This window comes from Pedococcus sp. P2_A3, from assembly GCF_056405035.1.
Genome location: NZ_JBFUCW010000001.1, coordinates 1 through 112,936, shown reverse-complemented (window position 1 = coordinate 112,936; position 112,936 = coordinate 1). Strand labels below are relative to the sequence as shown.

Below are 112,936 nucleotides of genomic sequence, written 5' to 3'. Positions count from 1 at the left end.
CCCGGCTTCTGGCGCCTGGCGGCCCGCCACCACCGGGCCGGGGCGGCCGAGGTCGCCCGCTCCCTCTCCCGCCACCGGTTCGGTGACAGCCTGCGACGGCTGGTGCCGGAGCTGCGCGACGACGACCTCGTACCGGCTCCCTCGGGAGTGCGCGCGCAAGCCCTTCGGGCCGACGGAACCCTCGTCGACGACTTCCTCATCGAGCGCGACGGGAGCGTGGTCCACGTCCTCAACGCACCGTCCCCGGCCGCCACGAGCGCCTTCGAGATCGCTGCCCACATCGTCGGCCTGCTCGACGAAACCCGCTGAGCCGCACCATCTTCATCGGGTCCGGGACTTGCGCCGGCTGCGCCCCGGGCCGTCTCCCGGGTGCCGCCTCCATTTGTCCCGCGACCCACAAAGGCGGGGGTATGCCGGGTGGTGAGCACCCGACATACCCCCGCCTTGGCGTGGAGGCGCCGTCAGAGGGACAGGCGCGCCTTGACGACCTCGACGAGGCGCTCGGCCACGGCCTGGGCCTGCTCCTGCTCCCCGGCCTCGACCATGACGCGGACCACCGGCTCGGTCCCGGACTTGCGCAGCAGCACCCGACCGCTGCCGGCGAGCGCCTCCTGTTCGGCCCGGACAGCTGCCTGGAGCTCGTCGTCCGACTCGACCCGGGACTTGTCGACGCCCTTGACGTTGATGAGCACCTGCGGCAGCCGGCGCATGACCGTGGCCAGCTCGGACAGTGGCTTCCCGGTCTCGGCGACGCGGGCGGCCAGCATCAGGCCGGTCAGCACGCCGTCACCGGTGGTGCCGTGGTCGAGGAAGATCACGTGCCCGCTCTGCTCGCCCCCGAGCGAGTAGGAGGACGCGCGCATGTCCTCGAGGACGTAGCGGTCCCCGACCGCGGTCTGGCGCACGGAGACGCCCTCGCGCTCCATCGCCTGGATGAGGCCGAGGTTGCTCATCACCGTGGCGACGAGGGTGTCGTCGGCCAGCGCTCCGCGCGACTTCAGCGACACGGCCAGGATCGCCATGATCTGGTCGCCGTCGACCTCGGTGCCGGTGTGGTCGATCGCGAGGCAGCGGTCGGCGTCCCCGTCGTGGGCGATGCCGAGGTCGGCCCCACGGGCCACGACCGCCGCCTTGAGGTGGTCGAGGTCGGTCGAGCCGTAACCGTCGTTGATGTTGAGGCCATCAGGCTCGGTGCCGATCTCGACGACCTCGGCGCCGGCCAGCCGGAACACCTCCGGCGACACTGCGGACGCCGCGCCGTGGGCGCCGTCGATGACGACCTTGAGTCCGTCGAGTCGGTGCGGAAGGGCCTCGAGGAGGTGCGCGACGTAGCGGGCCTGACCGGCGCGGTTGGTGAGCACGCGCCCGATCTCGGCGCCCGTGGGCCGGTCCCACTCGCGGTCGAGGCTGGCAGCGATCTCGTCCTCCACGGCATCGGGCAGCTTGTGCCCGCCCTGGGCGAAGAACTTGATGCCGTTGTCGGGCATGGCGTTGTGCGACGCCGACAGCATCACGCCGAAGTGGGCGTCCATGTCGGCGGTGAGGAAGGCGACGGCCGGCGTGGGCAGCACGCCGACGTCGTGGACGTCCACGCCAGCAGAGGCGAGCCCGGCGACGACGGCGGCGCTGAGGAACTCGCCCGACGCGCGGGGGTCGCGTCCGACGACGGCCTTCGGCTTGCGCCCGGCGGCCCGGGCCTCACGACCCAGGACGTGCGCGGCGGCGATGCTCAGCGAGAGCGCCAGCTCGGCCGTGATGTCGACGTTCGCGAGCCCGCGAACCCCGTCGGTGCCGAAGAGTCGTGGCGTGGTGGCCGTGGTGGTCATGGAGGGGGAGCCTTTCGACGATCAGGGGCGCACCCGGCCACCGCGTGGGCAGGAGCGGGCGCACAGGCATCTGGCGTGAACCTACCGCCAAAGACGCCGGAGGCGGCACCCAGAATGGGCGCCGCCTCCGAACGGGTACTGCARGGGCAGATCAGCGCTTGCTGTACTGCGGAGCCTTGCGGGCCTTCTTGAGACCAGCCTTCTTGCGCTCCGGGACGCGGGCGTCACGGGTGAGGAAGCCGGCCTTCTTGAGGGCCGGACGGTTCAGCTCCTCGTCCACCCCGTTGAGCGAGCGGGCCACGCCGAGGCGGACCGCACCAGCCTGGCCGGAGGGGCCACCACCGTGGACGCGCACGAGCACGTCGTACGCACCGTCGAGCTCGAGCAGCGTGAGCGGCTCGTTGACGATCTGCTGGTGGACCTTGTTCGGGAAGTACTGCTCGAGGGTCCGGCCGTTGATCTTCCACTCGCCGGTGCCGGGGACGATGCGCACGCGGGCAATGGCCTGCTTGCGACGACCCGTGGCCGCGCCGGGCGCGGAGGCGGTGGGACGGCGGACCGGCTCGGCACCCGCGACGGGGCCCTCGGACTCGGAGGTGTACTCGGTCAGCTCGACCTCGTCACCCTCGACAGGGGTCTCAGTGTTGATGTCAGTCACAAGAAATCCTTACTGGGAGACCTGGGTGATCTCGAACGGGACGGGCTTCTGGGCGCTGTGCGGGTGCTCGGAGCCGGCGTAGACCTTGAGGTGGGTCAGCTGCTCACGACCGAGCGTGGTGTGCGGGAGCATGCCGCGAACGGCCTTCTCCACGGCCTTCGCCGGGCTCTTGGCGAGCAGCTCGGTGTAGGAGGTGCTCTTGAGGCCGCCCGGGAAGCCGGAGTGGCGGTAGGCCTTCTTCTGCTCGAGCTTGGCGCCGGTGAGGGCGACCTTCTCGGCGTTGATGATGATGACGAAGTCGCCACCGTCGACGTGCGGAGCGAACGTGGTCTTGTGCTTGCCGCGCAGGAGGATCGCGGTCTGGCTCGCCAGGCGACCCAGGACAACGTCCGTGGCGTCGATGACGTGCCAGGTGCGAGTGACCTCGGCCGGCTTCGGGGTGAAGGTGCGCAAAGTTCTGAACCTTTACATCGGAATTACATGAGGAACTGCGATGGTTCGGTATGCCGCGTGCGCCCGAGGCGCACGATCCGCTGGCGGATCGGTGGTGTCGCCTTACGAGGGCGCACGGCACAACAGTGACCAAGTTTACGGGCTGGCTGCCGTGCACCCAAATCGCCCCTGAAACCGCCTCAAAGGGCCTCTGACCTGCGGTGATGCACCTGCACACTTCCCGTGCACACTACTTGTGCAAACGAAGTGTGCAAAGGTATTGTGCACGCATGGCCTCCTCCCGCACCCAGATCGGCGACCTGACCGGACTGCGCCTCGACGCCGCCGCCCTCAAGGTCCTCGCCCACCCCCTGCGCTCCCGGCTGCTCGGTGCGCTGCGCGTCGACGGGCCCGCCACCGCCACCTCGTTGGCCGCGCGGCTGTCCACCAATTCCGGGGCGACCTCCTACCACCTGCGCAAGCTCGAGTCGGTCGGGCTGGTCTCGGACACCGGGGAGGGGGAGGGCAAGCGCCGCCTCTGGCAGGCAGCCACCGACTTCCACACCTGGGAGGCCAGCGACTTCGCCGGCGACGAGGACTCCGAGACGGCCCTCAACTGGCTGGTCCGTGACTACGCCCGCCACTTCGCGGAGCAGTTCGACCGCTGGCTCGACGTGGAGGACACCTGGCCCCTGGAGTGGCGCGACGCGGCCGGCATGAGCGACAACTTCGTCGTGGCCACGCCCGAGCAGGTCGAGCAGCTCAAGGCCGAGCTCGACGAGCTGCTCCTCAAGTACCGCCGGGTGGGACAGGGCAACCCGAGGGCGCGCCGCCTGGCCGTGTACAGCGCCATCTACCCCCTGGACCTCGACCGCGTCCCCACCGGCAAGGAGCCGTCATGACCCAGGCGCCGATGACCACCCTCTCCCCCGCGGCTGCCAGGCGGGTCTTCCTCATCCTCAGCACGACCCGGTGGCTCCCGGTCGGGTTCATCGTCGGCATCTTCACGCTCGTGGCCCGGGAGCGCGGCCTGACCATCCAGCAGATCACCCTCTACATGACCGCGCAGGGGATCATGGTGTTCCTGCTGGAGCTACCGACCAGCGGGTTCGCCGACGCGCTGKGACGACGTCCACTCCTGCTCATCGCCGGCGTGGTCAACATCGGCGCTGGCGTGGCCTTCCTCTTCGCCCACTCGTTCTGGCAGTTCGCCCTGGCCTCGGGTCTGATGGGTGTCTACCGGGCGCTCGACTCCGGCCCCCTCGAGGCCTGGTACGTCGACACCGTCCACGAGCGGGAGCCGGGGGCCGATGTCCACCGCGCCATGTCGGCGCAGGGCGTCCTGGTCGGGGTCGGCATGGGGGGTGGCGCACTGGTGTCCGGTGGCCTCGTCGCCTGGCACCCGTTCCACGACTCGAGCGCCCTGCTGCTGCCGATCCAGGTGTTCGTGGTGCTGTGCGTGGTGCACCTCCTCGCCACCGTCTTCCTGCTGCGCGAGACCCCCCGCACCGACAGTCGACTGCGCGGGCGACTGACGGCCTCGGTCCGAGAGACCCCGGTGGTGGTCCGTGACGGCATCCGCCTCGTGACCCGCAACCGCGTGCTGGCCGGGCTGGTCGCGGTCGAGCTCTTCTGGGTCATCGGGATGATGGCCTACGAGACGCTGATGCCCCTGCGGCTGTCCGACCTGCTCGGGTCGGAGGCAAGGGCCGGTGCCTGGATGGGTCCGGCGGCGGCCGGGGGCTGGGCGCTGTTCTCGCTCGGCTCGTGGCTCGGCGGGCGCGCGGCCGACCGGTTCGGGCTGGTCCAGGCCGCCGTGCTCGGCCGGGTGCTCAACGGGTTGGGCGTCGTGGCGATGGGCCTGGTCCTCGGTCCCGTCGCCCTGGTCGCCGCCTACCTCGTCACCTACGCGCTGCACGGTGCCGCGAGCCCCGCCTACATGGGACTCATGCACCGCGAGGCGAGTGCACGGAACCGCGCGACGATCCTCTCACTGGGCTCCCTGGTCATGCAGGCCGGCGGAGCCGTCGCGGGCCCCCTCCTGGGCCTGCTGGCCGCGCAGACCTCGATCGCGACCGCCATGGTCGTCGCCGGGGCGATCAGCACGGTGGGCTTCGTCTGCTTCCTCCCGGCCTGGCGCCGTGGGCGCAGCCAGTCGGTCGCGGACGTCGACGTCGACGCAGAGGACGTCGCCACCGCGTAGGCGACGCGGCGGCATACCGGGCGACCTCACGGCTGCGGCCGACGAGCTCACCCGTGGGCGGCAAGGGCTGCTACGGCGGCCCCTCCGAGCAACCTTTGCTAGCAAAGGTCGCTCGTTGGTGGACACGTTGCAACCTGTCCATCAACGAGTTTCCTTTGCTAGCAAAGGTTCCTGCTCAGGGGCGCAGGGTCAGCGCTGGACGAACACCGCCACGGTCCGGGGCGGCACTGTCGCCGTCCCGGTGGCCGCGTCCCACGTCGAGGTCTTGACGACGGCGTCCGCACCGGCCTGCTGCACCGGCGACAGTGCGAGGCTGGCGCCGGCCAGGCCCGGCACCTTCTGCGTCACTGCCGACGGCGAGGCGTTGAACACCACGACCAGACCGTTGAGCTGCGGGTCGGCGTCGGTGCCCTTGGTGTCGTCGATCCGCATGACGATCACGCCGGGGATGGCGTCCGCCGAGCCGCTGGCCGGGAAGGACACCTTGGCGTTGATCGCCGCGGCGCTGCCGAGCCGGAACAGCCGGCTCGAGAACCGCAACCGCAGCAGGTCCTGCGCCTGCGCCGTCGCACCCTGCACGTCGGCAGCCGCCGGCTTGAGCGCCGGGTTCGCCAGCAGCGGCTTCTGGATCGGCCACTTCGCCCCGTTGTCACCCTTGAGAGGCAACCCGTGGCCGAAGCCGTTGTCGACACCCGTCCAGTCGAGGGTGTTGAACCAGTCGGAGCTGTCATAGCTGTTGCGGTCCAACGACTTCGAGCGGAGCAGGTCCGCGCCCGCGTGCCAGAACGACGGCGTCTGCGCGAGGGCCGTCGTGGCCAGCGACAGCGTGTTCATGCGCACGCGGTCGCTCATCGACGTCGCGACCGGCAGCTTGTAGGTCAGGCTGTCGAAGAGCGTCTCGTTGTCGTGGGCGTCGACGTACGTGACCACCTCGTCGGGCTGGTCGGCGTAGCCGGCCGGCTGGCCGTTGTAGTCCACGTCCTTACCGGTCACGACGGAGCCGTTCTCGTTGAGCCGCAACGAGAACGACCTGAGGTTGCCGGCCAGCCCGAGCTCGACGAGGTCGGTGTCGTGCTTCAACGACGCGACCGGGTCGTAGCCGCTGAACGCCACCCCGTTGCTGTCGGTGGACTCGCCGCTGCCGAAGCCCTGCTTGCGCGGGTCGTCGTCGAACGGCCCACCGCCACGGACGGCGTCACGGAGCCGGTCGGAGAAGGTCCCGATGCCGGTGCCGCCGAGCTGGCCCTGGGTGGCCTGCACGAAGCGCGCGTTGTTCGCGACCTCGCCGAAGTTCCAGCCCTCGCCGTAGAGGTAGACGGACTTGCCGTCCACGCCGTCCTTGGCTGGCGTGAGCTGGTCGAGGGCGGCTCGCACGGCCAGCATGTTGGCCTTGCTGTGGTGACCCATCAGGTCGAACCGGAAGCCGTCGACCTTGTAGTCACGCGCCCACAGCACCACCGCGTCGACCATCGCCTTCTGCGCCATGGCGTGCTCGGTGGCGACGTTCTGGCAGCACGTCGAGGTCTCGACCGCACCGCTGGCGTTGAGGCGCTGGTAGTAGCCGGGCACGACCTTGTCGAGGACGCTGGTCTGCGCCTGGCCTGACGCCGGGGTGTGGTTGAAGACCTGGTCCAACACGACGCGCAGGCCGTCCTGGTGCAGGCCCCCGACCATGGTCCGGAACTCCGCGACCCGCGCTCCCCCGTCGGCCTTGGCGGCCGTCGAGGCGTAGGACCCCTCGGGTGCCATCCAGTGCCACGGGTCGTAGCCCCAGTTGTACGCGTCCTTGGCCCGGATGGCGTCGATGCAGGCCTGCTGCTGGTCGCTGTCCGGGGCGTACGACGTGAGGTCGCAGGCCGGGGTCTGCTGGTTCGCGGGGTCCTCCGGGATCGAGGCGATGTCGAACGTCGGCAGGAGGTGCACCGTGTTGAGCCCCGCGGCGGCGAGCGCCTTGAGGTGCTTGGTGCCGTTGCCGTTCTCGGCGAACGCCAGGTAGGAGCCACGGTTCGCGGCGCTCACGGTCGGGTCGTTGACCGAGAAGTCACGGACGTGCAGCTCGTAGATCGTCGAGTCGACGTCCTTGGCCAGCGCCGGCGCCTTGGCGCTGCGCCAGGCCGAGGGCTGGTATGCCGGGTCCTTCAGGTCCACGGCGACCGACCGGGTCGAGTCGAGGGTCAGCGCGACGGAGTAGGGGTCCGTCACCTGGGTCGTCTCCACCTTGCCTGTCGTCGGGACGTAGACGGTCACCTCGTAGAGGTAGCGCGAGTTGCGCAGCCCTGCCGAGCCKGACCACGAGCCGTCCGAGAACCGCGACAGGTGCGTCCGCGTCGCCGCGCTCACCGGCGCGTCGGCGGGGGATCCCGGCGCCCACGTGAGCAGGTCCACCCGCTGGGCCGTCGGCGCCCAGATCCGGTAGGACGGCGAGCGCCCGGCGAAGATCACGCCGTAGGCGCGCTTGCCGGCGTCCGCGGCATACAGGTCGTCGAGGACGTAGGCGATCTGCACACCGGTGGCGTCGAGGAGCCTGTTGACGGAGTCGAAGACCCCGACAGCGACCTGCCCCTTGAGGATCTCGGGCACCTTCTTCGCGGTCTTGTCGTCCAGGCGCAGGGCGAGGTAACCGGCGAGCTCCGGATGGGCTGCGACCACGGCGGCCGGCAGCCCGCGCGGGTCCCAGGCCAGCGGGGCCGACGAGCCACCCACGATATCCTCGGCGTCGACGGTGAGGCCGCCGGTCGCCGACCACGCCAGCCGCCAGCGGAGCAGTGCGGGGTTGGCGCCGTCCGGGACCATGTCTGCGGGCCACGCGATGAGGTCCTTCCCGACCCAGATCGCGCGCTGCTTGGTCAGGTCGGGGGCGGCCCCGGCCTTGACGGCCTTGGCTGTGGCGACATGCGTGCCGAGCACGTAGGAGATCGAGACGACCATGCCGTTGGCCGGGACGGTGAGGGAGATGTTGCCACCACCGGGGGCACCACCGGCTCCGTAGTTCTCGGCCCAGCTGAGGCCGTGGGCGATCTTGAACTCGTAGGTGCCAGCCGGCACCTGGTCACTCGACCACGTGTAGGTGCCGTCGCCGTCGGGGTCCTGCAGCCACGGGCGCATGCAGTCCGGGCTCCAGTCGGCCGGACAGCCCAGCTCGGACTGGAACGAGCCCGGGGCGGTGATGATCGGCCCCTGGGCGTCCGACGTGACGTAGTGCGTGCCGTGGTCGTAGTAGAAGGTGACCGGGCCCGCGGGAGCGGTGTAGCTGATGTTGCTCCCGCCCTTCACGCCACCCGCTCCGTAGTTCTCGTCCCACGTCTTGTTGATGGCCACCTTGTAGGCGTAGGGAGCCGGCGGCAGCGTGTACGTGCCCTTCCAGATCTGGTCCTTCGGGTCGAGTGCCAGCTGGGCCTGCGGGCAGTCGGGCGACCAGTCGGCGGGGCACCCCATCTCGGAGTTGTGGTCACCGGGGACGCTGGCCGCGTCGGGCTGGGTCACCGGCCCGACTCCACCACCGCCACCCCCGCTCGCCTTCGGGTCGCCCACGATGGCGTAGCTCGAGGACGCCGAGATGTGGCCGACCGAGTCCTTGGCCACGGCGCGGTACTCCACGAGCGTGCCCTTCGGCCACGTCGTTGCGTCACTCAGGTCGTGGAAGACGCGGTACGGCGCGTTGTCGTCGGTGCCGAGCTGCTGCCACGCGGTGGTCCCCACGGGGCGGGCGAGGAAGGAGACCTGCGCGAAGGTGTCGTCCGGGATGCCGGCGCCGATCTCCGCCCGCCCACCGACGACGTCACCGGCACCGGGCGAGGTGAGGTAGACCGCGGGTGCCGACTGCGGCTTGTCCATCGGGCTCGTGGCCCTCCAGACCGACACCGACTGAGCGGGCACGGTGACGGTGAGCCGCCCGTCCTTGGCCGAGCGCACCGACGCCCCGGTCCCGTAGAGGGGTGCGAACGTCTGGTTGTGCCCGTAGGTCGCGAAGCTGGCCGACTTGGCCGTCGTCGCGTTGTTGAGGGCCACGACGTACTCCACGCGCTTGGCCTTGTCGATGCGCGAGAAGGCGAAGACGCCCGCGTTGCTGCTGGCGTAGCGGTGCACCTGGGCACCGTCAGCGAGCGCCGGGTTGGCCGCCCGCAGCGCGGACAGCGTCTTGATGTGCTGGTACAGGGGGGCACTGGTGTTGAAGCGCTCCTTCGCGCCCGAGGTGTCTCCCAGCACCTGCTCGCTCGCGTAGCTGGGGACCTGCGTGGCGAACATGTCCTGGCGTGCGGCTTTGTCGCCGCCGGACCCCATGAAGCCCTGCTCGTCGCCGTAGTAGGTGATCGGCTGCCCCCGGGTGAGGAACATCAGCGAGTCGGCCAGCTTGACGCGGCGCATCAGGTCGGCGTCGTCGGCGCTGGGACCCTTGAGCAGCATGGCGACGCGACCCATGTCGTGGTTGCCGAGGAAGGTCGGCAGCTCATAGGCGTTGGAGTCGGTGTCGGTGTAGTAGTCGTCGTCGGCGTAGAGGTCGCGCAGGTCGGTGCCCGACTTGCCCTGCACCCAGTTGACCGACTGGGCCTGGAACCCGAAGTCGAGCGTCGCCGGCAGCTTGCCGGTGGTCGTGAAGGTGGACATGTACGACGGCCGCGAGTCGTAGACCTCGCCGAACATGAAGAAGTTGGGGTTGCCGTCGGCCTTGGCCCGCTCGAGCATCGCGGGGCTGAACTTCTGCCAGAACTCCATGTTGACGTGCTTGACGGTGTCGATCCGGAAGCCGTCGACGCCGAAGTCCACCCACGCCTTGTAGATGTCCTCCATGCCCTGCTCGACGTTGAGCTTCTCGGTGAACAGGTCGTCGAGGCCGACGAAGTCGCCGTACTCCGAGGACTCGCCGGCGAAGGTCGAGTCACCCCGGTTGTGGTAGTTGGTCCGGTCGTTCAGCCAGGCCGGCACCTTGACCGTCGCGTCGGCGGGCGTGTTGAAGACGGGGTGGTACGGGAACGAGGTGGCCGGGTCCAGCGCCGGGAAGTTCGGCTTCTCGGAATACGCCTTGTCGTCGAAGACGTTCCCGTTGGCGTCCTTGTACGGGGAGGTCGCCTTGTCGATGTAGGTGTACTTGCCCTCGGAGTAGTTGATGACGTCGGCCGTGTGGTTGGTGATGATGTCGAAGAAGACCTTCATGCCCTTGGCGTGCGCCGCCGAGATCAGGGCCGTGAGGTCGGCGTTGGTGCCGAGGTGCGGGTCGACCTGGGTGAAGTCGGTGATCCAGTAGCCGTGGTAGCCGGCGCTGTCGTTCGGCGGGGCACCCTGCACCGGGCGGTTCTTGAACGACGGCGTCAGCCAGATCGCCGTGGTGCCCAGACCCTTGATGTAGTCGAGCTTCTGCTGGATCCCCTTGAGGTCACCACCGTGGTAGTACCCGCTGTTCGTCGGGTCGTAGCCGGTCGTGAACTTGTCGCCGGTCAGGCCGCCCTGGTCGTTGGCGGGGTTGCCGTTGGCGAACCGGTCCGCCATCACGAAGTAGTAGCGCTCCCTGGTGAGCGGCTGGCGGAGGGAGTCACCGGCATACGCCGCGTCGGCCTTGGTGGCCGGTCCCGACAGCTGCACCGGGCGCATGCCGACCTGGTGCGTCACGTCGTCGTAGGAGAACTCGACGGTGGCCGGCCCCTTGAGGACCAGCGGGATGTTGGCGCCGTTGGCCGCCCCACCCGCACCGTAGTTCTCGGTCCAGGCGTGGTTGATGACCACCTTGAACTCGTACGTGCCCGCGGGCACGTCGAAGACCTTGGCGTATGCCGTGGTGTTGCCCACCTGGGTCAGGTCGGTCGACGTGCAGTCGGGGCTCCAGTCGGCCGGGCAGCCGAGCTCGCTCTGCAACGAGCCGGCCAGGGTGGCCGTGCGGACCGCCGGGTCGGCCGCCCCCGCCGGACCGGCGGCCAGCGGCACCCCCACCCCGGCGAGCATGATGGCCGCCCCACTGAGGGCAGCAAGAAGGGTCTTGGTACGCACCATGACAGCACCGTCCTGGTCAACGGGAGATTCGGGGGAACCACCGCAATGTATGCCGGGTCGGGCCGCCGCGCTCGCCGAGACCGACGCTGCGTGACGCCCTACCGACCCCGTGGTTGGCCGAGCCGGGCGGTCATCTGGTCCGCCAGCGGTCGCAACAGTGCGCTCGCCAAGCCTCCCCCCAGGCAGAGCGCCGCAGCCCACATCGCAGCCGACTGCTCGTCCCCAGCCAGAAACCACGACCACACAGCGATCCGCCGCGCGGTGTCAGCGGCCATGAGCGTCGACGCGCCCAGGTACATGCCCGACACGACAACGGCCCTGTCCGGTCCGCACCACACGACGAGCAGGTACACCAGGCCGAAGATCCCTCCCGCGTTGCGCACGGCCACCGCGGCCAGCTCCGGCGCCAAGCCAAGACCGACTGCGAGGGCGGTGCCCATGAGAAGGGCTCCGACACCGATGAAGAGAAGCGATTCCATCAGGCATCGTCGTCGGACGGTCCTTCGCTCGATCTCAGCTGCAGCCGAGTGGGCAATGAGCCCGCCCAACGCTCCCAGAGCTACTCCAACCATGGTGACCGTGCCTGCCCTGAGCTCTGGGCCTCGCACCTGTGGCAGCTGCGCGACCGTGCCCCGAAAAACAGCCGCGAGTGCGACGAGCCCGGCCGCACCAAAGAGCGCGAGGGGTAGGTGTCGGGCCTTGACGAACGCCAGCCATGCAGTCACTCGGCGCCACAGGAGGTCACGAGTTCGTCCAGCCACGCCCCGCGGTCTGCCACTGGCTGGCGCAGGTAGGCGTCCACCCACCTCGAACGCAGATCCGGGCGACTGCTCCTGTGGGGCGAGCCAATGGCCACCCAGTGCAGGAAGGTCACCAGCCATCGCGAGGACTCGACGTCACAATGTCGCACCAGCATCTCCACGTAGGCCTGGTCCATGGCGTCGGCGAGCCGGGCCGCCGGCAAGAGCGACACAGACGCGTCGATGCCGACAAGCTCCGGCCTGGCGATGGGAGGCATGACCGCGAACCCAACGGCGACCTGGGGCAGGTTCCTGCGGTCGGCGTTGAACGCGTCCAAGGCGCGGCTCCACTCGGGCTCTTGTGACGCCTGCGTTGGCCAGAGACAGGCGCTGGCGCCATCGCGTGGGCGTGAACAGGTCAGCTCCTGCGCTGGACGGGGCGTGGCGATGTCTTCTCCCACCACGGGTCCTGCCGACACCAGCGCCAACGCCACCGCAGCTGCCACACCTCCGGACAGCAAACCTATCCGGGCTCTGCGAGGAAGCCTGCCTGCAACAGGTGCCAGCGCCCACGTCGCAGCCGCTGCAACGGCCATCCAGATCGCCCACCTCCCCACAAACGCGCCCAGGACCACGGGAGCCGGCACGAAGCCCGGGTCCCATCGCTGGTCGATGAAGGGCGCCAACTGGAGGACCGTGGCCGAACCCCACTGCCCGACTGCCATGGTGAGCAGGTATGGAAGGGCCGCCATGAAGACGACTGCCCCCCGGCTCGACCACGCGGAGGAGACTGCGAAGCCAACGGCGAACCACACTCCCGGAACCAGGAGGACGAGGAGGACAAGGAGCGGGCTCAGTTCCATCGACGTGTTCACGAAGGCGGTCCTGCCGAGGGCAAAGGCCGACACGACGGCTGTGCCTATCGACAACCAGAGATAGCCGGCCGCCACGGATGGCCACACGGTACCCAGCGATCCCCTCGTCGACAGCTGCGGCATCGTCCCTCGACGGCGCCAGAGGTCGAGGCCGAGACGCGCGCCCCCAACACCCGCGGCAATGCCGTTCAGGGTCGCGACGATGACCGTCAGGTACAGCTCCGTGTCATATCCGCGGCCGAGCCAGCTGGACGTCGCCACCTGCTCGGACCCCACCAGGAGAGACCCGATCGCCACGAACGCCACCGAGGGAAGGCGCGCGACTGAGTTCCGGAACTCGAGTCGCAGCATCACCGGAACGTGCCCGGGAGGAGCGCACCGTGGGCCAGTTCCACCACGCGATCAGGGATGAGCAGAGCGGCATCGCTCTCCTCGTGGGTGACGACCACCACGACCGTGCCGTCCGACCTCAGGTGCGCGAGCTCGGAGGCCAGCATCGTCCGACTCTCCTGGTCGACACCGCTGAACGGCTCGTCGAGCAGCAGCATGCTTGGCCGGTGGACGGTCTCAGCGGCAATCAGGACTCGGCGCTGGAGCCCTCCCGACAGGGAGCCAACGCTTCGCCCCGCGACGTCACTCAGCCCCAACCGGTCGAGGGTTGGTCCCACCGCGCGGTGACTGGCACTCGACGACATCCCCTTGAGCCAACCGCTGTAGGCCACGAGCTCGCTGACCGCGAACGACCCCGGAAGTCGGGTCTCCTGTGCGACGTAACCCATCCGTCCGTTGATGTGTCGAGCATCGCGAGCCAGGTCCATACCCAGAGCCCTCACGGTCCCGGTGGTCGGTGACCACAGTCCCGCGGCAACCTTGAGGAGCGACGATTTTCCAGCGCCGTTCGGCCCGCAGACGCGAGTTACCCCGCGAGCGATGTCCAGGCACTGGAGGCGGAGGATCGGCCTTCGTCGACGGACCACACTGAAGTCGCGCAGGGAGATTGCCGGCTCTTCCGACCCGTGGATGACTTCCGGTCGGTATGTCGATGTAGGCAACCTCAGCTGTTGCCGTTTGCGAGGAAGGAGAAGAATCGCTGCGATCTGCCCGTACCGGCGGGCGTGTAGTCACCGTGGTAGGTCCGAGAACCGGTGGGCGTGGCCTTGGACGGACTGTCGTGTACCGAGCACGGCGTAGCGCCGGAGACGGAGGTGAGGGTCGTGTCCGGAGACAGGGTGTTGTTCTGCCGCCACCGCGCCGTGTAGCCCTCGCAGAGCGAGTTGTTGACGTGGATGCTCGCATTTCTGGCGTTGACCGTGTAGTTCGCAAGGCGGTACTCGGAACCAGCGCTGATCACGGGGCTGAGGGTCCCGTAGTCCTTCTGCCACGCGCCCGCCGTTCCCGGGGCGGCGACCATCGCGGCCACGACGGCGATTGCCATCGCGCCAAGTGCGGTCCTCACGCGTCCCTGCTTCACCATCATGCCGCCTCTCGTCCGGAAGAGCGGGCCCCCTTGGGCCGCTCGTCCACCATGAGGGACGAGTCGGAACGGCATCCATGACGTGGCCGGGAGACGCCCACGACCTCGGCCGTGGTTTCGTGCCGATCAGGGCGGGCTCAGCGGGCGCGGGCCACCCGGCCCTCGTCCCAGACCGGCTCGTCCGACTCGTAGACCCGGCCGTCCGACCCGAACACCAGGAACCGGTCGAAGCCCCGGGCGAACCACCGGTCGTGGGTGACGGCTATGACCGTGCCCTCGAACGCCGCGAGCCCCTCCTCGAGCGCTTCGGCCGAGTGCAGGTCGAGGTTGTCGGTGGGCTCGTCGAGCAGCAGGCAGGTCGCGCCCGACAGCTCGAGGAGCAGGATCTGGAACCGCGCCTGCTGGCCACCGGAGAGCGAGTCGAAGGTCTGCTCGCTGGCCCGCGCCAGGCCGTAGCGGTCGAGCACGCGGGCGGCCTCCTCGCGGGGTCGTCCGGTGCGGCGCTCGTCGCCCCGGTGCAAGATCTCGAGGAGGGTCCGCCCGACGAGGGCCGGCTGCTCGTGGGTCTGGGCGAACCAGCCCGGCCGCACCCGCGACCCCAGCCGGAGCCGACCCGAGTGGTCGACCGACACTGGCTGGAGGTCGCCGACCGGGCGGTGCTCCGCGTCGGGGTCGCTCCCGCCGGCGGCCACGAGGCGCAGGAAGTGCGACTTGCCGGAGCCGTTGCTGCCCAGGACGGCGACCCGCTCGCCGAACCAGATCTCGAGGTCGAACGGTTTCATCAGCCCGGTCAGCTCGAGGCGCTCGGCGATGACGGCGCGCTTGGCCGTCCGACCACCCTTGAGGCGCATGGTGACGTTCTGCCGCAACGGCGTCTCCTGCGGCGGTCCGGCCTCCTCGAACTTGCGCAGCCGGGTCTGGGCGGCGTGGTAGCGCGGGGCCATCCCGTCGTTGTACTTGGCCTTGACCTTGAGCATCTGCACCAGGTCCTTGATCTTCTGGTGCTCCTCGTCCCAGCGCCGGCGCAGCTCCTCGAGGCGGGAGTTCCGGTCCTCGCGGGCCTGGTGGTAGGTCGCGAACCGGCCCGGGTGGACCCAGAGAGTGGACCCCGCGGCACCGGGCTCGAGGGTGGCCACGCGGGTGGCCACCCGGTTGAGCAGCTCGCGGTCGTGGCTGACGAAGAGCACGGTCTTCGGCGAGGCGATCAGCTGCTCCTCGAGCCACCGCTTGGCCGGCACGTCGAGGTAGTTGTCCGGCTCGTCGAGGAGCAGCACCTCCTCGGGGCCGCGCAGGAGCGCCTCGAGGACGATCCGCTTCTGCTCCCCGCCCGAGAGGGTGGTGACCTTGCGCCACTGGGCCTTGTCGAACGGCATACCGAGGGCTGCCACGGTGCAGACGTCCCAGAGCGTCTCGTAGTCGTAGCCGCCCACGTCGCCCCACGCCACGAGGGCGTGGGCGTAGGCCATCTGGTCGGCCTCGCTGTCGCGCTCCATCATCAGCATCTCGGTGCGGTCGATCTCGGCGGCCGCCTCGCGCACCGGCTCCGGTGCCACCGACAGCAGCAGGTCKCGCACGGTCGAGTCGTCGCGCACCGACCCGACGAACTGCCGCATCACCCCGAGGCCACCCGAGCGCGTCACGGCACCCTCGTGGGCCGTGAGGTCACCCGCGATGATCCGGCCCAGCGTGGTCTTGCCCGTGCCGTTGGGACCGATGAGCGCCACCTTGGCCCCCTCACCCACGCGCAGGGAGACCTCGCTCAGCAGGGGCCGGCCGTCCGGCAGCACGAAGCTCACGGTGTTGATGTCGAGGTGTCCCACGGGGTCAAGGGTGCTGCACCCGACCCCCGCGCGTCACCTCAGTTGTCTGGCCAGCCGAGCCCGGACGAAGGGACTAGACAAAGGTAAAGGCTTGTCAAAGTTGGTCGGGAGCACCCCTGTCCGCCCCTGAACATGGACACATCGCCCAGAAAGGACTGCCCGTGCCCCGCCCTGCCTCTCCCCTCCGCCTCATGGCCATGGTCGCCCTCGTGGCGGTCGTCGGTGCGGTGGGCGTGACCGTGGCAGGCCAGGCGATGGCCGCGCCGGATGCCGCGGTGGACCGCGCGGACCGCCCCGCCGCCGCCCGCGCCATGTGGGTCTGGGACACGTCCGACCCGCAGGCGGTCGTCAGCCTCGCGACCGCCCGTGGCATCGGCCAGCTGTATGCCGCCGTGCCCCCGCACGTCGACAGCTCACCGAAGCTCGCTGAGCTCCAGGAGCTGGTGGCCCTGGCCGATGCGGCCGGGTTGCGCGTGGATGCCCTCGGCGGTGACCCGGGGTGGGTGGACAACCCGGCGTGGGTGGTCACCAACTGGCTCCAGCCAGCGCTCGCCAGCGGGCTGTTCACCGGCGTCCACGTCGACATCGAGCCCTACACGACTCCCGCCTGGACGAAGAACCGCAAGGCGGTCGTGAAGAAGTACCTCGCCACCCTCGACGCCCTGCGCACCGCAGCGGCAGGGACGCCCCTCGAGGCCGACATCCCGTTCTGGTTCGACGAGGTCGCGGCCAACGGCTCGACCCTGGACCGCGAGATCATGCGCCGCACCGACGCGGTCACGGTGATGGCCTACCGCAACCGCGCCGACGGACCCGACGGCACGATCGCCCTCGCCTCGGCCGAGGTGGCGGCAGGCGCCCAGCTCGGCCGACGCGTGCGGGTCGGCCAGGAGACGAACTTCCTCGGCACCGACCCCACCGAGGTCAAGCAGACCTTCCACGGCATGACGCTGGCGCAGATGGAGGGCCAGCTCGCCCTGGTCGACGACGCGTTCTCGACCAGCCCCGCCTTCGCCGGCCTGGCCATCCACGACGCCCTCGGCTACCGGTCCATCACGGACTGACGGGCTCCAGGAGCAGACGGCACCACAGGTCCTCGAGCAGCGCGGCATACCGGTTCGCCGACCAGCCACGCGAGTGCAGCAGGAGCCAGTACTCGGGCGAGTTGGTGGACCAGATGACGTCGGCCACCTCGCGGTCCGTGAGGTCAGCGCGCAGGTCGCCCGACGCCCGCAGGTCCGCGGCCATGAGCAGCATGTTCGCGGCCCGGCGGTCCATCACCATGGACCAGGCCGTCGCCGACGCGGGGTCCGTCTCCCCCGCCCTGCGCAGCGCCTCGAGCAGCGGTGCGGTGCGCGGCACGAGGGTCCGTAGGGCCGCGGCATAGACAGCGAGCTTCTCGCGGCCGGTCGCGGCGGCCTGGACGGCGCGCACGTAGTCGCGCTCGTGGGCGGGCACCGGCTCGTTCGAGGAGCCGAGGACCATGTCGACCACCGCGACCGCCAGCTGCGGCTTGCGCCCCACGCTCGCGTAGACGGTGTCCACGGAGACGCCGGCCGCGGCGGCGACCATCGCCACCGTCGTGCCGTCGTAGCCGTGCTCGGTCAACAGCTCCTTGGCCGCGCGCAGCACGGCAAGCCGTGTGCGGTGGGCCTGCTCGGCGCGCACGGTCGACCGGTAGGTGCGGGTCTTGACGGTCCTGGACATCGGGCCTACCTTAGCAATATTCGCCCGAAGATGGTTCTGGTGAAATTGCAGGAGGGTTCACATGAGCGAGCTCGGGACGACCACCGCCAGCACCTCCACCCCGGGGCCCGCGACCGGCGTGGTCCACCGCCCTGCGGGCACGGGACGCGGCACCTGGGCCATGGGCTCGTTGTTCGAGCACCTGCTGAGCGCCGAGGAGTCCGGTGGCCGCCTGGGCGTGGCCGTGGTGACTCAGCCACCGGGCATCGCCACCCCGCTGCACCGGCACACTCGCGAGGCCGAGGCCTTCTACCTCCTCGACGGCACGATGACCTACCGCGCGGGCGAGGAGGTCTTCCACCTCGGCGCGGGCGACTTCATCTGGCTGCCGGCGATGCTCCCGCACGCCTTCCGGGTCACCGGCGACCGCCCCGTGCGGTTCCTCGGGCTGTCCGATCCCGGCCACCTGCTCGACCTCTACGACGAGGTCGGGCTGCCGGCGACCGAGCACCGGCTGCCCGGAGCCGACGGCCGCACGATGCCAGAGGAGATCGCGCGGTGGAACGTCGTGGGTCCGCGGTACGGGCTCGAGGTCGTCGGACCCCCGCTGCCCGAGGGCTCCTAGGTCGGGTCCGCCCCCGCGGCTGGCGGACCGTCGTCGGCGAGCACGCGCACGGCTCTCGACTCGCTCGCCCGGGCCGCCAGGCCTGCGTCGTCGGGATAGCTCACCTCCTCGAGCGACAGCCCGTGCGGCGGCATGACGGTGACGCCGGTGTCACGGACGGCCGCTCGCATCACCTGCTCCGGCCAGTCGACCGCCCTGCGTCCCTCACCGACCGGCACCACGGCTCCCACGAGCGAACGCACCATCGAGTGGCAGAACGCATCGGCCACCACGGTCGCCTCGAGCGTGCCGTCCGCGGCCCGGCACCACGAGTAGTCGAGGAGGGTGCGCACCGTGGTCGCCCCGTCCCGCTTCTTGCAGAACGCCCCGAAGTCGTGCAGGCCCAGCAGCCCGCGCGCCGCGGCGTGCATGGCCCCGACATCCAGCTCCCGCTTGGTGAGGACCGTGTCGCGGCGTCGCAGCGGGTCGGCCGTCTCGGGTCGGTCACAGAGTCGGTAGAGGTAGCGGCGTCGGAGAGCCGAGAACCGCGCGTCGAAGCCGGCCGGCGCCAAGCGCACCGCCCGCACGCCGATGTCGGCCGGGAGTATGCCGCGCAGCCGTGCCAGCGCCGCCGCCTCGGCAGTGCGCTCCGACCGCCCGCGTAGGGCTGCCCACGCAGCGGGGTCCACGTCGAGGTGCGCCACCTGGCCGCGCGCGTGCACGCCGGCGTCGGTGCGTCCGGCCACGGTGAGGCGCACCGGCTGCTCCGAGCGCAGCAGTGTGGTGAGCGCCGCCGACAGCTCCCCCTCGACGGTGCGCAGTCCCGGTTGGGCGGCCCATCCGGAGAAGTCCGTGCCGTCGTAGCCGAGGTCGAGCCGCACCCGCAGGGGCGCGGTCGGCTCCACGCCCTGCTCGTCGTCCATCCACCCAGCCTAGCCACGCGCCACGCTCCGGCAGCCGGGGCCGCCGGTCTGCCAGAGTGTGCTGGTGATGATCGCCACCACCGGGACGGCTGCCGCTGCAGGGCTGGCCCGACACCGCGCCGCCGTCGCGGCCGCGTTCGCCGTCCAGGGCCTGCTCTTCATCTCGCTGACCACCCGGCTGCCGCGGTTCCAGGACCGGTGGGACCTGTCGGAGCTGTTCGTCTCCGGGCTGCTGCTCATGGTCATCCTGTTGGCCGGCGCCGGGTCGGCCCTGGCCGAGACGGCCGCGACCCGCCGGGGCAGCGCGACGACGTTGCGCGTCGGGTTCGTCCTCCAGGCCGTCGGACTCGCGGCAGTCGCCGGGGCGCCCCTGCGGGCGGTCTTCGTCGGCGGCCTGGCCGTCTACGGCCTCGGCCTGGGCGTCGTGGACGCGGCCTCCAACATGCAGGCCGTGGCGGTGGAGCACCGCTACGGCCGCACCATCCTCCCGTCGTTCCACGGCGCCTGGACAGCCGGAGGGATCGTCGCGACCGTCGTCACGATCGCGGTGACGCGGGCTGGCCTGCTCGCCGGCCTGCTGCCACTGTGCGTCGTCGCCCTCCTGCTGTTGGCGGCCCCGCTGCTCCCCGCGAGCGCCGATTCACCGGTGGCGACGACTGCTCCCGGGCTGGACGTGCCCTGGCGCAAGATCCTCCTGCTGGGGGCGGCGATGGTGCTCTTCTACATGGTGGACACCGCCGCGACCACCTGGGGGCCGGTCTTCCTCAAGTCGGTGCACGAGGCACCCGACTGGCTGTTGCCGCTCGCGACGCTGCCCTACCTCGTGGCAAGCCTGGCCACGCGACTGGCGGGCGATGCCGCGGTCGCTCGGCTGGGTGCGGTGCCCCTGCTGCGCGGTGGCGCGGTGGTGGCGTGCGCGGCCCTGGCCGTCATCGTGTTCTCCCCGTCGTGGTGGGTCGCGGTCCTCGGCTTCACGGTCTTGGGCGGCTCGGTCGCCGTGATCGCCCCGCTGTCCTTCTCCGCCGCCGCGGTGGTCGCCGGGGGCGGGCTCGACCCCGAGGCCCGGCGGGCCAGGGTCGATGCGGTGATCGCCCGGTTCAACCAGTTCAACTACGTCGGGGGTCTGCTGGGGGCAGTGCTCACCGGGGTGGTCGGGTCCCAGTCGCTGCGCCCGGGTTTCGCCGTCCCGATGGTGCTCATCCTGGCGATCCTCCCGCTGGCCGGCGCCTTCCGCACGGAGCCGGCCCGGCGGCATACCTGACCCGTACCGGCCACGCCCGGTCCGTCCCCCTCGCCCGCACTTGTTGCCGACAGATCGGCACCAGACGCCCGGATCGACCGCCCCGTGACCACCAGGTCGCACCAGGTCGCCAGGGCCGACAACGCATCGGGCCGCCCACCCCCGAAAGGGTGAGCGGCCCGATGTGCCGTGTGGTGTGCCTGGGTCAGGCGCCGGCCTTCGTGAAGCCAGCGGCCTCGGCGTCGGCGGCGGACTTGAACCAGAACTCGGCCACCGTCTGGTCGTACCACTGGCCATCGGCCTCGTGGTACTTGCCCGAGTCGGCGTTGCCCTTGACGGTGTACTCCGCGTCGGGGGACGAACCGTCCTCGTTCGCAGCGACGGCACCGGCCGGGACCTCCGTGGCAGCAGCCTCGGTGGTCTCGGTGGTCTCGGGCGCCTCGGTGGTCTCCTCGGCGTCGGCCTTGGCCTCGTCCTCGGCGGCCTTGGTCTCAGCCGCGGCCTCCTTGGCCTCGGCCTGCTTGGCGGAGCGCTTGGTGGCGGCCTCCGCCTCCTTGACAGTCGCCTTCTTGGCCAGCGGCTCGCGGACGAGCTCGATCACGGCCATGGGGGCGTTGTCACCCTTGCGGGCGCCGATCTTGGTGATGCGGGTGTAGCCGCCGGGACGCTCGGCCATGTCGGGCGCGATCTCGGTGAAGAGACGGTGCACGACGCCCTTGTCGGAGATGACCGACAGGACGCGACGACGGGCGTGCAGGTCACCGCGCTTGGCGAACGTCACGAGACGCTCGGCCAGCGGGCGCAGGCGCTTGGCCTTGGCCTCGGTGGTGGTGATCGAGTCGTGCTCGAACAGCGAGCTGGCCAGGTTGGCCAGGATCAGGCGCTCGTGAGCCGGACCGCCGCCGAGACGGGGACCCTTGGTGGGGGTAGGCATGGTTCAGGTTCTCCTTGGTGTGTGACCCTCCGGCACCGCGGACGGTGCCGAGTGGTCAGCGGCGGTTGGTCAGAGCTGCTCGTCTTCGGCCAGGGCGCGGCCGTCGTCAGCGAAGTCGTCGTCGTAGTCGCCGTAGTTGTCGGCGATCGCGGACGGGTCGAACCCGGGCGGGCTGTCCTTGAGGGCCAGACCCATGCCGACGAGCTTGGCCTTGACCTCGTCGATCGACTTCGCACCGAAGTTGCGGATGTCGAGCAGGTCGGCCTCGCTGCGCCCGACGAGCTCACCCACGGTGTGGATGCCCTCGCGCTTCAGGCAGTTGTAGGACCGCACGGTGAGGTCGAGGTCCTCGATCGGCAGCGCCAGGTCGGCGGCCAGGGCGGCGTCGGTCGGCGACGGGCCCATGTCGATGCCCTCGGCCTCGACGTTGAGCTCGCGGGCCAGGCCGAACAGCTCCACCAGGGTCTTGCCGGCGGAGGCCATCGCGTCACGCGGGGCCATCGAGTTCTTGGTCTCGACGTCGACGATGAGCTTGTCGAAGTCGGTGCGCTGCTCGACTCGGGTGGCCTCGACCTTGTAGGTCACGGCCAGCACCGGCGAGTAGATGGAGTCGACCGGGATGCGGCCGATCTCCTGGTCACCGGACTTGTTCTGGTTGGCCGAGACGTAGCCGCGACCGCGCTCGACGGTCAGCTCCATCTCGATCTTGCCCTTGCCGTTGAGCGTGGCGATGTGCAGGTCGGGGTTGTGCACCTCGACACCGGCCGGCGGCGCGATGTCCGCGGCGGTGACGGCGCCCGCGCCCTGCTTGCGCAGGTACATGACGACCGGCTCGTCGTGCTCCGAGGAGACGACCAGGCCCTTGATGTTGAGGATGATCTCGGTGACGTCCTCCTTGACCCCGGGGATCGTGGAGAACTCGTGCAGCACGCCGTCGATGCGGATGCTGGTCACGGCTGCGCCGGGGATGCTCGAGAGGAGCGTGCGGCGCATGGAGTTGCCGAGCGTGTAGCCGAAGCCGGGCTCGAGGGGCTCGATGACGAAGCGGCTGCGGTTGTCCGCAACGACCTCTTCGCTGAGTGAGGGGCGCTGTGCAATGAGCACGGGTATTTCCTTTCTCGTCGGCGACCGCTATATGACGCCGATGATGTGCCGGTCCGACCGGCTGTCCACGCCACCTCTGTCTGCGGCGCGGACCACAACAACACCAACAACACTGCTCCGGTATGCCGCGCGCACGAACCGCGCTCGCGGCATACCGGAGGTCGTTGTCAGTTCTTCGAGTAGAGCTCGACGATCAGCTGCTCCGTGAGGATCGTGTCGATCTGCGCACGCTCCGGGAGCTGGTGGATCATGATCTGCAGCGTGCCCGGGACGACCTGGAGCCAGGCCGGGGTGGGGCGCTCGCCGAAGGTCTGGCGAGCCAGCTCGATCGGGAAGGTCTTCTCGGACTGCTTCCGCACGGTGATGATGTCGTACTGCTCGACGCGGTAGGACGGGACGTCCACGCGCACGCCGTTGACCTCGAAGTGGCCGTGCGTGACGAGCTGGCGAGCCGCACGACGGGTGCGGGCCAGGCCGGCGCGGTAGACCACGTTGTCCAGGCGGGACTCGAGGATCTGCAGCAGGGTCTCACCGGTCTTGCCAGAGCGGCGCGAGGCCTCCTGGTAGTAGCCGCGGAACTGCTTCTCCATGACGCCGTAGGTGAAGCGAGCCTTCTGCTTCTCCTGCAGCTGGGTGAGGTACTCCTTCTCCTGCATCCGGCGACGGCCGTGCTGGCCGGGCGGGAAGGGACGGAGCTCGAAGTTCTTGTCGCCGCCGACGAGGTCGACCTTGAGGCGACGCGACTTCTTGGTGATGGGGCCGGTGTAACGAGCCATGAGTTTTCTCTATCTCCCTGTTCTGTACCGACGGCTCAGACGCGGCGGCGCTTGGGCGGACGGACGCCGTTGTGCGGCGAGGGGGTGACGTCGCTGATCGCGCCGACCTCGAGGCCGGTGGCGGTCAGGGAGCGGATGGCGGTCTCACGGCCGGAGCCGGGGCCCTTGACGAAGACGTCGACCTTGCGCATGCCGTGCTCCATCGCGCGACGGGCGGCAGCCTCGGCGGCCATCTGAGCGGCGAACGGGGTGGACTTGCGCGAGCCCTTGAAGCCGACCTGGCCGGCGGAGGCCCACGAGATCACGGCACCGGTGGGGTCCGTGATCGAGATGATGGTGTTGTTGAACGTGCTCTTGATGTGAGCGTGCCCGTGGGCGACGTTCTTCTTCTCCTTGCGGCGCACCTTCTTGGCGCCAGCGGTACGAGCCTTGGGAGGCATTACTTACCAACCTTCTTCTTGCCGGCGACGGTGCGCTTCGGGCCCTTGCGGGTGCGCGCGTTGGTCTTGGTGCGCTGGCCGCGCACGGGCAGGCCACGGCGGTGGCGCAGGCCCTCGTAGGAACCGATCTCGACCTTGCGGCGGATGTCGGCGGCGATCTCGCGGCGGAGGTCACCCTCGATCTTGACGTTCGACTCGAGGTAGTCGCGGAGCTGGACCAGCTCGGCGTCGGTCAGGTCGCGGACGCGCGTGTTCGGGTTGACACCCGTCGCGGCCAGGGCCTGCTGGGAGCGGGTACGACCCACTCCGAAGATGTAGGTGAGAGCGATCTCGACGCGCTTCTCGCGCGGGAGATCCACACCAACAAGACGTGCCATCTTGTGTGTTTCCTTTGTTTCACCGGAGGTCTGGAGCAGTACCGTTCCGGGCTGGTTCCCGAAGCTTTCCTCGGGGCACCGGTCCCCGGCCTCCGGGCCGGGGGTGACGTCCTGGGCTGCGTCGACGACGCTGCTCTCAGGGGCCGGGTACTGCGGTCGATTCACTTGTCTGCGCTTCTCGAAGAGATGCGAGTCGTGCTGGCGAGCCCCGTCTCCGGGACTCAGGTGGAGCTGGTCAGCCCTGGCGCTGCTTGTGGCGCAGGTTCTCGCAGATCACCATGACCCGGCCGTGACGGCGGATCACCTTGCACTTGTCGCAGATCTTCTTGACGCTCGGCTGGACCTTCATAGCCTCTGCTTCAGTCGATCTGGCACTGTCGATCCGGGCGGACCGGCAGGTCTAACGGGTACTGCTCAGCGGTAGCGGAAGACGATCCGGCCACGGGTCAGGTCGTACGGGCTGAGCTCCACCACCACGCGGTCCTCCGGGAGGATCCGGATGTAGTGCTGACGCATCTTGCCCGAGATGTGAGCGAGAACCTTGTGACCGTTCGTGAGCTCGACCCGGAACATTGCGTTCGGGAGAGCCTCGACGATCGTGCCCTCGATCTCGATGACACCGTCCTTCTTGGCCATATCCTCCACAATCTGTCGTCGTGCTTGATGTTGTCGTGCTTGTCGTCGTGCACCCCTGAACGGAGCACACACGAATACGGCACGCGAGGTCGCGCACCGACAGACCAGTCTACGCCAGGACTGCCTGAGCACGAAATCGTGCTCAGACCTCCGGCTCCCGGGTCAGGCCAGGGGGGCGTATGCCGCGCCCGCGGCTTCCAGCCGCTCCCGGCCACCGTCGAGGGCGGTCAGCACCCACAGCCCGGCGTCGGTGACGGCCACCGTGTTCTCCCAGTGGGCCGCTCGCGACTGGTCGTTGGTCACGACCGTCCAGTCGTCCTCGAGGACGGTGGTCTCGGCCGTGCCGAGGGTCACCATCGGCTCGATCGCCACGGTGACGCCCGAGCGGACGATGGGTCCCCGGTCGCGCACGCGGTAGTTCGGCACCTGCGGGTCCATGTGCATCTCGGTGCCGATGCCGTGGCCGACGTAGTCCTCGATGATCCCGTAGTCGTGGCCGTCGCGCTCCCCCGAGGCGACGATGCTGTCCTCGACCCCGGCGCCCACGGCATACAACGGCTCCCCCACGCTGAGCGCGGCGATGCCGGCCCACATGGAGTCCTCGGTGGCGTCGATCAGGGCGAGGTCCTCGGGGCGCCCCGCGGCGCGGCCACCCACGATGACGGAGATGGCGGCGTCGCCGTGCCAGCCGTCGACGATCGCTCCGCAGTCGATCGAGATGAGGTCGCCCTCGKCCAGCACCCGCGAGCCGGGGATGCCGTGCACGACCTCGTCGTTCACCGACGTGCAGAGCGACCCGGTGAACCCGTGGTAACCGAGGAAGGACGGCGTCGCCCCGCAACCGCGGATGTGCTCCTCGGCCAGCTCGTCGAGCTGCTTCGTGGTCATGCCCGGACGCACCGTCTGGGCCATCAGCTGGAGGGTCTGACCGACCACCAGACCAGCCTTGCGCATGCGCAGGATCTGGTCGGGGGTCTTGGTCTCGATACGGGACCTGCCGAACATCAGGATCGAGCAACCCCTTCGAGGGCTTCGGAGATGCGGGTGAAGACGTCGTCGACCGACCCCATGCCGTCGACCTGCACGAGCAGGCCCCGCGTGGAGTAGACCTCGGTCAGCGGCGCCGTCTCACGACGGTAGATCGCCTGGCGCTCGCGGATGACCTCTTCGGTGTCGTCGGCGCGCCCCTCGATCTCGGCCCGCTTGAGCAGCCGCTGGACGACGGCCTCGTCGTCGACGGTCAGCTCGAGCACCGCTTCGAGCTCGTGCCCGTGCTCGGCCAGAATCGCGTCGAGCGTCTCGACCTGGGCGGCGGTGCGCGGGAAGCCGTCGAGCAGGAAGCCCTGCTCCGCGTCGTCCTCGAACAGCCGGTCGCGCACGATGGCGTTGGTGATGTCGTCGGTGACGTAGCCACCGGACGCGAGCACCTCCTTGACCTGCAGGCCGAGGGGGGTCTCGTTCTTGATGTTGGCGCGGAAGATGTCGCCGGTGGAGATTGCGGGGATGCCGAACTTCTCGGCGATCTTGGCCGCCTGCGTGCCCTTGCCGGCACCGGGTGGCCCCAGGATGATCAGACGCATTACCGAAGGAACCCTTCGTAGTGCCGCTGCTGCAGCTGCGACTCGATCTGCTTCACCGTCTCGAGGCCGACGCCGACGATGATCAGGATGGAGGTACCACCGAACGGGAAGTTCTGGTTGGCGCCGACGAGCTTCAGTGCGATGAGCGGGATCAGCGAGACGAGGCCGAGGTAGATGGCCCCTGGAACGGTGATGCGGGTGAGCACGTAGTCGAGGTACTCGGCCGTGGGTCGCCCGGCGCGGATACCTGGGATGAAGCCGCCGTAGCGCTTCATGTTGTCGGCCACCTCCACCGGGTTGAACGTGATCGACACGTAGAAGAACGTGAAGAACAGGATCAACGCGATGTACATGGCCATGTAGATCGGGTGGTCTCCGCGCACGAGGTGCGAGTCGATCCACGTCACCCAGCCGGCTTGGTCACCGGTGGTCGACCTGTTGAACTGTGCCAGCAAAGTGGGCAGGGCGAGCAGCGAGGAGGCGAAGATCACGGGGATGACGCCGGCCATGTTGACCTTCAGCGGGATGTAGGTCGACGTGCCGCCGTACATCTGGCGGCCGACCTGGCGCTTGGCGTACTGCACCGGGATGCGGCGCTGGCTCTGCTCGACGAAGACGACCAGGGCGATGATGAGGAAGCCGAGCAGGATGACGCCGATGAAGACGTCCCAGCGGCCGTCCTGCTGCTGGATCGCCCAGAGCGAGCTCGGGAACGAGCTGGCGATCGAGGTAAAGATCAGCAGCGACATGCCGTTGCCGATGCCCTTGTCGGTCACGAGCTCACCGAGCCACATGACGACGCCGGTGCCCGCGGTCATGGTGAGCACCATGATGACCAGGGTCGGGATCGACTCGTCGGGCAGGATGCTCGTGCAGTTCGGGCCGAAGAGCGCCGACGGGTTCTGGGCGAACGTGATGAGGGTGGAGGACTGCAGGATCGCCAGGCCGATGGTGAGGTACCGGGTGTACTGCGTCATCTTCGTCTGGCCCTGCTGGCCCTCCTTCTTGAGGGCCTCGAACCGCGGGATCACCACGGTGAGGAGCTGCACGATGATGCTGGCCGTGATGTACGGCATGATCCCGAGCGCGAAGATGGACAGCTGCAGGAGCGCGCCGCCACTGAAGAGGTTGGCCAGGCCCAGCACACCGTTCGTCGCGTCGGCGCCCTTGATGCAGGCCTGCACGGCCGTGTAGCTCACGCCGGGGACGGGCACGTGGGAGCCCATCCGGAAGATGATCACGATCGCGAGGGTGAACAACAGCTTCCTGCGCAGGTCCGGCGTCTTGAACGCACGGGTGAAGGCGGTGAGCACAGGTCCTCCTGGTGACGCGGGCCGGTCGGGCCCACGATGATGACGGTCAGGCAATCCTACGAAGGCTACCCCGAGACTTTGCCCGGGACACCAAACGGGGTATGCCGCGTGCTCACCTTGAGCGGTGAGCCCGCGGCATACCCTGTCGTTCTGGCTTGGTCAGGCGGAGGTGACCGAGCCGCCGGCGGCCTCGATCTTCTCCTTGGCGCTCGCCGAGAACTTGTCGACGGTCACGTTGACCTTGACGGTGATCTCGCCGGTGCCGAGCACCTTGACCGGGGAGTTGTCGCGGACCGCGCCCTTGGCCACCAAGTCGGCGATGGTCACATCGCCACCCTCGGGGAACAGGGCGGACAGCTTGTCCAGGTTGACGACCTGGTACTCCACGCGGAACGGGTTCTTGAAGCCACGCAGCTTCGGGAGACGCATGTGGAGCGGCATGGCGCCACCCTCGAAGCGCTCCGGCACCTGGTAGCGGGCCTTGGTGCCCTTGGTGCCACGACCGGCGGTCTTGCCCTTGGAGCCCTCACCGCGACCCACGCGGGTCTTGGCGGTCTTGGCACCCGGGGCGGGACGCAGGTGGTGCACCTTGAGGGCCGTGCCCTCAGGAGCGGCAGCGGCCTTGGCGGCCTTCTTCTCTGCCATGGTCAGTCAACCTCCTCGACAGCGACCAAGTGGGTCACCGTCTTGACCATCCCGCGGATCTCGGGACGGTCCTCCTTGACGACGACGTCGCCAATGCGCTTCAGACCGAGGCTGCGCAGCGTGTCACGCTGGTTCTGCTTGCCGCCGATCTCGGAACGGGTCTGGGTCACCTTGAGACGCATCAGGCACCTGCCTTCGCAGCTTCGCGACCGGCAGCCTGGGCGCGCAGCATGGCGGCCGGGGCGACCTGGTCGACCGGGAGGCCGCGGCGGGCAGCCACTTCCTCCGGACGCTCGAGACCCCGGAGGGCCGCGACGGTCGCGTGGACGACGTTGATGGCGTTGTCCGAGCCGAGCGACTTGCTCAGCACGTCGTGGATGCCGGCGCACTCGAGCACCGCACGCACCGGGCCACCGGCGATGACACCGGTACCGGGGGCGGCGGGACGGAGCATGACGACACCCGCAGCGGCCTCACCCTGCACGGGGTGCGGGATGGTGCCCTGGATGCGCGGGACCTTGAAGAACTCCTTCTTGGCCTCCTCGACACCCTTGGCGATCGCCGCGGGAACTTCCTTGGCCTTGCCGTAGCCGACGCCGACGGTACCGTCGCCGTCGCCCACGACCACGAGGGCGGTGAAGCTGAAGCGACGACCACCCTTGACGACCTTGGACACGCGGTTGATGGTCACGACGCGCTCGACGTAGGCGCTCTTCTCGGCCTGGTCGCGGCCACCGTCACGACGGTTGTCACGGCCACCACGGCGGTCGCCGCGCTCGCCACGAGCGTTGTCGCCGCCAGCAGCGGCACCAGTGCCTCGACGCTGGGGTCCGGGCATCAGATGTTCCTCATCTCAATAACAGTTGCGGTCACGGTGCTCACAGGGCCAGTCCACCCTCGCGGGCGCCCTCGGCGATGGCCGCGACGCGGCCGTGGTACTTGTTGCCACCACGGTCGAACACGACGGCCTCGACACCGGCGCTCTTGGCGCGCTCGGCGAGCAGCTCGCCCACCTTGCGGGCCTTGGCGGTCTTGTCACCCTCGAACGAACGCAGGTCCGCCTCCATGGTGGAGGCCGACGCCACGGTCTTGCCGATGGTGTCGTCGACGATCTGCACGAAGACGTGGCGCGACGAGCGCGACACGACCAGGCGCGGACGGACGGTCGTACCGGTCACCTTCTTGCGCAGGCGCAGGTGGCGACGTCCGCGTGCAGCGGACTTGCCCTTGGCGCGCTTGACGATCATTGCCATGGCTTACTTACCGGCCTTTCCGACCTTGCGACGGATGTGCTCGCCCGCGTAGCGAACGCCCTTGCCCTTGTACGGGTCGGGCTTGCGCAGCTTGCGGATGTTCGCAGCAACCTCGCCAACGAGCTGCTTGTCGATGCCCTGGACCGCGAAGCGGGTCGGGTTCTCGACGGCGAAGGAGATGCCCTCAGGGGCCTTGACGGTGATCGAGTGGCTGTAGCCGAGGGCGAACTCGAGGTCGCCACCCTTGTTGGCCACGCGGTAACCCGTGCCGTGGATCTCCATCTTCTTCTCATAGCCCTCGGTCACACCGAGCACCATGTTGTTGATCAGCGAGCGGGTCAGGCCGTGCAGGGCACGGGACTGGCGCTCGTCGTTGGGGCGCTTGACCTCGAGGTCAGCGTCGCCCTTCTCGACCGTGATCGGCTCGGCCACGACGTGGCTGAGCTCGCCCTTGGGGCCCTTCACCTTGACGGTCTGGCCGTCGATGATGACCTCGACACCGCTAGGGATGGAGACCGGGAGTCGTCCGATACGCGACATGTCGAATCCCCTTACCAGACGTAGGCGAGGACTTCCCCGCCCACACCCTTGGTCGCGGCCTGGCGGTCCGTGAGGAGGCCAGACGAGGTGGAAATGATGGCCACACCGAGGCCGCCGAGCACCTTGGGCAGGTTCGTCGACTTGGCGTAGACGCGCAGACCGGGCTTGGAGACACGGCGCACGCCAGCGATGGAACGCTCGCGGTTGGGGCCGTACTTCAGCTCGATGGTCAGCGTCTTGCCGACCTCGGCGTCCTCGACCTTCCAGGAGGCGATGTAGCCCTCGGCCTGGAGGATCTCGGCGATGTGGGACTTCAGCTTGGAAAACGGCATGGAGACTGCGTCGTGGTGCGCCGAGTTGGCGTTCCGGACGCGGGTCAACATGTCCGCAATCGGGTCAGTCATGGTCATGGGCTTCTCCGGCCCTCTCTCACCGTGGTTTCACTGCGTCTGCAGCGACCTGCGATGTAAGGATGAAAACGGTGGGGTATTACCAGGAGCTCTTGGTGACGCCGGGCAGCTCGCCGCGGTGAGCCATCTCGCGAAGGCAGATGCGGCACAGCCCGAACTTGCGGTAGACCGAGTGCGGTCGGCCGCAGCGCTGGCAACGGGTGTAGCCACGCACCTTGAACTTCGGCTTCTTGTTGGCCTTGTTGACCAGGGCGGTCTTCGCCATGTCAGTTCTCCTTGAAGGGGAAGCCGAGCGCCTTGAGCAGTGCGCGGCCCTCGTCGTCGTTGGTGGCCGTAGTCACGACGGTGATGTCCATGCCACGCACGCGGTCGATCTTGTCCTGGTCGATCTCGTGGAACATCGACTGCTCCGTGAGGCCGAAGGTGTAGTTGCCCTTGCCGTCGAACTGCTTGGGCGACAGGCCGCGGAAGTCACGGATACGGGGCAGGCCCACCGACACGAGACGGTCGAGGAACTCCCACATCCGGTCGCCGCGCAGCGTGGTGTGCGCACCGATCGGCATACCCTCGCGCAGCTTGAACTGCGCGATGGACTTGCGGGCCTTGGTGACCAGGGGCTTCTGGCCGGTGATGGCCGAGAGGTCCTTGATCGCGCCCTCGATGAGCTTGGCGTCCTTGGCGGCGTCGCCGACACCCATGTTGACGACGACCTTCACCACGCCGGGCACCTGCATGACGTTCTCGTAGCCGAACTGCGTGAACAGCTGGCCCTTGATCTCGTCCGCGTAGCGCTGCTTCAGGCGCGGGGTCACCGCTGCGGAAACTTGAGTCTGAGTCATCGCTTCTGTTTCGGTCATGGTTCTCACAGGTCCTTGCCCGAGCGCACCGCGACACGGGTGCGGACGGTCTTGGTGCGGCCGTCGCGCTCGACGGTCTCGACGCGGGTCTTGATCCGGGTGCCGACCTTCTTGTCGTCCGGGTCGACGACCGCGACGTTGCTGACGTGGATCGCAGCTTCCTGGACGACCAGGCCACCGGTCCGGGTGCCGCGAGCGGTCGCACCGGCCTTGGTGTGGCGGGTCACGCGGTTGACACCCTCGACGAGCACGCGCTCGGTCTCGGGGTAGACGGCGATGACCTTGCCGATGCTGTTGCGGTCCTTGCCGGTGAGCACCTTGACGGCGTCACCCTTCTTGATCTTCATCTTCTTCTTGTCAGCCATGGGTCAGAGCACCTCCGGCGCCAACGAGATGATCTTCATGAACTTCTTCTCACGCAGCTCGCGGCCCACGGGGCCGAAGATGCGGGTGCCACGGGGGTCCCCGTCGGCCTTGAGGATGACGGCGGCGTTCTCGTCGAACTTGATGTACGACCCGTCACCGCGACGGCGCTCCTTGGTGGTGCGCACGATGACGGCCTTGACGACGTCGCCCTTCTTGACGTTGCCGCCAGGGATGGCGTCCTTGACTGCGGCGACGATGACGTCACCGATGCCGGCGTAACGACGACCCGAGCCACCGAGGACACGGATGCAGAGGATTTCCTTTGCACCAGTGTTGTCGGCGACGCGCAGTCGCGACTCCTGCTGGATCACTTCTAACTCCTACTCGTCGTGCTGGTTCTCACCCTCGCGGGCGAGCCTGGCCGAACTTGACTGTCTGATGACAGATGGGCTTGCCGAGGCGGCAGGTGGCTTACTTGGCCTTCTCGAGGATCTCCACCACGCGCCAGCGCTTGGTGGCCGAGAGGGGACGGGTCTCCATGATCGAGACGCGGTCGCCGATGCCGGCAGCGTTGTCCTCGTCGTGGGCCTTGACCTTGCTGGAGCGCCGCAGGACCTTGCCGTAGAGCGCGTGCTTCACGCGGTCCTCGACCTCGACCACGACGGTCTTGTCCATCTTGTCGCTCACGACGTAACCCTGGCGGGTCTTGCGGTAGTTGCGGTCCTGAGCCGTCACGGCCTCATCCACGGTCTTGTCCTTCGTGTTCTTGGTCATGCCGACTCCTCCTTGGCCGATGCACTCGGGCTCTGCCCGATGCCCAGCTCACGCTCACGGAGCTCGGTGTAGATGCGGGCGATGTCCTTGCGGACGGCGCGCAGGCGGCCGTGGTTGTCCAGCTGGCCGGTGGCCGACTGGAAGCGGAGGTTGAACAGCTCCTCCTTGGCCTTGCGGAGCTCGTCGACCAGACGGTCGTCGTCGAGACCACGCAGGCTCTCAGACACCAGGTCCTTGGATCCGACTGCCATCAGATGTCACCACCCTCACGCCGAACGAAGCGGCACTTCATGGGGAGCTTGTGCATCGCCAGACGCATGGCCTCACGGGCGACCTCTTCGGACACACCGGACACCTCGAACATCACGCGACCTGGCTTGATGTTGGCGATCCACCACTCGGGGGAGCCCTTACCGGAACCCATGCGGGTCTCAGCGGGCTTCTTGGTCAGCGGGCGGTCGGGGTAGATGTTGATCCACACCTTTCCGCCACGCTTCATGTAACGCGTCATCGCAATACGAGCGGACTCGATCTGACGGTTGGTGACGTAGGCGGGCTCGAGGGCCTGGATGCCGTAGTCGCCGAACGCGATCTTGGTGCCACCCTTCGCAGCGCCCGAGCGACCCGGGTGGTGCTGCTTGCGGTGCTTGACTCGACGAGGAATCAACATGTCAGGACTGCTCTCCCTCAGTGCTTGCTGCGGTCGCCTCAGCGGCGGGAGCCTCAGCAGCGGTCTCAGTGGCGGCGGCCTCCGGACGCTCGCGACGAGCGCGGGCCGGACGGTCGGCGCCGTCACGACGGGGGCCACGGCTCGGGCGCGGCGCAGCAGCCTGCTGCTGGGCCAGCTCGCGAGCGGTGACGTCACCCTTGTAGATCCACACCTTGACGCCGATGCGACCGAAGGTGGTGCGGGCCTCGTAGAAACCGTAGTCGATCTGCGCACGCAGGGTGTGCAGCGGGACGCGACCCTCGCGGTAGAACTCGGTGCGAGACATCTCGGCGCCGCCGAGGCGACCGGAGACCTGGACACGGATGCCCTTGGCGCCGGCGCGGGTGGCGGACTGCATGCCCTTGCGCATCGCGCGACGGAACGACACGCGAGCAGAGAGCTGCTCGGCGATGCCCTGCGCGACGAGCTGGCTGTCGACCTCGGGGTTCTTGACCTCGAGGATGTTCAGCTGGACCTGCTTGCCGGTGAGCTTCTCGAGCTCGCCACGGATGCGGTCGGCCTCGGCGCCGCGGCGACCGATCACGATGCCGGGACGCGCAGTGTGGATGTCCACACGGACGCGGTCACGGGTGCGCTCGATCTCGACGCGGGAGATGCCGGCCCGCTCCATGCCCTCGGACATGAGCTTGCGGATGGCGACGTCTTCCTTGACGTAGTCGCGGTACCGCTGACCCTCCTTGGTGGAGTCAGCGAACCAGCGGCTCTTGTGCTCGGTGGTGATACCGAGGCGGAAGCCGTGCGGGTTGACCTTCTGACCCATTAGCGGGTGCCTCCCTTGGTGGTCTTCGGCGTGACGACCACGGTGATGTGGCTGGTCCGCTTGTTGATGCGTGCCGCGCGGCCCTGGGCCCGCGGGCGGAAACGCTTCATGGTCGGACCCTCGTCGACGAAGGCGGCGCTGATGACCAGGTCGCGCTCGTCGAAGGCCTCGGAGGCCCGGTCAGCCTTGACCCGGGCGTTGGCGATGGCGCTCTCGAGCACCTTCTGCACCGGGTCGGAGGCGGACTGCGGGGCGAACCGCAGCACGGCGATCGCCTCGACGGCCTGCTTCCCGCGGATCAGGTCCACGATGCGGCGGGCCTTCTGGGGCGTGACGCGGACGTTGCGCCCGCTCGCCTTGGCTTCCATCACGTTGTCCTTGTTCTCGGTAGGGGCGGCCATCAGCGACGACGCCCCTTCTTGTCGTCCTTCACGTGACCCTTGAACGTGCGGGTCGGCGCGAACTCACCGAGCTTGTGGCCGACCATCGACTCGGTGACGAACACCGGGACGTGCTTGCGGCCGTCGTGCACGGCGAGGGTGTGACCCAGCATGTCGGGGCTCACGACCGACCGACGCGACCAGGTCTTGATGACGTTCTTGGTGCCCGCTTCGTTCTGGACGTCGACCTTCTTCTGAAGGTGGTCGTCGATGAAGGGGCCCTTCTTCAAACTGCGAGGCATGTGTCCAGGCTCCTATCAGCGCTTCTTGCCAGTACGACGGCGGCGAACGATCATCTTGTCGCTCGGCTTGCCGGGGCGACGGGTGCGGCCCTCGGCCTGGCCCCACGGGCTGACCGGGTGGCGACCACCAGAGGTCTTGCCCTCGCCACCACCGTGCGGGTGGTCGACCGGGTTCATGGCGACACCACGGACGGTCGGGCGCTTGCCCTTCCAGCGCATGCGGCCGGCCTTGCCCCAGTTGATGTTGGACTGCTCGGCGTTGCCCACCTCGCCGACCGTGGCGCGGCAGCGCAGGTCGACGTTGCGGATCTCACCGGACGGCATACGCAGCTGGGCGTAGGGGCCGTCCTTGGCGACGAGCTGCACGCGCACACCGGCCGAACGGGCGATCTTCGCGCCGCCACCGGGCTTGAGCTCGACGGCGTGGATGACCGTACCGGTCGGGATGTTGCGCAGCGGCAGGCTGTTGCCGGGCTTGATGTCGGCCGCGGGGCCGTTCTCGATGTTGGCGCCCTGCTCCAGGCCCTTGGGGGCCAGGATGTAGCGCTTCTCACCGTCGGCGTAGTGCAGCAGCGCGATGCGCGCCGTGCGGTTGGGGTCGTACTCGATGTGAGCGACCTTGGCCGGCACGCCGTCCTTGTCGTGACGACGGAAGTCGATGACGCGGTAGGCGCGCTTGTGTCCACCACCGATGTGACGGGTGGTGATGCGGCCGTTGCTGTTGCGGCCACCGGACTTCGTGAGCGGGCGCACCAGCGACTTCTCAGGCGTGGAGCGCGTGACCTCGACGAAGTCGGCGACGCTGGAGCCTCGGCGGCCAGGCGTGGTCGGCTTGTACTTGCGGATACCCATGGTTCGTAATCCCTTACGTCTCTTCAGCGATTCCGTCAGGCGCCGGCACCGAAGATGTCGATCGAGCCCTCGCGGAGGGTGACGATCGCACGCTTGGTGTCCTTGCGCTTGCCGATGCCGAACCGGGTGCGGCGGGTCTTGCCGACACGGTTGAGGGTGTGGACGGAGTCAACCTTGACGTTGAAGACGCGCTCGACGGCGATCTTGATCTCCGTCTTGTTCGCCCGCGGGTCGACGATGAACGTGTACTTGCCCTGGTCGAGCAGCGAGTACGACTTCTCGGAAACGACCGGTGCGATCAGGATGTCGCGCGGGTCCTTGCCTGCAGCGAGGGTGCTCACTTGGTCTCCTCCTCGGCCACGTCAGTGGTCTCCTGGGCGGCAGCGCCACCAGCGGGGACGAAGCCGGCGGCCGCAGCTGCTTCCGCAGTGCGGAACCAGACCTCGGCGTCGGTCGCGTCGTACCAGCGGGAGCCGGGGACGTGGTACTTCATCGAGTCCTTGTTGCCCTTGACCTCGAAGCCCTCCGGAGCGGAGCCGTCCTCGAGGGCGGCGGCCGAGTCGGGGCCGAAGTCGGCCTCGGGCGCGTCCGAGACCTTCGCAGCGGCGGCCTTGGCCGGCTTGTCGGCCTTCGCGGGCTTGTCAGCCTTCTCGGCCTTCGCGGGCTTGTCGGGCTTGTCAGCCTTGGCGGGCTTCTCGGCCTTGTCAGCCTTGGCGGGCTTCTCCGCCTTGGCCGGCTGGTCAGCCGACTCGTCGACGATCGTGACCTCGACGCCACCCACCGGCTGGGCCTTGGAGACGAACGCCTCCAGGGCTGCCTTGGTGAAGACGACGTCGTCCGAGCACAGCACGTCGTACGTGTTGAGCTGGTCGGCGGCGAGCACGTGCACGCCGTCGAGGTTGCGGACCGACTTCAGCGACACGAGGTCGCTGCGGTCGAGCACGACGAGCAGGTTCGGGCGGTCGGTCAGACCGGCGAGCAGGGCCAGCGCGTCCTTGGTGGACGGGGCGGAGCCCGTCACCAGCGACTCGACGACGTGCACGCGGTCGTGGCGCGCCCGGTCGGAGAGGGCGCCACGCAGGGCGGCGGCCTTCATCTTCTTGGGGGTCCGCTGGGCGTAGTCACGCGGCTGCGGGCCGTGGACGACGCCACCACCGGCGAACTGCGGAGCGCGGGTCGAGCCCTGACGGGCGCGGCCGGTGCCCTTCTGGCGGTAGGGCTTGCGTCCACCACCGCGAACCTCGCCGCGGGTCTTGGTGGAGTGCGTGCCCTGGCGCGCAGCGGCGAGCTGGGCCACGACGACCTGGTGGATCAGCGGGACGTTGACCTGGACGTCGAAGATCTCGGCGGGCAGGTCGGCGGCGACAGTCTTGGTAGCCATGTGGGTCAGGCTCCCTTCGCGGCCGTGCGGACGAGGACCGTGCCGTTGCGGGGGCCGGGAACGGCACCCTTGACGAGCAGCAGGCCCCGCTCCACGTCCACGGCGTGGATCGTGAGGTTCTGGGTGGTCTGGCGCACGCCGCCCATGCGGCCGGCCATGCGCATGCCCTTGAAGACGCGACCCGGGGTGGCGCAGCCACCGATCGAGCCCGGCTTGCGGTGGTTCTTGTGGGCACCGTGGGAGGAGCTGACGCCGTGGAAGCCGTGACGCTTCATGACGCCGGCGAAGCCCTTGCCCTTGGTGGTGCCGGTGACGTCGATGTCCTGGCCGGCCTCGAAGGTCTCGACCGTGACTTCCTGTCCGAGCGTGTACTCGGCGGCGTCAGCGGTACGGAGCTCCACGAGGTGGCGACGCGGGGTCACGCCGGCCTTCTCGAAGTGCCCGGTCAGGGGCTTGGTCACCTTGCGGGGGTCGATGGCGCCGAACGCGATCTGGACGGCGTCGTAGCCGTCCGTCGCGGCGTCGCGCACCTGCGTGACGACGCAGGGGCCCGCCTCGATGACGGTGACGGGGATGAGCCGGTTGTCGGCATCCCACACCTGGGTCATGCCGAGCTTCTTGCCCAGCACACCCTTCACGGTCTTGGTAGCAGTGGTGGTCATTTCGCCAGCCTCAGAGCTTGATCTCGATGTTGACGTCAGCCGGCAGGTCGAGACGCATCAGCGAGTCGACGGCCTTCGGCGTCGGGTCGATGATGTCGATCAAGCGCTTGTGGGTGCGCATCTCGAAGTGCTCGCGGCTGTCCTTGTACTTGTGGGGCGAACGGATGACCACGAAGACGTTCTTCTCCGTGGGCAGCGGCACAGGGCCGACCACCGTCGCGCCAGCACGGGTCACCGTGTCGACAATCTTGCGCGCCGAGTTGTCGATGACCTCGTGGTCATACGACTTCAAGCGGATGCGGATCTTCTGTCCCGCCATCTCCGTTACGTCTCTCTCTCGCCGAACATCTAGCTTGGGCCGGTTCTGCTGTCTTCTCCGACCCCCGCGGTCGGGTGTGTCGCACCCGCTTCGCGGCCGGACGACACGCGTTTTCACGCAGTCGTGCGGATCGGATTGACCGGCAGAGCCGGGGCTTGCGCTTCCCTGGAGTGTCGCCCCGTGCTGAACGCACGGTTCGAGGTGTGTCACCGGGGGTGGCGGCGTCGACATGGGTCAACGGCGCGCGTCAAGCAACCGGTCCAGTGTGCCAGAACGAGCGGCGACCTACCAAATCGAGCCCGCGCCACCCGGCATACCCGCACCGGTGGCGCGTCGCGCCAGCCGGTCCACCCGGTATGCCGCCGGCTCGCCCGCCGCTGCCCCGTCGGTCCGCCCGGGGCCGGGACGACGGACTGCGGCCACGCCCGTCGCGGGGGACGAGGGCGTGGCCGCAGTCGACCGGGGACGCAGGACTCAGGGGCGGGGCCCTCCACCGAGGACCCCGGCGTCGAAGGCCTTGAGCACCGACGCCTTGTCGGCGGCGGACAGGGTGCCTGCCTTGACCGCCGCGTCGAGCCGGGTGGACAGCTCGGCCTTGCGGCTCGCCGAGCGGTCGGCCCGGATGGCGCCGAGGGCGGCCTGCACCTTGGCCTCGGTCACCCCGAGCTCCTTGGCCAGCGCGGTCACCCGCGCCTGCTCCCTGGCCTGGCGCTCAGCGTCGGTCGGCTTGGCGCCCTGGGCCGGCGGGGTGCCGGGCTGCTGGGCGGCCCGCACCTTCTCCAGCGCCGCGCTCACCGTCGCCTCGCTGAGGCCGAGCTTGGTCGCGAGCGCCGCGGCATCCAGGCCGCCGGGTCCACCGTGGTGACCACCCGGCCCACCGGGGCCGTCCCGACCCGGCCCGGCCAGCGAGGGGGCCGTGCTCGTCGTGCCACTGGGGGTGGGCGTGGTGTTGTCGGCCATCGCGGCGCTGGCCCCGATCCCGACGGCGACCGCCGCCACGCTTCCGGCGGCGGCGATCTTCAGGGACTTGCTGACAGTGGGCATCGTGGGCGCACTTCCTTTCGGGGACACAGGCTCTCGGTCGCGGGACGCCACGGTGCGCCCCTCTCGTTCGAGGCTGCGCTGCCAGGCTGGTAGGCGGCCGTGGCGAACCTGTCAGTGGGCTGTCAGGTCGGCTCCGGGTCCACCGCCACGGCGGGTCGGTGGCTGGCAGGATCGGTCCATGCCCGCCCCCTCCCCCGCACCGCTGCCCGCAGGCCCCGGCCGCACCCGGCAGGGCCTGGTCTACCGCGCCGGCGTCCTCGGGCACCGGCCGGCCGTCCCCACCGACTTCGCCGAGCTGGAGCGCCGTGCGCAGTCAGCCATGTCGCCGCGCGCGTGGGCCTACGTCGCCGGCGCCGCAGGGGAGGGAGCGACGGCCCGCGCAAACCGCTCGGCCTTCGACCGCCAGCGCATCGTCCCCCGCATGCTCCCCGGGCGTGCGCACCGCGACCTCAGCACGGAGCTGCTGGGTCGGCGGCTCCCCGCGCCCGTCCTGCTGGCCCCCGTGGGTGCCGCCGGGCTGGTGCGCCGCGACAGCGACATCGAGATCGCGGCCGCCGCGGCGGAGCTCGGCCTCCCCTACATCCTGTCGAACCAGGGGTGCTCCCCCATGGAGGACGTGGCGGCCACGATGGGCTCGGCTCCCCGCTGGTTCCAGCTCTACTGGTCCACCGACGAGCCGCTCGTCGACAGCCTGCTGGCCCGCGCCGAGGCGAGTGGCGCCGAGGCCGTGGTCGTCACGCTCGACACCACGATGCTGGGGTGGCGACCCCAGGACCTGAACCTGGGCTCGCTGCCCTTCTCCCAGGGCATCGGCATCGCCCAGTACACCTCCGACCCCCGGTTCCGGGAGATCGTCGCCCAGCGGGTGGCAGCCAAGGCGGCACAGGCTGGCGCCGGCGAGGACGTCAAGGTCACCCTCGGCGCCCTGCGGTCGCTGCTGTCGATCAGTCGTGAGCACCCCGGCGACCTGCGGTCGAACCTGCGCTCCCCCACCCCGCGGGCGGCGGTCGAGACCTTCCTCGACATCTACTCCAACCCCGGGCTCACCTGGGAGCGGCTCGCGACCCTGCGCGACCGCACCTCGCTGCCGTTCCTCGTCAAGGGTGTGCTCCATCCCGACGACGCACGACGCGCGGTCGAGGTAGGGGCGAGCGGCATCGTGGTGAGCAACCATGGCGGCCGCCAGGTCGACGGCGCGATCGCGTCGCTGGACGCCCTGCCCGCTGTCCGCGCGGCCGTGGGCCCCGACCTGCCGATCGTCCTCGACAGCGGTGTCCGCACGGGGAGTGACGTCGTCAAGGCCATCGCGCTCGGCGCCGATGCCGTGGCGATCGGGCGGCCGTACGTCTACGGCCTGGCCCTCGCCGGGCGCGAGGGGGTGCGTGACGTGCTGTCCAACATCGTCGCCGAGCTCGACCTCACCCTCGGGCTGTCCGGGGTCGGCTCGGTGGCCGAGATCGGCCCCGAGCTGCTCGCGGCACCGCGATGACGCGGCCCTGCCTGACCACGGCGCGGCTGGAGCTGCGGCCGCTCACCGCCGACGACGGGTCCCTCCTCATCGAGCTCGACGGCGACCCCGCCGAGACGGAGCTCCTCGCCGGCCGCGGCCCGGCTCCCGACGAGGTGATCGAGGTCTGGATGCCGCAGCGCACCGATCCGGCGCACGACGCCCTCGGGCTGGGGTACTGGTCCGCCTACGAGCACGGGGAGTTCGTCGGGTGGTTCTGCCTGACCCCCACGGGCGACGACGCGGCCGAGCTCGGCTACCGGCTGCGCCAGCGCGCCTGGGGTCGCGGGCTGGCGAGTGAGGGCGCTGCCCGGCTGCTCGAGCACGGTTTCGCCACGGTGGGCCTGGCGCGCATCTGGGCCGAGACGATGGCGGTCAACACCCGGTCCCGGGCGGTCCTCGACCGCCTCGGCCTGCACCCGGTCCGCACCGACACTCGGCAGTGCGACGAACCGTTGCCCGGTGCCGAGCTCAGCGAGGTGGTCTACGAGCTGAGCTCGGAGGAGTTCGAGCGCACGGCGACCGAACGGGTCAGGGGAACGGGATCGCCCTGAGGTCGTCGAACGAGACGGTGAGCGGTGCGTTGGTCGCGCTGCTGGACAGGTAGAGGTAGAGACCCACGCCGCCGGCCACCTGGTACCCAGCCGTCGAGTCGGTCACCGTCTTCTGCCAGGTCGTGGGCTCGGTGGTGCCCGCCTTCCAGATGCGGGCCCGGACCGTGGTCGGCGAGGTGCCCGTGACCTGCACCCGCGCCAGCAGCTTCTCCCCGGCGGCCATCGTGATCCCCGGGATCGCGGTCTCGGCGACGAGCACGGTCTCGGCGTTCGCGGCGTTGGTGCGCTGCAGGGACAGGGCGACGCCACCGTTGGACGTGTAGTGCAGCTTGGCCCGGTAGTCACCCACGCCGGCCACCCGTCGACCGTTGAGCGCGACGTAGGCGCCGCTGCCCGTGGCCACCTTGTCGAGGGCGATCGAGGTGCTCAGGTCGGTCCCGGACGAGGAGACCGCGGCCAGGGCGAGCCACGGCCCCGACCCGGCGGTCAGGCGCACCTGGCCCACACCCGAGCCGACGAAGAGGTTGCTCGCCGACCCGCTGAACGTCCACGCCCCACCTGTGTCAGCACTCCCCCAGCCGGAGGCCACGGTGCGACCGAAGGCGTCCGACGCCAGGACCGTGACCTGCGGGGCGGTGACGGTGACCGAGGTCGTCGTCGTGCCGGTGGCACCGTTGTCGTCCGTGACGGTGAGGCGCACCGGGTAGGTGCCCGCCGCGGCATACGTGTGGGTGGGCGTGGCGCCGCTTCCGTCGGCCGTTGCGTCGCCCCAGCTCCACGCGTAGGACGCGATGGTGCCGTCCGGGTCGCTGGAACCGGAGCCGTTGAAGGAGCAGGCGAGGTCGGTGCAGCTGTTCGTGAAGCTCGCCGTCGGTGGCTGGTTCGGCGTCGGGGTCACGGTGACCGACCGCGTGGTGCTGGCGGTGGCGCCAGCGTCGTCGGTCACGGTGAGGGTGATGGGGTAGGTGCCGCCCGCGGCATACGTGTGGCTGGAGGTGACCCCCGTGCCGGTGCTGCCGTCACCGAACTGCCACGCGTACGACGCGATGGTGCCGTCGGGGTCGGAGCTCGCCGAGGCGTCGACCGTGCAGGCGAGCTGCGTGCAGGTGGGCGTGAAGTCGGCGATGGGGGGCTGGTTGGGCGGCGACGCGCCCTTGGTGATGGTGAAGGCGTCGGTGAAGGTGCCGCCCGCGGCGCGGCGGAAGCTCGCCGAGAGCACCGTGGCCGTGGCGGAGAAGTCGAGCACGCCGAAGGTGGGGTTGAGGTTCAGCCCCGCGTAGGTGGCGAAGTAGCCCAGCTCAGGGTCGGCGGTGTTGACGTCGCGCTGGTTGATCCCGCCCGTCCCGACCGTGGCGAAGACCGTGCCCGCGCCTGCCGCGAGGGCGTTGCCGGAGTCAACGACGCACGACGGGTTGAACGTGCCGGGCACGAGCTGGGTGCAGCCGGCGCGGGTGGTGAGCTGCTTGGTGCGCTGGTAGAGGTGCTCGTGACCGGTGAGGACCACGTCGACCTTCTTGGCGAGCAGCAGGTTGGCCAGGTCGGAGCCCATCTCGCAGGCGTACTCGCCGAGGCTCACGCAGGGCGTGTGGTTGCCCACGACGACCCACGGTATGCCGGCCGCGCGCGCCGAGTCGATCGTCGCCGCGGTCCAGGCGTACTGCGGGGTGCCCACCGCGTAGGTCAGCGTGCCGGTCGGGAACGGGATGCCGGCGGCGACGGCGATGTAGCGGACCAGGGGGGCCGAGGCTGGCACGTCGACGTAGTACTGGCGCCCGTAGGTGCCGCGCAGGCCGGGCAGTTGGTTGGGCAGGCAGGCCGAGAAGTCGTTGATGTTGCCGTTCTGCCCGTTGCTCTCGTGGTTGCCCGAGAGCAGCTCGAAGGGATAGCCCTCGCCGACGCCGGCCTTGACCTGGGTGCACCAGGCGTCCTCGGCACCCGTGGTGCCGTAGGACAGGTCACCGAGCGCGGCGTGGAAGTCGTCGTCGAGCGAGCCGATGAGGCTGAAGACGCTGGTGGCGGCCGACGATGCCGAGAAGTCGCCGGCGGCGCTGAACCGGACGGTCGGGTCGCCCGGCGCCGAGGCCACCGGCCCCGCGAGCACGGTGAGCAGGACCGCAGCACCCATCGCCGCCCGACCGAACCGTCTGCTCATGGCCCCGAAACTAGTCGGGCTCGCCCACCGCCACCTCCCCCACGAGCCGTACCCGGGAACGGGCAGGCCCGGCATATCCGCGCAAACCACTCGGGCCAGGGGGCGGAGACGACGAAGGGCCCCGCAGCCGAAGCTGCGGGGCCCAACGCGCGTGCGGGTGCGTCAGATCACGCCGTGCGTGGAACTACTACTTGGTGATCTTGGTGACGCGGCCGGCGCCGACGGTACGGCCGCCCTCGCGGATGGCGAACTTGAGGCCGTCCTCCATGGCGATCGGCTGGATGAGCTCGACACTCATCTCCGTGTTGTCACCGGGCATGACCATCTCGGTGCCCTCGGGGAGGTGCACGACGCCGGTCACGTCGGTGGTGCGGAAGTAGAACTGCGGGCGGTAGTTGTCGTAGAACGGCGTGTGACGGCCGCCCTCGTCCTTGGAGAGGATGTAGACGTTCGCCTCGAAGTCCGTGTGCGGGGTGATCGAGCCCGGCTTGCAGATGACCTGCCCGCGCTCGACGTCCTCGCGCTTGGTGCCACGCAGGAGCAGGCCGACGTTCTCGCCCGCGCGACCCTCGTCGAGCAGCTTGCGGAACATCTCGACACCGGTGACCGTGGTCTTGGCCGGCGGGCCGGGGTGGATGCCGACGATCTCGATCTCCTCGTTGACCTTGAGGATGCCGCGCTCGATGCGGCCGGTGACGACGGTGCCACGACCGGTGATCGTGAAGACGTCCTCGACGGGCATGAGGAACGGCTTGTCGACCTCGCGCTCGGGCTCCGGGATGTAGGTGTCCACGGCGTCCATCAGCTCCAGGACCGACTTGCCCCACTCGGCGTCACCCTCGAGCGCCTTCAGCGCCGAGACCTTGACGACCGGCAGGTCGTCGCCGGGGAACTCGTAGGAGGACAGCAGCTCGCGGACCTCCATCTCGACGAGCTCCATGATCTCCTCGTCGTCGACCATGTCGGCCTTGTTGAGCGCCACGACGATGTAGGGCACGCCGACCTGCTTGGCCAGGAGCACGTGCTCCTTGGTCTGGGGCATGGGGCCGTCCGTGGCCGCGACCACGAGGATCGCACCGTCCATCTGCGCCGCACCCGTGATCATGTTCTTCACGTAGTCAGCGTGACCGGGGCAGTCGACGTGGGCGTAGTGACGGCTCTCCGTCTGGTACTCGATGTGCGCGATCGAGATCGTGATACCGCGCTGCTTCTCTTCGGGTGCCTTGTCGATGTCGTCGAACGCGAACTGCGGGTTCAGGTCCGGGTACTTGTCGTGCAGGACCTTGGAAATCGCAGCCGTCAGCGTCGTCTTACCGTGGTCGATGTGACCAATGGTGCCGATGTTGACGTGCGGCTTAGTCCGCTCGAACTTTGCCTTCGCCACTTGATGTCCTCCTCAGGACTCTTCTTTGGTTGAACGCCGTGTTCCCAGGCGGGACGTGGCGCGGATTGGGGGTGGTGGAACTCTGCAGTCCGTGGTGCGACCGGTAATGCTACCGGTCACTCACCACGGGTCTTCTTGATGATCTCCTCGGCAACAGCCTTGGGGACCTCGGCGTAGGAGTCAAACTCCATCGAGTAGTTGGCCCGACCCTGGGTCTTGGACCGCAGGTCTCCGACGTAGCCGAACATCTCCGAGAGGGGGACCAGGCCGCGGACGACCTTGGCACCACTGATGTCCTCCATGGCCTGGATCTGGCCACGGCGGGAGTTGATGTCGCCGATGACGTCGCCCATGTAGTCCTCGGGCGTGCGCACCTCGACGGCCATCATCGGCTCGAGGAGCACGGGGTCGGCCTTGCGGACGGCCTCCTTGAGCGCCATGGAGCCGGCGATCTTGAACGCCATCTCGGAGGAGTCGACGTCGTGGTAGGCGCCGTCGAGCAGGGAGGCCTTGATGCCCACCAGCGGGTAGCCCGCCAGCACGCCGTACTGCATGGCGTCCTGGATACCGGCGTCGACCGAGGGGATGTACTCGCGCGGGATGCGGCCACCGGTGACCTTGTTCTCGAACTCGTACAGCTCGCCCGACTCGGTGGTGTCCAGCGGCTCGATGCTGATCTGCACCTTCGCGAACTGGCCGGAGCCACCGGTCTGCTTCTTGTGGGTGTAGTCGTACTTCTCGACCGCGCGACGGATCGTCTCGCGGTAGGCCACCTGCGGCTTGCCGACGTTGGCCTCGACCTTGAACTCGCGCTTCATGCGGTCCACGAGGATGTCGAGGTGGAGCTCGCCCATGCCGGCGATGATCGTCTGGCCGGTCTCCTCGTCGTGGTGGACCTGGAAGGTCGGGTCCTCGGCGGAGAGCTTCTGGATGGCCGTGGAGAGCTTCTCCTGGTCACCCTTGGTCTTCGGCTCGATGGCCACCTGGATGACCGGGTCCGGGAACGTCATCGACTCGAGCACGATCTGCTCGTTCGGGTCGCTCAGGGTGTCACCGGTCGTGGTGTCCTTCAGGCCGATCGCCGCGTAGATGTGACCCGCGAGGGCCTCCTCCACCGGGTTCTCCTTGTTGGCGTGCATCTGGAAGAGCTTCCCGATGCGCTCCTTGCGGCCCTTGGTCGTGTTGACGACCGCGGAGCCGGCGCTGATCTGGCCGGAGTAGACCCGGATGAAGGTCAGCGTGCCGAAGAACGGGTGCGTCGCGACCTTGAAGGCCAGCGCCGAGAACGGCTCGTCCTTGCTCGGCTTGCGCGTCATCTCGACCTCCTCGTTGCCCGGCTTGTGGCCGACCATCGGGGGGACGTCGAGGGGCGACGGCAGGTAGTCGACGACCGCGTCGAGCATCGGCTGGACACCGCGGTTCTTGAACGCGGAACCGCAGAGCACGGGGTACAGCACGGAGTTGACAGTGAGCTTGCGGATCGCGCCCTTGATCTCCTCGGGCGTCAGCTCCTCACCGTTGAGGTACTTCTCCATGAGGTCGTCGTCGGACTCGGCGACGCGCTCGACGAGGTGGTGGCGGTACTCCTCCACCTTCTCGACCATGTCGGCCGGGATCTCCTGGATCTCGTACTTGGCACCCATGGTGACGTCACCCTTGGCGTCACCGGGCCACACGAGCGCGCGACGGTAGATGAGGTCGACGACGCCGACGAAGTCGTTCTCGGAGCCGATCGGCAGCTGGAGCACGAGGGGCTCGGCGCCGAGGCGGTCCTTGATGGTGTCGACGGTGAAGTAGAAGTCCGCGCCGAGCTTGTCCATCTTGTTGACGAACGCGATCCGGGGGACGTCGTACTTGTCGGCCTGACGCCACACGGTCTCGGACTGGGGCTCGACGCCCTCCTTGCCGTCGAACACGGCGACGGCACCGTCGAGGACGCGCAGCGAGCGCTCCACCTCGACCGTGAAGTCCACGTGACCGGGGGTGTCGATGATGTTGATCTGGGTGCCCTCCCAGAAGGAGGTCACGGCGGCAGACGTGATCGTGATGCCGCGCTCCTTCTCCTGCTCCATCCAGTCGGTGGTCGACGCACCGTCGTGGGTCTCACCGATCTTGTGGTTGACACCGGTGTAGAAGAGGATGCGCTCAGTCGTCGTCGTCTTGCCGGCGTCGATGTGCGCCATGATCCCGATGTTGCGGACCTTGGTCAGGTCCGTCAGGACGTCGAGTGCCAATGTGATCGTCTCATCTCGCTCGTTAGAAAAAGTTCGTGGTGGTGCGTGGGGGGCAGGGCCTCGACCACGCACCTCCGGTATGCCGCGTGCACGCGGTGGCACGCGGCATACCGGGCGCTGTCACCAGCGGTAGTGCGCGAAGGCCTTGTTGGACTCGGCCATCTTGTGGGTGTCCTCGCGACGCTTCACCGCGGCACCGAGGCCGTTGGACGCGTCGAGGATCTCGTTCATGAGCCGCTCGGTCATGGTCTTCTCACGACGCTGCCGCGAGTAGCCGACCATCCAGCGCAGGGCCAGCGTGGTCGCGCGGTTGGGCTTGACCTCGATCGGCACCTGGTAGGTGGCGCCACCGACCCGACGCGACTTGACCTCGAGCGTCGGACGGATGTTGTCCAGCGCGCGCTTGAGGGTCACGACGGGGTCGGAGCCGGTCTTCTCCTTGACGCCCTCGAGGGCGCCGTAGACGATCGTCTCGGCGATGGACTTCTTGCCATCGAGGAGAATCTTGTTGACCAGCTGGGTCACCAACGGGGAGTTGTGGACCGGGTCGACGACGAGGGGGCGCTTGGGCGCGGGTCCCTTGCGAGGCATTACTTCTTCTCCATCTTCGCGCCGTAACGGGAGCGGGCCTGCTTGCGGTTCTTGACACCCTGGGTGTCGAGCGAGCCGCGGACGATCTTGTAACGGACACCCGGGAGGTCCTTCACACGACCGCCACGCACGAGCACGATCGAGTGCTCCTGCAGGTTGTGGCCGACGCCCGGGATGTAGGCCGTGACCTCGATGCCGCTGGTGAGGCGCACACGGGCGACCTTGCGCAGGGCAGAGTTCGGCTTCTTGGGGGTGGTGGTGTACACCCGCGTGCACACGCCACGGCGCTGGGGCGAGCCCTTGAGGGCAGGAGTCTTGGTCTTGGTGACCTTGTCCTGACGCCCCTTGCGCACAAGCTGGTTGATCGTAGGCAACCTGTTCTCCGTACGTAGTTGATGTTCTGTGCCGCCGGCCCGCGGCTGCGGTCCTGCTGGCACTCCTTGGTGTGGTGCCTCGCCCGACCCCCGCACTCGGGTGTGTCGTGCTCGGCGCTCTCCCCTGCACCCTCCACGCACGAACCAGCACGGTTCGGTTGCGGAGTGCCCGGCGAGAGGGGTGCTGGTCCAGCCTCCGACGTCCTGCACGGTGGTGCTCGTGCTCATGGTCGGGACCGGCTCCAGCGCATGCCCGAGGCAGACCTCAGACACAGTGTTCAAAGATACCGCCTGCGTGGTACCCGACCAAATCGGTTACCCCCCGTCCGGTGCGGCTGACCGCCCGTGTGGACGCGGGGAAACCGCGAGGGCGGGTATGCCGCGTGGTCACCACGCGGCATACCCGCCCTCGACGGGTGGTGCTGCTCGCTCAGTCCGGGTTCATCGGACTGACCCCTCGGGGCTCCGGGCCTCCCTCGCTGGCGCTCGGTCGATCCTCACCCCGTCGTCGTCAGTCCAGGCCGAGCTCGGCGTCGTCGAGGCGGATGGCCTCGCCGGAGCCGGGACCGAACACCGGGTAGTCGTACTCGTAGCTGGGCATCGAGTACATCGCCGCCTTGGCCTCTTCCGTGGCCTCGACCTTGATGTTCCGGTAGCGCGGGAGACCCGTGCCGGCCGGGATGAGCTTTCCGAGGATGACGTTCTCCTTCAGACCCAGGAGCGGGTCCGACTTGGCGTTCATCGCAGCCTCGGTCAGCACGCGGGTCGTCTCCTGGAAGGAGGCGGCCGACAGCCAGGAGTCGGTGGCCAGCGACGCCTTGGTGATACCCATCAGCTCGGGACGACCCGAGGCCGGGCGGCCACCCTCGGCGACGACGCGACGGTTCTCGGTCTCGAACCGACCACGCTCGGCCAGCTCACCCGGGAGCAGGTCGGCGTCGGCGGACTCGATGATCGTGATCCGGCGCAGCATCTGGCGGACGATGACCTCGATGTGCTTGTCGTGGATCGACACACCCTGCTGGCGGTAGACGTGCTGCACCTCGTCGACGAGGTGCATCTGCACCGCACGCGGGCCGAGGATGCGAAGGACCTGCTTGGGGTCGATCGAACCCTGCGTCATCCGGTGGCCGACCTCGACGTGGTCGCCGTCGGCGACGAGCAGACGCGCGCGCTTGCTCACCGGGTAGGCGTGCTCCTCGGAGCCGTCGTCCGGGGTGAGCATGATGCGGCGGGTCTTGTCGGTGTCCTCGATGGACACCCGACCGGACGCCTCGGCGATCGGGGCGACACCCTTGGGGGTGCGCGCCTCGAACAGCTCGACGACACGGGGCAGACCCTGCGTGATGTCGTCACCAGCCACACCACCGGTGTGGAAGGTACGCATCGTCAGCTGGGTGCCGGGCTCACCGATCGACTGGGCCGCGATGATGCCGACGGCCTCGCCGATGTCGACCAGCTTGCCGGTCGCGAGCGACCGGCCGTAGCAGGCGGCACAGGTGCCGACGTGCGACTCGCAGGTGAGGACCGAGCGGACCTTGACCTCCTCGACGCCAGCGGCGACGAGGGCGTCGATGACCACGTCACCGAGGTCGATGCCGGCCTCGGCGAGGACGGAGCCGTCCTTCTCGACGTCGGCGGCGAGCGTCCGCGCGTAGACCGAGGTCTCCACGTCGTCGTGCTCGACCAGGGCGCCGGCCGCGTTCTTCTGCGCGATCGGCATGGTCAGGCCACGGTCGGTGCCGCAGTCGTCCTCGCGGATGATGACGTCCTGCGAGACGTCCACCAGACGACGGGTCAGGTAACCCGAGTCGGCGGTACGCAGCGCGGTGTCGGCAAGACCCTTGCGGGAACCGTGCGTCGAGATGAAGAACTCGAGCACGGACAGGCCCTCGCGGAAGTTCGCGCGGATCGGTCGCGGGATGATGTCGCCCTTGGGGTTGGACACCAGACCACGCATACCGGCGATCTGCCGCAGCTGCATCCAGTTACCACGCGCACCCGAGGACACCATCTTGTAGATGGTGTTGGTCTTCGKGAGGTTGGCCTCCATCTCCTTGGCGACCTCGTTGGTGGCCTGGGTCCAGATCTCGATGAGCTCCTGGCGACGCTCGTCGTCGGTGATCAGACCGCGCTCGTACTGGACCTGGACCTTGGTGGCCTTGGTCTCGTAGCCCTCGAGGATCTCGAGCTTGCGCGGCGGGGTCACGACGTCGGAGATGGCCACCGTGGTGCCCGAGCGGGTCGCCCAGTGGAAGCCGTACTCCTTGAGCGCGTCGAGGGACGCAGCCACCTGGACCTTGCTGTAGCGCTCGGCCAGGTCGTTGACGATGGTCGAGAGGCGCTTCTTGTCGACGACCGCGTCCACGAACGGGTAGTCGACCGGCAGGGTCTGGTTGAACAGCGCCCGGCCGAGGCTGGTCTCGACGGTGAGCGAGGCCACCTGGCCCAGCTCGTTCGGCTCGACACCCTCGCCCAGCTCCGTGCCGGGGATCGGCACGACGTCGAGGAGGCGGATCTTGACCTTGCTGCCGAGCTCGAGCTCGCCGGCGTCGAACGCCATGCGGGCCTCGGAGACCGACGAGAACGCGCGGCCGGAGCCCTTGCCGTTCTCCACCTCGGAGGTGAGGTGGTAGAGCCCGATGATCATGTCCTGGGTGGGCATGGTCACCGGACGACCGTCGGCCGGCTTGAGGATGTTGTTGCTCGAGAGCATGAGGATGCGGGCCTCGGCCTGCGCCTCCGTGCTCAGCGGCACGTGCACGGCCATCTGGTCACCGTCGAAGTCGGCGTTGAAGGCCGAGCAGACGAGCGGGTGGATCTGGATGGCCTTGCCCTCGACCAGCTGGGGCTCGAAGGCCTGGATGCCGAGGCGGTGCAGGGTGGGTGCGCGGTTGAGCAGCACGGGGTGCTCGGTGATGACCTCTTCGAGGACGTCCCACACGACCGGACGGGCCCGCTCGACCATCCGCTTGGCCGACTTGATGTTCTGCGCGTGGTCGAGGTCGACCAGACGCTTCATCACGAACGGCTTGAACAGCTCGAGCGCCATCTGCTTGGGCAGACCGCACTGGTGCAGCTTGAGCTGCGGGCCGACGACGATGACCGAACGGCCGGAGTAGTCGACGCGCTTGCCGAGCAGGTTCTGGCGGAACCGGCCCTGCTTGCCCTTGAGCATGTCGGACAGCGACTTGAGCGGGCGGTTGCCGGGACCCGTGACGGGGCGACCACGACGGCCGTTGTCGAAGAGGCTGTCGACAGCCTCCTGGAGCATCCGCTTCTCGTTGTTGACGATGATCTCCGGCGCACCGAGGTCGAGCAGTCGCTTGAGTCGGTTGTTGCGGTTGATCACCCGACGGTAGAGGTCGTTGAGGTCGGAGGTCGCGAAGCGGCCACCGTCGAGCTGCACCATCGGGCGCAGGTCCGGCGGGATGACCGGGACGGCGTCGAGGACCATGCCGGAGGGCTTGTTGGTCGTCGCCTGGAAGGCGGTCACGACCTTGAGCCGCTTGAGGGCACGGGTCTTCTTCTGGCCCTTGCCGGTGGCGATGATCTCGCGCAGCAGCTCGGCCTCGGCCACCAGGTCGAAGTCCTCGAGGCGCTTCTGGATCGCCGCAGCGCCCATGCCGCCCTCGAAGTACAGACCGAAGCGGTCCCGCATCTCGCGGTAGAGGATCTCGTCGCCCTCGAGGTCCTGGACCTTGAGGTTCTTGAACCGGTCCCAGACCTGCTCGATGCGCTCGATCTGCATGTCGGCGCGCTTGCGGATCTGGTTCATCTCGCGCTCGGCGGACTCGCGCACCTTGCGGCGGGCGTCAGCCTTGGCGCCCTCGGCCTCGAGCTCGGCGATGTCGGACTCGAGCCGCTTGGCCCGGGTCTCGACCTCGGAGTCACGACGGTTCTCGTACTCCTTCTTCTCCACCTCGATCTGCGCCTCGAGCGAGGGCAGGTCCTTGTGACGCTGCTCCTCGTCCACGGACGTGATCATGTAGGCCGCGAAGTAGATGACCTTCTCGAGGTCCTTCGGGGCCAGGTCGAGGAGGTAGCCCAGACGCGACGGGACGCCCTTGAAGTACCAGATGTGGGTGACGGGGGCAGCGAGCTCGATGTGGCCCATCCGCTCACGACGCACCTTGGCGCGAGTGACCTCGACGCCACAGCGCTCACAGATGATGCCCTTGAAGCGGACCCGCTTGTACTTGCCGCAGTTGCACTCCCAGTCCCGGGTGGGGCCGAAGATGCGCTCGCAGAACAGGCCCTCCTTCTCGGGCTTGAGCGTGCGGTAGTTGATCGTCTCGGGCTTCTTCACCTCGCCGTGGCTCCACTGGCGGATGTCGTCCGCCGTGGCCAGGCCGATGCGCAGTTCGTCAAAGAAGTTGACGTCGAGCACGTGGTTCCTTCTTCCGTGTCTCTTGCTTGAAACTCTTGGTGGTGAAACTGAAGAGCTGGTCGTGAGGGGAGGTATGCCGCGCGGTCACCGTGGCGGTGACCGCGCGGCCTACCGTCAGACCTCTTCGACCGAACTGGGCTCGCGCCGGGACAGGTCGATGCCGAGCTCCTCCGCCGCGCGGAAGACGTCCTCGTCGGACTCCTTCAGCTCGATGGAGGTGCCCTCGCTGTTGAGCACCTCGACGTTCAGGCACAGCGACTGCATCTCCTTGATGAGCACCTTGAAGGACTCGGGGATGCCGGGCTCCGGGATGTTGTCGCCCTTGACGATCGCCTCGTAGACCTTCACGCGGCCCTGGACGTCGTCGGACTTGATCGTGAGCAGCTCCTGCAGCGCGTAGGCGGCACCGTAGGCCTCGAGCGCCCACACCTCCATCTCACCGAAGCGCTGGCCACCGAACTGAGCCTTACCACCCAGCGGCTGCTGCGTGATCATGCTGTAGGGGCCGGTGCTGCGGGCGTGGATCTTGTCGTCCACCAGGTGGTGCAGCTTGAGGATGTACATGTAGCCCACGGACACCGGCTCGGGGAACGGCTCGCCGGAGCGACCGTCGAAGAGCCGGGACTTGCCGGAGCCGTCGATGAGCCGGACGTCGTCGCGGGTCTTGGTCGTGGAGTCGAGCAGACCCACGATCTCGTCCTCGCGCACACCGTCGAACACCGGCGAGGCGACCCGCGTGCCGGCCGGGGCCGAGCGCGCGTCCTCGGGGATGAGCTTGGCCCAGTCCGGGTTGCCCGCGATCTCCCACCCGCGGGAGGCGGCCCAGCCGAGGTGCAGCTCGAGGATCTGTCCGACGTTCATACGACCGGGGACACCGAGCGGGTTGAGCACGACGTCGACGGGGGTGCCGTCCTCGAGGAACGGCATGTCCTCGACGGGCAGGATCTTCGAGATGACGCCCTTGTTGCCGTGCCGGCCGGCGAGCTTGTCACCGTCGGTGATCTTGCGCTTGTTGGCGACGTAGACGCGGACGAGCTGGTTGACGCCCGGGGGCAGGTCGTCGCCTTCGTCCTTGTCGAACACCTTGACGCCGATCACCGTGCCGGTCTCGCCGTGGGGCACCTTGAGCGACGTGTCGCGGACCTCGCGGGCCTTCTCACCGAAGATGGCGCGCAGCAGGCGCTCCTCCGGGGTCAGCTCGGTCTCACCCTTGGGCGTGACCTTGCCGACGAGCAGGTCGCCGTCGCGGACCTCGGCACCGATGCGGATGATGCCGCGCTCGTCGAGGTCGGCCAGGACCTCCTCGGAGACGTTCGGGATGTCCCGGGTGATCTCCTCCGGCCCGAGCTTGGTGTCGCGGGCGTCGACCTCGTGCTCCTCGATGTGGATCGAGGAGAGGACGTCGTCCTGCACCAGGCGCTGGCTGAGGATGATCGCGTCCTCGTAGTTGTGGCCCTCCCACGGCATGAACGCCACGAGCAGGTTGCGGCCCAGCGCCATCTCGCCACCGTCGGTCGCGGGACCGTCGGCGATGACGCCGCCGGCCTCGACCCGGTCGCCCTCGTTGACGACGACGACCTGGTTGTAGGACGTGCCCTGGTTGGAGCGCGCGAACTTGGCGATCCGGTAGGTGCGGGTCGAGCCGTCGTCACCGGCGACGGTGACGAGGTCGGCGGACACCTCGGTGACCACACCGGCGGTCTCGGCCCGGACGACGTCGCCCGAGTCGAGGGCGGCGCGGTACTCCATGCCGGTGCCGACGAGCGGCGCCTCGGACTTGACCAGCGGCACCGCCTGGCGCTGCATGTTCGAGCCCATGAGCGCGCGGTTGGCGTCGTCGTGCTCGAGGAACGGGATCAGCGCGGTCGCGGCAGACACCATCTGGCGCGGCGAGACGTCCATGTAGTCGACGTCGGCGCCGGGGATGTAGTCGACCTCGCCGCCCTTGGTGCGGACGAGGACGCGGTCCTCGGTGAACAGGCCCTCGGCGTTGATGACGGCGTTGGCCTGCGCGATGACGTGGCGGTCCTCCTCGTCGGCGGACAGGTAGTGGATCTCGTCCGTGACCTTGCCCTTGACGACCTTGCGGTACGGCGTCTCGATGAAGCCGAACGCGTTGATCCGACCATAGGAGGCGAGCGAGCCGATCAGGCCGATGTTCGGGCCTTCCGGGGTCTCGATCGGGCACATGCGGCCGTAGTGCGACGGGTGGACGTCACGGACCTCCATGCCGGCACGGTCACGGGACAGACCACCCGGGCCGAGGGCCGACAGACGCCGCTTGTGCGTCAGGCCCGCGAGCGGGTTGTTCTGGTCCATGAACTGCGACAGCTGGGAGGTGCCGAAGAACTCCTTGATCGAGGCCACCACGGGGCGGATGTTGATCAGGGTCTGCGGCGTGATCGCCTCGACGTCCTGCGTGGTCATGCGCTCGCGGACGACGCGCTCCATGCGGGACAGACCGGTGCGGACCTGGTTCTGGATCAGCTCACCCACGTTGCGCAGGCGACGGTTGCCGAAGTGGTCGATGTCGTCGACCTCGACCGGCACCTCGTCGCCGTTCTTGCCGGCGAGGGTGGACTCACCGGCGTGCAGCGCGACGATGTACTTGATCGTGGCGACGATGTCGTCCACGGACAGCACGGAGGCGCTGAGCTCGGCGGCGACGCCCAGCTTGCGGTCGATCTTGTAGCGACCGACCTTGGCCAGGTCGTAGCGCTTGGGGTTGAAGTAGAGGTTGTCCAGAAGGGTCTGGGCGGCCTCACGGGTCGGCGGTTCGCCCGGGCGCAGCTTGCGGTAGATGTCGAGCAGCGCGTCGTCCTGGCCGGCCGTGTGGTCCTTCTCCAGGGTGAGGCGCATCGACTCGAACTCGCCGAACTCCTCGAGGATCTCGGCCTCGGACATGCCGAGGGCCTTGAGGAGCACCGTGACCGACTGCTTGCGCTTGCGGTCGACGCGGACGCCGACCATGTCGCGCTTGTCGATCTCGAACTCCAGCCAGGCACCGCGGCTCGGGATGACCTTGGCGGTGTAGATGTCCTTGTCGGACGTCTTGTCGGGCGTGCGCTCGAAGTAGACGCCCGGGCTGCGGACCAGCTGCGACACGACGACACGCTCGGTGCCGTTGATCACGAAGGTGCCGCGCTCGGTCATGAGCGGGAAGTCACCCATGAAGACCGTCTGGCTCTTGATCTCGCCAGTCGTGGTGTTCATGAACTCCGCGGTGACGAACAGGGGCGCCGAGTAGGTCTGGTCGCGCTCCTTGCAGTCCTCGATGGAGTACTTGACCTCCTCGAAGCGGTGGTCGCGGAACGACAGCGACATGGAGCCGCTGAAGTCCTCGATGGGAGAGATTTCCTCGAAGATCTCCTCGAGGCCGGAGCGATCCGGCACATCCCCACGGCCTTCGGCCTTGGCCTCTGCGACACGGGCCTGCCAGCGCTCGTTACCGAGCAGCCAGTCGAAGCTTTCCGTTTGCAGCGCCAGGAGGTCGGGGACCTCGAGGGGTTCGCGGATCTTCGCGAACGACAGACGGCCGGAAGCCGTCCGTGCGGTGGACACAGTCTGAGTCGCGTTGCGCGAGGCAGCCAAGGAGGGGTCCTTCCACGGGCCTTGTCTTAAAACTGATGGTTCGAAACCGGTGCAGCGCCAGCCGCCAGCCGGACCACGCAGGAGACTGGGCCACGAATCCGTGCCGCAGGGCACGACGAAGGGCTGAGGTCTGAGGTGAGGTCAGGAAAGAGGGCAGCGCAAAGGGTTACCATACACGAAAGAGGGCAGCCTCGTCCAACCGTGTCCAGCGGGCTCGCGCCACGAACTGTCGACGGGGGTCAGGCCCGGGCCACAAGCCACGGGCTGATCCGACGCAGATGAGGATGACGCGCCAAACCCCCCACGTCAAGACAATCTCGGCGCGGGTCGCCGAACGGACGACGGCGACGCACCCCCAACGGGGTGCGTCGCCGCAGGTCAGGACCGCTTTCCGAGCGCTCCCGGAGCCCTCCGGGACGGCCACTGGACGGTGTCCAGGGAGCCTTCCCGGAGGCTCGTCAGAAGGCCTCGACCTTGCTGATCAGCCACCGGTCGCCGACCTTCGACATCGTCGCGATGACGCGGTTCTGGTCGATCACGGGCTCCTTCTGGTCGGTGCCGATGCGCGCCTGGTTGACGAACGCGAGCACCTTGACGGTCGTGTCGGAAGAGCTCATCACGCCGATGTCGGAGACCTTGGCCTGCACGACGGTCTGGTTCTTGACCGCCAGCGGCTTGATGTCCTTGTCCATGGCCGAGCTGAACTCGCCCTTGAACGGACCGGTCAGCAGGCCCTCGATCTGGGTGGCCTGGGCGTCGATGGTCTTGTAGTTGTAGCTGAGCATCTGCTCGATCGAGGTGCGGGCCTGGCTGGCCGCCGCACGGTCGGTGCGCGCCTGGCCACCCGGGTCCGCCAGGCTCACGCCGGCGACCGTCCCGAGCAGGGCGAGCGCCGCGACGAGGGCGACGACGGGCAGCAGCCAGCGCCGACCGCGGCCGGCGAGCGTCGCGGAGGCCGGCCGCGCCGGCGCGGTCGGTGACCCCGGCGTCGTGAGCGGACCGGAGGCGGCCCTCGCCTTCGGCGTGGGTGCGACGGGGCGCGGCTGGTGGGGCGCGCGGGCGCGGGACCGCTCCCCCGCCACCCTCGGACGGGCCTTCACCTTTGTCTCAACCGACGAACTCAAGGTTCTCCACCTTCCACGCGTCGCCAACCATCCGCAGGTCGAGCCGCATCCGGTAGGTCTTGGTCTCGCCGTTCGGGACGGCGGTGTTCCTGGTCGGCGCGACGACGCCCACGAGGGCGACGGCCGAGTCCCGGTCACCGGAGACCAGCGCGGCCTCGGTGCGCTGGACGGTGGAGACGGTCTGGTTGGCGACGAGCACCTTGCTCAGGTCGGCGGCCGACGTCGAGTAGCTCTTGAGGAACTCCCCCGTGGCCCCCGCCTTCACCCGCGCCACGTCGGCGTCGACCTTGGTGTAGTCGACGGTGACGAAGTTGATGGCCAGCTGCTTGGCGGCCGCCACGGCGGAGGCGTTCGCTGCCTCGGTCTGCCGCGCGGCATACCAGTCGCGGCCCCTGGTCGCCCCGAGCGCGAGGCTGGCGACGAGCGCCACGGCCACCACGACCCACAGCATGCGGGGGGTGATGCGCAGGGCTTGAGCACGGTGCACGGCCCGTTCGGGGCTGGTGCGCGCCTCGGAGTCGGTGGGGTCGGTCGGGTCGGTGGTCAGGTGGTCCGTGTCAGCAGCGAGCGGGTCGGGGTGCGACCCGCCTTCGTCTGCCTTCACCGCCCTCCCGGCGGGGGTGGTGATCGTGCTCATCGAGCAGCCTCCTTCATGATCCACAACCACGACGGCTCGCTGCTCTCACCTCCGGACGGAGGGAGTGGCACCGACACCTGTGGCGTTGTCATGCCCAACGAGGCAGCCATGCCCGGGGATACGGGTTGGTCGCCGAAAGCGAAGGGAACCGTCGAGTTCGTGCTCGACGAGGGGCCGGGGGCGTTCTGGGCGCCGCGGACGCTGGTGCCCGAACCGCGGGGCGCGGTGCACCGGGCCGCCGTGTTGGCCTTGGCGTTGGTGGTGACGCTCGGACTGCGACGCTGGGTGCCTTGGTAGCCCTGGGTGCAGACCGGCGGGTCGTGCGCCAGGGCCAGGCCGAAGTGCGCGGAGCCGTCGCCAGGGACCACCGTGTACCCGCCCGCGACGACGTCGGGGTAGGTGACGAGCAGCTGCTGGATCCCGTCCACCCGCGACGTGGTCACCTGGCCGATGGTGATCAGGTTGGCCAGCAGGGCTGCGAGGTTGCCCCGGTTGTCCCGCACCAGGGTGTCGAGCTCGCGGGACGCCACCGCGCCCCGGTCGAGGATCAGCCGCAGGTCACCGTCGGAGGCCTTGAGGGTCTCGGACAGGTCGGCGAAGTTCTTGGCGAACACCTTCACGTCGCCGGCGGTGTCGCGCTGGGTGTCCAGCACGATCCGGCCGTCGTCGATGAGCTTGATCGTCTCGGGCAGCGCCTCGGTCGCCGACCTGGTCAGGGCGTCGCCGCTGTCGAGCAGGCGCTGGAGGTCCTGGCCGCCGTCGGCGAAACCCTTGCCCAGCTCGTCGACGACGGTCGCCAGGTCCTGCTTGTCGACCGAGTTCACGGTCTGGTCCAGGTCGAGGAGGAGCGTGTCCACGCGCAGCGGGTATGCCGTGTCCTTGCGCGGGATGGCGTCGCCGTCGGCGAGGTCGGGGCCCTTGTCGCTGCGCGGCTGGAAGTCGAGGTACTGCTCCCCCACGGCGGACCGGTTCTCGACGACGACCTTGGTGTCCTTGGGGATCTTGACGCCCCGCTGGATCTTGGCGTCGACGATGACGCCGTCCTTCGACAGGCGCAGGTCGTCGACCCGTCCGACGGTGACGCCGCGGTAGGACACCTCGGAACCGACGAAGATGCCCCCGGACTGCTCGAAGTCGGCCGTCACGTGGTACTGGCCACCGGCGACCCGGTCGTAGAGGCCGACGTAGCGCGCGGACAGCAGCGAGACCGTCAGCAGGGTGAGCAGCAGGAAGGCCACCAGCTGCACCTTCACGGACCGGCGGATCATGCCGCACCGCCGTCGTAGAGCGAGCGCCACGACTGGTCGCCGTTCGACGACCCCGACTGCTGCGCCGGGGCGCCCAACGGGCAGCCGATGATCGGCGGGCAGCTCGTGGAGGTGCCGGTGGAGGTGCCCCCGGGCAGCGGCGGCAGCCCGGGCAGCGGCGGGACCGTCGGGATGGGCACGGTGGGCGTGCCGGTCGGCAGGCCACCACCACCGGGCGGCGTGGTGGGGACACCGAGGTTGCCGGCGAGGTTCTGCAGGTTGAGGTCGAGGTCGGCCGACAGGTTGGTGAAGTCGCCCTTCATGGCTCCGGTCGTGGCGTCCGAGAAGGGGTAGGTCAGCAGCAGCTGCAGCGACTTGGGCAGGTCGTCGCCGGCCCTGGTCAGCTGCGACAGGATCGGGGCCAGGGCCTTCAGGTTGGCCGCGGTGTCGGTCTTGCTCTGCTGGATGACCTGGGTGCCGACCGCGCCGAGCCGACTGAGCGCCTGGAGCATCTGCACCAGCTGGGTGCGCTGGTCGGCCAGGACCTTCAGGCCTCCTGGCAACGCCTCGAGGGCGGCGGCGATGTCGTCCTTCTGGGCGGCCAGCTTGCCGGCGAGCTTGTCGATGTTGTCGATGGCGCGGACGATCTCGGCCTTCTGGTCGTCGAGGCCCCCGACGAAGATGTCGAGCTGCTTGATGACGTCCTTGATCTCGGCCTGGTTGCCCCGCATGGCGTTGTTGAGCTCGGTCTCGATGATCTTGAGCTGGGCCACCCCGCCGCCGTTGAGCAGCAGCGACATGGCGCTCAGGACCTCTTCGACCTCGGGGTTGCGGCCGGTGCGCGCCAAGGGGATGTTGTCGCCGTCGCCGAGGTGGCCCTCGGGGGCCGTCGCGGTGGGAGCGGAGAGCTGGACGTACTTCTCGCCCAACAGCGAGGTCTGCTTCAGCTCGGCGACCGCGTTGTCCGGGAGGTTGACGTTGCGCGGCAGCCGCAGCGTGACGCGGGCGGTCCAGCCGTTCAGCTCGATCTTCTCGACGGAGCCGACGGTGACCTGGTCGACCTTGACCGACGACTGCGGCACGAGGTCGAGCACGTCCGCGAACTCGGCCGTCACCCGGAAGATGTCGCCACGGTTCGCGGCTCCCCCGGGAAGGGGCAGGTCGAAGGCACCTTGGCACCCCGAGACCCCGAGGAGGGTGGCGGCCACGACGACGCCGGACAGGAGGCGGCGCGCACGCGGCATACCGGTTGTCCGTGGGTGGGTGGTGTGACGGGTCATCGGGGTCCCTCCAGCAGTCCGCCCAGGGTGGGGTCGGCGCCGCGCATCCGCACCGTGCTCGCCCCGGAGCCGTCGGACGTGGCGGTCGAGGTGGTCGAGGTGTTCGCTGTCTGCGCCGGGAGCGCCGACAACAGGTTGAGCGGCAGCTTCACGCCGAGCTGGTCGAGCTGGGCGAGCAGGTCGGAGACCGGCTTGAGCGCGCCGTTGACGGTCGTGCACAGGGACGCCGGCTGCCCACCCTCGGTGATCAGGCTGCAGAGCAGGTTCTGGAGCGTGAGGTTCTCGTTGACGTTGGCGCGGGTGTCGAGGGTGCCGGTCTGCGGGTTGTAGGCGTTCTGCAGGTTGCTGATGGCCACCGGGGCGTTGGTCAGCGTCTCCGCGAGCGCGTCGCGCTGGGAGGCGATGGTGCCGGTGACCGACGCGAGCTGCTTGAGGTTGGTGGTGAGACCGGCCCGGTTGTCGTGGACGAAGGAGCTGACCTCGCTGAGCGCGACCGCGAGGTTCTTCAGGGCGGCCGCGAGGTCGTCACGCTCACCGTCGAGCTGCACCGAGACGCTGGCGAGGTCGCTGTTGAGCCGGCGGACCTGGTCGTCGTTCGTGGCGAGCATCGTCGTGAACGCCTGGAGGTTCTTGACCGTGCCGAACAGGTCGTTGCGGCCGCCCGAGAGCGTCGCGAGCGCCTTGGACAGGTCGCGGTTGGTGTCGTGCAGCTTCTGGCCCTGCCCGCCGAGGTTCTTGGCCCCCGTGTCGAGCACGTCGGCGAAGGCGCCCTTCTCGTTCGCGCCGTTGGGGCCGAGGGCGACCAGCAGGTCGTCCAGGCTGGCGGAGATGCGGTCGAGCTCCACCGGGACCGCGGTGCGGTCGAGGCCGATCTGGGCGTGGTCCCTCAGCACCGGACCGGAGGTGTATGCCGGCAGCAGCTGGACGTAGCGGTCGCTCACCAACGAGGGAGCCACGACGGCCGCCTTGGCGTCGGCGGGCACCTTGTACTTGCTGTCGAACTCGAACTTCACCTCGACCTTGTCGCCCTTCGGGGTCACCTCGGTGACCTTGCCGACGGCCACGCCGAGGATGCGGACGTCAGAGCCTGGGAAGAGCCCGACCGCGCGGGTGAACTCGCCCGTCACGTGGATGTCGTCCTGGCGCGGCCAGAAGGCGTAGGCGCCCGCGACGAGGGCCACCACGACCAGGGCGCTGACGACCTTGGGGAGCAGACCCAGCCGGGGCAGGTGTGGCAGCCGGGGCAGGGTCGGCCGACGGTGGGCGGACAGGCGCGTCATCACTTGCCTCCTGCGGAGACGGGCGTCGTGAGGTTCGCGATGTAGGTGTCGAACCAGCGGCCGTTGCCCAGCACGTTGGAGAACAGCCGGGTGAACGGGGCCATCGCGGCGATCGTGGCGCTGAGGTCCTTGTCGTGCTTCTGCAGCACGGCCAGCACCTTGGTCAGCTGGTCGAGCGCCGGCTTGAGCTCGGTGCGGTTGTCGCGCACCAGCCCGGTGATCTGCTGGGCCATCGCCGAGGTGTTGGTGAAGAGGGTGTGGATCGCGTCGCGACGGGCGTTGAGCTCCACCATGAGCAGGTCGGCGTTCTTGATGATCGACTCCACCGCCTTGTTGCGCTCGGCGACCGTGCCGCTGACGCTGTTGGCCGAGGCGAGCAGCCGCCTGAGCTCGTCGTCGCGGGAGGCGATCGTGTTCGACAGGCGGCTCAACCCGTCGAGCGCGGCCTTCACGTCGGGCGGGCTGTCCTTGAACTCGGTCGCCAAGGTGGTCAGCGACTTCGCCAGCTGGTCGGTGTCGATCCGCTCCGAGGTGGTCGCGAGGTCGGTGAAGGCGTTGACGATGTCGTAGGACGAGATGGTCCGCTCGAGCGGGATCTCGCTGTCCGCCTTGAGCTGTCCGCCACCGGCCGGCTCGAGGGCGAGGTACTTCGCGCCGAGCAGGGTCTTCATCCGCACGCTGGCCCCGGTGCGGGTGCCGAAGGCCACGGGCTCGGTGACCTTGAAGTCGACCACGACGTGGTTGCCGGCGAGGTCGACCTTCTCGACCTTGCCGACCTTGACCCCGGCGATCCTGACGTCGTCACCCTTGATGAGGCCGCCGGCCTCGGTGAAGGCAGCGCGGTAGTGGTCGCCGCCCCCGACGAACGGGATGCTCTGGATGTTGAAGGCGAGGAACAGCACCAGGCCGATGGCCAACAGACCGGCCGCGCCGATCGGGACGGGGTTGCGCTCGCGGAAGGGGATGCTCATGAGGAGCACCTCGCCCCGGACAGGCCCGCGGGCTTGTCGACCGGGATCTTGATCGCCGGTGCGCCCTTGACGGGCGCCGGCACGACGATCGTGCCGCTGAAGTCGCAGAGGTAGAAGTTGAACCACGAGCCGTAGGTGGCCGTCCGGGTGATGGTGTTGATCTTGCCCGGCGAGGTGGACAGGAACTTCTCGAAGGTCGCGGTGTTCGACGGCTTGTTGAGGTTGCTGCTGAGGGCCCGCAGGTTGGCGATGTCCGACTTGATCGACGGCCGGGTGAGCTTGAGCAGGTCGGCGGTCTCCGCGGTCAGCGAGTTGATGTTGGTCAGGGAGGCACCGATCGTCGTGCGGTCCGCAGCCAGGCCCGAGATGAACCGCTGGAGCTGGTCGATCAGCTGCTTGAGGGCGGCGTCGTGGGCGTCGACGGTGCCGAGCACCGCGTTCAGGTTGGAGATCGTGCGACCGATGACCTCGTCGCGGTCGGCGAGGGTGGAGGTCAGCGAGGCGGTCTTGGACAGCAGCGAGTTGATGTTGCCGCCCTCCCCCTGGAGCACGCTGATGATGTTGCTCGACAGCTCGTTGACGTCCTTGGGTGACAACGCCGCGAAGAGCGGCTTGAAGCCGTTGAACAGCACCGTCAGGTCGAGGGCGGACTGGGTGTGGTCGAGGCCGAGGGTCGCGCCGTCCCTAAGCGGGGCCGAGCCACCCACGTCCTGGGTCAGCGCGATGTAGCGCTCACCGACGAGGTTGCGGTACTTGATGGTCGCCTTCGTGCCCTGGGTGAGGACGCTGGTCTTCAGCACGTTGAACTCGACCGTCGCGTGGACCCGGTCGGACGCGACCTTGATCGACTTGACCTCACCGACCCGGACGCCGGCGATCCGGACCTCCTGGCCGGCGGCGAGGCCGGTGACGTCGGCGAAGACGCCGCGGTAGGTCGCCTTGTCGCCGAACTGGGTGTTGGCGATGGTGGCCGCGAGGGTGCCGGTGGCCAGCAGGGTCGCGACCACGAAGATGATGAACTTCACGAGGCTGGAGCGGGTGTTCACGACTGGTTCACCACCGTTCCGCGCAGCATCGGGCCCGCGAGGAGGGTGGTGATGGCCGAGCGCTCGCCGGTCGGGGACAGCAGGGCCGCCACGACGTCCTGCTCACCTTCGGTGCCGGCCAGCCCGGAGTCCGCGCCGACGATGCTCTGACCGGACACGCCGGAGAACATCGACGGGAGGGCGCTGCCTGCCGAGGAGCCCGAGCGGTTCGTGCCGTCGTCGAAGTGGTTGCCGGTCCAAGGGTGCTCCTGGCTCCCGAAACGGCCCGGCAGGCCCTGGCAGCTGGGTCCGCGCTTCTCGCCCCACCGCGGCTCCTCGCCCGGCTTGTAGCCCGGGCGCTGCTGGGTGACCTCGACGGTGATGTGGAAGGTCTTGTCGCGCCAGGCCTCGTCGATGCGCGGGATCCAGTTGACCATCGCCGTCGCGATGCACGGGTACTGCGGCGAGTACTTCGCGAGCACCTCGACCGTGGGCCGCTGCACCGCACCGACCCGGATGATCCGCTGACCGTTGGCGTCGAGGAAGTCGGCGGTGGTGTTCGCGAAGCCCGCCGTCCCCGCCAGGAATCCCGACAGGGCGTCCTTCTTCTCCACGATGGTCGTGGAGGTCGTGACCAGCGCCTTGGCGGCGCGCACGAGGTCGGGCGCCGCCACGGCATACGTGCTCGCGAGGTCGGCGAGACCACTGATGTCGGCCTTGATGACGGGCAGCTTCGGGTTGATCTGCTTGAAGTACGAGTCGACCAGCACGAGGTTCTCCCCCAGCCGCGTGCCGCGGCCCTCGAGGGCCGAGGCCAGCGCGTTCAGGGTGGCGGACAGCTTCTCCGGCTGCACCGTGCGCAGCAGCGGCAGGAGGTCGTCGAAGACCCGCTCCAGCTCGATCGCCACCGAGGTGCGGTCCTGCCCGATGGTGTCGCCCTTGGCGATGGGTCGCCCGCCCGGCTCGGCCGGGGCCACGAGGTCGACGAAGCGCTCGCCGAAGAGCGTCTTGGGCAGCAGCCTCGCAGAGACGTTGGCCGGGATGAGGTCGACCATCTCGGGCTTCAGGGCCAGCTGCAGGCGGGCCCCGTTGCCGGTCGTCTCGATGGACCGGACCTCACCCACGATCAGGCCACGGATCTTGACGTCGGAGGACGTCTGCAGCTGCGAACCGATGCGGTCGGTGAGCAGGTTGACCATGACGACGGAGGTGAAACGCTTCTGGAAGGACGCGACGGACAGCCCGACGAGCAGGCCCACCACGAGGATGAACCCGACGCCGTAGGCGCGGTTGCCCAGGCGCGACAGTGCTCCGGTGGATGACTCAGCCATGGTTCACCCCGCGATCCGCACGGTCGTGGTGGCGCCCCAGACCGCCAGGGAGAAGAAGAAGTCGACGATGTTGATGGCGACGATCGAGGTCCGGACCGCCTTGCCCACGGCCACGCCCACGCCAGCGGGACCGCCCGACGCGTTGTAGCCGTAGTAGCAGTGGATGAGGATGATCACGACCGCGAACACCATCACCTTGAGGAAGGAGAACAGCACGTCGATCGGCGGCAGGAACAGGTGGAAGTAGTGGTCGTAGGTGCCGGCTGACTGCCCGAAGTAGTGCACGACGATGAACCGCGTGGCGCCATACGACGAGAGCAGCCCCAGCACGTACAGCGGGACGACCGCCACGAACCCGGCGATCATGCGCGTGGTCACGAGGAACGGCAGTGACGGCACACCCATGACCTCGAGGGCGTCGACCTCCTCGGAGATCCGCATCGCGCCGAGCTGGGCGGTGAAGCCGCACCCGACCGTGGCCGCGAGCGCCAGGCCGGCCACGAGCGGCGCGATCTCGCGGGTGTTGAGGTAGGCCGAGACGAAGCCGGTGAAGGCGCCGGTGCCCAGCTGGTTCAGTGAGGAGTAGCCCTGCAGACCCACCTGGCTGCCGGTGAAGAACGCCAGGAAGGCGATCACCCCGACCGTTCCGCCGATGACCGAGAGGGCGCCGGAGCCGAGGGAGACCTCAGCGAGGAGGCGCAGCACCTCCTTCTTGTAGCGACGCAGGGTGCGCGGGCTCCAGGCGAGCGAGCGGACGTAGAACCGCATCTGCCCACCGAGGCTGTCGAGCGCCTCCACGGGGCGACCTGCGAGGTCGAGGACCTTGCTCACTGTCTCTCCACCTCCTTCAGATCTTCTGGGGGACGACTTGGAAGTACACGGCGCTCGCCACGAAGTTCACGACGAACAGGAACATGAAGGTGATGACGACGCTCTGGTTGACCGCGTCGCCCACCCCCTTCGGGCCACCGCCGGCCGTCAGGCCCTTGTATGACGCGACCACGGCGGCGATGAAGCCGAAGATGACGGCCTTGATCTCGCTGGTCCAGAGGTCGGCGAGCTGGGCCAGCGCGGTGAACGAGGCGATGTAGGCACCAGGCGTGCCGCCCTGGATGATCACGTTGAAGAAGTAGCCGCCCGCCACGCCGACGACGGACACCAGCCCGTTGAGGAGCAGGGCGACGAGCATGGCCGCGAGCACCCTGGGCACGACGAGGCGCTGGATCGGGCTGATGCCGAGCACCTCCATCGCGTCGATCTCCTCGCGGATCTTGCGCGAGCCGAGGTCGGCGCAGATCGCCGAGCCACCGGCTCCGGCGATGAGCAGGGCGGTGACGATCGGCGACGCCTCACGGATGACGGCCAGGACCGACGCGGCACCGGTGAAGGACTGCGCGCCGAGCTGACGGGTCAGCGTGCCGAGCTGGAGGGCGATGACGGCGCCGAACGGGATCGAGACCAGGGCGGTCGGGACGATCGTGACCGAGGCGATGAACCAGCACTGCTGGATGAACTCCTTGGTCTGGAACGGCCGCTTCGGCAGGGACCGGATGACGTCCAGCACCAGCGCGAAGAGCGAGCCGCTCTGGCGCAGGGCCCCGATGGCTGGGTTGCTCATGACACCGCCGCCTCGGCAGACGGGGTCGACGGTGCCGAAGGCGCCGACGGTGCAGAAGTGGTCGACGGCTCAGAAGTGGTCGACGGCGCGGTCGCCGGCGCGGCGGACGGTGCGGGCGGGGTCAGGTCGGCCGCCGGAGTGGGCTCGGTGTGACGCACGCCGGGGACACCGGCGTTGTGCGACTGGAACGACCCGGGGGGCGGCGTCACGCCGTGGTCGCGGCACCACTGGCCGGCGGGGCGCTCACCGCGCCGGGCCGTGCCGTCGCTGGTGCCGAGCTGCAACGGGATCGGCGGCAGGGGCGGGAGCTCCTGGCCGGACCGCGCCTCGGCGGCGAGCTCGTCGGCGTCCTTCTCCTCGGACATGCCGATCGGGCCGATGGTCTGTGCGTTGAGGAACTGCCGCACCACCGGCTCCTCCGAGCTCAGCAGCATCTCGCGCGGCCCGAACATGGCGAGGTGCTTGTGGTACAGCAGGCCGATGTTGTCGGGCACGGTGCGGGTCGAGTTGATGTCGTGCGTGACTATGAGGAAGGTCGCGTCGATCTGGGCGTTCAGGTCGATGAAGAGCTGGTTGATGTAGGACGTGCGCACCGGGTCGAGACCGGAGTCCGGCTCGTCGATGAGCAGGATCTCGGGGTCGAGGACGAGGGCGCGGGCCAGCCCGGCGCGCTTGCGCATCCCACCGGAGATCTCGCCGGGCAGCTTGGTCTCGGCTCCGGTGAGGCCGACCAGGTCCATCTTCTCCATCACGATGGAGCGCACCTCGGACTCAGACTTCCGGGTGTGCTCGCGCAACGGGAAGGCGACGTTGTCGTAGAGGTTCATCGAGCCGAAGAGCGCACCGTCCTGGAACAGCACCCCGAACAGCTTGCGGATCTCGTAGAGGTCGTGCTCGCGCAGCCGGGTCAGGTCGCGGCCCTCGATCATGATCGAGCCCGCGTCCGGCTTGAGCAGACCGACCAGCGTCTTGAGGAACACCGACTTGCCCGTGCCCGAGGGGCCCAGCATCACGGAGATCTCACCGGCGGGCAGGGTCAGCGAGACGTCGTTCCAGATCACCTGCGACCCAAATCGCTTGGTCAGGCCCTCGACCTTGATCTCAACGCCCACAGCTCACCTCGTCGTGAAGTCCACGCCTGTCATTGATGACAGGCCCCGGTTCGCAGGGCTCAACGAGGCACGGGGCGCGAAGTTACGGTCCGGTATGCCGCGCGGCGCGCCGAGATCCCGACTCTCGGGCCGCACGGGGGTCGGGAAGCCCGAGAGCTGGGATTTCGGGGGGGCGGGCGGGGCGGTCAGGAGGGCTGAGGGCGGCCGGGCGGGTCAGGAGGGCTGAGGGCGCGCGCGGCGGTCAGGAGGGCCGGGGCGGCCGGGGACGCGGAAGCGGGCCCGACCGTGTGGTCGGACCCGCTTCGCAGCAGTGCTGGTGCTCCCCGCAGGGAGCTCAGATCACTTGAGGGTGACGGTGGCCCCGGCGCCCTCGAGGGCCTCCTTGGCCTTGTCGGCCGCAGCCTTGTCAACCTTCTCGAGGACGGGCTTGGGGGCGCCGTCGACGAGGTCCTTGGCCTCCTTGAGGCCGAGGGAGGTCAGCGCGCGGACCTCCTTGATGACCTGGATCTTCTTGTCACCAGCGGACTCGAGGACGACGTCGAACTCGTCCTGCTCCTCGACCTCGGCGGCGGCGCCGCCAGCCGGGGCGCCGGCCGCGGCAACGGCCACGGGGGCAGCAGCGGTGACGTTGAAGGTGTCCTCGAACTGCTTCACGAACTCAGAGAGCTCGATGAGGGTCATTTCCTTGAAAGCCTCAAGGAGCTCGTCGGTGGAGAGCTTCGCCATGATGGGCGTCCTTTCTATTTCTTCGTATGCCGTGAGTGGCGGTTGGGTGTGTGAGCCGGGCCCTGCGTGCAGTCACCGTGCGGCGACCGCCAGCGGGGTCAGCTCTTGTCGCCACCCTCGGCGACGTCTGCGGTTGCCTCGGCCGCGGGGGCCTCGGCGGGGGTCTCCTCGGTAACGTCAACTGCCGCAGCCTCCGCGGTGTTGTCGTCAGCACCCTCGGCCTCGGCAGCGGGAGCGGCGGCGGCAGCCACCGGGCCCTCAGCCTCGACCTTGGCGCGCAGCGCGTCGACGACCCGAGCGGTCTGCGACAGCGGTGCGGCGAAGAGGTAGACAGCCTGGCTGAGCGACGCCTGAAGGGCACCGGCCAGCTTGGCCAGGAGAACCTCGCGGGACTCGAGGTCCGCGAGCTTCGTGATCTCCGCGGGAGTCAGGGCCTTGCCGTCGAGGACGCCGCCCTTGATCACGAGGAGGGGGTTCGCCTTGGCGAAGTCACGCAGGCCCTTGGCGGCCTCGACCGGGTCACCATCGACGAAAGCGATGGCGGACGGTCCGACGAGCTGGCCGTCGAACGCCGTGACTCCGGCGTCCTTGGCAGCAAGCTCGGTGAGCGTGTTCTTCACGACGGCGAAGGTGGCGTTTCCGCGCAGCGAGTTGCGGAGAGCGGTGATCTGCTTCACCGAAAGCCCGCGGTACTCGGTCAGCACGGCCGCGCCGGAGGTGCGGAACTTGTCCGACAGCTCGGCGATGGCGGCAGCCTTGTCAGCCTTGGCCATGGGGCCTCCCTTCCGTGTGGTCGACCGGCCGGAGCTGAGGGCCCCACATGGAAGAAGCCCCGTGCACAGGGCACGGGGCTCGCACGCGGACAGGCTCTGGGAGCCCTACTGCGGGTGAATCGTGGCCTGCGCTGGACGTCCACCACAGTGGAACCTTCGGTCACGTGCTGCCTATTGCGGTGGCGCGTGACAACCGAGCGGTCTTTGGTCAGGGCCCAGCGTACGGGTCCGCGGCCTCCCCACCAAATCGGTCGAGGGCCGCGGACCGCGGGGCCACCGCTCAGGAGGTGGGCAGCTCGAAGGTGCCGACCTGGTCTGCCGGGGGCGCCTTGATGGTGACCGGGGTGCCCCAACCGCCGAACGCGATCTTCAGGCTCTGTCCCTGGACGTCGACCACCATGAGGGTGGGGCGGTTCTCGGCGTCGAGGGTGTAGCGCGCCTTGACCGGCTGCGTGGACGGTGCCACGCCGCCCGCCGCTCCCCCCAGGAGCTTCGTGGGGTCGATGGTCACGTCGTAGGTGCTGGACGCGGCGGAGCTGCTGACCACGGTCGCCTTGGTGCCCTCGAGCGCCTTGGCGAGCTGGCGCGGGTCACCCATGTCGCCGGCCAGACCGGCGAACATCTGGCTCACCGCGTCGTCCGCCTTGGGGTCGATCTTCACCCAGGGCTTCTTCGACCCCGGCAGCCCCTTCATGTAGATGATGCCGCCGGCCGAGACGATCTCCATCGGCTGCCCCTCGATCGGCATGGTCATCTGCTGCTCCATGACCCCGCCCTTCATCGAGAAGGAGCCGGTGGCCTTCCCCTCCGTGCCGAGGTCCATCGAGAGGGTGCCGGAGCCCGCCTTGACCATCGCGTCGGTCATCTTCGTCGCGAGCTCGCCGCCGTCGACGGTGGCCCCCGCCTGCAGGCCCGAGGCGGACGCGCCCGGGCTGCTGGAGGACTTCGTGGCGGCAGCGTCGTCGCCGGCACTGCCGCACGCGCTGAGTCCGAGCGCGGCGGTCAGCGCCAGCGCGGCGAACGACGTGGTCTTCTTCACGAGATCTCCCCAGTCGGTTGGGTGCAGCCAGGACCTGCTGTCACCCCTCGAGGGTAACCGCCGCCCGGTGGGAAGACGGCGAGAGCCCGCCACCCCGAGGGGGTGACGGGCTCTGCGCGGGTACGTACCCGTGGTGCGGGACTCAGGCGGTGGCCTCGTCCTCGACCAGCAGGTTGCGGGTGCGGGTGTGGTCCAGCGGGATGCCGGGGCCCATCGTCGTCGACATGGTCGCCTTCTCGATGTAGCGGCCCTTCGAGGAGGACGGCTTGAGGCGCAGGACCTCGTCGAGCGCGGCGGCGTAGTTCTCCACGAGCGACTTCTCGTCGAAGGAGGACTTGCCGATGATGAAGTGGAGGTTCGCGTGCTTGTCCACGCGGAACTCGATCTTGCCGCCCTTGATGTCGGTCACGGCCTTGGCGGTGTCCATGGTGACGGTGCCGGTCTTCGGGTTGGGCATGAGGCCACGGGGGCCGAGCACCTTGCCGAGACGACCGACCTTGCCCATCATGTCCGGCGTCGCGACGACCGAGTCGAAGTCGAGCCAGCCACCGGCCACCTTCTCGAGCAGGTCGTCGGAGCCGACGAAGTCTGCGCCGGCCTCACGGGCGGCCTCGGCCTTGTCGCCGTTGGCGAACACCAGGACGCGGGCGGTCTTGCCGGTGCCGTGGGGCAGGTTGACGGTGCCACGGACCATCTGGTCGGCCTTGCGGGGGTCCACGCCGAGACGCATGGCGACCTCGACGGTCTCGTCGTACTTGGCCTTGGCCGACGACTTGGCGAGGCGGACCGCCTCGAGGGGGGCGTAGCTCTTGGTGGGGTCGATCTTCTCCGCGGCCTCGCGGTAAGCCTTGCTGCGCTTCATTTCTGCTCCTGTGCTTGGTGTTTCGGTGGAGTTGTGGTCGGTACGGACCAGCGCGGTCCTGCCACGTGCCCCGGTATGCCGCGTGGGCGGCATACCGAGTGGGTCCCCGCAACCTTTGCTAGCAAAGGTTGCTGGTTGGTGGACAGGTTGCAACCTGTCCACCTTCGACTAACCCTTGCTAGCAAAGGTTGGTCGAGGGGTCAGCGGGTGGTGCTCAATGGTCGCTGTTCCTCGGGGCTGCGGGCCTCCCTCGCTGGCGCTCGGTCGGGTCCTTGCCCTGTCGTCACAGCGACGTGTCGATGCCCATCGAGCGGGCGGTGCCGGCGATGATCTTCATCGCCTGGTCGATGTCGTTGGCGTTCAGGTCTTCCATCTTCTGCTCGGCGATGGAGCGGACCTGGTCGGCCGACAGCTTGGCGACCTTGGTCTTGTGCGGCTCGCCGGAGCCCTTGGGCACCCCGGCGGCCTTCTTGATCAGCTCGGCGGCCGGCGGCGTCTTGGTGATGAAGGTGAAGGACCGGTCTTCGTAGACCGTGATCTCCACGGGGATGACGTTGCCGCGCTGGGACTCCGTCGCAGCGTTGTACGCCTTGACGAACTCCATGATGTTGACGCCGTGCTGACCGAGGGCGGGGCCCACGGGCGGGGCGGGCGTGGCCGCACCGGCCTGGATCTGCAGCTTGATGAAGCCGGAGATCTTCTTGCTCTTGGGAGGCATTGCTGGGTTCCTTCTGTTGTGGTGGGCCTACGCCGTGGGCGATGACCCGGTTGCATGCTCCCGGGGTGCCGGGAACAGGTGCTGCCGTGCGCTCAGATCTTGGCGACCTGGTTGAACGACAGCTCGACCGGGGTCTCCCGGCCGAAGATGGAGACGAGCACCTTGAGCTTCTGGGTGTCGGGGTTGATCTCGGAGATGGTCGCGGGAAGGGTCTCGAAGGGCCCCTCCATGACGGTGACGGACTCGCCCACCTCGAAGTCGACGACGGCGACCTCCTTGGGCTTGCCCGAGCTGCCGCCCGCGGCGCCGGCCGTGGCCGGGCTCTCGAGGTCGGCGGGGGCCAGCATCGTGAAGACCTCGTCGAGGCTCAGCGGCACCGGCTGGTGGGCGTTGCCGACGAAGCCGGTGACTCCCGGCGTGTGGCGCACGGCGCCCCACGACTCGTCGGTGAGGTCCATGCGGACCAGCACGTATCCGGGCATCCGGACGCGGCGGACGAGCTTCTTCTGGCCGTTCTTGATCTCGGTGACCTCTTCCATGGGCACCTCGGCCTCGAAGATGAAGTCCTCCATGTTGAGCGAGGTCGTGCGGTTCTCGAGGTTCGCCTTCACGCGGTTCTCGTAGCCGGCGTAGGAGTGCACGACGTACCAGTCGCCGTACTTGGCGGCCAGCGCGTCCTTGAACTCCTGCACGGGGTCGCCGGGAGGGGCGTCCACGTCGCTGGCCTCGTCGTCGTCGGAGTCGACCACGGCCGTCTCGTCGTCGGAGAAGGTGAGGGTCGACACCTGGGGCTGGTGGACCTGCTCCTCGTCCTCGTCGACGCTGTCGTCGCGCTCGACCTCGTCCTCGTCCTCGGAGTCGACATCGGAGTCGTCCTGGGTCTCGACCTCGTCCGTGGTCTCGGCGACGTCGGCGTCGGTGTCGTCGGCGTCGGTGTCGGTGTCGGTGTCGGTGTCGTCGGTGGTGTCAGCCGTGACGTCCTCGGCGGTGACGTCGTCGGTGCTGACGTCGTCGGTGCTGACGTCGTGGGTGTCGCTGGTCTCGAGCTCGGCGGCAGCACCGTCGACCGTGACCTCTTCGGTCCCGGGCTCGGCGTTGTCGGTGGTCCTCTGGTCGGACACGCTGATGACCTACTTCCTTCTGGTATTCGCCGGGTGACCCCGGGATGACTGCGGCAGGGCGGCGGTCAGCCGCCGAAGACCCACAGGACGAGCTTGGTGAAGCCGAAGTCCACGGTCGAGACGAGCGCCATCACGAAGGTCACGAACACGATCACGACGATCGTGTAGTTGACCAGCTCGGACCGCGTCGGCCGCACGACCTTGCGCAGCTCGTCGAGGATCTGGCTGACGAAGAGGGACATCGAGCGGAAGAACCGCGAGATCGGGTTGCCGCCCTTGTCACTCTTGCGGCCGGTGCGACCAGAGCCGCGGGTGTCCGCGCTCACGTCCGTCACGATGCCTCTGCTTTCACTCATCTGTGCCGCGACCGGGTCCGGTCACAGGTCCTGCGCTACGCAGGGCAGGAGGGACTCGAACCCCCAACCGCCGGTTTTGGAGACCGGAGCTCTACCAATTGAGCCACTGCCCTACGGAACTCCCCGCGGGGGCGGAGGGTTCCGGGAGGCCGACCAGACCAGCACGCGGGCATGCCGAAAGCATGGTCAAGTCAACCGAGGAAGAAGCATACGTGAGGCGACCGGCCGAACGCGAACTCGCGGCCGACGTGCTCGACGACCGTGACGTGGCCGAGCTAGACGAGCCCCAGTTCCGACGCCCGGCGCACCACCTCGCGCCGGGTCCCGAGGCCCAGCTTGGTGAGCACGGCGGACACGTGGTGGTCGGCGGTGCGGGGGGGAGATGTAGAGCTTCTGGGCGAGCTCGGCGTTGGTCAGCCCGAGCGCCACCAGCCGGGCCACGTCGAGCTGGCGCGACGTCAGGCCCGACGGGTTCGCGACCGTGGTCGCGCGCCGCCGCGCAGGCACCCGGGACAGCCCGCGCCCGCGCAGCACCCCGCGAGCCCGGTCGGCGGCCGCCCAGGCGCCCATCGTCTCGAGGTCGGCCAGGGCCCCGAACGCCACCTGCTCGTCGGTCGACCCGATACCTGCGAGGGCTGCCTCGTAGGGCGCGCCGAGGGCACGCCACTGCTGCGACGCCTCGGCGTGCCGACCCTCGAGCTCCAGCGCGCTGGGCTCCGCGACCGTGGTCGCCGCCGCGTCGCCCACCGCGTCGCCCACCGCGTCGCCCACCGCCTCGCCCACCGCGTCGCCCGCGTTCACGAGCCGGTGCAGCCAGACGGCCAGGCGTCCGGTGGACCACTGCACCCCGGGCAACCCACCCACGTCGCGCAGCAGGTCGCGGGCGCCGGCCAGCCGGGGTTCGGGGAGGTCGAGCAACCAGGACCGCTCGGCGAAGGCGCCCATGACGGCCAGGTGGGCCAGGGGCTCCCCCATCTGCTGCGCGAGCCGCCAGGCGTGCTCGAGGTGGTCGTCCTCGCCCTCCCCCGCCGGTTCCCCCCGACGCAGGGCCACCAGACCGCTGACCAGGTGCGGCCAGAGGCTCGCGATGGGCGCCCCGCCGTCGAGGACGGTCCGGGCGTCCTCGAGCCCTGCCTCCCACCGGCCGCGCTCGAACTGCAGCCTCGAGCGCACCCCCGTCTGCCACTGCTCGCAGATCGGGATGTCGCGGTCGACGGTGAACGGCAGCGACTGCTCGAGCAGGCTCTCGGCGTCGCGGAACCGTCGCTGTTCCACGTCGATGGCGGCCAGCTGCGACCACCCGGTCGACGCGGTCTCGTCGAACAGCCTGGCCGCCGCGTCGTCGACCAGGGCCAGGAGCCGGTCGCGCGCGGCGAGGTCGTCGCCCATCAGCACGTCGCCCGCGGTGCCGAGGATCTCCGAACGCACGAGGAGCTCGTCGTCGGCCCGCTCCTGCGCCAGCGACCGGGTCATCGCGCGCCCCCGCTCGGTGGCCTCGGCGTCGTTGCGACGGAAGGCCAGCAGCATCTCCAGGGACCGGGCCGCGCCGTAGGCCGGGGCGTCCCGGTGCCCCAGGGCGAGCTCGATGTGTCGCTCGGCGGTCGCCCTGCGGGCCGCGTAGTACTCGATGAGCGCCCGCCTGCTGTGCGCTGCCGCGAGGCCGTGGTCGTCGCGGGCCTCGGCCCACAGGCGGGTGGCCTCGGAGATCGACTCCACCGCCTCGGGGAGCCGGCTCACCATGTACTGCTGGAAGCTGAGCCGCTCGAGCAGGGTGGCGCGGTGGACGGCATCGCCCCCTGGGTGCGCGAGCGCGAGCTCCAGGAACGACACGGCCTCGCGGTGCGAGCCGGCCTGGGCGGCGTCGGCCGCCGCCCGGTCGGCATGGGCGCGGGTCAGCTCGTCGTCCCCTGCGGCGTGTGCGTGGTGGGCCAGCACCGCGGGCTCGGCACCGATGCGCTCGAGGGCCTCGAGCACCCTGGCGTGCAGGCGCGGGGCCACCCCCGGCGGGATGGAGTCCTCGACCGCCCTGCGGGCCAGCTCGTGGCGGTAGCCGACCCCGCGACGCGTGCGGGTCAGGAGACCGGTGGCCTCGAGCCTGCGGAGCTGGGGGATGTCGATGGCCAGCGCCGGCAGCAGCCGGTCGTCGAGGGAGTCGGGCGCCGTGGCGATCAGCTGGAGCACCTCGAGGTCGGCGGACGCGACGGCACTCGTGCTGGCCAGCACGGCATCTCGCACCGAGGCGGGCAGCTCCTCCGACGGGTGTCGGGCGATCTCCGTGACGAAGAAGGGGTTCCCGCCGGTCAGCGCGAGCACCGACGGCGGGTCGATCCCCGTGCCGTCGAGGAGCGCCCGGATCGCGCCGATGGACAGGCCCTGCAACGCCATGGTGCTGCCGGCGTCGAGCCGGGCGAGGTCTCCGAGCAGCGGGCGGAGCGCGTGGTCGGGACCGACCTCGCCGTCGCGGTAGGTGAGGAGGACGACGAGCGGCAGGGCCTCGATGCGCCGCGCGATGAAGCGCAGGACCTCCACCGACGCCTCGTCGACCCACTGGGCGTCCTCGATGACCACGGTGGTCGGCTCGGTTCCGACGGCGTCGAGCAGCCGTTCGGCCAGCGGCACCGGCGATCCGGGGTCGGGACCCAGCGTCACCCCGAGGTCGGCGAGCACGTCGCGGACCGGTCCGAGTGGTCGCGGGGTCTCCAGCGGGTCGCACAGACCGCGGGCGACCCGGGTCCACTGCTGCCCCGTGGTGGCCACCCTGACGAGGGCGGACTTGCCGGCGCCGGCCTCCCCGGCCACGGCGACGACGCACCCCTGGGTGCGGCTGCGCGCCAGGGCCGTGCGGAGTTGCTCCAGCTGCGGCTCCCGCTCCACGAGCTCCACCCGCACAGGGTACGAGCCGCCGACCGCGTCCGGGAAGGTCACGCGGTCGGCGGCTGCGAAGGTCACCGGGGCTCGGCCCTGCGCCGGCGACGCACGTCGAGGACGATCCGGCGGGCACTGCGGGGACCCACCGGTCGGACTGCTCCCCGGCGGCCGCCGGCGACCGTCTCGTTGAGGAAGACGTGCATCTGGGAGTCGATCATGCCGTCGCCTCCGCTCGCTGGCGTTCGAACTCGGCCGCGGTGTGCGGTCCGAACTCGGCCACGACCTCGGCCACGACCTCGCACGGAAACCCACCACGCCGGGCGTGCTCGCGGATGGTCTCGGCGTCGGCGGCCTCGTGGAGGCAGTAGATCTTGTCGCCCGCGACGTAGCTGGTCACCCAGGTGTAGGGCACCCCCAGCGAGTCGACCGCCGCGTTGGACGTCCGGGAGATCTCGGCGAGTTGCTCACTCGTGAGCTCGCTGGCTCCCTTGATCTCCCGCTCGATGAGAAAACGCTTCATTGGATTGATCCTCCTTCTCGTGATGATGTGCGCCGACCGCGTGCCGTCGCCCTCCAAGAGTCCGGTCGAGCGGGGGTCCCGGGCATCGGTACCCACTGCCCATCTGTCCGCGACCCACCTGCCCATTCACCTGCCCACGTGACCGGGCTGCGGACGGGGCTTCGCGGCATACCGAGGCTCTGGGAGCATGGAGCCCGTGACCGAGCAGACCGCCACCACCACCCCCCTCGCCGAGCGCTCCGCCCAGGAGCTCGACGCGTTCGCGCAGGAGCAGCACGAGGCGTATGCCGCGCTGAAGGCGCGCGGCCTGTCCCTCGACCTCACGCGGGGCAAGCCGGCTTCCGCGCAGCTCGACCTGGCCGACGCCCTGCTGTCCCTGCCCCAGGGCGCCACGGACGCTTCGGGCGTCGACACCCGCAACTACGGGGGGCTCGAGGGCATCAAGGAGCTGCGCGAGATGTTCGCCGAGCTGCTGTGGGTCGAGCCCGAGCAGGTGGTGGCCGGTGGCAACTCCAGCCTCGTGATGATGCGCGAGGTCCTCGTCGACCTCTGGCTGCACGGCGGGGTCGACAGCGAGCGCCCGTGGGGCCAGGAGGAGAAGGTCACCTTCATCTGCCCGGTGCCCGGGTACGACCGGCACTTCACCCTGCTCGAGTGGTTCGGCATCGACATGGTGACCGTGCCGATGCACGAGGACGGCCCCGACATGGACGAGGTCGAGCGGCTGGCCGCGAGCGACCCGAGCATCAAGGGCATGTGGCTCGTGCCGACCTACGCCAACCCCACCGGTTCGGTCGTGACGCAGGAGGTCGCCGCCCGGCTGGCCTCGATGCCGACGGCTGCCCCCGACTTCAAGATCTTCTGGGACAACGCCTACGCCTTGCACCACCTCACCGAGGACGAGGTCAAGAGCGCCGACATCCTCACCCTGGCCGCGGCCTCCGGCCACCCGCACCGACCGATCATGTTCGCGTCGACCTCGAAGATCACCCTCGCCGGCGCCGGGGTCGCGTTCCTCGCCGGGTCGGTGGAGACGGTGAAGTGGTACACCACCCACCTCGGCAAGGRCTCCATCGGTCCCGACAAGGTCAACCAGCTCCGGCACGCCCAGTTCTTCGGCTCCCCGCAGGGCGTGCGCGACCACATGGTCAAGCACCGCGAGATCATCGCCCCCAAGTTCGCCGAGGTCGAGCGGGTGCTCAGCGAGCGGCTCGGCGGGCTCGGGGTCGCCACCTGGACCAAGCCGACGGGTGGCTACTTCGTCAGCCTCGACGTCCTCGACGGCACCGCGTCGCGCGTGGTCCAGCTGGCCAAGGAGGCCGGCATCGCCCTCACGCCCGCGGGCGCCTCCTTCCCGTACGGCGACGACCCGCGCGACCGCAACATCCGGCTCGCCCCCACCTTCCCGCCGCTCGACCAGGTCAGCGCGGCGATGGAGGCCGTGGCGACGTGCGTCCTGCTCGCAGCGGCCGAGAAGCTGCGGGCCCGCTGACCCTTCCTGCCGGCCCGGCTCGCCAGGTATGGCGCGTGGCGCCCTTGCGGTGGCACCCCCGGTCCCGCAGGGTGGAGCCATGAGCGACCAACCCGGCACGGAGAGCTTCGAGGACGACCTCGGCAGCATCAGCATCGACGACGCGACCGACTCGGGAAACGGGCAGGACGAGCTGCTCGACGCGAGCGAGGGCGACAACGAGCCCTGGTCGCCACCGGACAGCCAGCCGCGCAACACCGAGTGGGGCACCACCGCCTGGGAGCAGAGCCAGGAGGAGACGATCGAGCAGCGCATCCGGCAGGAGGTGCCCGACCCCGACTCCGCCTACGGGGCGCCTGACGACGAGGGCGGGCTGGACTCCGGGGACGTCGACGCCGATCCCGTGGGTGCCCGCTCCGACGACGACGGCCCCGACCCCTCCACCGAGTTCCTCGACGACGGGGAGGTCGGTGGCGGCCAGGCCGGTGCGGGCGGACCGGAGTCGGCGGCGATGCACGTCGTCGAGGACTGACGACAAAGGACAGGGGGCACGGATCCGACGGCGCGGTCTACGGCGGGCATCCGCTGACCGGCGGGCCCGGGACGGTGCGGCACGGATCGGGTGCAAGACTGCCTCGCATGCCGCGCCCGGTGACCGACCTGCCCAAGGCGCACCTGCACCTGCACTTCACCGGATCCATGCGGGTCGAGACCGTGCGGGAGCTCGCGGACAAGCACCACCTCCACCTCCCCGATGCCCTGACGACCGGGTACCCACCACAGCTCAGTGCGCGCGACGAGCGCGGGTGGTTCCGGTTCCAGCGCTTGTATGACGCGGCGCGAGCCTGCGTCCGCGACGAGGCGGACCTGCGGCGCATCGTCCGTGAAGCAGCCCTCGACGACGCGAGCGAGGGTTCTCGGTGGCTCGAGATCCAGGTCGACCCGACCTCGTACGCGCCCTTCGTCGGGGGCATCACGCCTGCGCTCGAGATCGTGCTGGACGAGGCTGCCGCGGCGTCCCGAGAGGGGTCGACGCAGGTCGCGGTGGTCGTGGCTGCGAGCCGCATCCGCCACCCGCTCGATGCCCGCACCCTGGCTCGGCTGGCCGCCCAGCACGCCGGCGAGGGCGCGGGGACGGTCGTGGGCTTCGGTCTCAGCAACGACGAACGACGCGGCCAGACGGCCGACTTCGCCCCGGCCTTCGCGATCGCGAGGCGCGCCGGCCTGGCGCTGGTGCCGCACGCCGGGGAGCTGCTCGGCCCGACGGCGGTGGAGTCGACCCTGGAGGCGATCCGTCCCGACCGCATCGGTCACGGGGTGCGCAGCGTCGAGGACCCGCGGGTGCTCGACCTCGTGGCCGAGTCGGGAGTCGCGCTCGAGGTGTGCCCGCGGAGCAACGTCGCGCTCGGGGTCTACGGCAACAACGCGGAGGTGCCGCTGCGCACGATCGTCGAGCACGGCATACCCGTGGCGTTGGGCGCTGACGACCCGCTGCTGTTCGGGTCGCGGCTGGCCGACCAGTACGACCTGGCCCGCGACGCGCTCGGGTTCACCGACGAGGAGCTGGCCATCCTCGCCCGCGGTTCGGTCCGGGCGTCCCGGGCGCCGATCGAGCTGCAGAAGGCGGCCCTGGCCGACATCGACGGCTGGCTGGCGACCTCACCCCTCTGACGCGAGTCTTTGAGCGATCCGACGGGTCCTGGTCCGTCGGATCCCTCAAAGACTCGGGGCCGCTGGAGGACCAGGGGCCGCTGGAGCTCGGGCCGCACCCCGAGCTTCAGAGCTGGTGTCCCACGAACACCGGTTCGTTGACCAGGGTGACGCCGAACGCGTCGTGGACCCCTGCCTGCAGGTGACGGGCCAGCTCGGCGACCTGGGCCGCCGTGGCACCACCGCGGTTGGTGATCGCCAGGGTGTGCTTGGTCGAGAGGGCCGCGCCGCTGCCCGGGAGCGCGAAACCCTTCGCGAACCCGGCCTTGTCGATCAGCCAGGCCGCACTCGTCTTCACGTTGCCGTCGGGATCGGAGAAGCGGGGCGGGGTGGGTCCGTCGGGGCCGAACCGGGCGGCCGCGCGAGCCTCCAGGGCCGCGAACCGGTGCGCCGACAGGATCGGGTTGGTGAAGAACGACCCGCACGACCAGGTGTCGTGGTCGGCCTCGTCGAGCACCATGCCGCGGTTGCGTCGCTGCTGCAGCACCGCCTCGCGGGCGTCGGCCAACGGCACCCGCTGACCCACCTCGACCCCGAGCTGGCGGGCGAGGTCGGCGTAGCCGATGGGCTGGCTGAGCTCGCTGGGGATGAGCTGGAAGAGCACGTCGAGCACCACGTGGCGCGAGGACGCCTTGAAGACCGAGTGCCGGTACGTGAAGGCGCAGTCGAGCGAGCTGATGGTGCGCACCTGCTGCTGGGCGCGGTCCCAGACGCGGACCGACGCGATGGTCTGGGCCACCTCCTGGCCGTAGGCGCCGACGTTCTGCACCGGGGTCGCGCCGGTCGAGCCCGGTATGCCGGACAGCGCCTCTACCCCGGACCAGCCCTCCGCCACGGCCCTGGCCACCAGCTCGTCCCACACGACCCCTGCGGCCACGCGGACCATCACGCCGCCGCACAGGTCGGCCGACTCGACCGTGACCCCATCGGTGGCCATCCGCACCACGCTGCCGGGGAACCCCGCATCCGCGATGACGAGGTTGGAGCCGCCCCCGACGACGAGGAGCGGCTCGTCGGCGTCATCGACCTCGCGCACGGCATCGACGACGTCGTCGATGGTCTCGGCGGTGACCAGCCGGGCGGCCGGCCCGCCGACGCGCATGGTCGTCAGCGACGCCAGGGGGACGTCGTGCTCGTCGTGCATCCCGGTCAGTCGAGCTGCACGACGGCGATGCAGCGCCCGAGCACCTTGGCACCCTCGCTCGTGGCGGTCAGCTCGACCGTGGCCCGGCGGGTGTCCTCGTCGACGGCCTTGACCACACCGGTGACCTCGACCTCGCCACCTCCCTGCGGCACCACGACGGGCTTGGTGAAGCGGGTGCCGAACTCGACCACGCGGCCGCCGTCACCGGCCCACTCCTCGACGACGGAGCCCGCGGCGCCCATCGTCCACATGCCGTGGGCGATGACGTCGGGCAGGCCCACCGACGTCGCGAAGTCCTCGTCCTGGTGGATCGGGTTCTGGTCGCCGGAGGCGTTCGCGTAGGCCACCAGGGTCTGGCGGGTCACGGCGAGCGTGACCGGTCCGATGGTGTCGCCTGCGGTGGTCTCGGCCAGGGTGCGTGCGGCCACGGTCACTCCCCTCCTCGGATGACGATGGTCGAGGTGGACGTGCACAGCGCCTCGCCGTCCTCGGTGGTGAGCTCGGTGCGGGTGGTGACCATCGCGTGCCCGCCCGCCTCCCGCACGGTGTCGACCGTGAGGGTGCCCAGCACCGAGTCGCCCGCCGTGATCGGGCGGTGGTGGACGAACCGCTGCTCGCCGTGGACGACGCGGCTGTAGTCGATGCCGGCCTCGGGGTCCTGGACGAACACGGCGTCGCACTGCTGGGCGATCGTCACCGCGAACGTCGGCGGCGCGATCACGTCGCGGTAGCCGGCCGCCTGCGCGGCCTCGCTCGAGGTGTGCACGGGATCCTGCGAACCCACCGCCGAGGCGAACGCCGCGAGCATCGCCGCGTCGACGGCATACGGGCCACTGGGCGGGTAGCTGCGCCCTGCGAAGTCTGCGTTGACGGCCATGGGGACCACCCTATGGGGCACGGGTCCGGGCAGGACACAGCGCTGGGTGACGGAGCCGCGGCATGACAAAGCCGCCCTGGACCGAGGTCCGGGGCGGCTGTCGGAACGCGTCAGGTCAGCGGGTCTCGCGGTGGACCGTGTGCTTGCCGTCGCGGGGGCAGAACTTCTTCATCTCCAGGCGGTCGGGGTTGTTCCGACGGTTCTTCTTGGTGATGTAGTTGCGCTCCTTGCAATCCACGCACGCCAAGGTGATCTTGGGGCGGACGTCTGCGCTCTTGCTAGCCACGGGGCAACCTGCTCTCGGAACTGACTGGTGGTCTGATGTGGTGCTTCGACACTGGTGGGCTGCCCGCGCGGGACGGGCAACGACGCATCAGAATACGCGAGTTCAGGGTGAATCCTGAAATCGCGGCTGTAGCGGGAGCGGGGCTCGATCCCGCGACCTCACGATTATGAGTCGTGCGCTCTAACCAGCTGAGCTACCCCGCCATGGGGTGTGCGCCTTGCGACGCCCTTCCCAGAGCCCCCTGTCGGAATCGAACCGACGACCTTTTCCTTACCATGGAAACGCTCTGCCGACTGAGCTAAGGGGGCGGGCACGAACCTCGCGGGCCGGACCCGCGCGGAAGTGCGACGGTGAGACTACACGGTCGGATGCCTCCACCGAAAATCGAGGGTATGCCGCACGGCTGGGTCCGCGCGACGGCTTTCCGGGCCACCCTCGGGACGCCCCACCGCGAGCTCCTAGCGGAAGGCCTGTTGACCGGTCATCGCCTGCCCGATGACGAGGGTGTGCATCTCGACGGTGCCCTCGTAGGTGAGCACCGACTCGAGGTTGTTCATGTGCCGGATGATCGGGTACTCGAGGCTGATTCCGTTGGCGCCCAAGATGGTTCGTGACGTGCGACAGATGTCGATCGCCTCGCGGATGTTGTTGAGCTTGCCGAGGCTCACCTGCTCCGGCCGCAGCGTGCCGGCGTCCTTGCGGCGGCCGAGGTGCAGCGCCAGGAGCTGGCCCTTGACCAGCTCCAGCGCCATGTCGGCGAGCTTCTGCTGAGTCAGCTGGAACCCCGCGAGGGGACGCCCGAACTGCTCGCGCTCGATGGAGTAGCGGCGGGCGGTGTCGAGGCTGGACCGGGCCGCCCCCAGCGAGCCCCAGACGATGCCGTAGCGGGCCTCCGAGAGGCACGACAGGGGCCCCTTGAGACCGCGGACCTCGGGGAACACCGCGTCGCCCGGGAGCCGCACACCGTCGAGCACGAGCTCGCTGGTCACCGAGGCCCGCAGCGACAGCTTGTGCTTGATCTCCGGGGCCGAGAAGCCCGGGCTGTCGGTGGGCACCACGAAGCCGCGGATCCCCCCGTGCTCCTCCCCCGCGTTGGCCCAGACCACCGCGACGTCGGCGATCGAGCCGTTGGTGATCCACATCTTCGAGCCGTCGAGCACCCAGTCGTCGCCGTGCCGCCGCGCCCGGGTGCGCATCGACGCCGGATCGGACCCGTGGTCGGGCTCGGTGAGGCCGAAACAGCCGATCGCCTCGCCGGTCGCCATGGCGGGGAGCCAGCGCTCCTTCTGCTCGGGGGTGCCCCAATGGTGGATCGCGAACATCGCCAGGGACCCCTGCACCGACACGAGGCTCCGGATGCCCGAGTCGGTGGCCTCGAGCTCGAGGCACGCCAGCCCGTAGTCGACGGCACTCATCCCGGCACAGCCGTAGCCCTCCAGGTGCATCCCGAGCAGGCCGAGGGCGCCGAGCTCCCGGGTCAGGCCACGGACGTCGTCGATCTCGCCGCGCTCGAACCAGTCGGCGACGAACGGCTCCACCCGCTTGTCCAGGAAGGCACGGACGGTGCCACGGATCGCCTTCTCCTCGTCGGAGAGCAGGTCGTCAATGCCTGCGAGGTCCATCGGGTCGAGCGGCGACGACGGTGTCATGCCCGCAGTCTTGCAGGCGACCTCGGGGCGACGCGCCTCAGTGGCGGTCGTCGATCAGCTCGGAGATGCGGGCGATCGCGTAGGCGTAGCCGCTGGGGCCGCAGCCGAGGATCACGCCGTCGGACACGGCCGACAGGTAGGAGTGGTGCCGGAACTCCTCGCGCTGGTGCACGTTGCTGAGGTGCACCTCGAAGACGGGGATGCTCACCGCAGCGAGCGCGTCGCGCAGCGCGATGGAGGTGTGCGTGTAGGCGCCGGCGTTGATGACGATCCCGACGGCGGTCTTGCGCACCTCGTGGATGGCGTCGATGAGGGCGCCCTCGTGGTTGCTCTGGCGGAAGTCGATCTCCAGCCCGGCCAGACCGGCCGCCTTGCGGCACAGGGCCTCGATCTCGGCGAGGGTGTCGGACCCGTACACCTCCGGCTCGCGCTCGCCGAGCAGGTTGAGGTTCGGTCCGTTGAGGACGACGACGGTCTGCGGGCTCATCGTGGCGTGCTCCTGTGCTGGCGGGGAGCCGCGCTGGCGCGGCGCTGGGCGGTGCGGTCACCCTTCCACGCAACCGACCACTTTCAGGGTAGGTCACCGCAGGTCAACATGACCGGATGACCTCGATCTCATCCGTTTGGGCAGGTCAGCGCCCATTCGCCGTGGGGTGGACGGGGGTGCGGAGCGTGCTGGCGCGCCGCTGCCCGCACCGTCCGAGGGGCGGCGCGGGCAGCGAGCGGCGTATGCCGGGTGCGTGCTACCCGCTCATCGCCCGCCAGATGACGATCACCGCGACGACGACCACGACCCCCACGGCGATCTGCTTGCCGTACGACCGCAGGAGGATCGGCAGCACCGTGGAACCGAGGTCGAGTGCGTCGTCCCGGTCCTTCGGCGGGGGCGACTGCGGCCGCGGGGCCACCGGAACCAGCGTCACCGGGTCGCGCACCTCGTCGGCCGCCGGGGCCGGGACCTCGGCCGCCGCGGTCGGGACCTCGGCCGCCGCGGTCGGGACCTCGGCCGCCGCGGTCGGGACCTCAGGCGCCGGGGCTGGGGCCTCGGCGGCTGGGGTCGCGACTGACGCGGGCACGTCCCCGCCGCTCACGGGGGCGTCCGCAGCGGCACCCACGGGGTTGGCCTCGCCGATCTTGCCCTCGATGCAGGCGATGAACTGGCCGAGCAGCTTGTCGGAGACGTCCTGCATCACCCCGCGCCCGAACTGCGCGGGCTTGCCCGTCACGGCCAGGTCGGTCTGCACGTCGGCCCGCGTGGAGCCGCTGCCCGCATCGGTGAGCTGGATCGTGACCGTGGCACCGGCGGTGCCGTTGCCCCGCTTGTCCTTGCCCTTGGCCTCGATCACGGCCCGGTGGGTGCCGTCGTCGCGCTCGAGGAAGGCACCCGTGCCGGCGTAGACCAGCGCGATGGGGCCGAGCTTGACCTTCACCGTGCCCGCGAACCCCTCGTCGGTCACCTCGGTGACGGTGGCCCCGGGAAAGCAGGCACCGACCAGGGGCAGGTCCATGAAGGTCGCCCAGGCCTGGTCGACCGTGGCGGGCACGGTGAAGGTGTGGCTCAGCTCCACGGGCTCACGCTCCTGCGGCGGCCAGCACGGCGCGCCGGGCCAGGACCGTGGCGAGGTGCCTGCGGTAGTCGCTGTCACCGTTGAGGTCGGACGGCGGGTTGGTGCCGTCCGCCGCAGCAGCGCACGCTGCACGCACCGCCTCGTCCGTGGCCGCCTTGCCGACCAGAGCCTGCTCCACGGCGCTGGCCCGCAGCGGCGTCGAACCCATGTTGGTCAGCCCCACCTTGGCCTCGGCGATGCTGCCCCCGTCCACCCGGACGGTCGCCGCGACCGCGACGATCGACCACTGGTGGGAGACCCGCACGAACTTCTCGTAGCGGTGGCCCCAGCCGGTGTGCTTCGGGACGCGGATGGCGGTGAGCAGCTCGCCCTCCCCCACGGCCGTCTCGAACAGGTCCAGGAAGAAGTCGGCGGCCGCGACCGTGCGTTCCCCGCCGCTCCCGCTGATGACGAACTCGGTGTCGAGCGCGAGCGCCGGAGCACCCACGTCGCCGGCGGGATCGGCGTGCACGAGCGCGCCGCCGACGGTCCCGCGGTGCCTGATCTGCGGGTCGGCCACCTCGGCGATCGCATCGGTGAGCAGCCCCGCGTGCTGGCGCACGAGGTCGCTCGCCAGCACATCGGCATACGTGGTCATCGCGCCGATGACGACGTGGTCGCCGTCCTCGGACACGCCCTTGAGCTCCTCGATCCGGCCGAGGTCGATGACCACCTCGGGGGCGTTGAGCCGCATCCGGAGGATGGGCAGCAGGCTCTGGCCGCCGGCCAGCACCTTGGCATCGTCTCCGGCCTCGGCCAGCGCCGCGAGGGCGTCGGCGACCGAGGTGGGGGCGACGTAGTCGAACGATGCGGGGATCACTGGCCTGCTCCGTTCGTCGAGGCGCCGGTATCGGGGGCGTCCTGGTTGGGGGCGCCGGCGTCGAAGTGCGGCTGGGCGTCACCGGTCGTGGCGTCGGACTGGTTCGAGCCGGCGGACTGGATGGCCTTCCACACCCGCTCGGGGGTGCACGGCATCTGGATGTCGTTGATCCCCAGCGGTCGCAGGGCATCCACGACCGCGTTGACGACCGCCGGCGTGGAGGCGATCGCGCCGGCCTCGCCGACCCCCTTGGTCCCCAAGGTGTTGCTCGTCGACAGGGAGGTGGTGTTCTCGGTGACGAGGCTGATCGTGTCGGCCGCGGTGGGCAGCGTGTAGTCGACGAACGAGCCGGACACCAGGGTGCCTTGGTCGTCGAAGACCGCCTCCTCCCACAGGGCCTGCGCGATGCCCTGGACGACGCCTCCGTGCACCTGTCCCTCGACGATGAGCGGGTTGATGATCTGGCCCACGTCGTCCACGCACACGTACTTGCGCATCGTCACCTGGCCGGTCTCGGTGTCCACCTCCATGGCACACAGGTGCGTGCCGTGGGGGAAGGAGAAGTTGTCCGGGTCGAAGGTCGCGTCGGCGTCGATGCCTGGCTCGAAGCCCTCCGGCAGGTTGTGCGAGGTGAACTGCGCCGTGGCGATCTCGGTGATGCCGATCCCGTTGTCGGTGCCCCGCACGGTGAACCGGCCCTGCGAGAACTCCACGTCGTCGATGCTGGCCTCGAGCAGGTGCGCAGCGACGACCTTGGCCTTCTCGACCACCTTGTCGGCGGCTCGCACCACGGCCTCCCCACCCACGACCAGTGAGCGGGAGCCGTAGGTGTCGAGGCCGCGCGGCGAGATCTGCGTGTCGCCGTGGAGCACCTCGATGTCCTCGAACGGGACCCCCAGGCGGTCGGCGGCGATCTGGCTCCAGGCCGTCTCGTGCCCTTGTCCGTGGGGTGAGGTGCCCGTGATCACCTCGACCTTGCCGGTGGGCAGCATGCGGATCGAGGCGTGCTCCCACCCGCCGGCGCCGTAGTTGAGGCTGCCCAGGACGCGCGACGGCGCCAGGCCGCACATCTCGGTGAACGTGGAGACCCCGATCCCCAGCTGGACCGGGTCCTTGCTGGCGCGGCGCTCCTGCTGCTCCCGGCGCAGCCCGTCGTAGTCGAACAGCTCCCTGGCGCGCGCGGTGGCGGCCTCGTAGTTGCCCGAGTCGTACGTCATCCCCGCGACCGAGGCGAACGGGAACTCCTCGTGCTTGATCCAGTTCTTCTCGCGGATCTCCAGGGGGTCGACCCCGACCTCGACGGCGAGCTCGTCCATCAGCCGCTCGATGGCGTACGTCGCCTCGGGCCGGCCGGCGCCACGGTAGGCGTCCACCCAGGTGGTGTTCGTCAGGACCGTCTGGACGGTGAACCGGTACGCGCGGAACTTGTAGATGGCGTTGAACATCCATGCCCCGAGGACGGGCACGCCTCCGCCGACCAGGCCCACGTAGGCGCCGAGGTTCGCGATGAGGTCGACCTTGAGGGCAGTGACGGTGCCGTCCTTGGTCGCGGCCAGGGTCAGCGTCTGGTACTGGTCCCGGCCGTGGTGCCCGGAGACGAGCGACTCCGAGCGCGTCTCGGTGTACTTCACCGGCTTGCCGATGTGACGAGCGGCGGCCAAGGTCGCGAACTCCTCGGCGGTGGTCTGCAGCTTGCCGCCGAAGCCACCCCCCACGTCGGGGGCGATGACCCTGACCTTCGACTCGGGCAGGCCGGTCGTGGCGGCGATGAGGAACCGCAGGATGTGGGGGACCTGCGTGGACGTCCACACCGTGATCTGCTCGCCCGTGGGGTCCACGACGGTCGAGCGCGGCTCCATGAACGCCGGGATGAGGCGTTGCTGGCGGTACTCGCGCTCGATGACGATGCCGTCGGCACGGGCCTTGGCGATCTCCTCGTCGACATCACCACCACTGCCCTGCTCCCCGGAGTCGAGCCGCCACAGGGCCGACTTGTTGGTGCCCAGGTCGGGGTGGGCGAGGACGGCGTCCTCGACCGCCTCCTTGGCGTCGAGCACCGCAGGCAGCTCGTCGTAGTCGACCTCCACGAGCTCGGCGGCGTCCCGCGCCTGCGCAGCCGTGCGAGCCACCACCAGGGCGACGATCTCCCCGGCGCAGGCGACGTGGTCGACCGCAACGGGCAGGTGGGCGGGTGCCTTCTGGTCCGTGGTGATCGGCCAGGCGTTGGCGACTGCCCCCTGGGTGTCCTTGATGTCGGCACCGGTCAGGACGGCCACCACCCCGGGCGCCTGCTTCGCCGCGGCGGTGTCGATGCCCGTGATCCGGGCGTGCGCGAACGGACTGCGGACCATGGCCAGGTGCTGCATCCCCGTGAGCTGCAGGTTGTCGGTCCACTTGGTGCGGCCGGTGATGAGGCGCTGGTCCTCCTTGCGCTTGCGTGCCGCGCCGACCTCGGTCTTCGGGCGGTCCTCGACGGCGGTCATACCGGCTCACCACCCAGGGTCGAGCCGCTGGTCGTGCCAGTCGACGCGCCCGTGGTCGCCCCGGCTCCGGCCGCCTGCTGCACTGCCTTGACGATGTTGTGGTAGCCGGTGCAGCGACAGAGGTTGCCCTCCAGCCCGACCCGGATCTGCTCCTCGGACGGGTCGGGCGTGTCGTTGAGGACGTCGATGGCCTGCATGATCATCCCCGGCGTGCAGTAGCCGCACTGGAGGGCGTGGCAGTCGTGGAAGGCCTGCTGCATCGGGTGCAGCTCGCCGCCCTGGGAGATGCCTTCGATCGTGGTCACGTCGTGCCCGTCGGCCTGGACCGCCAGGACGTTGCAGGACTTCACGCTGCGACCGTCGAGGTGCACCGTGCACGCGCCACAGTTGCTCGTGTCGCACCCGACGACGGTGCCTGTCTTGCCCAGCTGCTCCCTCAGGTAGTGGACGAGGAGCATTCGCGGCTCCACCTCGTCGGTGTAGTCGACGCCGTCGACCGTGACGCTGATGCGGGTCATTCGATCACCTCTCTGTGACACGAAGCTTGCTGGACTACAGGACTGGCTGGACGGGCTGAGCTGCCGGGGCTCCTTCGGATACTTCTCCGTCCTCAGGGGCGGGACAACGGTCAATCCGGGTGGTTTCCGGTGGCCTCCTCGGGTGCCGACGTGGCGGCCACGAGCGCGGGCGCGTGGTGGTGGATGGGGCCGTCGCGATGGCCCAGGCGTTCGCCGCGGCCGCCCCACTGCAGGGCGATGATCTCCGCCGCGATGCTCACGGCGGTCTCCTCCGGGGTGCGGGCGCCCAGGTCCAGCCCGACCGGGCTCGACAGCCGTGACAGCTCGGCCTCGGTGAGGCCGGCCTCGCGCAGCCGCGCCATCCGGTCGTCGTGGGTGCGGCGCGAGCCCATCGCGCCGACGTAGGCCACCTCGGGCAGCCGCAGCGCCACCTCGAGGACCGGCACGTCGAACTTCGGGTCGTGGGTCAGCACGCAGATGACGGTGCGCGAGTCGATCCGGCCGGCGTCGCGCTCGGCCTCGAGGTAGCGGTGCGGCCAGGTCACCACGACCTCGTCGGCCGAGGGGAACCGCGAGGTGGTGGCGAAGACCGGCCGCGCATCGCAGACCGTCACGTGGAAGCCGAGGAAGTGCCCCTGGTGCGCCACCGCCGCGGCGAAGTCGATGGCCCCGAAGACCAGCATGCGTGGCTTGGGGGCGAACGACGAGACGAAGACCCGCATCCCCTCGCCGCGGCGCTCGCCGTCGGGGCCGTAGGTCAGGGTCTCGGTGCGACCCGAGGCCAGCATGCCGCGTGCGTCGTCGGTGACGGCGTCGTCAGCCCGGGTCGAGCCCAGCGAGCCGGTCGACCCACCCGCGCTGCTGTCCTGCTCGGGGCGCACGACCAGCCGACGCCCCAGCCAGGCAGGGTCGGGGTGCTCGATGACGGTCGCCACGGCGACGGGTCGCCCGGCCTCGATGTCCTGCGCCACCTCGTCCAGCTCGGGGAAGGTCTCGCGGCTCACCTGCTCGACGAAGACGTCGAGGATGCCTCCGCAGGTCAACCCCACGGCATACGCGTCGTCGTCACTCACGCCGTAGCGCTGCAGGACCGGCACCCCGTCGGCCACCACCGACTGCGCGAGCTCGTAGACAGCTCCCTCGACACAGCCGCCGCTGACCGAACCGACCGCCTCACCTCCGGGGCCGACGAGCATCGCGGCACCGGCCGGCCTCGGCGCCGAGCGCCACGTGCCCACCACGGTGCCCACGCCGACGGTGGCGCCGGCCCGCCACCAGCGCAGCAGCTCGGGGAGCACCTCACGCACGGCCGACCACCTCCACGAGCTCCTCGAAGGCGGCCATCGAGTGACCCGCCACGAAGTCGTCAACGTGCGGCAGCGCCGCCACGATCCCCTGCTGCACGGGCAGGTAGCCCGGCTTGCCGCGGTGCGGGTTGACCCACACGACCCGGTGCGCGAGCGCCTTCAGCCGACGCATCTGCTCGCCCAGCGCCTGCGGCTCGTCACGCTCCCACCCGTCGCTGAAGACCACGACCACGGCACCCCGCGCCATCCCACGACGACCCCACCTCTCGAGGAACACCCGCACCCCCTCGGCCAGGCGGGTCCCGCCCGACCAGTCGGGCACGCACGCACCGCAGGCGACCAGGGCGCGCTCGGGGTCGCGCTGTCGCAGTGGCCGGGTGACGTGCGTCAAGCGGGTGCCGAGGGTGAACACCTCGACGGGGAGGTCCGTGGACGCGTAGGTGTGCGCCAGCCGGAGCAGCGCGTCGGCGTACCCGCTCATCGACCCCGACACGTCGACCAGGAAGACCACCCTCCGCGCGCGGGTTCCCCTGTGGCGCCACGCGATCGGGCCCGGTTCGCCCATCCTCCGCAGCTGTTCCCGCAGGGTCTTCCGGGCGTCCACGGCGCCGCGGCGGGCGGACGTCTGGCGGTGGGCGGGCCTGCGGGGGGCGCGCGGGCGCAGGGCCGCGAACATGGCCGCCAGCCTCGCCCGCTCCGCGCTGCTGAGCGTGGCGACGTCCCTGTGCCGGAGCACCTCGACCGCGCTCGCCTCGGCGCGGACGTCCTCCTCGGGCGCGTCCTTGCCGTCGGTCGACCCCGGCTGCAGGTCGAGCGAGGCCTGGGCGACGGTGTGGGCGGAGTCCTGGCGCGGTCGGGTGCCGGCCCGCTCGAGACCGAACCACGCGGCATACACCTGGTCGTAGCGCTCGAGGTCGGCAGGCGAGGCGCACATCGTCGCCCTCCCGGCCCAGTAGGACCCCGGCTCGTCCTCCAGGCCCACCGCCTCGACCGCCTCGAGATACGTGCGCTCGCGGTCCGYGGTGACGTTGACGCCCGCCGACCGCAGGGCACGCGCGAAACCCAGGAGGATCTCGTCCGCGGCATGCGTCGGCGTGGTGGTCATCGGGCCAGGATCCGGTCGAGGGCGGCGCGCACGCGTTCGGCGTCCTCGCGGTACTTCACCGCGACACCCAGGCTGGCGGCGGCGGTGTCGAGGTCGAGGTCCGAGGCGCCGAGCTCGTCGAGGGCGCGCGCCCAGTCAAGGGTCTCCGCGACGCCGGGCGGCTTGATCAGGTCGTGGTCGGTGCGGAGGCGCTGCACCGTGCGGACGACTTGTGCCGCAAGGGATTCCGAAATCTGCGGGGCACGGGAACGGACGATCTGGAGCTCGCGCTCGAGGCTGGGGTGGTCGATCCAGTGGTAGAGACATCGGCGCTTCAGCGCGTCGTGCAGCTCACGGGTGCGGTTGGACGTCAGCACCACGATCGGCGGGGTCGCCGCCGTGACGGTGCCCAGCTCGGGGATGGTCACCTGCCACGTCGAGAGCACCTCGAGGAGGAAGGCTTCGAACTCGTCATCGGCCCGGTCGATCTCGTCGACGAGCAGGACGACGGGCGACTCGCGCAGGGCACGGAGCACCGGCCGGGCGAGCAGGAACCGCTGGTCGAACAACTGGTCCTCCACGGCGGCGAGGTCCTGGCCGTCGGCGGCGACGGCCTCCACCGCCCGCAGGTGGAGGATCTGGCGTGGGAAGTCCCAGTCGTACAACGCCTGCGTCGCGTCGATGCCCTCGTAGCACTGCAGCCGGATCAGCGGCAGGTCCAGCGCCGTCGCGATGGCCTCCGCGAGCGCCGTCTTGCCCGTGCCGGGCTCTCCCTCGAGGAGCAGGGGCCGCTCCAGCCGGAGCGCGAGCCAGGCAACCGTGGCGAGGGCGTCGTCGGCCAGGTATCCCGTGTCGGCAAGGCCCTGCGTCAGTGCCCCCGCGGACGAGAACGCCTCGCGTGGCTCCATGTCCACAGCATCACTCATCAGGGCGAGTAATTGAAGGGGCAAGATTTCACTCTGGAGGTGAACGGTCGCCGGGTGCGGTCAGAGGTCGTCCGGGGTGTCGACATCGCGGCCCGTCGCGAGGTCGCCGCACTCCACGAGCAGGTGCTCGTGGGCCGTCAGGTAGTCCCGGGCGCCGGTGTCGCCGGTGGCGGCGTCGAGGAGTCCCTGCCAGTGGTCGCGCCCCACGACGACGGGGTGCCCCGGCACCCCTTGGTATGCCGCGCGGGCCAGTGCGGCCCGCCCCTCGCCGACCGCCTCGGCCACGACCCGCTCCACGACCGGGGCGCCGACGTCCGGCAGGTCGACGAGGAGGATGCAGCCCGCGTCGGCGGTGGTCGCCTGGAGCGCCGCGAGGCCGGCCCGCAGCGAGGCGCTCTGCCCCTGCGCCCAGTCGGGGGCCTCGACCACGACGTCCGCACCGGCGGCGGTCGCCAGGGCCGACACGCGCTCCGCCTCGGCACCGACCACGACCACGACCGGTGAGCACCCACCGGCGCGGAGGACGCGCACGCCACGCTCCACGAACGTGCCGCCCGCGGGGTCGACGACCAAGGCCTTAGGGGTACCCATCCGGGTCCCGCCACCCGCGGCGAGCAGCAGTCCGGCCGGGTTCATCGGGCCAGCCTGCCACGCGCTGGGTCGCTGGTGCGGCCCGTCCGGTCAGCTCCTGCGCGCCAGACCGGCCTCGATCGCGGCGATGATGCGGGGCCGCAGCTCGTGGGGGTCGATGACGGCGTCGACCGAACCGACGCTGACGGCTCGGTGGATGCTGTGCACGCTGTCGAACTCCGACGCGACCTCGCCGAGCTTCTCGCTCCGGACGGCGGTGCGCAGGTCGGCCAGCTCGGTCGCGATGAGGGCACGCTCGGCGCCGGAGGCCTCACCCAGGCGGGTCTCGACCTCCTTGACCCTGGGGTCAGCAGCGGTCCGGGCGTCGACGTCGCGCGAGAACACGACCGCGGCTGCGGGCGCACCACCGATCACCGAGGCGAACGAGCCCTCGACGGCCAGGACGGTCATCTCCGGGTTGAGCGCCTTGGAGAACACGACGAACGCCCCACCGTGGTAGCGACTGACGACGCAGAAGACGATCGGACCCTCGAAGTTGACGATGGCCCTGCCGATCTCGGCGCCGTACTCGAGCTGCAGGCTGCGCATCGACTCGGGCGACCCGTCGAACCCGGACAGGTTGGCCAGCACCACCAGCGGGCGGTTGCCGCTCGAGGCGTTGATCGCGCGGGCGGCCTTCTTCGACGACCGCGGGAACAGGGTCCCTGCCGTGTAGGTGTCCGGGCCGTCGGTGGGCGGGAACCCCCGACGGGCGACGGTCTTCGACTCGATGCCGAGGAGGCAGACCGGGATGCCGCCGAGGTGGGCGTCCTGGACGACCGCGGTCTCGGCGTCGGCCATGCCGGCCCAGCGCTCGAGGGTGGGGTGGTCCTGGTCGGCGAGTGCCGCCATGAGGATGCGGATGTCGAACGCCTTCTTGCGATCCGGGTTCGTGGCCGAGGAGAAGATGTCACCGACCGTCGTGAACCCGGAGTCCGGCATGACGTGGGGGTATGCCGTGACGTCGCGGTCGGCGGCGTCGGTGGTCACCGCCCGTCGTGGTCCGGGCTCGCCCGGGTGGACGTAGGTGTGGTCGTAGTGCGCCATCAGCACGTCGCGGGCACCGGCGAGGTCGGGCGCCCAGTACTGCGCCTGGCCGTTCGGCCCCATCACGCGGTCGTAGCCACCGATCCCGAAGTTGTCCTCGGCGGACACCCCACCGGAGAAGTCGAGCGACTGCTTGCCGGTCAGCACCATCGCACTGTCCGGAGTCATGACGAGGATTCCCTTGGTGTGCATGAGCATCGTCGCCTCGGCGTTCCAGTAGGGCTGGGCGCCGACGTTGATCCCCGCGACCACGATGTTGATCTCACCCCCGGCCTGGGTGAACTCGATGATCCGCTTGAGGGCCTTCGCGACCCAGTCCATGTTCTCGGTGCCGGAGTCCATGGAGATCCGGGCGCCGGCTGACAGGGCGAACCACTCGACCGGCACCCGCATCTGCTCGGCGAGGTCGAGCGCGGCCATGACCCGCGCGCACTCGGCCTCGGACACCGCGCCCAAGGCCTTGAGCGGGTCACCGCAGAGCAGCACCCGTGTCATGCCCTCCGGATAGCGCTCGGTGGGGGTCGTGATGACCCCGGCGATGATGCCGGCCTTGTTCAGCCCGTACGGACGGTCGACCGGGACGAGGACGCCCGTGTCGTCGAGGTCGTACTCGGTGGCCGTGCCACCCGGACCCGCGATCATGGCCTGCAGCTCGTAGGGGTAGACGACGCCGCGACGCCGAGCACGCACGACCTTCTGCGCGTAGTCGTCGAGGGGCGCCAGGCGCGTCGTGGGCGGCTCCTGCACCGATGTGACGACGCCGGAGCCCGGCTGGAAGTGGAAGCGCGCAGCCAGGGGGGCGCTGGCACCGTCAGGGGTGGCGATCCGACCCTGGACGAGCACCTCCTCGATGCCTGCGCCTGCGGTCAGCGGCGCGATCTTGGCCTGCAGGGCCGTGAGCTGGTCGAGGTCGGCCTCGATCGGGGGCCAGATGTGCACCCAGACGTGGTTCATGTCGAGCCGGGCCCCGGCCGCCCCGCGGGCAGCGCGGGCGCGCCGGATCGCTTCGAGGCAGTTGGCGATGGCGCGCTCAGCATGCGGCAGGGCGGTGACCCGGCCCTGCTCGTCGCGCACGACGACGAGCTGGCGCACCTGGGCCAGCGCCACGAGGCGCTGGTCGGCCTCGTTGCCCGGAGCGGTGCAGAGGTAGAGCAGGACGTCGTCGGGGGCCTCGAGCCGGGTGACCTCGAAGTCGCGCAGCCGCCAGAGGTTGAGCCGGCGCCCGACCATCGGGTGCACCCCGCGGACCAGCCGGTCCTCGACCATGCTCCCCGAGCCGTCCGGACGGAAGGTGAAGTAGCCCACCGGTCGTCCGCCTCCGGGACAGACCGCGATGGCCACGCGCCGCAGGTGGTGCGCGAACGGCATACCCGCGAGGAGCTCGGCCAGGCGGTCGGAGGCGTCCTCGGGTGACGCCGGCTCGTCCGGCCACGACAGGTAGAGGTCGACGACGCCATCGGCCCCCTCGGCAGCCTCCGCGAGCTGGGCCGTGACGGCCTGCTCGAGGTCGCTCCCGGGCACCAGCTCGTCGACCCGACCGATGCTGGTCACCAGGTGGGTGGCCCGACCGTCGAGGGTGTAACCGGCCACCGCGAAGGGGCGGTCGCCGACCGCGAGCTCGCGCAGGCCGGTGAGGTCGTGGTCGCGGTAGTGCCGCTTGATGAGGACGGCGAGCATCGGCTCGCGGTGCGGGACGCCGGCCTCGAGCCGGTCGGCGAGGAACTGCACGATCTGCTCGGGGATGGCGGCCAGGGCGTCGATGCGGCGGGCGCGCTCCTCGCCGCCCGGCATACCCTCCAGCGCGGTGAGCTCGTCGCTCACGCCCCCGAGGACGCTGGCCCGGTCGGCGTCGACCAGGGGCTGGTCGAACCACCGGAAGCGGACGCTGCGCGCCAGGTCGCCGACGACGGGGAAGCGCAGCTGCGTGGCCACCACGAGGCGGTCGAGCACCTCGCGGGCCGCGGCGTCGAGCGGCGGCTGGGGGCACGGCTCGACCATCCAGCGCTGGAGCAGTGACGTGGCCAGCGCGACGTCGGGCGCGGAGCGCTGCTGCGACAGGAACACCCGGAACACCGCCTGCTCGAGCTCGGCGGTGCGGTCGAGGCTGTCGAGCCCGTAGTGGCGCAGGACGTTGCCGAGCTTGCTGCGGAACTGCTCCGGCAGCGCGCCGCGGTCGGGGTCGAGGCTCTGGAGGTAGGTGTGGAAGTGCTCGCGCGGGCTGTGCACCCGGTGCTCGACGTGCGCCTCCTCACCCGCCGGCCGGTTGCGGCTCAGCTCGGCGAGGTCGGCGAACACCTCGAGGAGGTCGACCTCCACCCGGATCTGCGAACTGCCCTGCGCGGTCAGCTCGTCGCGGGCCGCCAGGTAGCTCGTGAGGGTGCTGCCCTCGTCCCGCTGGTCGAGGTCGTAGCCCAGCAGCATGGCCGCGAGCGCGTCGCGAGCCTGGTCGGCCGTGGCGGCGGTGCCGTGGCCGGAGCCGACGCCGTCGGGGAGGTCGAGGTCGATGGGCTCGTCGTCGGCGTCCGCTGCGGCGGCCTCCTCGCCGTCTCCCACCGGCTCGAGCCGCACCAGCGGCGTGCCGGTCTCGACCTGGCTCCCCGCGGAGACCAACAGCTCCTTGACCCGACCCGCGAAGGGCGCGGGGAGCACCGTCTCCATCTTCATCGACTCGAGGACGAGGACGGGCGCCCCGGCCGCGACCTCGGCGCCGAGCGGCACGGGCGTGGCGACGACGAGCGCCGGCGCGGGCGAGCGCAGCACGCCACCCTCATCGCGGCTGACCCGGTGGGTCACGCCGTCGACCTCGACCAGCTGGACCGGGCCGTGGGTGGCCGTGATGAGGCGGTGGGTGCGGCCGGCGATGGTGATCCGGCTGGTGTACTCGTCGAGGCGGTCGAGGTCGGCGTCGACGGTCTGCTCGGTGCCGCCTGCGGCGATCGCGACGCGGAACTTGTGGGGCCCGATGCGCCACACCGTCACCTTGTATGCCGTGCCGCGCAGCTTGAGGTCGATGGCGCGCCCCGTGCGGTGCTGCACCTGCGGTCGACCTCCGCGCGAGGTCTCGAGGAGACGCGTGCGCTCGACGGCTTCCTCGTCCTCGTAGCCCTCGATGCCGGCCGCCACCAGCGCGACACCGGAGTGCCGGTGCGAGACGAGTCGCCCCTCGGCGCGGACCCGGTCGATCCACCCCGTGTCGGCGCTGCCGTCGATGACCTCGGGCTGGTCCAGCAGGTCGAGGATGAAGCTCTTGTTGGTGGCGCCTCCCTCGATGACGACGGTGGTCTCACCCATCGCACGGCGCAGGCGGGCCAGGGCCTCGTCGCGGTCGCGGCCCACGGCGATGATCTTGGCGATCATCGAGTCGAAGTCGGCGGGGATCGAGTCGCCTTCGCCGACCCCGGTGTCGACCCGGATCCCGGGGCCCGAGGGCAGGTTGAGGAGGGTGATGCGTCCCGGGGACGGCGCGAAGTCGCGGTCCGGGTCCTCGGCGTTGAGCCGCGCCTCGACCGCGTGCCCTTCCTCCGTCGGCCGCTCGCCTTCGAGGCGACCGCCGCCCGCCACGTGGATCTGCAGCTTGACCAGGTCGGTGTCGGTCGTGACCTCGGTGATCGGGTGCTCCACCTGGAGGCGGGTGTTGACCTCCAGGAACGCGAAGAACTTCTCGCCCGGGTGGTAGAGGAACTCGACGGTGCCCGCACCGGCATACCCGACGGCGACGGCGAGGCGCTCGGCGCTGGCCTTGACCTCGGCCACCTGCTCCGGTGCGAGGACGGGCGAGGCGGACTCCTCGATGACCTTCTGGTTACGGCGCTGGATGGAGCAGTCGCGCACGCCGATGGCCCACGCGGTGCCCTGGCCGTCGGCGATGACCTGCACCTCGACGTGGCGGGCGCCGGTCACGAGCCGCTCGAGGAAGACCACTCCGGAGCCGAAGGCGCGCTGGGCCTCGTCGCGGGTGCGCTCGTAGGCGTCGGCCAGGTCGGCGTCGCTGGCGACCATGCGGATGCCGCGGCCACCACCGCCGGCGGTCGCCTTCAGCATCAACGGGTAGCCGATCCGCGCGGCCGCGGCCGTCGCGTCCTCGAGCGTGTCGACGCCCCCGCCGCTCCACGGTGCGACCGGGACCCCGACCTCCTCGGCGATGATCTTCGACCCGATCTTGTCGCCCAGCTTGCGCATCGCCTCGGGGCTGGGGCCGATGAAGGTGACGCCGATCCGGCCGCAGACCTCGGCGAAGTTCGGGTCCTCGGCCACGAAGCCCCACCCGACCCAGGCGGCATCCGCACCGGTCTCGCGCAGCGCCTTCTCGAGCACGGCGTAGTCGAGGTAGGGACGGTTGGCCGCCGGTCCCAAGTTGTAGGCGTGGTCGGCCTCGCGGACGAACATGGCCCGCTTCTCGCCCTCGGTGTGCAGCGCGATGGTCTCGATGCGGTGCCCGTCGGCGCCGGCCTGGGCGTTGAGGTCGCGCACCGCGTGGATGAGCCGCATGGCGGCCTCGCCGCGGTTGACGATGGCGATGCGCGAGAACATCGGGTGGGCCTCCCAGCGACGGCGGACAGCGGATCGCTGCCGAGCCTGCCACCGATCACGGGTGACTCGCGAGTAATGCGGCCTCGCGTTCTTCCACTTCTGGCCAGCGGTGGCGCACCGGCGGTGAGTTCCGGGGCGGCGATGGGGCACCAGTGGCCAGGAGTGCGGCCAGTGGGCACGCGGCATACCGTGGTTGCCAAAGCCGGAAGGCTCCTGAGACACTATTACAGACCGTTCGGTCAGTTAATCGCCTCACTGCGGAGGGTTGCATGACGGACACCACCACCGCCCCGTCGGGGACGGACGAGGCCGACCTGCTCGCCGGGTTCGAGGCCACGATCGCCCGGAACGACCGGATCGAGCCGCGTGACTGGATGCCCGAGGGCTACCGCAAGACGCTGGTGCGTCAGGTGGCCCAGCACGCCCACTCCGAGATCATCGGCATGCAGCCCGAGGGCAACTGGATCGGCCGGGCCCCCTCGCTGCGCCGCAAGGCGATCCTGCTGGCCAAGGTCCAGGACGAGGCGGGTCACGGGCTCTACCTCTACTCCGCCTGCGAGACCCTCGGCGTCAGCCGCGGCCAGCTCACCGAGCTGCTCATCGAGGGTCGTCAGAAGTACTCCTCGATCTTCAACTACCCCACGTTGTCCTACGCCGACGTGGGCACCATCGGCTGGCTCGTCGACGGCGCCGCGATCTGCAACCAGGTGCCGCTCTGCCGCACCTCGTTCGGCCCCTACGGTCGCGCGATGATCCGCATCTGCAAGGAGGAGTCCTTCCACCAGCGTCAGGGCTACGAGCTGCTCATGACGATGATGCGCGGCACCGACGAGCAGCGCGCCATGGTGCAGGAGTCGGTCAACCGGTTCTGGTGGCCGGCCCTGATGATGTTCGGGCCGCCCGACGACGAGTCGCCCAACTCCGCGCAGTCGATGGCCTGGGGCATCAAGCGCAACACCAACGACGACCTGCGCCAGCGGTTCGTCGACATGTCCGTGCCGCAGGCCGAGGCGCTCGGCGTGACCTTCCCCGACCCCGACCTGCGGTGGAACGAGGAGCGTCAGGCGTACGACTTCGGGCAGCCCGACTGGGACGAGTTCATGCAGGTCGTGAAGGGCAACGGACCGTGCAACACCCAGCGCATCGCGCACCGGCGGGCGGCGCACGAGGACGGCGCGTGGGTGCGCGAGGCCGCGACGGCGTTCGCGACCACCGCCGCAGCGCAGGCACCGGCATGAGCGCCGACGAGCGCGTGCGCGCCGAGTGGCCGTTGTACGAGGTCTTCGTCCGCGGCAAGCGCGGGCTCAACCACGTGCACGTGGGTTCGCTGCACGCCGCCGACGACGAGATGGCCCTGCGGCACGCCCGCGACGTCTACACCCGCCGCAACGAGGGCGTCAGCATCTGGGTGGTGCAGTCGACCGACATCGCCGCGTCGAGTCCCGACGAGAAGGACCCGCTCTTCGCCCCGAGCGGGGACAAGGTCTACCGGCACCCCACGTTCTACGAGATCCCCGACAACGTCCCCCACATGTGAGCTGCTGACCCATGCCTGAATCACCGCAGCCCAACGGGCTGGACGCGATCCAGTCGGTGGCCGACGACGTCGTCCACCAGCCGTCCCACCCGGCCCCTGACCCCAACGACGCCCACGGCTCCGTCTACGACGGCCTGCTCGGCGGCGACCCGTCGCACTGGGCCTTCGGCACCGACTTCGAGGACCCACTGGCCGGGGTCGACACGACGATCCCGGACGGCGTCGATGCGACCGACCTCGGCACCTACTGCCTGATGCTGGCCGACGACGCCCTCGTGGCGTCGCAGCGGCTCTCGGAGTGGACCAGCCGGGCGCCCGACCTCGAGGACGACATCGCGCTGTCCAACATCGCGCTCGACCTGTTGGGGCAGGCCCGGCTGCTGCTCGCGCGAGCTGCCGCGGCAGACCCCAGCCTGGTGCCGCCCCTCCCCCAGGGCTCGCCGGTGCCCGCCGAGGACGCGCTGGCGTTCTTCCGCGACGACGGACAGTTCCGCAACGTGCGGCTGGTCGAGCTCGACAACGGCGACTTCGCGGTGACCATCGTCAAGCTGCTGCTCTTCTCGAGCGCCCGCATCGCGATCTTCGAGCGCCTCGTCGACAGCCGTGACCACGTGCTGTCGGCGGTGGCCGCCAAGGGTGTGAAGGAGCTGACCTACCACCGTGACTACGCCGGCCGCTGGTTCCTCACCCTGGCCCGCGGGAGCGAGGAGTCGCGGCGACGCGTCGACGCCGCCCTGATGAAGGTGTGGCCCCTCCAGGCCGAGCAGTTCGTCACGCACGAGGTCGAGGCCCGGGGCGCCGAGGCGGGGGTCGGGGTCGACCCCGCGACGGTCGCCGATGCGGTCGCGGTCGTCCTCGCCCAGGTGTTCGCGCTCAGCGGCGTGGAGCAGCCCCAGGTGGCGCCCATGGCCGCGGTGCAGGGACGACAGGGACGTGACGGCATGCACACCGAGGCCCTGCCCCCTGGGGCGCCCAGGTTGCGGGACGGAGGGGGGCGACCTGCGCGAGCTGGCCCTGGCGGCGGCGCGGTCGGTGCGCGACCCGGAGATGCCGATGCTCACCCTCGACGACCTCGGGGTGCTCCGCGAGGTCGAGGTCTCCGACACCGGCAGGGTCATCGTCGCCATCACCCCCACCTACACGGGCTGCCCCGCCATGGCCACCATGAGGGACGACCTCGTGCGCGCCTTGGGGGAGGTCGGGCTCGACGCCACGGTGCGGGTGTCGCTGTCCCCCGCCTGGTCGAGCGACTGGATCACCGAGCACGGGCGCGCCGCCCTGGCCGAGCACGGCCTCTCCGCCCCGGGTCGGGTCCCTGCCAGGTCGGGCCCCGTGGCGCTGTCGTTGCTGCCCACGCGGCGTGAGCTGCACTGCCCGCGGTGTGGCTCCGGCCAGGTCGAGCTCACGTCGGAGTTCGGCCCCACTGCCTGCAAGGCGCTGTACCGCTGCGAGGACTGTCTCGAGCCGTTCGAGCACGTCAAGGAGATCTAGGTCGTGTCCACCTCCACCGGCTGGCTGCTGCTTCCGAAGAAGAGCCGCACCGCCCCCGTCTTCCACACGCTCACCGTCCACTCGGTCGAGCAGCTCACCGACGACGCCGTCGCGGTGAGCTTCGACGTGCCCGCCGAGCTCGCCGCGGCATACGACTTCGCTGCGGGGCAGTCACTGACGCTCCGTCGGCGGATCGACGGCCAGGAGCACCGCCGCACGTACTCGATCTGTGCCGCCGTCGGCGAGCGACCGCGCATCGGGGTGCGCGAGATCCCGGACGGGCTCTTCTCGCACTGGCTGGTGCACGAGGTCACCCCGGGCACGGAGATCGAGGTGCAGACGCCGTCGGGCAGCTTCCGCGCCGATCCCGCGACCGGCGGACGGCACCTGTGCATCGCGGCCGGCTCGGGCATCACGCCGATGCTGTCCATCGCCACCACGATGCTCACCAACCCCGAGGCCGAGGTGACCCTCATCTACGGCAACCGCACCACGGGGTCGGTGATGTTCGCCGAGGAGCTGGCCGACCTCAAGAACCGCCACGGGTCGCGGCTGCAGCTGATCCACGTGCTGTCGCGCGAACCCCGCGACGTCGAGCTGTTCTCCGGCCGGATCGACGCCGACCGGCTGCGTCGGCTGCTCGACCTCCTCGTGCCGGTGCAGGACGTCGACGACGTGTGGCTGTGTGGGCCGTACGCGATGATCGGCGCGGCCCGCGAGGTGCTCGCTGAGGTCGGCGTCGCCGAGGACCGCATTCACTTCGAGCTCTTCTACGTCGACGAGCCGCCGCCCGAGCTGCACCGCGCCGACGCCGTGGTCGAGGGCGAGACCAGCGACGTCACGGTCGTGCTCGACGGCTCCAGCTCCACCGCACCCATGCCGCGCGGCCAGTCGATCCTCGACGCCGCGCAGGCGACCCGGACCGACCTGCCGTTCGCCTGCAAGGGCGGGGTCTGCGGCACCTGCCGCGCCCTGGTGCGCGAGGGCGAGGTCGACATGCGACGCAACTACGCACTGGAGAAGGGCGAGGTGGAGCAGGGCTTCGTGCTCACCTGTCAGTCTTACCCCGTCAGCGACACCGTGACCGTCGACTTCGACGCCTGACCATCACCCCGACCAAGGAGCAGAGCGTGACCGAGGCCTTCATCGTCGACGGCGTCCGGACCCCGATCGGTCGGTATGCCGGTGGGCTGGCTTCCGTGCGACCCGACGACCTCGCGGCCCTCGTCGTGCGCGAGGCGGTGACTCGGTCGGGTGTCGACCCAGAGCTCGTCGACGAGGTGGTGCTGGGCGCGGCCAACCAGGCGGGAGAGGACAACCGCAACGTCGCCCGCATGGCTGTGCTGCTCGCCGGACTCCCCCAGTCGGTGCCCGGCTTCACCGTGAACCGGCTCTGCGCCTCGGGCCTGACCGCCATCGCCACCGCCCGGCAGATGATCGCAGCGGGTGACGCCGACGTCGTGGTCGCCGGTGGGGTCGAGTCGATGACGCGGGCCCCGTGGGTCATGGAGAAGCCGAGCAAGGCGTTCGCCCGACCGGGCGCGACGTTCGACACCTCGATCGGGTGGCGGTTCGCGAACCCACGCTTCGACGCCGAGACGACCCTGACCATGCCGCAGACCGCGGAACGCGTTGCGCAGCAATGGAACCTGACGCGCGAGGAGCTGGACGCCTTCGCGCTGCGATCCCACGAACGCGCCCTCGACGCGATCAAGAACGGGCGGTTCGAGGCCGAGACAGTCGCGGTCCCGCTCCGCGACGGTGTGTTCGCCGTCGACGAAGGGCCCCGGGCCGACACCAGCCTCGAGCGCCTGGCCGCCCTGCGCCCCCTCCACGGCCCCGACGGACTGGTCACGGCCGGCAACTCGAGCGCCCTCAACGACGGCGCCGCGGCTGTCGTGGTGGCCAGTGAGCGGTTCATCGCCGAGCACGGCCTCACGCCGCGGGCCCGCGTCGTCGCCGCCGCCAGCGCCGGAGTGGCTCCCGAGATCATGGGCATCGGGCCGGTGCCCGCCACCCGCAAGGCCCTGGCGCGGGCCGGGTGGACGGTCGACGACCTCGAGGCCGTCGAGCTCAACGAGGCGTTCGCCTCGCAGTCGATCGCCTGCATGCGCGACCTGGGGCTCGACCCCGACCTGGTCAACGCGGACGGCGGGGCCATCGCCCTGGGCCACCCGCTCGGGGCCTCCGGCACCCGCATCGTCGTCACGCTGCTTGGCCGGCTCGAGCGGGCCGACGCACGGCGTGGGCTCGCGACGATGTGCGTCGGGGTCGGTCAGGGCAGTGCCCTCCTGCTCGAACGCCCTTGAACCCCAACGCTTTTCAGTCTTCCTGAACGGAGCACCGATGCCCGAGCCCACCGTCACACTGCCCCAGCGGGTCGTCGTCTTCGGAGGAGGACGGATGGGCGCAGGCATCGCACACGCCTTCGTGGCGGCCGGGTCCCGGGTCCAGGTCATCGAGAGTGACGGCGCCGCTGCCCAAGCCTCCGTCGACCGCGTGGCAGTCAGCCTGCGCAAGGGGGTGGACAAGGGCACCTTGACCGAAGACCTGGACGACCTCCTTCGCCGGTTCACGGTCAGCGACGGACCTGACCTCGACCTCGGCGACGTGGGGCTGGCGATCGAGGCCGTCCCGGAGGACCTCGAGCTCAAGCGGGGGGTCTTCCAGCGCCTCGAGCAGTCTGCGCCCCACGCGGTGCTGGCGACGAACACCAGCTCGCTGTCGATCGACGCCATCGCCTCAGGGCTGAAGGCGCCAGAGCGCTTCATCGGGCTGCACTTCTTCAACCCCGTGCCGGCCAGTGACCTGGTCGAGGTCGTCGTCGGCAGCCAGACCGCGTCCGCACTCGTCGAGGAGGCCCGCGGCTGGGTCGCAGCGCTGGGCAAGACGGCCATCACGGTCAGGGACTCACCCGGCTTCGCGAGCAGCCGGCTCGGCGTGGCCATCGCCCTCGAAGCGATCCGGATGGTGGAGGAGGGCGTCGCGTCCGCGGAGGACATCGACACCGCCATGACGCTCGGCTACCGGCACCCGGTCGGCCCCTTGCGGACCACCGACATCGTGGGCCTCGACGTGCGCCTCGCCATCGCCGAGCACCTGGCGCGTGAGCTCGGGCCACGGTTCGCGCCACCGCGGCTGCTGCGCGACAAGGTGGCTGCCGGGGAGCTGGGCCGCAAGAGCGGGCGCGGGTTCTACGACTGGTGACTCCGGCCGAGCGCCAGCCCGTCGAACGCGATCGTCGTGATCGCCTCGGAGAGCTGGGTGCCGTCGACGCCACCCCCGGCGCGGTGCCACTCGACGAGCGAGTTGACCATGCCGAAGAGCAACCGGCTCACCAGCGCCGGCGGCACGTCGGTGCGCAGCGAGCCCTCGTCGATCGCCTCCTTCACCAGGGCCGCGAGTCGTGCGTCGATCTCACGGCGTCGCCGCAGCGCGGATAGCTCGACCTCGCTGTTGCCCCGCACCCGCAGCAGCAGGGTCACGGCAGGCTGGTGCTCCACGAGCACCTCGACGCTGCGGTGCACGGCCTGCCGCAGCCGTTCGTATGCCGAGCGGCCGGCCACATCGGTGCTCGCCTCCTCGATCACCTGGGTCAGCCCGTCCAGGGCCTCGTCGAGGGCGAGTGACAGCAGGTGGGTCTTGCTCGGGACGTGGTGGTAGATCGCCGACTTGGTGAAGCCGAGCTCACGCGCGAGGTCGCCCATGCTGGTGCCGTCGTATCCCTGCTCGTTGAACAGCTCGATCGCCCGGCGCAGCACCGTCTCCTGGTCGTAGCCGGGACGCCCACGCCGCGGTGACCCCGGCGTCGTCGGTGCTGGTTCGCTCACGACCGCCAGACTCTCACAGCCGCAGCTCCCGCCACGGTCGTGTCAGCCGAGGTCGTATCAGCTGAGGACGGCGTCGAGGAAGGCATTGCCGAACTTGCGCCCCGGGTCCTGCTGGTCCCGCAACCGACGGAACTCGTCCCACCTGGGGTACAGCGGGGCGAGCTCGGCGGCCCCGGCGACGAAGCACTTCCCCCAGTGCGGTCGTGCGCCCAACGGCAGGAGGGCTGCCTCGATGGCCGGCAGCACGGCATACACGGCCGGCTCGTCCAGCAGCCACGTGAAGTGGAAGCCGACGACGTCGGTGTCGTAGGAGCTGCTGAGCCACAACGAGTCGCGAGCCACGGTGCGGATCTCGGCAACCTGCAGGAGAGGTGCCATGACGGTGGCGAGCCGGCGCAGCGCCGAGATCGCCGCCCCTGCGGAGGCCCGGGGCACGAGGTACTCGCTCTGCAGCTCTGCGCCGCGGCTCGGCGTGAACTCCATCCGGAAGTGCGGGAGCCGGTCGAGCCACGGCCCGGGGACGCCCGACTGGTCGGTCACCGCCTCGGTGGGCGCGTCGTCGAGCATGTGCACCGGGCCCGTCGCGGGCACTGCACCGAAGGTCTCCACCGGCGCCTCGGCCAGCCGGCTCTTGAACCAGGCCTGGCGGATGCCGGCCGCGTCGAACCTCGTGAACAGGCTGGTGCTGTAAGCGGACGAGGTGATGGCGTCGAGCTGCCGCTCGAGGGCCGCCCACGACAGCCCCGTGAAGACGTCCTGCCGCACCGAGTAGGTGGGCTCGACGTCGAGGGTCACCCGGGTGACGATGCCCAGGGCGCCCAGGGCGACGACGCTGCCGTCGAACGCCGCGTCGCCGCGTCGCACCGAACGCACCTCGCCGTCGGTGCCGACGAGCTCGAGCCCCGCGACCGCCGACGCCAGCGAACCCGTCGAGTCACCCGAGCCGTGGGTGCCCGTGGCGACCGCGCCGGCCACGCTGATGTGTGGGAGCGAGGCGAGGGCGCCCAAGGCCCAACCGCGGCGTTCGAGCTCGACCGCCACCGCCCCGTATGCCGCGCCGGCAGCGACCGTGGCCGTGCCGGCCGCGTCGTCGACCTCGACGACACCCACGTCGGGTAGCCCCGCGAGCGACACGAGCACGCCTTCGGAGTCGGAGATCGCCGTGAAGGAGTGGCGAGACCCGAGGGCGCGAACGCGTTCTGACCGCGCGACCACCTCCTGGAGCTCGTCCAGCGTGCCGGGGCGCACCAGCGCTCGGGCAGCGTAGGTGTGGTTGCCGGCCCAGTTCCGCTCGTCCATGCCCACCAGTCTGTCGAGTCGGGGGGCGGCGCGCGGGCAGCGCGTCGATGGACGAGACTCGTGGCATGACGGTCTTCTCGGCAACCAAGCGCTCGATTGCAGTCGTGCCCCATTCCCGTGACGCCGTCTGGGAGGTGCTGAGCCACGCCAAGCTGGTGGCCGGGCTGACCCCGATGGTGCGGTCGATCGAGGACCACGGCAGCACCTGGCTCTGGAAGCTCGCGCCCATCGAGGTGCTCGGCAAGAGCGTCGGGCTGTCGTTCACCGAGCAGATGGAGTTCACCCCCAAGGAGCGGATCGTCTACACGCATGCGCCCCAGGGCGACGAGCGCGCGGGGGTGGCGGGCGTCTACCAGCTGGCCGACAGCGGCGCAGGTACCCGGCTGAAGATCGAGCTCGGGGTCGACGTCGACCTGCCGTTCCCCAAGCTGGCCCGGCCTGCCGTCCAGGCCTCCATGCAGGCGGTCATCGCGGCCATGGGAGTGGGGTTCGCGCGCAACCTCGAGCGAGAGCTGACCCGTCGCGCGCGCTGACCCTCCAGCGAGGTGGCCCTCCAGCGAGGTGGCCCTCCCGCGCGGTGACCATCACGCGCAGTGGCCATCACGCGCAGTGGCCATCACGCGCGGTCGCACCGGGTGATGGGCCGCCAGACCGCGGCCGGGGAGCCGGTCAGGCGGACAGTGATCCGGTCCAGGCCGCGTCGGAGCGCAACGGTCCGATGATGTCGCGCTCGGCATCCGGCAGGGCGTCGTCCGGGACCGCGAGCGCTCGGTCGACAGCATCGGCGACCGAGGTCAGGGCATGGCCGGCCGGCATCAGCTCGACGAGGAAGTCCTGGCGGCCGCAGACCATGTCGTGGTGCAGGCTCTCGACCAGCGACTGCACCGTGGACGCCGGTGCGCGGGTGAGCACGGGGGCGAGCCGCGACACGAGGGCGGTCGGCAGGCCGGGGACGCTCACCTGCACGCGGCGCAACCCCGCCCGGTCGGCGTAGAGCCGCAGCAACGCGGCATACGGCATCCGCTCACCGCTGCCGAGGTCGAAGTGGCGACTCACGGCGGGGGCGGTCAGGGCCCCGAGCAGTGCGGTGACCACGTCGGTGACCGCGACCGGCTCGACCTGGCTGTCCATCCACCGCGGCAGCACCTGCACCGGGAGGCGCTCACTCATCTGGCGCATGATCTCGAACGACGTCGAGCCGCTCCCGACGACCATCGCCGCGCGCAGGGCCACGGTGGGGATGCCGGAGTCGGTGAGCACCTGCTCGACCTCCAGCCGTGAGCGCAGGTGGGGTGACAGGTCGTCGTCGGCTACGTCGGGGACCAGCCCGCCGAGGTAGACGATGCGCTCCAGGCCAGCGCGCACGGCGGCGTGCGCCGCGTTGTACGCGCCCTGGCGGTCGTTGGTCGCGAAGTCCTCCCCGCCCAGTCCGTGGACGAGGTAGTAGAGCGCCTCCGCGCCGGAGAAGGCCGCGCGCACGGTGGGGCGGTCGAGCACGTCCACCTCGACGCCGTCCACCTGGTCGGCCCACCAGAACCGGTGGGCGGAGGTGGCGCTGGTGAAGGTGGCGGTGACCTGGTGGCCGGCGTCGAGCAGGGCCGGGACCAGGCGGCTGCCGACGTAGCCACCCGCGCCCATGACGACGACTCGCACCAACGACTCCCGGGGTTCGGCCGTGGCCACCGGCGGCGCCCACGTGGGGTCGAACCTACCTCGCGGGTGCGGCGAGCCCTTCCTGCGCCTCGGCCGGGGGGAGCTGCACGGTGGTGGCCGGTGACCACACCACGGACCGCAGTGCGAGCATGCGCGCCTGGGTGACCCTGGCCCGGACCGCGACTGCCTCCTCGGCGGTGGCCGGACCGATCTTCTCGACGTGCTGCCAGCCGGGACCGGTCACGGTCACGGTGAGGACCACCAGCGAGGTCGAGGCGTCTCCCGACGACCCGCGCCGCCACACCCGCCCCCGAGCTGGGAGGTCCTCGCGGATCGTCCACGTCACGTCGTTGACGGGCGCACTGCCCGACGGGGTCAGCACCGTGCGGTAGCTCGCCGAGATCTCGCCGATCGCCAGCACCAGTCGCTCGGTCCCTCGGCCCTGGCCGGGGCGCCCAGCGGTCGACCCGGCTGTCGTGGGCGTGGAGCGTCCGGTGCCCCGGCCCTGGCCGGTGCGCCCAGCGGTCGACCCGGCTGTCGTCGTGGGTGCGGGCGCGGCCTGGGGTGCGGCCGCTGTGGTGCGTGCGTCCATGGGGGGTGGACTCCTCCTGGTGACGGGGCCGGGTCGGGCACCCGGAACCTTGGAGCGCGACTCAGCGCCCGCCATCTAGGACTCCGCCGCGGGCGCGCGGTGACGCGGACCGCGTCGTGGCCAGGTCGGCAGGCGGCCCGTCGTCAGTGACGGCGGCCACGACGAGGACCCACCCCTGCGAGCCGGGCGAGTCCGGTGAGCAGGACCCCCGAGCCCAGCAGCCCCGCCGCGACGACGGCGAGCCGCACGGCGTCGAGGCCGGTGAAGGCCAGTGCCTCGTCCTCCGTCATGGCCAGCGCTCCTGCGGCGGCGCCGCCCCGCGTGGAGACCACCGAACTGTCGGTCGTGGCCGGAGACGTGATCGTCCCCGACCCCGTGGCCGTCGTGCTGGGCGCGGTGGACGAGGGGCTCGTCGACGGGGAGGTGGTGGACGAGGTGGTGGAGCTCGTCGTGCTGGAGCTGGACGAGGTGGACGAGGTCGTCGGGGAGGCCGTGCCCTCCCCGTCCCCGCCGGCGTCGCTGTGCCGGACCTCGTCGTGGACGGGGGTGGAACGCCCGTCGACGACGACGGAGCCGTCGTTGCCGAAGGTCACGAGCGAGGAGTCGACCACGGCCGCGCGGACCCGCACCTCGGCATACTCCCCGGCGGGGACATCAGACCACGTGACGGTGAGGCCCTGGGTCGTGCACGAGGTCTTGAGCACGTACCGCGCGTCGTCGCGAGGAGCCGTGACGTACCCGGCGGCGTCGAGGACCGTGCCGATCGTCGCCTCGAGCGTGCTGCAGTCGAGCGCCAGACCCGCACTGGGCGTGTCGGTGATGGTGACGTCGCTGAGCTGAGCGGTCGTGGCCGGGGCGAGGATCACCGACTGGGTCGTGGTCTGCCCGGCGTCGTGCCACCACATGTATTTGTGCGGGCCGGTGCGGTCGATGGCACAGCCCTGCGTGCAGGGTCCGGAGGTCTCGAGGTCGACCCGGATCACCTCGTCGCCGACCTCGAACTCGAGGTGGACCGTCTCGTCGGTGGTCTGGGCGACGTACTGGGTCGAGAAGTGACACGTGCCGTGGACGTCGACGGGGTGCGTGAGCACGTAGTCCGTCAGGGTGAACACCACGGCGCCACTGGCACCGGCGTGCGCGTGCGCCACCGCCTGGCCGTCAGGGCCGGTGAGGTCGAAGTCGGTCGAGCCGAACCACCTGAGCTGCGGCGGGAGCTGGAGGCTGAAGGTGTCACCGGGCTGGGACCCGTCGGGGACGGCCCAGGTGCAGGCGAGGTCCACCCGATCCCACTGTGCCGTGGTCGTCGCGGTCGTCGAGACCGACGTGATGGCGCCCTCGATGGTGTCGGCCCGCGCTGCCCCGGCACCGAGCAGCGTCGCGCAGGCCACCACCACGCAGGCCGCCAGCGCCGCGAGCCACCGGCCACCCCCCGGCAGCCGGATGAGCGTGGTCCCCGGTCCCTCGTGTCCAACGTCAGCGTTCGTCATGTTCCCCACCCCAAGAAAGTTCGTCTGCGTCCGGGGCAGCCGTGAACAGCCCCTCATGACGGAGACGCGGGGGCCCTGCGGGTGTGACGCGGGGGCCCCGGGGCACCTGCCCCGTCGCGGGCTGCTCGCGGTCCACGACCGAACCCGGACGGACCACGCGTCACGGAACGGCCGACACATCGTCTCAGGGTCGGGGACGAGATGAGGGGGCTGTGAGGGCCTTGGTGCCGGGGTCGCCCCTCGTCGCCGAGGCCCTCACTCGGGAGGACTGCGTCACCAAAGGTGCCGCCCCACGTCCTCCACGTGAAGGCGTGCCGCCCTCGTCCAGTCGACCCGCGTGCAGTCGACCACCGACCGAAAGGCGACCTCGGATGACTCCGACAGGCAGCGACTTTCCGGAACGCCAGGACCACCCGGACCGCGACGCGGCGAGCGCGCTCCACCGCTGGTCGTTCGGCGTCGAGGCGGAGGAGGTCGAGCGCCCCCACGTCGTCGTGACCCTCGACACCCGCACCGGGTGGGCGACCTTCTCCGGCCCGTACCGGACGGCGATCGGCGCGTTGTGTGCCGCTGATGTCGAGTACCAGGTCGACCGCGACCAGGGCGGCAGGGGTGAGCTCACCTTCCACGTGGCCGCGCTGCACACCCCGATCGGGACCGACGACCCCGACCTCCTGTTCGACGGTGAGCCCCCTCGTGCCGGTCACGAGGTGCGGCCGTTGGCGCAGGTCCTCGCGTTGGTGACCACGGTGGCCTCGGCGGCGGAGCGCACCATCCGGCGGCGACCACGGATCGCGGCCGGTTCCCTCGCGGGTGCTGCGGCGGCCTGCGCGACCGGTCCGGGCGACGGCTGGACTCGGCGCGGGCGCCCGCCTCGCTACCGACACCTGCTCGGCCGGGTGGCCCGGTGACGGCTGACCCGCTGGCCAGCGACCTCGACCTCGTCGAGAGGGCCCGTGACGGATCCCAGGATGCCGTCGTCGAGCTGTGGGTGCGGCACTTCCCCGCCGCCCTGTCGGCGGCACGCAGGACGGCCCGGCAGCCCCGCGACGCGGAGGAGCTGGCCTCCGACGCCTTCGCGAACATGTTGGGTGCCTTCGCGTCCGGGGGCGGCCCGACCGGGTCGGTGCGGGCCTACCTGCTGACCTCCGTGCGCAACCTTGCCGTCACCCGCTCCCGACGGGCCTCGTCGTCCGAGGTCCTCAGTGACGACGTCTCGGTCTTCGAGGACGGCACCCGCGCCCTCGCCGACCCGATGTCGCGCCAGACCGAGATCTCGATGATGCGGCAGGCGTTCGCGGCGCTGCCCCGCCGCTGGCAGATCATCCTGTGGCGCACCGCCGTCGACCACGATCGCAACATCGAGATCGGCGAGGACCTGGGCATCACGCCCAACGCCGTCGCAGCCCTCGCCAAGCGCGCTCGCCGCGGACTGCGCCAGGCCTACCTCCAGGTCCACCTGAGCACCAACGGCGTCGAGCCGGGCTGCGAACCCTTTGTGCGCCGCCTGCCGATGGTCGCCGTCGAGGGGTCCTCCCCTCCGGACGACCTTGCCGAGCACCTGCTGACCTGCCCCACGTGTCCCGGTCGCCTGGCCGAGCTGCAACGGGTGGAGCAGCAGCTGGGATCGATGTTGCTGCCCGCCGTGCTGCTGACCTCTCCCGCATTCCTGTCCCCCGCCCTTGCGGGGGCGGCAAGCGCGACCGGCACCGCAGGCGCGAGCGGCGTGGGAGGCGCGACCGGCACCGGAGGCACCAGCGGCGCCGGAGGCGCGACCGGCACCGCGGGTGCATCTGGCACGGCCGGTGGTGGGGCCGCTCCCGCCGCCGCCGGAGGCACGGGCTCGTCCGCCACCTCGCCCCTCGTTGCCAAGCTGACCGCCGGGAAGATCGCCGCCACAGCCGTGGGCGCGGCGGCTGCCGTGTCGGCGGCGCTGCTGATCCCGCGCGACGACGTGCCGCCCAGCCCACCCGCGGCGCACGCGGTCCCGACCTCCACGCCGCCGGCGCCATCCGTCCCGACCCCCACCACAACCCCCAAGACCGCGACACCCACCACCGCGACACCCACCACCGCGACATCGACCTCGGCCCGCACCACGCGGCCCACGCCGACGGCGAGCCCGCCGAGCCCCACGCCGACCCCCGACCCCACGACTCCCGCTCCCTCGCGGGATAAACCGACGACCCCACCTGCCACGCCGACGACCACCGTGGCCGCGACACCCCTGCGCGTCGGCATGGCGATCTCCGGCAGCCCGGCCGCGACGGCCATCTCCGTGGAGGCGCAGTCCCAGGGCACCACCGGGGCCGTGCAGCTCGTCCTTCGGGTGCCGACCGGGGTCACGCTCCGCAGCGCGTCCGGCGACTGGAGCTCGTGCGAGCAGCGCGGCGGGGTCATCACCTGCGTGGCGCGCTCCACCACCGGGCGTTGGGCGGGCACGATCGTCACCAGCTGGGCTGCGGGGGCCTCCGGCCGGGTCACCGCCGAGGTGGGCACGACCTACCAGAACGGCGGTTACGGCAGCGCCGCGGCGTCCGCCACCTGGCCGCCGTGACCGCCTTTGACCCCGAGGACCGCCGAGACCGCCGAGACCGCCGAGACCACCCGACCCTCGTGACGAGAGCGGGAGGACATCACGAAGGCGCCTGACCTGCGCTTCCGCAGGTCAGGCG

111 protein-coding genes, 3 tRNA genes and 1 pseudogene (1 of these 115 cut by a window edge) are annotated in these 112,936 nt (G+C 70.0%); 21 read left to right on the top strand and 94 right to left on the bottom strand.

Going from position 1 to position 112,936, the window contains the following annotated elements; translation table 11 throughout:
• Positions 1-309, top strand: partial view of an L-2-hydroxyglutarate oxidase gene (gene lhgO / locus AC1DX8_RS00575; RefSeq protein ID WP_477627952.1) — the end only. 918 nt of this gene lie to the left of the window's left edge; only the last 309 of its 1,227 coding nucleotides appear in the window; its start codon lies off the left edge, out of view; its stop codon occupies positions 307-309.
• 152 nt (positions 310-461) lie between these two features.
• Here lhgO and glmM read toward each other — a convergent pair whose 3' ends face one another.
• The 3 genes from glmM to rplM form a co-directional block, all read right to left on the bottom strand.
• A complete protein-coding gene (glmM, locus tag AC1DX8_RS00570) occupies positions 462-1,826 on the bottom strand; it encodes a phosphoglucosamine mutase (RefSeq protein ID WP_477627951.1) in 1,365 nt (454 codons plus the stop codon).
• Positions 1,827-1,977: 151 nt separating this feature from the next.
• Complete coding sequence (gene rpsI, locus AC1DX8_RS00565) at positions 1,978-2,484, bottom strand: 30S ribosomal protein S9 (RefSeq protein WP_477627950.1); 507 nt, start codon at positions 2,482-2,484, stop codon at positions 1,978-1,980.
• Positions 2,485-2,493: 9 nt separating this feature from the next.
• Entirely contained in the window at positions 2,494-2,937 is a 444-nt protein-coding gene (gene rplM, locus AC1DX8_RS00560) for a 50S ribosomal protein L13 (RefSeq protein WP_056923968.1), read from the bottom strand.
• Between the two features lie 269 nt (positions 2,938-3,206).
• Here rplM and AC1DX8_RS00555 point away from each other — a divergent pair, with 269 nt between their 5' ends.
• The gene (locus tag AC1DX8_RS00555) at positions 3,207-3,818 is read left to right on the top strand and encodes a helix-turn-helix domain-containing protein (RefSeq protein WP_477627948.1); all 612 of its coding nucleotides are present in this window, start codon (positions 3,207-3,209) and stop codon (positions 3,816-3,818) included.
• Positions 3,815-5,119: an MFS transporter gene (locus AC1DX8_RS00550; RefSeq protein WP_477627947.1), complete on the top strand. Its 1,305-nt coding sequence runs from the start codon at positions 3,815-3,817 to the stop codon at positions 5,117-5,119. The genes AC1DX8_RS00555 and AC1DX8_RS00550 overlap by 4 nt, the downstream gene beginning before the upstream one ends.
• Positions 5,120-5,308: 189 nt before the next feature.
• Here AC1DX8_RS00550 and pulA read toward each other — a convergent pair whose 3' ends face one another.
• The 6 genes from pulA to AC1DX8_RS00520 all read right to left on the bottom strand — a co-directional run bounded on the left by pulA (position 5,309) and on the right by AC1DX8_RS00520 (position 16,010).
• Positions 5,309-11,101, bottom strand: a complete 5,793-nt coding sequence (gene pulA / locus AC1DX8_RS00545) for a pullulanase-type alpha-1,6-glucosidase (RefSeq protein WP_477627946.1) — start codon at positions 11,099-11,101, stop codon at positions 5,309-5,311.
• Between the two features lie 98 nt (positions 11,102-11,199).
• Complete coding sequence (locus AC1DX8_RS00540; protein WP_477627945.1) at positions 11,200-11,580, bottom strand: hypothetical protein; 381 nt, start codon at positions 11,578-11,580, stop codon at positions 11,200-11,202.
• Positions 11,581-11,822: 242 nt separating this feature from the next.
• The gene (locus AC1DX8_RS00535) at positions 11,823-13,067 is read right to left on the bottom strand and encodes a hypothetical protein (RefSeq protein WP_477627944.1); all 1,245 of its coding nucleotides are present in this window, start codon (positions 13,065-13,067) and stop codon (positions 11,823-11,825) included.
• A complete protein-coding gene (locus AC1DX8_RS00530) occupies positions 13,067-13,693 on the bottom strand; it encodes an ATP-binding cassette domain-containing protein (protein ID WP_477627943.1) in 627 nt (208 codons plus the stop codon). Before AC1DX8_RS00530 ends, AC1DX8_RS00535 begins: the two co-directional genes overlap by 1 nt.
• A 77-nt stretch (positions 13,694-13,770) precedes the next feature.
• Entirely contained in the window at positions 13,771-14,172 is a 402-nt protein-coding gene (locus AC1DX8_RS00525) for a hypothetical protein (protein WP_477627942.1), read from the bottom strand.
• 155 nt (positions 14,173-14,327) lie between these two features.
• Complete coding sequence (locus AC1DX8_RS00520) at positions 14,328-16,010, bottom strand: ABC-F family ATP-binding cassette domain-containing protein (RefSeq protein WP_477627941.1); 1,683 nt, start codon at positions 16,008-16,010, stop codon at positions 14,328-14,330.
• A 191-nt stretch (positions 16,011-16,201) separates the two neighbouring features.
• Between AC1DX8_RS00520 and AC1DX8_RS00515 the strand changes: the two genes are divergently transcribed.
• The gene (locus AC1DX8_RS00515; RefSeq protein ID WP_477627940.1) at positions 16,202-17,074 is read left to right on the top strand and encodes a hypothetical protein; all 873 of its coding nucleotides are present in this window, start codon (positions 16,202-16,204) and stop codon (positions 17,072-17,074) included.
• Here the strand turns inward: AC1DX8_RS00515 and AC1DX8_RS00510 are convergent.
• Entirely contained in the window at positions 17,064-17,717 is a 654-nt protein-coding gene (locus AC1DX8_RS00510) for a TetR/AcrR family transcriptional regulator (protein ID WP_477627939.1), read from the bottom strand. The genes AC1DX8_RS00515 and AC1DX8_RS00510 overlap by 11 nt on opposite strands.
• 61 nt (positions 17,718-17,778) lie before the next feature.
• Here AC1DX8_RS00510 and AC1DX8_RS00505 point away from each other — a divergent pair, with 61 nt between their 5' ends.
• Positions 17,779-18,321 carry a cupin domain-containing protein gene (locus tag AC1DX8_RS00505; protein WP_477627938.1) on the top strand — a complete coding sequence of 181 codons (543 nt, stop codon included), beginning with the start codon at positions 17,779-17,781 and terminating at the stop codon, positions 18,319-18,321.
• Here AC1DX8_RS00505 and truA read toward each other — a convergent pair.
• Complete coding sequence (gene truA / locus AC1DX8_RS00500; RefSeq protein WP_477627937.1) at positions 18,318-19,223, bottom strand: tRNA pseudouridine(38-40) synthase TruA; 906 nt, start codon at positions 19,221-19,223, stop codon at positions 18,318-18,320. The genes AC1DX8_RS00505 and truA overlap by 4 nt on opposite strands.
• 67 nt (positions 19,224-19,290) lie before the next feature.
• On the opposite strand from truA, the gene AC1DX8_RS00495 reads away from it, so the two are divergent.
• Complete coding sequence (locus AC1DX8_RS00495; RefSeq protein ID WP_477628220.1) at positions 19,291-20,484, top strand: MFS transporter; 1,194 nt, start codon at positions 19,291-19,293, stop codon at positions 20,482-20,484.
• Positions 20,485-20,668: 184 nt separating this feature from the next.
• Here AC1DX8_RS00495 and rplQ read toward each other — a convergent pair whose 3' ends face one another.
• From rplQ to AC1DX8_RS00335, 32 genes are all read right to left on the bottom strand, one after another.
• Positions 20,669-21,397 carry a 50S ribosomal protein L17, sunset domain variant gene (gene rplQ / locus AC1DX8_RS00490; protein WP_477627936.1) on the bottom strand — a complete coding sequence of 243 codons (729 nt, stop codon included), beginning with the start codon at positions 21,395-21,397 and terminating at the stop codon, positions 20,669-20,671.
• Between the two features lie 69 nt (positions 21,398-21,466).
• Positions 21,467-22,501: a DNA-directed RNA polymerase subunit alpha gene (locus tag AC1DX8_RS00485; protein WP_344130019.1), complete on the bottom strand. Its 1,035-nt coding sequence runs from the start codon at positions 22,499-22,501 to the stop codon at positions 21,467-21,469.
• A 167-nt stretch (positions 22,502-22,668) separates the two neighbouring features.
• A complete protein-coding gene (gene rpsD, locus AC1DX8_RS00480) occupies positions 22,669-23,277 on the bottom strand; it encodes a 30S ribosomal protein S4 (protein WP_477627935.1) in 609 nt (202 codons plus the stop codon).
• A 35-nt stretch (positions 23,278-23,312) separates the two neighbouring features.
• Complete coding sequence (rpsK, locus tag AC1DX8_RS00475) at positions 23,313-23,717, bottom strand: 30S ribosomal protein S11 (protein WP_056883316.1); 405 nt, start codon at positions 23,715-23,717, stop codon at positions 23,313-23,315.
• Positions 23,717-24,094 (bottom strand): 30S ribosomal protein S13, encoded by a 378-nt coding sequence (gene rpsM / locus AC1DX8_RS00470; protein ID WP_477627934.1) that lies wholly within the window; start codon positions 24,092-24,094, stop codon positions 23,717-23,719. The genes rpsK and rpsM overlap by 1 nt, the downstream gene beginning before the upstream one ends.
• Before the next feature lie 235 nt (positions 24,095-24,329).
• The gene (gene rpmJ, locus AC1DX8_RS00465; protein WP_010148647.1) at positions 24,330-24,443 is read right to left on the bottom strand and encodes a 50S ribosomal protein L36; all 114 of its coding nucleotides are present in this window, start codon (positions 24,441-24,443) and stop codon (positions 24,330-24,332) included.
• Positions 24,444-24,508: 65 nt separating this feature from the next.
• Positions 24,509-24,730 (bottom strand): translation initiation factor IF-1, encoded by a 222-nt coding sequence (infA, locus tag AC1DX8_RS00460; RefSeq protein WP_006946284.1) that lies wholly within the window; start codon positions 24,728-24,730, stop codon positions 24,509-24,511.
• A 162-nt stretch (positions 24,731-24,892) separates the two neighbouring features.
• Entirely contained in the window at positions 24,893-25,735 is an 843-nt protein-coding gene (gene map / locus AC1DX8_RS00455; RefSeq protein ID WP_477627933.1) for a type I methionyl aminopeptidase, read from the bottom strand.
• Positions 25,735-26,310, bottom strand: a complete 576-nt coding sequence (locus AC1DX8_RS00450; RefSeq protein WP_477627932.1) for an adenylate kinase — start codon at positions 26,308-26,310, stop codon at positions 25,735-25,737. Before AC1DX8_RS00450 ends, map begins: the two co-directional genes overlap by 1 nt.
• On the bottom strand, positions 26,310-27,623 hold the full coding sequence (gene secY, locus AC1DX8_RS00445) for a preprotein translocase subunit SecY (protein ID WP_477627931.1): 1,314 nt from the start codon (positions 27,621-27,623) through the stop codon (positions 26,310-26,312). Before secY ends, AC1DX8_RS00450 begins: the two co-directional genes overlap by 1 nt.
• A gap of 159 nt (positions 27,624-27,782) precedes the next feature.
• Entirely contained in the window at positions 27,783-28,268 is a 486-nt protein-coding gene (gene rplO / locus AC1DX8_RS00440; RefSeq protein WP_477627930.1) for a 50S ribosomal protein L15, read from the bottom strand.
• Positions 28,269-28,270: 2 nt separating this feature from the next.
• Positions 28,271-28,453: a 50S ribosomal protein L30 gene (gene rpmD / locus AC1DX8_RS00435; RefSeq protein ID WP_056924254.1), complete on the bottom strand. Its 183-nt coding sequence runs from the start codon at positions 28,451-28,453 to the stop codon at positions 28,271-28,273.
• The gene (gene rpsE, locus AC1DX8_RS00430) at positions 28,450-29,106 is read right to left on the bottom strand and encodes a 30S ribosomal protein S5 (protein ID WP_344129996.1); all 657 of its coding nucleotides are present in this window, start codon (positions 29,104-29,106) and stop codon (positions 28,450-28,452) included. Before rpsE ends, rpmD begins: the two co-directional genes overlap by 4 nt.
• A gap of 40 nt (positions 29,107-29,146) precedes the next feature.
• On the bottom strand, positions 29,147-29,521 hold the full coding sequence (rplR, locus tag AC1DX8_RS00425) for a 50S ribosomal protein L18 (protein ID WP_056923987.1): 375 nt from the start codon (positions 29,519-29,521) through the stop codon (positions 29,147-29,149).
• 3 nt (positions 29,522-29,524) lie between these two features.
• Entirely contained in the window at positions 29,525-30,061 is a 537-nt protein-coding gene (rplF, locus tag AC1DX8_RS00420; RefSeq protein WP_477627929.1) for a 50S ribosomal protein L6, read from the bottom strand.
• 11 nt (positions 30,062-30,072) lie between these two features.
• Positions 30,073-30,471, bottom strand: a complete 399-nt coding sequence (gene rpsH / locus AC1DX8_RS00415; protein ID WP_344129987.1) for a 30S ribosomal protein S8 — start codon at positions 30,469-30,471, stop codon at positions 30,073-30,075.
• A gap of 79 nt (positions 30,472-30,550) precedes the next feature.
• Positions 30,551-30,736 (bottom strand): type Z 30S ribosomal protein S14, encoded by a 186-nt coding sequence (locus AC1DX8_RS00410; protein WP_035902511.1) that lies wholly within the window; start codon positions 30,734-30,736, stop codon positions 30,551-30,553.
• Between the two features lies 1 nt (position 30,737).
• Complete coding sequence (gene rplE, locus AC1DX8_RS00405) at positions 30,738-31,310, bottom strand: 50S ribosomal protein L5 (protein ID WP_477628219.1); 573 nt, start codon at positions 31,308-31,310, stop codon at positions 30,738-30,740.
• 23 nt (positions 31,311-31,333) lie between these two features.
• Positions 31,334-31,693, bottom strand: a complete 360-nt coding sequence (rplX, locus tag AC1DX8_RS00400) for a 50S ribosomal protein L24 (protein WP_477627928.1) — start codon at positions 31,691-31,693, stop codon at positions 31,334-31,336.
• 3 nt (positions 31,694-31,696) lie between these two features.
• A complete protein-coding gene (gene rplN, locus AC1DX8_RS00395) occupies positions 31,697-32,065 on the bottom strand; it encodes a 50S ribosomal protein L14 (protein WP_056923992.1) in 369 nt (122 codons plus the stop codon).
• 100 nt (positions 32,066-32,165) lie between these two features.
• Positions 32,166-32,468 carry a 30S ribosomal protein S17 gene (rpsQ, locus tag AC1DX8_RS00390; RefSeq protein ID WP_477627927.1) on the bottom strand — a complete coding sequence of 101 codons (303 nt, stop codon included), beginning with the start codon at positions 32,466-32,468 and terminating at the stop codon, positions 32,166-32,168.
• Positions 32,465-32,719 (bottom strand): 50S ribosomal protein L29, encoded by a 255-nt coding sequence (gene rpmC, locus AC1DX8_RS00385; RefSeq protein ID WP_477627926.1) that lies wholly within the window; start codon positions 32,717-32,719, stop codon positions 32,465-32,467. The genes rpsQ and rpmC overlap by 4 nt, the downstream gene beginning before the upstream one ends.
• The gene (rplP, locus tag AC1DX8_RS00380; RefSeq protein WP_056883301.1) at positions 32,719-33,138 is read right to left on the bottom strand and encodes a 50S ribosomal protein L16; all 420 of its coding nucleotides are present in this window, start codon (positions 33,136-33,138) and stop codon (positions 32,719-32,721) included. The genes rpmC and rplP overlap by 1 nt, the downstream gene beginning before the upstream one ends.
• A 1-nt stretch (position 33,139) precedes the next feature.
• Complete coding sequence (rpsC, locus tag AC1DX8_RS00375; RefSeq protein WP_091779863.1) at positions 33,140-33,958, bottom strand: 30S ribosomal protein S3; 819 nt, start codon at positions 33,956-33,958, stop codon at positions 33,140-33,142.
• Positions 33,958-34,326, bottom strand: coding sequence for a 50S ribosomal protein L22 (rplV, locus tag AC1DX8_RS00370; protein WP_477628218.1), 369 nt, complete (start codon positions 34,324-34,326; stop codon positions 33,958-33,960). The genes rpsC and rplV overlap by 1 nt, the downstream gene beginning before the upstream one ends.
• Positions 34,327-34,358: 32 nt before the next feature.
• Positions 34,359-34,640: a 30S ribosomal protein S19 gene (rpsS, locus tag AC1DX8_RS00365; protein WP_179420837.1), complete on the bottom strand. Its 282-nt coding sequence runs from the start codon at positions 34,638-34,640 to the stop codon at positions 34,359-34,361.
• Between the two features lie 15 nt (positions 34,641-34,655).
• Positions 34,656-35,492 (bottom strand): 50S ribosomal protein L2, encoded by an 837-nt coding sequence (gene rplB / locus AC1DX8_RS00360; RefSeq protein WP_477627925.1) that lies wholly within the window; start codon positions 35,490-35,492, stop codon positions 34,656-34,658.
• 35 nt (positions 35,493-35,527) lie between these two features.
• Positions 35,528-35,833 (bottom strand): 50S ribosomal protein L23, encoded by a 306-nt coding sequence (rplW, locus tag AC1DX8_RS00355; protein WP_056923998.1) that lies wholly within the window; start codon positions 35,831-35,833, stop codon positions 35,528-35,530.
• Positions 35,830-36,873 carry a 50S ribosomal protein L4, sunset domain variant gene (gene rplD / locus AC1DX8_RS00350; protein ID WP_477627924.1) on the bottom strand — a complete coding sequence of 348 codons (1,044 nt, stop codon included), beginning with the start codon at positions 36,871-36,873 and terminating at the stop codon, positions 35,830-35,832. Before rplD ends, rplW begins: the two co-directional genes overlap by 4 nt.
• 5 nt (positions 36,874-36,878) lie before the next feature.
• Positions 36,879-37,535 (bottom strand): 50S ribosomal protein L3, encoded by a 657-nt coding sequence (gene rplC / locus AC1DX8_RS00345; protein WP_477627923.1) that lies wholly within the window; start codon positions 37,533-37,535, stop codon positions 36,879-36,881.
• Between the two features lie 10 nt (positions 37,536-37,545).
• Entirely contained in the window at positions 37,546-37,854 is a 309-nt protein-coding gene (gene rpsJ, locus AC1DX8_RS00340; protein ID WP_009775966.1) for a 30S ribosomal protein S10, read from the bottom strand.
• A gap of 474 nt (positions 37,855-38,328) precedes the next feature.
• Positions 38,329-38,898 carry a hypothetical protein gene (locus AC1DX8_RS00335; protein ID WP_477627922.1) on the bottom strand — a complete coding sequence of 190 codons (570 nt, stop codon included), beginning with the start codon at positions 38,896-38,898 and terminating at the stop codon, positions 38,329-38,331.
• Positions 38,899-39,076: 178 nt separating this feature from the next.
• Between AC1DX8_RS00335 and AC1DX8_RS00330 the strand changes: the two genes are divergently transcribed.
• Positions 39,077-40,387, top strand: a complete 1,311-nt coding sequence (locus tag AC1DX8_RS00330; RefSeq protein WP_477627921.1) for an alpha-hydroxy-acid oxidizing protein — start codon at positions 39,077-39,079, stop codon at positions 40,385-40,387.
• Positions 40,384-40,959, top strand: coding sequence for a GNAT family N-acetyltransferase (locus AC1DX8_RS00325; RefSeq protein WP_477627920.1), 576 nt, complete (start codon positions 40,384-40,386; stop codon positions 40,957-40,959). The genes AC1DX8_RS00330 and AC1DX8_RS00325 overlap by 4 nt, the downstream gene beginning before the upstream one ends.
• Here AC1DX8_RS00325 and AC1DX8_RS00320 read toward each other — a convergent pair.
• The 29 genes from AC1DX8_RS00320 to AC1DX8_RS00180 form a co-directional block, all read right to left on the bottom strand.
• The gene (locus AC1DX8_RS00320) at positions 40,937-43,111 is read right to left on the bottom strand and encodes a PKD domain-containing protein (RefSeq protein WP_477627919.1); all 2,175 of its coding nucleotides are present in this window, start codon (positions 43,109-43,111) and stop codon (positions 40,937-40,939) included. The two genes, AC1DX8_RS00325 and AC1DX8_RS00320, sit on opposite strands and share 23 nt — an antisense overlap.
• A 187-nt stretch (positions 43,112-43,298) precedes the next feature.
• Positions 43,299-44,495, bottom strand: a complete 1,197-nt coding sequence (tuf, locus tag AC1DX8_RS00315; protein ID WP_477627918.1) for an elongation factor Tu — start codon at positions 44,493-44,495, stop codon at positions 43,299-43,301.
• A gap of 116 nt (positions 44,496-44,611) precedes the next feature.
• Positions 44,612-46,729 (bottom strand): elongation factor G, encoded by a 2,118-nt coding sequence (gene fusA, locus AC1DX8_RS00310; RefSeq protein ID WP_477627917.1) that lies wholly within the window; start codon positions 46,727-46,729, stop codon positions 44,612-44,614.
• A 120-nt stretch (positions 46,730-46,849) separates the two neighbouring features.
• The gene (gene rpsG, locus AC1DX8_RS00305) at positions 46,850-47,320 is read right to left on the bottom strand and encodes a 30S ribosomal protein S7 (RefSeq protein ID WP_056915473.1); all 471 of its coding nucleotides are present in this window, start codon (positions 47,318-47,320) and stop codon (positions 46,850-46,852) included.
• On the bottom strand, positions 47,320-47,694 hold the full coding sequence (gene rpsL / locus AC1DX8_RS00300) for a 30S ribosomal protein S12 (RefSeq protein WP_056883290.1): 375 nt from the start codon (positions 47,692-47,694) through the stop codon (positions 47,320-47,322). The genes rpsG and rpsL overlap by 1 nt, the downstream gene beginning before the upstream one ends.
• Before the next feature lie 511 nt (positions 47,695-48,205).
• Positions 48,206-52,084, bottom strand: a complete 3,879-nt coding sequence (locus AC1DX8_RS00295) for a DNA-directed RNA polymerase subunit beta' (RefSeq protein WP_477627916.1) — start codon at positions 52,082-52,084, stop codon at positions 48,206-48,208.
• A gap of 114 nt (positions 52,085-52,198) precedes the next feature.
• Positions 52,199-55,675: a DNA-directed RNA polymerase subunit beta gene (rpoB, locus tag AC1DX8_RS00290; protein ID WP_477627915.1), complete on the bottom strand. Its 3,477-nt coding sequence runs from the start codon at positions 55,673-55,675 to the stop codon at positions 52,199-52,201.
• 458 nt (positions 55,676-56,133) lie between these two features.
• Entirely contained in the window at positions 56,134-56,775 is a 642-nt protein-coding gene (locus tag AC1DX8_RS00285) for a hypothetical protein (RefSeq protein WP_477627914.1), read from the bottom strand.
• A gap of 7 nt (positions 56,776-56,782) precedes the next feature.
• Positions 56,783-57,436, bottom strand: coding sequence for a hypothetical protein (locus AC1DX8_RS00280; RefSeq protein WP_477627913.1), 654 nt, complete (start codon positions 57,434-57,436; stop codon positions 56,783-56,785).
• Positions 57,433-58,704 carry an MlaD family protein gene (locus AC1DX8_RS00275; protein WP_477627912.1) on the bottom strand — a complete coding sequence of 424 codons (1,272 nt, stop codon included), beginning with the start codon at positions 58,702-58,704 and terminating at the stop codon, positions 57,433-57,435. Before AC1DX8_RS00275 ends, AC1DX8_RS00280 begins: the two co-directional genes overlap by 4 nt.
• Positions 58,701-59,963: an MCE family protein gene (locus AC1DX8_RS00270; protein ID WP_477627911.1), complete on the bottom strand. Its 1,263-nt coding sequence runs from the start codon at positions 59,961-59,963 to the stop codon at positions 58,701-58,703. Before AC1DX8_RS00270 ends, AC1DX8_RS00275 begins: the two co-directional genes overlap by 4 nt.
• Positions 59,960-61,243, bottom strand: a complete 1,284-nt coding sequence (locus AC1DX8_RS00265) for an MCE family protein (protein WP_477627910.1) — start codon at positions 61,241-61,243, stop codon at positions 59,960-59,962. Before AC1DX8_RS00265 ends, AC1DX8_RS00270 begins: the two co-directional genes overlap by 4 nt.
• Positions 61,243-62,214, bottom strand: a complete 972-nt coding sequence (locus AC1DX8_RS00260) for an MCE family protein (protein ID WP_477627909.1) — start codon at positions 62,212-62,214, stop codon at positions 61,243-61,245. Before AC1DX8_RS00260 ends, AC1DX8_RS00265 begins: the two co-directional genes overlap by 1 nt.
• Positions 62,211-63,260, bottom strand: coding sequence for an MCE family protein (locus AC1DX8_RS00255; RefSeq protein WP_477627908.1), 1,050 nt, complete (start codon positions 63,258-63,260; stop codon positions 62,211-62,213). Before AC1DX8_RS00255 ends, AC1DX8_RS00260 begins: the two co-directional genes overlap by 4 nt.
• Positions 63,257-64,570: an MCE family protein gene (locus AC1DX8_RS00250; RefSeq protein ID WP_477627907.1), complete on the bottom strand. Its 1,314-nt coding sequence runs from the start codon at positions 64,568-64,570 to the stop codon at positions 63,257-63,259. The genes AC1DX8_RS00255 and AC1DX8_RS00250 overlap by 4 nt, the downstream gene beginning before the upstream one ends.
• Before the next feature lie 3 nt (positions 64,571-64,573).
• The gene (locus AC1DX8_RS00245; RefSeq protein ID WP_477627906.1) at positions 64,574-65,401 is read right to left on the bottom strand and encodes an MlaE family ABC transporter permease; all 828 of its coding nucleotides are present in this window, start codon (positions 65,399-65,401) and stop codon (positions 64,574-64,576) included.
• Between the two features lie 16 nt (positions 65,402-65,417).
• Complete coding sequence (locus AC1DX8_RS00240) at positions 65,418-66,188, bottom strand: MlaE family ABC transporter permease (protein WP_056924016.1); 771 nt, start codon at positions 66,186-66,188, stop codon at positions 65,418-65,420.
• Positions 66,185-67,300 (bottom strand): ABC transporter ATP-binding protein, encoded by a 1,116-nt coding sequence (locus AC1DX8_RS00235; RefSeq protein ID WP_477627905.1) that lies wholly within the window; start codon positions 67,298-67,300, stop codon positions 66,185-66,187. Before AC1DX8_RS00235 ends, AC1DX8_RS00240 begins: the two co-directional genes overlap by 4 nt.
• Before the next feature lie 339 nt (positions 67,301-67,639).
• Positions 67,640-68,026, bottom strand: a complete 387-nt coding sequence (gene rplL / locus AC1DX8_RS00230; RefSeq protein ID WP_477627904.1) for a 50S ribosomal protein L7/L12 — start codon at positions 68,024-68,026, stop codon at positions 67,640-67,642.
• 98 nt (positions 68,027-68,124) lie between these two features.
• On the bottom strand, positions 68,125-68,799 hold the full coding sequence (gene rplJ / locus AC1DX8_RS00225; protein WP_477627903.1) for a 50S ribosomal protein L10: 675 nt from the start codon (positions 68,797-68,799) through the stop codon (positions 68,125-68,127).
• Between the two features lie 280 nt (positions 68,800-69,079).
• On the bottom strand, positions 69,080-69,838 hold the full coding sequence (locus AC1DX8_RS00220) for a hypothetical protein (RefSeq protein WP_477627902.1): 759 nt from the start codon (positions 69,836-69,838) through the stop codon (positions 69,080-69,082).
• 142 nt (positions 69,839-69,980) lie between these two features.
• Positions 69,981-70,700, bottom strand: coding sequence for a 50S ribosomal protein L1 (gene rplA / locus AC1DX8_RS00215; RefSeq protein WP_477627901.1), 720 nt, complete (start codon positions 70,698-70,700; stop codon positions 69,981-69,983).
• 283 nt (positions 70,701-70,983) lie between these two features.
• Positions 70,984-71,418, bottom strand: coding sequence for a 50S ribosomal protein L11 (gene rplK, locus AC1DX8_RS00210; RefSeq protein WP_477627900.1), 435 nt, complete (start codon positions 71,416-71,418; stop codon positions 70,984-70,986).
• Positions 71,419-71,510: 92 nt separating this feature from the next.
• A complete protein-coding gene (nusG, locus tag AC1DX8_RS00205) occupies positions 71,511-72,539 on the bottom strand; it encodes a transcription termination/antitermination protein NusG (protein ID WP_477627899.1) in 1,029 nt (342 codons plus the stop codon).
• A gap of 65 nt (positions 72,540-72,604) precedes the next feature.
• Entirely contained in the window at positions 72,605-72,874 is a 270-nt protein-coding gene (gene secE, locus AC1DX8_RS00200; protein WP_477627898.1) for a preprotein translocase subunit SecE, read from the bottom strand.
• A 61-nt stretch (positions 72,875-72,935) separates the two neighbouring features.
• A tRNA-Trp gene (locus AC1DX8_RS00195) sits at positions 72,936-73,008 on the bottom strand.
• 73 nt (positions 73,009-73,081) lie between these two features.
• Complete coding sequence (locus AC1DX8_RS00190; RefSeq protein WP_477627897.1) at positions 73,082-75,844, bottom strand: ATP-binding protein; 2,763 nt, start codon at positions 75,842-75,844, stop codon at positions 73,082-73,084.
• Positions 75,841-75,981: a hypothetical protein gene (locus AC1DX8_RS00185; protein ID WP_477627896.1), complete on the bottom strand. Its 141-nt coding sequence runs from the start codon at positions 75,979-75,981 to the stop codon at positions 75,841-75,843. Before AC1DX8_RS00185 ends, AC1DX8_RS00190 begins: the two co-directional genes overlap by 4 nt.
• A complete protein-coding gene (locus AC1DX8_RS00180; protein WP_477627895.1) occupies positions 75,978-76,283 on the bottom strand; it encodes a DUF4242 domain-containing protein in 306 nt (101 codons plus the stop codon). Before AC1DX8_RS00180 ends, AC1DX8_RS00185 begins: the two co-directional genes overlap by 4 nt.
• A gap of 187 nt (positions 76,284-76,470) precedes the next feature.
• Between AC1DX8_RS00180 and AC1DX8_RS00175 the strand changes: the two genes are divergently transcribed.
• From AC1DX8_RS00175 to AC1DX8_RS00165, 3 genes are all read left to right on the top strand, one after another.
• A complete protein-coding gene (locus tag AC1DX8_RS00175) occupies positions 76,471-77,775 on the top strand; it encodes an aspartate aminotransferase type Ic (RefSeq protein WP_477627894.1) in 1,305 nt (434 codons plus the stop codon).
• A gap of 79 nt (positions 77,776-77,854) precedes the next feature.
• Positions 77,855-78,286 (top strand): adenosine deaminase, encoded by a 432-nt coding sequence (locus AC1DX8_RS00170; RefSeq protein WP_477627893.1) that lies wholly within the window; start codon positions 77,855-77,857, stop codon positions 78,284-78,286.
• A 107-nt stretch (positions 78,287-78,393) separates the two neighbouring features.
• Positions 78,394-79,425 (top strand): adenosine deaminase, encoded by a 1,032-nt coding sequence (locus AC1DX8_RS00165; RefSeq protein ID WP_477627892.1) that lies wholly within the window; start codon positions 78,394-78,396, stop codon positions 79,423-79,425.
• Between the two features lie 106 nt (positions 79,426-79,531).
• On the opposite strand, the gene AC1DX8_RS00160 is transcribed toward AC1DX8_RS00165, so the two are convergent.
• The 17 genes from AC1DX8_RS00160 to AC1DX8_RS00080 all read right to left on the bottom strand — a co-directional run bounded on the left by AC1DX8_RS00160 (position 79,532) and on the right by AC1DX8_RS00080 (position 98,372).
• Positions 79,532-80,608 (bottom strand): UDP-N-acetylmuramate dehydrogenase, encoded by a 1,077-nt coding sequence (locus AC1DX8_RS00160; protein ID WP_477627891.1) that lies wholly within the window; start codon positions 80,606-80,608, stop codon positions 79,532-79,534.
• A gap of 5 nt (positions 80,609-80,613) precedes the next feature.
• Positions 80,614-81,042, bottom strand: coding sequence for a MaoC family dehydratase (locus tag AC1DX8_RS00155; protein WP_477627890.1), 429 nt, complete (start codon positions 81,040-81,042; stop codon positions 80,614-80,616).
• Entirely contained in the window at positions 81,039-81,485 is a 447-nt protein-coding gene (locus AC1DX8_RS00150) for an FAS1-like dehydratase domain-containing protein (RefSeq protein WP_477627889.1), read from the bottom strand. The genes AC1DX8_RS00155 and AC1DX8_RS00150 overlap by 4 nt, the downstream gene beginning before the upstream one ends.
• 115 nt (positions 81,486-81,600) lie before the next feature.
• The gene (rpmG, locus tag AC1DX8_RS00145; protein ID WP_056882210.1) at positions 81,601-81,771 is read right to left on the bottom strand and encodes a 50S ribosomal protein L33; all 171 of its coding nucleotides are present in this window, start codon (positions 81,769-81,771) and stop codon (positions 81,601-81,603) included.
• A 129-nt stretch (positions 81,772-81,900) separates the two neighbouring features.
• Positions 81,901-81,974, bottom strand: a tRNA-Met gene (locus AC1DX8_RS00140).
• Between the two features lie 32 nt (positions 81,975-82,006).
• Positions 82,007-82,079 (bottom strand) — tRNA-Thr (locus AC1DX8_RS00135).
• Between the two features lie 150 nt (positions 82,080-82,229).
• Complete coding sequence (locus tag AC1DX8_RS00130; RefSeq protein WP_477627888.1) at positions 82,230-83,420, bottom strand: acyl-CoA dehydrogenase family protein; 1,191 nt, start codon at positions 83,418-83,420, stop codon at positions 82,230-82,232.
• A gap of 37 nt (positions 83,421-83,457) precedes the next feature.
• Positions 83,458-83,907 carry a type II 3-dehydroquinate dehydratase gene (gene aroQ / locus AC1DX8_RS00125; protein ID WP_477627887.1) on the bottom strand — a complete coding sequence of 150 codons (450 nt, stop codon included), beginning with the start codon at positions 83,905-83,907 and terminating at the stop codon, positions 83,458-83,460.
• A gap of 256 nt (positions 83,908-84,163) precedes the next feature.
• The gene (locus AC1DX8_RS00120; RefSeq protein ID WP_477627886.1) at positions 84,164-84,988 is read right to left on the bottom strand and encodes an SRPBCC family protein; all 825 of its coding nucleotides are present in this window, start codon (positions 84,986-84,988) and stop codon (positions 84,164-84,166) included.
• A gap of 4 nt (positions 84,989-84,992) precedes the next feature.
• On the bottom strand, positions 84,993-85,847 hold the full coding sequence (locus AC1DX8_RS00115) for an FAD binding domain-containing protein (RefSeq protein WP_477627885.1): 855 nt from the start codon (positions 85,845-85,847) through the stop codon (positions 84,993-84,995).
• Complete coding sequence (locus AC1DX8_RS00110) at positions 85,844-88,330, bottom strand: xanthine dehydrogenase family protein molybdopterin-binding subunit (protein WP_477627884.1); 2,487 nt, start codon at positions 88,328-88,330, stop codon at positions 85,844-85,846. Before AC1DX8_RS00110 ends, AC1DX8_RS00115 begins: the two co-directional genes overlap by 4 nt.
• Positions 88,327-88,848, bottom strand: coding sequence for a (2Fe-2S)-binding protein (locus AC1DX8_RS00105; protein WP_477627883.1), 522 nt, complete (start codon positions 88,846-88,848; stop codon positions 88,327-88,329). The genes AC1DX8_RS00110 and AC1DX8_RS00105 overlap by 4 nt, the downstream gene beginning before the upstream one ends.
• A gap of 110 nt (positions 88,849-88,958) precedes the next feature.
• Positions 88,959-90,155, bottom strand: coding sequence for an XdhC family protein (locus tag AC1DX8_RS00100; RefSeq protein ID WP_477627882.1), 1,197 nt, complete (start codon positions 90,153-90,155; stop codon positions 88,959-88,961).
• Positions 90,148-91,260: a vWA domain-containing protein gene (locus AC1DX8_RS00095; RefSeq protein ID WP_477627881.1), complete on the bottom strand. Its 1,113-nt coding sequence runs from the start codon at positions 91,258-91,260 to the stop codon at positions 90,148-90,150. Before AC1DX8_RS00095 ends, AC1DX8_RS00100 begins: the two co-directional genes overlap by 8 nt.
• Entirely contained in the window at positions 91,257-92,147 is an 891-nt protein-coding gene (locus tag AC1DX8_RS00090) for an AAA family ATPase (protein WP_477628217.1), read from the bottom strand. Before AC1DX8_RS00090 ends, AC1DX8_RS00095 begins: the two co-directional genes overlap by 4 nt.
• Before the next feature lie 78 nt (positions 92,148-92,225).
• Positions 92,226-92,801 (bottom strand): nucleotidyltransferase family protein, encoded by a 576-nt coding sequence (locus tag AC1DX8_RS00085; RefSeq protein WP_477627880.1) that lies wholly within the window; start codon positions 92,799-92,801, stop codon positions 92,226-92,228.
• Positions 92,802-92,846: 45 nt separating this feature from the next.
• Positions 92,847-98,372 (bottom strand): ATP-binding protein, encoded by a 5,526-nt coding sequence (locus tag AC1DX8_RS00080; RefSeq protein ID WP_477627879.1) that lies wholly within the window; start codon positions 98,370-98,372, stop codon positions 92,847-92,849.
• A 269-nt stretch (positions 98,373-98,641) separates the two neighbouring features.
• On the opposite strand from AC1DX8_RS00080, the gene paaA reads away from it, so the two are divergent.
• From paaA to AC1DX8_RS00045, 7 genes and pseudogenes are all read left to right on the top strand, one after another.
• On the top strand, positions 98,642-99,610 hold the full coding sequence (gene paaA / locus AC1DX8_RS00075) for a 1,2-phenylacetyl-CoA epoxidase subunit PaaA (RefSeq protein WP_477627878.1): 969 nt from the start codon (positions 98,642-98,644) through the stop codon (positions 99,608-99,610).
• A complete protein-coding gene (gene paaB, locus AC1DX8_RS00070; RefSeq protein WP_477627877.1) occupies positions 99,607-99,909 on the top strand; it encodes a 1,2-phenylacetyl-CoA epoxidase subunit PaaB in 303 nt (100 codons plus the stop codon). Before paaA ends, paaB begins: the two co-directional genes overlap by 4 nt.
• An 11-nt stretch (positions 99,910-99,920) precedes the next feature.
• Positions 99,921-100,856 (top strand): annotated as a pseudogene (gene paaC / locus AC1DX8_RS00065) (1,2-phenylacetyl-CoA epoxidase subunit PaaC); the annotation flags it as partial.
• Positions 100,747-101,400, top strand: a complete 654-nt coding sequence (paaD, locus tag AC1DX8_RS00060; protein WP_477628216.1) for a 1,2-phenylacetyl-CoA epoxidase subunit PaaD — start codon at positions 100,747-100,749, stop codon at positions 101,398-101,400. The pseudogene paaC and the gene paaD, both read left to right, overlap by 110 nt.
• Before the next feature lie 3 nt (positions 101,401-101,403).
• Positions 101,404-102,504 carry a 1,2-phenylacetyl-CoA epoxidase subunit PaaE gene (gene paaE, locus AC1DX8_RS00055; RefSeq protein ID WP_477627876.1) on the top strand — a complete coding sequence of 367 codons (1,101 nt, stop codon included), beginning with the start codon at positions 101,404-101,406 and terminating at the stop codon, positions 102,502-102,504.
• Positions 102,505-102,530: 26 nt separating this feature from the next.
• A complete protein-coding gene (locus tag AC1DX8_RS00050; protein ID WP_477627875.1) occupies positions 102,531-103,709 on the top strand; it encodes a thiolase family protein in 1,179 nt (392 codons plus the stop codon).
• A gap of 37 nt (positions 103,710-103,746) precedes the next feature.
• Positions 103,747-104,607: a 3-hydroxyacyl-CoA dehydrogenase family protein gene (locus AC1DX8_RS00045; RefSeq protein ID WP_477627874.1), complete on the top strand. Its 861-nt coding sequence runs from the start codon at positions 103,747-103,749 to the stop codon at positions 104,605-104,607.
• Here the strand turns inward: AC1DX8_RS00045 and AC1DX8_RS00040 are convergent.
• Together AC1DX8_RS00040 and AC1DX8_RS00035 are read right to left on the bottom strand one after the other, a co-directional pair.
• Positions 104,595-105,230 (bottom strand): TetR/AcrR family transcriptional regulator, encoded by a 636-nt coding sequence (locus tag AC1DX8_RS00040; protein WP_477627873.1) that lies wholly within the window; start codon positions 105,228-105,230, stop codon positions 104,595-104,597. The two genes, AC1DX8_RS00045 and AC1DX8_RS00040, sit on opposite strands and share 13 nt — an antisense overlap.
• 57 nt (positions 105,231-105,287) lie before the next feature.
• Positions 105,288-106,529: an FAD-binding protein gene (locus AC1DX8_RS00035; RefSeq protein ID WP_477627872.1), complete on the bottom strand. Its 1,242-nt coding sequence runs from the start codon at positions 106,527-106,529 to the stop codon at positions 105,288-105,290.
• 65 nt (positions 106,530-106,594) lie between these two features.
• Between AC1DX8_RS00035 and AC1DX8_RS00030 the strand changes: the two genes are divergently transcribed.
• Positions 106,595-107,062: an SRPBCC family protein gene (locus tag AC1DX8_RS00030; protein ID WP_477627871.1), complete on the top strand. Its 468-nt coding sequence runs from the start codon at positions 106,595-106,597 to the stop codon at positions 107,060-107,062.
• A 136-nt stretch (positions 107,063-107,198) separates the two neighbouring features.
• On the opposite strand, the gene AC1DX8_RS00025 is transcribed toward AC1DX8_RS00030, so the two are convergent.
• From AC1DX8_RS00025 to AC1DX8_RS00015, 3 genes are all read right to left on the bottom strand, one after another.
• Positions 107,199-108,212, bottom strand: coding sequence for an NAD(P)H-binding protein (locus AC1DX8_RS00025; RefSeq protein ID WP_477627870.1), 1,014 nt, complete (start codon positions 108,210-108,212; stop codon positions 107,199-107,201).
• 25 nt (positions 108,213-108,237) lie between these two features.
• On the bottom strand, positions 108,238-108,774 hold the full coding sequence (locus AC1DX8_RS00020) for a hypothetical protein (protein WP_477627869.1): 537 nt from the start codon (positions 108,772-108,774) through the stop codon (positions 108,238-108,240).
• A gap of 143 nt (positions 108,775-108,917) precedes the next feature.
• Positions 108,918-110,261, bottom strand: a complete 1,344-nt coding sequence (locus AC1DX8_RS00015; protein WP_477627868.1) for an Ig-like domain-containing protein — start codon at positions 110,259-110,261, stop codon at positions 108,918-108,920.
• A gap of 371 nt (positions 110,262-110,632) precedes the next feature.
• Between AC1DX8_RS00015 and AC1DX8_RS00010 the strand changes: the two genes are divergently transcribed.
• Positions 110,633-111,172 carry a hypothetical protein gene (locus AC1DX8_RS00010; RefSeq protein ID WP_477627867.1) on the top strand — a complete coding sequence of 180 codons (540 nt, stop codon included), beginning with the start codon at positions 110,633-110,635 and terminating at the stop codon, positions 111,170-111,172.
• The gene (locus AC1DX8_RS00005) at positions 111,169-112,818 is read left to right on the top strand and encodes an RNA polymerase sigma factor (protein WP_477627866.1); all 1,650 of its coding nucleotides are present in this window, start codon (positions 111,169-111,171) and stop codon (positions 112,816-112,818) included. The genes AC1DX8_RS00010 and AC1DX8_RS00005 overlap by 4 nt, the downstream gene beginning before the upstream one ends.
• Positions 112,819-112,936 lie beyond the last annotated feature (118 nt).

Coding starts and splice junctions, on each gene's coding strand:
- glmM (WP_477627951.1), bottom strand. CDS start 1,826: ATGACCACCACGGCCACCACGCCACGACTCTTCGGCACCGACGGGGTT.
- AC1DX8_RS00555 (WP_477627948.1), top strand. CDS start 3,207: ATGGCCTCCTCCCGCACCCAGATCGGCGACCTGACCGGACTGCGCCTC.
- AC1DX8_RS00540 (WP_477627945.1), bottom strand. CDS start 11,580: ATGGAATCGCTTCTCTTCATCGGTGTCGGAGCCCTTCTCATGGGCACC.
- AC1DX8_RS00535 (WP_477627944.1), bottom strand. CDS start 13,067: ATGCTGCGACTCGAGTTCCGGAACTCAGTCGCGCGCCTTCCCTCGGTG.
- AC1DX8_RS00515 (WP_477627940.1), top strand. CDS start 16,202: ATGGCCATGGTCGCCCTCGTGGCGGTCGTCGGTGCGGTGGGCGTGACC.
- AC1DX8_RS00510 (WP_477627939.1), bottom strand. CDS start 17,717: ATGTCCAGGACCGTCAAGACCCGCACCTACCGGTCGACCGTGCGCGCC.
- AC1DX8_RS00505 (WP_477627938.1), top strand. CDS start 17,779: ATGAGCGAGCTCGGGACGACCACCGCCAGCACCTCCACCCCGGGGCCC.
- truA (WP_477627937.1), bottom strand. CDS start 19,223: ATGGACGACGAGCAGGGCGTGGAGCCGACCGCGCCCCTGCGGGTGCGG.
- AC1DX8_RS00495 (WP_477628220.1), top strand. CDS start 19,291: ATGATCGCCACCACCGGGACGGCTGCCGCTGCAGGGCTGGCCCGACAC.
- rplQ (WP_477627936.1), bottom strand. CDS start 21,397: ATGCCTACCCCCACCAAGGGTCCCCGTCTCGGCGGCGGTCCGGCTCAC.
- rpsD (WP_477627935.1), bottom strand. CDS start 23,277: ATGGCTCGTTACACCGGCCCCATCACCAAGAAGTCGCGTCGCCTCAAG.
- rpsK (WP_056883316.1), bottom strand. CDS start 23,717: ATGCCTCCCAAGGCTCGTACCGCTGGCGCCAAGAAGGTGCGCCGCAAG.
- rpsM (WP_477627934.1), bottom strand. CDS start 24,094: ATGGCACGTCTTGTTGGTGTGGATCTCCCGCGCGAGAAGCGCGTCGAG.
- rpmJ (WP_010148647.1), bottom strand. CDS start 24,443: ATGAAGGTCCAGCCGAGCGTCAAGAAGATCTGCGACAAGTGCAAGGTG.
- infA (WP_006946284.1), bottom strand. CDS start 24,730: ATGGCCAAGAAGGACGGTGTCATCGAGATCGAGGGCACGATCGTCGAG.
- AC1DX8_RS00450 (WP_477627932.1), bottom strand. CDS start 26,310: ATGCGTCTGATCATCCTGGGGCCACCCGGTGCCGGCAAGGGCACGCAG.
- rplO (WP_477627930.1), bottom strand. CDS start 28,268: ATGGCAGAGAAGAAGGCCGCCAAGGCCGCTGCCGCTCCTGAGGGCACG.
- rpsE (WP_344129996.1), bottom strand. CDS start 29,106: ATGCCCGGACCCCAGCGTCGAGGCACTGGTGCCGCTGCTGGCGGCGAC.
- rplR (WP_056923987.1), bottom strand. CDS start 29,521: ATGGCAATGATCGTCAAGCGCGCCAAGGGCAAGTCCGCTGCACGCGGA.
- rplF (WP_477627929.1), bottom strand. CDS start 30,061: ATGTCGCGTATCGGACGACTCCCGGTCTCCATCCCTAGCGGTGTCGAG.
- rpsH (WP_344129987.1), bottom strand. CDS start 30,471: ATGACCATGACTGACCCGATTGCGGACATGTTGACCCGCGTCCGGAAC.
- AC1DX8_RS00410 (WP_035902511.1), bottom strand. CDS start 30,736: ATGGCGAAGACCGCCCTGGTCAACAAGGCCAACAAGAAGCCGAAGTTC.
- rplE (WP_477628219.1), bottom strand. CDS start 31,310: ATGACTCAGACTCAAGTTTCCGCAGCGGTGACCCCGCGCCTGAAGCAG.
- rplX (WP_477627928.1), bottom strand. CDS start 31,693: ATGGCTGACAAGAAGAAGATGAAGATCAAGAAGGGTGACGCCGTCAAG.
- rpsQ (WP_477627927.1), bottom strand. CDS start 32,468: ATGACCAAGAACACGAAGGACAAGACCGTGGATGAGGCCGTGACGGCT.
- rpmC (WP_477627926.1), bottom strand. CDS start 32,719: ATGGCAGTCGGATCCAAGGACCTGGTGTCTGAGAGCCTGCGTGGTCTC.
- rplP (WP_056883301.1), bottom strand. CDS start 33,138: ATGTTGATTCCTCGTCGAGTCAAGCACCGCAAGCAGCACCACCCGGGT.
- rpsC (WP_091779863.1), bottom strand. CDS start 33,958: ATGGGTCAGAAGGTCAACCCGCACGGCTTCCGCCTCGGTATCACCACC.
- rplV (WP_477628218.1), bottom strand. CDS start 34,326: ATGGAAGCCAAGGCGAGCGGGCGCAACGTCCGCGTCACGCCCCAGAAG.
- rpsS (WP_179420837.1), bottom strand. CDS start 34,640: ATGCCTCGCAGTTTGAAGAAGGGCCCCTTCATCGACGACCACCTTCAG.
- rplB (WP_477627925.1), bottom strand. CDS start 35,492: ATGGGTATCCGCAAGTACAAGCCGACCACGCCTGGCCGCCGAGGCTCC.
- rplD (WP_477627924.1), bottom strand. CDS start 36,873: ATGGCTACCAAGACTGTCGCCGCCGACCTGCCCGCCGAGATCTTCGAC.
- rplC (WP_477627923.1), bottom strand. CDS start 37,535: ATGACCACCACTGCTACCAAGACCGTGAAGGGTGTGCTGGGCAAGAAG.
- rpsJ (WP_009775966.1), bottom strand. CDS start 37,854: ATGGCGGGACAGAAGATCCGCATCCGCTTGAAGTCGTATGACCACGAG.
- AC1DX8_RS00335 (WP_477627922.1), bottom strand. CDS start 38,898: ATGCCCACTGTCAGCAAGTCCCTGAAGATCGCCGCCGCCGGAAGCGTG.
- AC1DX8_RS00330 (WP_477627921.1), top strand. CDS start 39,077: ATGCCCGCCCCCTCCCCCGCACCGCTGCCCGCAGGCCCCGGCCGCACC.
- AC1DX8_RS00325 (WP_477627920.1), top strand. CDS start 40,384: ATGACGCGGCCCTGCCTGACCACGGCGCGGCTGGAGCTGCGGCCGCTC.
- AC1DX8_RS00320 (WP_477627919.1), bottom strand. CDS start 43,111: ATGAGCAGACGGTTCGGTCGGGCGGCGATGGGTGCTGCGGTCCTGCTC.
- rpsG (WP_056915473.1), bottom strand. CDS start 47,320: ATGCCTCGCAAGGGACCCGCGCCCAAGCGCCCCCTCGTCGTCGACCCG.
- AC1DX8_RS00280 (WP_477627913.1), bottom strand. CDS start 57,436: ATGAGCACGATCACCACCCCCGCCGGGAGGGCGGTGAAGGCAGACGAA.
- AC1DX8_RS00275 (WP_477627912.1), bottom strand. CDS start 58,704: ATGATCCGCCGGTCCGTGAAGGTGCAGCTGGTGGCCTTCCTGCTGCTC.
- AC1DX8_RS00270 (WP_477627911.1), bottom strand. CDS start 59,963: ATGACCCGTCACACCACCCACCCACGGACAACCGGTATGCCGCGTGCG.
- AC1DX8_RS00265 (WP_477627910.1), bottom strand. CDS start 61,243: ATGACGCGCCTGTCCGCCCACCGTCGGCCGACCCTGCCCCGGCTGCCA.
- AC1DX8_RS00260 (WP_477627909.1), bottom strand. CDS start 62,214: ATGAGCATCCCCTTCCGCGAGCGCAACCCCGTCCCGATCGGCGCGGCC.
- AC1DX8_RS00250 (WP_477627907.1), bottom strand. CDS start 64,570: ATGGCTGAGTCATCCACCGGAGCACTGTCGCGCCTGGGCAACCGCGCC.
- AC1DX8_RS00240 (WP_056924016.1), bottom strand. CDS start 66,188: ATGAGCAACCCAGCCATCGGGGCCCTGCGCCAGAGCGGCTCGCTCTTC.
- rplL (WP_477627904.1), bottom strand. CDS start 68,026: ATGGCGAAGCTCTCCACCGACGAGCTCCTTGAGGCTTTCAAGGAAATG.
- rplJ (WP_477627903.1), bottom strand. CDS start 68,799: ATGGCCAAGGCTGACAAGGCTGCCGCCATCGCCGAGCTGTCGGACAAG.
- rplA (WP_477627901.1), bottom strand. CDS start 70,700: ATGAAGCGCAGCAAGGCTTACCGCGAGGCCGCGGAGAAGATCGACCCC.
- rplK (WP_477627900.1), bottom strand. CDS start 71,418: ATGCCTCCCAAGAGCAAGAAGATCTCCGGCTTCATCAAGCTGCAGATC.
- AC1DX8_RS00185 (WP_477627896.1), bottom strand. CDS start 75,981: ATGATCGACTCCCAGATGCACGTCTTCCTCAACGAGACGGTCGCCGGC.
- AC1DX8_RS00180 (WP_477627895.1), bottom strand. CDS start 76,283: ATGAAGCGTTTTCTCATCGAGCGGGAGATCAAGGGAGCCAGCGAGCTC.
- AC1DX8_RS00170 (WP_477627893.1), top strand. CDS start 77,855: ATGAGCGACCAACCCGGCACGGAGAGCTTCGAGGACGACCTCGGCAGC.
- AC1DX8_RS00165 (WP_477627892.1), top strand. CDS start 78,394: ATGCCGCGCCCGGTGACCGACCTGCCCAAGGCGCACCTGCACCTGCAC.
- AC1DX8_RS00160 (WP_477627891.1), bottom strand. CDS start 80,608: ATGCACGACGAGCACGACGTCCCCCTGGCGTCGCTGACGACCATGCGC.
- AC1DX8_RS00150 (WP_477627889.1), bottom strand. CDS start 81,485: ATGGCCGTCAACGCAGACTTCGCAGGGCGCAGCTACCCGCCCAGTGGC.
- AC1DX8_RS00130 (WP_477627888.1), bottom strand. CDS start 83,420: ATGACACCGTCGTCGCCGCTCGACCCGATGGACCTCGCAGGCATTGAC.
- aroQ (WP_477627887.1), bottom strand. CDS start 83,907: ATGAGCCCGCAGACCGTCGTCGTCCTCAACGGACCGAACCTCAACCTG.
- AC1DX8_RS00110 (WP_477627884.1), bottom strand. CDS start 88,330: ATGACCGCCGTCGAGGACCGCCCGAAGACCGAGGTCGGCGCGGCACGC.
- AC1DX8_RS00105 (WP_477627883.1), bottom strand. CDS start 88,848: ATGACCCGCATCAGCGTCACGGTCGACGGCGTCGACTACACCGACGAG.
- AC1DX8_RS00090 (WP_477628217.1), bottom strand. CDS start 92,147: ATGGAGCCACGCGAGGCGTTCTCGTCCGCGGGGGCACTGACGCAGGGC.
- AC1DX8_RS00085 (WP_477627880.1), bottom strand. CDS start 92,801: ATGAACCCGGCCGGACTGCTGCTCGCCGCGGGTGGCGGGACCCGGATG.
- AC1DX8_RS00080 (WP_477627879.1), bottom strand. CDS start 98,372: ATGTTCTCGCGCATCGCCATCGTCAACCGCGGCGAGGCCGCCATGCGG.
- paaA (WP_477627878.1), top strand. CDS start 98,642: ATGACGGACACCACCACCGCCCCGTCGGGGACGGACGAGGCCGACCTG.
- paaB (WP_477627877.1), top strand. CDS start 99,607: ATGAGCGCCGACGAGCGCGTGCGCGCCGAGTGGCCGTTGTACGAGGTC.
- paaD (WP_477628216.1), top strand. CDS start 100,747: ATGCGGTCGCGGTCGTCCTCGCCCAGGTGTTCGCGCTCAGCGGCGTGG.
- AC1DX8_RS00045 (WP_477627874.1), top strand. CDS start 103,747: ATGCCCGAGCCCACCGTCACACTGCCCCAGCGGGTCGTCGTCTTCGGA.
- AC1DX8_RS00035 (WP_477627872.1), bottom strand. CDS start 106,529: ATGGACGAGCGGAACTGGGCCGGCAACCACACCTACGCTGCCCGAGCG.
- AC1DX8_RS00030 (WP_477627871.1), top strand. CDS start 106,595: ATGACGGTCTTCTCGGCAACCAAGCGCTCGATTGCAGTCGTGCCCCAT.
- AC1DX8_RS00020 (WP_477627869.1), bottom strand. CDS start 108,774: ATGGACGCACGCACCACAGCGGCCGCACCCCAGGCCGCGCCCGCACCC.
- AC1DX8_RS00015 (WP_477627868.1), bottom strand. CDS start 110,261: ATGACGAACGCTGACGTTGGACACGAGGGACCGGGGACCACGCTCATC.
- AC1DX8_RS00010 (WP_477627867.1), top strand. CDS start 110,633: ATGACTCCGACAGGCAGCGACTTTCCGGAACGCCAGGACCACCCGGAC.